Source organism: Pseudonocardia yuanmonensis (assembly GCF_039542425.1).
GTDB lineage: Bacteria > Actinomycetota > Actinomycetes > Mycobacteriales > Pseudonocardiaceae > Pseudonocardia > Pseudonocardia yuanmonensis.
Genome location: NZ_BAABIC010000029.1, coordinates 1 through 93,761, shown reverse-complemented (window position 1 = coordinate 93,761; position 93,761 = coordinate 1). Strand labels below are relative to the sequence as shown.

Genomic DNA, 93,761 nt, shown 5'->3' with positions numbered 1-93,761 from the left:
GCGCTCGGCGGCCTGGGCGCGGCGCTCGGCCCGCTGCCCACCCCGACGGGCGCGCACGCCCCGGTCCGGCCACCGGTCCGGTCCGCGACGGGCTCGGACGCGCCGGTCGGGGGCGCGACGGCCGCCCTGCCGACCCGCTGGGCCCTGCCCCTGGCCGTCGCCGGCGCGCTGCTCGTGCTGCTCGGCGCCGCCGGCGGGTACTCGGTCGTCCGCTCGCTCGCCGGGCAGTCCCCGGCCTCGACCGTCACGGTCACGACCGACCGCAGCCCCACGACCGTGCACACCGACCCGGCCGGCTGGAGCCTCGCGGTGCCGTCGAACTGGGCGCAGTACCGGTCCGATCCCGTCGTGCGCTTCGTCTCGGCCGACGGCTCCGAGGCGCTCGCGGTGTGGCGGGCCGGGTCCGAGGAGGAGATCACCGCAGGTCTCACGCCCGCGCACCTCGGGGTGGACGCCGTCGACGCGGGCCCGGCCGAGCCCGTCGCCGGGGCCGCCGCCGGCGTCGACGAGATCCGGTACACGACCACCCAGGGCCCCCAGGAGCGCGCGACCGTCCTGCGCACGCTGCCCGCGGCCGACGGCGGCCTGTGGGCCCTGTCGCTGACCGTGCCGGCGGACCGCGCGGGCGAGCGGTCCGACGCGCTGTTCACCGCGCTCGCCACGACCTTCGCGGCACCGGCCGCCGGATGATCGCCCGTAGTCTGCGCGCATGAGCATCGCGAGCGAGGCGGCGCAGGCGCTGGCGAACGCGACCGGGGTGGAGCGGCACGACGTCGCGGTGGTCCTCGGCTCCGGCTGGCGCCCGGCCGCGGACGTGATCGGCACCGGCCCGGACGTGCCGATGGCCGGGCTGCCGGGCTTCGTCCCGCCCGCCGTCGAGGGGCACGGCGGCACGGTCCGCACGCTGACCCTCGGCGACCGCAAGGTCCTGGTGCTGCTCGGCCGCACCCACGGGTACGAGGGGCACCCGGTCGAGGCCGTGGTGCACGGGGTCCGGACGGCGGCCGCCGCCGGGTGCCACACGGTGGTGCTGACCAACGCGGCCGGCGGGATCCGCGAGGGCATGTCGGTGGGGCAGCCGGTCCTGATCAGCGACCACCTCAACCTCACGGCCCGCTCGCCCCTGGTCGGGCCGCGGTTCACCGACCTCACCGATCTGTACTCGGTCCGGCTGCGCAAGCTCGCGCGCGAGATCGACCCGTCGCTCGAGGAGGGCGTGTACGCCGGGCTGCCCGGCCCGCACTTCGAGACGCCCGCGGAGATCCGGATGCTGCGCACGCTCGGCGCCGACCTCGTGGGCATGTCGACGGTGCTGGAGGCCATCGCGGCGCGGGCCGAGGGCGTCGAGGTGTTCGGTCTGTCGCTCGTCACGAACCTCGCCGCCGGGATGACCGGCCGGCCGCTCGACCACGAGGAGGTCCTCGAGGCGGGCCGCGCCTCGGCGACCCGGATGGGCGAGCTGCTGCGCGAGCTGGTCGCGCGCGCCTGACATGGGCCTCGACCCCGCGCTGCGGGACGCGGCGATGCGTTGGATCGCCGACGACCCCGACCCCGCCACCCGCGCCGAGCTGCAGGAACTCCTGGTCGACGCGATGGCCGGCGGCGACAGCGCCCCGTTGGCCGAGGCACTCTCGGGGCCCCTGCGTTTCGGCACCGCGGGGCTGCGCGGCCCGGTCCGGGCGGGCCCGGCGGGCATGAACGTCGCCGTGGTCCGCCGCGCCACCGCCGGCCTGGCCGCCTGGCTGGTCGCGCACGGCGCGCTGGGCCGCACGGTCGTCGTCGGGCGGGACGCACGGCACGGGTCCGCGGCGTTCGCCCGCGAGGCCGCCGGGGTGCTGGCCGCCGCCGGGTTCACCGTGCACGTCCTGCCGGGGCCAACCCCGACCCCACTGCTCGCGTTCGCCGTGCAGCGGCGGGGCGCGGCGGCCGGGGTGCAGATCACCGCGTCGCACAACCCGCCTCAGGACAACGGCTACAAGGTCTACCTCGGCGAGGGCGTCGGCGACGCCGCCGGGGCCCAGCTCGTCTCGCCGGCCGACGCCGAGATCGAGGCCGCGATCGGCGCCGCTCCCGCCGCCGTCGCGATCCCGGCGGACGGCCCGACGACCGTCGACGACGTCGGCGAGGAGTACCTCGACCGGGTCGCCGGGCCGGGCACGGCGACGACGGCCCTCCGGATCGCGCTCACCCCGATGCACGGCGTCGGCGGCGCCACGGCGGTGCACGCGCTGGCGCGCAGCGGGTTCGCTGACGTCCACGTGGTGCCCGAGCAGGCCGCGCCGGACCCGGACTTCCCGACCGTGGACTTCCCGAACCCGGAGGAGCCCGGCGCCACGGACCTGCTGCTGGCCCTGGCCGAGCGGGAGGGCGCCGACCTCGCGGTCGCCCTGGACCCCGACGCGGACCGGTGCGCCCTCGGCGTCCCCACCCCGGCCGGCTGGCGCATGCTCACCGGCGACGAGACGGGCGTGCTGCTCGGCGACCACCTGCTGCGCCGCCGGACCGGCCTCGTCGCGACGACCGTGGTGTCGAGCTCGATGCTGGCGAAGGTCGCCGCCGCGCACGGCGCCCCGGCCGCCGAGACGCTGACCGGTTTCAAGTGGATCGTCCGGGCCGGTCCCGGCCTCGTCTACGGCTACGAGGAGGCCCTCGGGTACTGCGTGGACCCGGAGGCCGTGCGGGACAAGGACGGCATCGCCGCGGCCGTGGTCGCCGCCGATCTCGCGGCTCGCCTGAAGGCGACCGGGCAGACCCTGCTCGACCGGCTCGACGAGCTCTCCCGCGCCCACGGCGTGCACCGCACGGTGGGGATCTCGCTGCGAATGGCGCCCCAGGAGCGCGACGCCGTGATGGCCCGGCTGGCCGGTTCGCCGCCGGCGGGCTGGGCCGCCGACCGGCCCGCCCCGGACGTCCTGCGGCTGCGGCGGCCGGAGGCGGGGCGTGCCGAGGCGGCCTTGGGCGCGGCGGCGCGGGTCGTCGTGCGCCCCTCGGGCACCGAGCCGAAGCTGAAGGCCTATCTGGAGGTCGTCGAGCCGCCCACGGCGGACCTGGACGCCGCCCGCGCCCGCGCCGACGAGCGGATGGCGGCACTCCGGGAGGAGATCACGGCGCTCATCGGGTAGGACGGTCGGCGTGGCAGTCCTGCTGATCGTCCACCACACGCCCTCGCCCGCCACCCAGGAGCTGCTCGACGCGGTGGTGCGCGGCGCGAGCGACCCCGAGATCACCGGGGTGGAGGTGCGCCGCCGGGCGGCGCTGGCCGCGACCGCCTCGGACCTGCTCGAGGCCGACGGCGTGGTGCTCGGCACGCCCGCGAACATCGGCTACATGTCCGGGGCGCTGAAGCACTTCTTCGACCAGGTCTACTACGTCTGCGCCGACGACACCCGCAAGCTCCCGTACGGCCTGTACGTGCACGGCAACCAGGGTGTGGAGGGTGCGGTGAAGGCCGTCGGCGCGATCGCCGCGGGCATGGGCTGGGAGCAGGTGGCCGCGCCGGTGGAGGTCATGGGGGCACCCGACAAGGCGGCGCTGGAGGCGTGCTGGGAGCTCGGCGCGACGGTCGCCGCCGGGCTCATGGAGTGAGCGGCCACGGCGGGTGAGGGGTGCCCGGGCTCAGCGAGCGAGCGCGGACACGGGCCGGATCGGGGCGGCCCGCCGCTGCGCCAGCCAGCCCTCGACCTCCGTGGTCCACATCGCGGCGATCTTGCGGTAGCCGCCGGCGTTGGCGTGCAGCCCGTCGACGAAGTCGCCGGGCGCCAGCAGCGCCGAGGTGTCCACGAACTCCACGGACCGGCCGAGCTCCCGGTGGCGCGCGACGACGCCGGGCGTCAGCCGGGCCAGCTCCGCCCGCTCCTTGGCACGGGCGGTCAGCGGTGCCCAGACCCCCGCGACGATCACGTGCGTCTGCGGCGCGGCGACGAAGACCTCGTCGAGCAGCCGGTCCAGCCGGGCGGCGGCGACGGTCCCCCTGGCGCCGGAGTTCACGTCGTTGGTGCCCATGTGCAGCAGCACGACGTCCGGGTCCGCCTCGGCGACCCACGCCCCGACCTGCGGGATCATCTGCTCCAGCGTCCAGCCCGAGTGGCCCTCGTTGTCCGGGTCGGCCATCCCGGCCGGGCCGGTGCGCCGCGATCCCACGTAGTCGACGCGGATGCCGTCCGCGGTCAGCTCGGCGAACAGCGGCGCGCGGTACCCGGCGGTGGCGGGGCTGCCGACGCCCTCGGTGCTCGACGCGCCCAGCGGCATCACCCGCAGCGTCGCGGTCGGCCCGGCGCCCTCGCCGGCGGTGCGCACACCGGCCGCCGGGGCGCCGTCGTCGGCCGGGATCCCGGCCACCACCAGGCCCGCGACGAGCAGTGCGCTGAGCTGCAGCGGAACCCGCCGCCACCGGAGCCCCCCGACCCTGGCGCGCATGCCGTCCTCCCGACCGGACACGCGCCGCCCTCCGGCGCGGGACCCACGTGGAGATCTCCCGAGCGGTGTCCGGCGTTACGTACCCGCCGTCATGGATTCGTCACGTGCCCGTGTCCGGGCCGTGACCCTCGCGCGAGCGGGCGTACCCCCCGGGATCGGAGGTAGCCTCCGCCGGTGCCCCGCCCGAAGGTCCACGACGACGTGTTGCGCGCCAAGCTGCGCGCCCGCGCGGGGGAGCTGCTGAGCGCACACGGGGTGAGCGGGCTGTCGCTGCGCACCCTGGCCGCCGACGTCGGCACGTCGACCACGGCGGTGTACGCGCTCTTCGGCGGCAAGCCCGGCCTGGTCAAGTCCCTGGTCGACGACGCGTTCCGGCGGCTGCGCCGGACCCTCGCGGCGGTCCCGCCCGTGGACGACCCCGCCGAGCAGCTCGTCGCGCTCGGCGAGGCCTACCGGTCCGACGCCCTGCACGACCCGCACCTCTACGACGCGATGTTCGACCGCGGCCGGCTCGACGCCGAGTCCCGCGAGCTGCAGGAGGCCGCCTTCACCCCGCTCGTGGAGGCCGTCGAGCGGGCCGTCGACGCGAAGGTGCTGCGGCACGACGCCCACCCGCCCACCGTCGCGCTCGGACTGTGGTCGGCACTGCACGGGCTGGTGACGATCCAGCTGCACGCGCACACGCCCGACGCGGTCGACGACCCGGCCAAGGGGTTCCCGGCGGTGCTGCGCGCGGTCGTCGACGGCTGGCGGGCGTAGGAGGCGGGCCCCGACCTTGCCCCGCCCCCTCCCGGACGGGACCCTCTCCGGACGGCCCGCGGGCGAGGTGAGCGGATGGACGGGTGCACGGCCGACGGCACGGCCGAGTTCGGCATCCTCGGGCCGGTCCGCGTCCTCGACGGGGCCGGTGTGCCGCGGCCGCTCGGCTCGCCACGCCGCCGGGCCGTCCTCGCGGCCCTCCTGCTCGCCGACGGTCTCCCGTTGACCGTCGCCGAGCTCGCCGACCGGATCTGGGACGACGTCCCGCCGCCGACCGCCGCGACGATGGTGCACTCCGCCGTCTCGGGCATTCGTACGAGCCTGGGGCGCGGGGCGATCCTGAGCCGTGGCGACGGGTACGTCCGCGGACCCGGCCGCATCGACGCGGACCGCTTCGAACGGCTGCTCGCCGAGGGCCACCGTGCCCCGCCCGCGCGCGCCGCGGCGGCCCTGACCACCGCGCTCGCGCTCTGGCGCGGCCCGGCGCTGCACGACGTGGGCCGCCCGTTCGCCCGCGACGCCGCCGCCCGCCTCGACCGGCTCCGCATCGACTGCGCCGACCTGCGGGACGAGGCCGAGCTCGCGCTGGGCCGACACCGCGAGATCCTCGCCGCGCTGGAACGCCGGGTCGCCGAGGACCCGCTCCGCGAGGGGACGACCGCGCTGCTGATGCTCGCGCTGTACCGCAGCGGCCGGCAGGCCGACGCGCTGGCCGCCGCCCGCCGACTGCGTGCCCTGCTCTGCGAGGAACTCGGCCTGGAGCCCGGGCGGCAGATCGCCCGGCTGGAGGCGGCGATCCTGGGGCAGGCCGCGGAGCTCGAGCTGCGCTCCCCGGTCCGGGGCACCCTGCCCGCGCCGATGAGCAGCTTCGTGGGCCGCGACCGGGAGCGGCGGGAGCTGGCCACCCTCCTGGCGGCGCACCGGGTGGTCACCGTGACCGGCCCTGGCGGGGTCGGCAAGACCCGCCTGGCCGCGGAGGTCGCGCGCGGGCTGGGCGTGCCGGTCCACCTCGTCGACCTCCTCCCCGTCACCGACCCGGCCGAGGTGCCCGAGCGTGTGGCGGACGCCCTCGGTGTGCGGGGCGGCCCGGGCTCGACCCCACTCACCGCACTTCGCGACGCACTCGACGGCCGGGACGACCTCGTGCTGCTCGACGACTGCGAGCACGTGCTCGACGGCTGCCTGGGCCTGGTCGAACGGACCGGTGCCCGCCTCCTGCTGACCAGCCGGGAGGCGCTGCGCGTGCCGGGCGAGCAGGTCTACGTCCTGCCGCCCATGGGGCTGGCCGCGCAGGACGCGGACCCACGGGCCGCGGCGGACTGCGAGGCGGTGCGGCTGTTCACCGCCCGGGCCCGGCCCGGCACCGCGACCGACAGCGGGCTCGTGCTCGACGTCTGTCGCCGGCTCGACGGCCTGCCGCTGGCGCTCGAGCTCGCCGCGGCGCGCACGCGCTCGTTCGCCCTGCCCGACCTCGCCGCCCGGCTGGCCGCGTCGTCGGCCCTGCTCACGGGCCGCAGCACGGACCCGCGCCATCGCAGCCTCGCCGCGACCCTCGCCTGGAGTCACGACCTGCTCGCCCCGCCCGCACGGCGGCTGCTCGCCCGGCTCACGGTCTTCCCCGCCGGCTTCGACCTGCCCGCGGCGGAGGCCGTCGCCGGATCCGGGGCCCCCGCGGCCGCGGAGGTGGCCGCGCTGCTCGACCGGCTCGTCACGGCCAGCACCGTCCAGCTGGAGGGCGGGCGGTACCGGCTGCTGGCCACGACCCGGGCATTCGCCGCCCAGCGCCTCGACGGCTGCGGGGAACCCGAGGCGCTGCGCCGCCGCCACGCCGGGTACTACCTGGGGCTCGTCGAGGAGGCGTCGGAGCATCTCTTCGGGCCGGACGCCGCCGCGTGGCTGGACCGCCTGCACCGCGAGCGGGAGAACTGGCGGGCGGCGCTCGACCTGGCGTTCGAGGCGGACCCGGACACGGGGGCGCGTCTCGTGGCAGGTCTGTGGCACTACTGGGACCTGCGCGGGACACGGGAGGAGGGCCTGCGCCGGGCGTACGCCGGTCTCGCCGCCGTGACGGCGCCGCGGCGTCGTCTCCCGCTCCTCTCGGCCGCCGTCCTCTTCCACGTCGGCCGCGCCGAGTTCGGCCGGGCCGTGCCCCTCGTCGCGGAGCAGCGGGACCTGGCCCGCGCCTGCGGAGAGCCGGGGTGGGAGGGCGATGCGCTCGCGATGGCCGCCACCGTGGCGTGGGCGCACGGGCGGCTCGGCGAGGCGCGCGGGCTGTACGAGGTGGCCGTCGCGGCGTCCCTGCGCGGCGGCGACGGGTGGCGGGCGGCGTTGGAGGAGGCGCAGCTGGCGCGGCTGCACCGCGACCGCGGCGCGGAGGACGACGCGCGCACGCTCGCCCTGCGCGCCCTGGCCCGCGCCGACGGTCTCGGCGAGCCCCTGGCCCGCGGCCTCGCGCTCGACGTCCTCGCCTCCGTGGAGCACCGCTGGGGATCGCCGGCGGAGGCGGCGCGGCTCGTCGACGCGGCGCTCGCGGAGTACCGCACGGTCGGCTACCGGGAGGGCGAGGCGTCGGCTGCACTCCTGGCCGGCCGCGTCGCGACGGATCCCGGACGGGCCCGGGACGCCTTCGGCACGGCGCTGGAGCTGTTCGGCCGCATCGGGCACCGGGCCGGCCGGGCCGCGGCGCTCGAGGGTCTGGCGGGCCTGGACCCGGAGCGGGGAGCGCGCCTGGTCGCGGAGGCCGCCGCACTACGGGCCGCGATCGCGGAGTGAGCCGGCGATTAGCCGGGGCCGCCACTCTCGGTCGACCAGGACGGGGAGGGGCGATGACGAGGACGGACGCTCTGACGGGCACGGTGCTGTGGCCCGGCGACGCGGGCTACGACCGGGCCCGCACGGTGTTCAACGGCATGATCGACCGGCGGCCGGCGGCGATCGTCCGATGCCGGGAACCGGGCGACGTCGCCCGCGGCGTCCTCCACGCGCGCGAGCACGGGCTCGCCCTGTCCGTGCGCGGCGGCGGACACAACGTCGCGGGCACCGCCGTGTGCGAGGGCGGGCTGATGCTCGACCTGTCCCCGATGCGCTCGGTGGAGGTCGACCCCGCGGCGCGCAGAGCCCGCGCCCGGGGCGGGGCGCTCCTCGGCGACCTCGACGGCGCCACGCGGGCCTTCGGCCTCGCGACGCCCCTCGGTGTGATGTCCGGGACCGGGATCGCGGGCCTCACGCTCGGCGGCGGCCTCGGCTGGCTGGCCGGCAAGTACGGCCTGAGCTGCGACAACCTGATCGACGCCGAGATGGTCACCGCGGACGGCACGGTGTTCGAGGGCGTCGACGACGACCTGCTGTGGGGACTGCGGGGCGGCGGCGGCAACTTCGGTGTGGTCACCACCTTCACCTACCGGCTGCACCCGGTGGACACCGTGACGGCCGGAGCGCTCGGCTTCCCGTGGGAGGCGGCGGGCGAGGTCCTGCGCGCGCACGACGACCTCGTCGCCGGCGCACCCGACGAGCTCGCGACGGCGGTGTCCCTGGCCCGGGGACCGTCCGGCCGCCCGGTGCTGACGATCGCGCTGTGCTGGTGCGGTGCGCCCGAGGCGGCCGGTCCCGTCCTGCGCCCGCTGCGCCGGCTGCGGCCCGACCTCGACACCGTCGCCGAGCAGCCCTTCGCCGACTGGCAGCGGGTGCCCGACGCCGGATACCCGCCTGGCCGGCGGCACTACTGGCGCTCGGCCTACCTCCGGCACCTCACCGACGCCGCGATCGGCACCCTGCTCCAGGTCGCCGAGGCGATGCCGCCCGGCGACAGCGGGATCGGCCTGCAGGGGCTGCGCGGTGCCGCGGCGCGGGTCGCCCCGCGGGCGACCGCCTTCCCGCACCGGGCGCCGCAGTACGACTTCCTTGTCCTCGCGCAGTGGCCCGACCCCGCCGACACACCCCGCAACATCGCCTGGGCGCGCGCCGCCTCCGAGGCGATGCGACCGCATCTCGAGGCGGGGGTGTACGTCAACAACCTCGGGTCCGAGGGCCCCGACCGGGTCCGCGCCGCCTACGGCGACAACCACGCCCGGCTCGTCGGGCTCAAGCGACGCCTCGACCCCGACAACGTGTTCCGCGCCAACCAGAACGTCGTGCCCTGAGCCGGGTCAGACCGCGCCGAACTGGCGGTCCCCGGCGTCGCCGAGGCCCGGGACGATGAACGCCGAGTCGTTGAGCCGCTCGTCGATCGCCGCCGTGATCAGCCGGACCGGCAGTCCGCTCTCCTCCAGCCTGCGCACGCCCTCCGGCGCGGCGAGCACGCAGACGGCGGTGACGTCGTCGGCGCCGCGGGCGGTGAGCAGCTCCACGGTGTGCACCATCGACCCGCCGGTGGCGAGCATCGGGTCGAGCACGAACACCGGCCGGCCGACGAGCGAGGCCGGCAGCGACTCCATGTACGGGGTGGGCCGGTGGGTCTGCTCGTCCCGCGCCACGCCGACGAACCCCATCTGTGCCTCGGGGATCAGACTCTGCGCGGCGTCGACCATGCCCAGCCCCGCGCGGAGCACCGGCACGAGCACGGGCGGGTTCGCCAGCCGGTACCCGGTCGTGCGGGCGACGGGGGTGTGCAGCGGGAAGTCCGCGACCTCGAACCCGCGGGTCGCCTCGACCACCAGCAGCAGGGTGAGGTCGCGCAGCGCGGCCCGGAAGGCGGCGTTGTCCGTGCGCGCGTCGCGCATCGTGGTGAGCCGAGCCCTGGCCAGGGGATGGTCGACGACCCGCACGTCCATGGGCCGGACAGTAGCGGCGGGGGCCGCGGCCCCGGCGACCGCGCGCCTCCCGGATCGGCGGCGGTCACCGTGCCAGGATGCGTCGAGGGGTCGGCGCGGCCGGCCCGGCCGAGAGACGCCCGGCGCACCGTTCCCGTCGACCACCCGCCGGACCGGGTGGGGACAACCCGGGTTTCGTCACGCTGCGTCCCCGCGCGGGTGCCCCCTGCGGCCGTCCGCGGTACCGCGGGTGCACCGCGCGGACGACCCCCGATCCGGTCCCCCGGGCACCGTGGGCACACGAGACACCATGATCGATTTCTCCGGCCCGATCTCCGTCACGGCGCGTGCCCGGCCCTCGGAGGTGACACCAGTGATCAACTGAGTCGTGCGCCCAGCGCACCGGTCTCCGCACCGGCCGTGACCACAGGTGCCATTTATCTGACCCGAACGGGTGGTATGGCACGAACACTGTCACGCCGGAGCCACCGCCGACGCTGTACTAGGTGACAAGGAGGTGATCCGGTGCCGGAGAACACGACTTCGGACGAGCAGACCCTGGTGGCTGCCGCCGAGAAGCTCACCCAGTGCGACGGGTACGTGGTGCTCGCCGTCGACCCGCAGACCGGGGAGGTGGACGCGCACGGGCCGTTCGACGGGCTGACCGCGACGGTGAAGGCCGACCAGCTGCGTCGGGACTTCGACCGCGGCGGTCTGGAGGACGTCACGGTGGGCGTCGTCCGTCTGCACAGCTCGACCTGACGTCCCCGGCCGGCACCGGCAGCCCGCCCGCCCCGCGGGCGGGCACACCCGGTCCCCGGCCCCGCCGGCCGTCGCCACGACGCCGGCCGTGCCGGACACGGCACCACGCTCCCCGACGCTCCCCGCGACGACGACCCGGCCCCGTACCGGGTGCGCTCCCCCAAGGACCCGACCGTCGGCGATCCCTCCCCGCGTGGCGCCCTCCGGCCGGTCCGCGGTCCGCCCGCGCGGCCGCCCCGGACGGTCGGCCCGCACGGTCCGCCCGCCCGGCCGACGCCGCTAGCATCGCTGCGTGGCAAGCGACATCGTCCCGATCCAGCTGTCCCTCACCGAGGGCGACCTCGTCACCTTGTGGGCGCCCCGGTGGCGCGAGGACGGCGAGGAGTGGGAGGCCTTCCTGGGCGACGACGACGCGGTCTTCGCGTTCCCGGAGGTCGCGCAGCTCGCCGCGTACGTCCGTACGGAGACCGGGCACGACCTCGCCGACCACCCGGCCTGGTCGGCCGTGCCGACGCTGACCGTCGCCGAGCTGACCCCCGAGGAGACCCGCCGCTACGACGTGATCGGCGTCCCCGAGCTGGTCGCCGAGGAGCCGGACACCTGGACGATCGGCGAGCTCGCCGAGATCACCGCGATGGTCCGGTCCTTCGCCGACGTCTGCGACCTCGAGGAGGTCACGGCCGTCCTCGACTCCGCCCCCGGCTTCGGGCTGCTCGACCAGGGCACCCTGCCGTTCGCCGGGCGCGAGGGCCGGCGGCTGTGGACCCAGCTCGCCCAGACCGTGCAGGACCACTGGGACGAGGTCGTCGACGCGCTCGACGCCCTGATCGCCACCCCGCAGGTCGACGCCCGGGCGCTCGCCGGCGCCGAGAAGGAGGCGGCCGCCCTCGCCGCGCGGATCGCCGAGGCGGAGGACGCGCTCGACCTGGACGCGGACGCCGACGACGACACGGACGAGGAGACCCTCGAGGCGGCCGCCCGCGAGCGCGCCGACGAGGAGGCGATCACCGAGCAGGTCGCCGAGGACGAGGCCGCGCTCTCCGAGGACGGCCCGGTCGGGTTCTGGGAGGAGATCGGGATCGACCCGATCCGGATCACCACGTCCGCGGGCCAGTGGGTCACCCTGCGCTGCTACCTCGACGACAAGCCGGTCTTCCTCGGCTCGGGCGGGCGCGTCGACGTGTTCGACTCCGAGCGGGCCCTCGCCCGCTGGCTGGCCGACGGCGGCAAGGACGACAACGACCTGGTCGCCGCCTCCACGTGGCAGGAGGTCCTGGACAAGGCCGCGGTCGGCGAGCTCGAGGTCGTGGTCGACGACCTCAACGACTACGTGCTGGTCGGGATCGACGAGGACATCGCCGAGGGCACCCTGCAGGTCGATCCGACCCAGCTGGAGCTGGCCACCGAGCTGATCCTCGACGTCGGCGAGTGGGCCGGCGACCCCGAGCCGGCCCGCGCGCTGGCCGACTCCGAGAGCCTGGGCTGGCTGGTGTCCTTCGTGATCCGGCCCAACCCGACCCGGCTCGCGCCCAGCCCGCCCTTCGACACCGAGGCCGCGCGCTGGCGGGAGCTGGTGCACGCCACCGAGGCCCGCCTCCACCACCGCTGACACCTGAACGAACGGCGCTCTCGCTCATTCCTAGTGAGCGAGAGCGCCGTTCGCTCATGCCATCGGCACGGCGCTCATGCCACGAGCGCGTCGTAGCCCGGCTTGATCACCTCGTCGATGATCGCCAGGCGCTTGTCGAAGTGCAGGAACGCGCTCTTCATGGCGTTGATCGTGAGCCAGCGCAGGTCCTCCCACCCCCAGCCGAAGGTGTCGACGAGCGCACCCATCTCGGACGTCATGGAGCAGCCGGACATCAGCCTGTTGTCCGTGTTCACCGTGACGCGGAAGCGGAGGTCGCGGAGCAGGCCGATGGGGTGGTCGGCGAGGCTCGTCGCGGCGCCGGTGTGGACGTTCGACGTCGGGCACATCTCCAGCGGGATCCGCATGTCCCGCACCCAGGCGGCGAGCCGGCCGAGCTCGGCGGTCCCGTCCGACCGGACGGTGATGTCGTCGACGATCCGGACGCCGTGGCCCAGCCGGTCCGCCCCGCAGAACTGCAGCGCCTCCCAGATCGACGGCAGCCCGAAGGCCTCGCCGGCGTGGATGGTGACGTGCGCGTTCTGCTGCCGGACGTAGTCGAACGCGTCGAGGTGCCGGGTGGGCGGGAAGCCCTTCTCCGCGCCGGCGATGTCGAAGCCGACCACGCCGGCGTCCCGGTACCGCACGGCGAGCTCGGCGATCTCCTGCGAGCGGGCGGCGTGCCGCATCGCGGTGAGCAGGCAGCGCACCGTGATCCCGCTGCCCGCCGAGCCCCGCTCGAAGCCCTCGAGCACGGCCTGCACGACGCCGTCGAGGTCGAGGCCCCGCTCCACGTGCAGCTCGGGGGCGAACCGGACCTCCGCGTACACCACCCCGTCCGCGGCCAGGTCCTCCGCGGCCTCCTGCGCGACCCGCACCAACGCCTCGCGGGTCTGCATCACGGCCACCGTGTGCCCGAAGGTCTCCAGGTAGCGCTCCAGCGAGCCGGAGTGGGCGGCGCCGAGGAACCACCCGGCGAGCTCCTCGGGATCGCGGGTGGGCAGACTGTCGTAGTCGACGGCGTCGGCCAGGTCCACGACGGTCCCGGCCCGCAGGCCGCCGTCGAGATGGTCGTGCAGCAGGACCTTCGGCGCGGTGCGGATGGTGTCCGGTGTCAGGGGGGCGACCACCCGCGCACCGTATACCTGCCGGCGACCAGGCCGGATCGGGCGAACAAGGCCGGTCGGGTGCCACCCGGTCGGCCTAGTGGTGACTCCCTGTCAGGCGCGTCCGCGGGCTCGCTACCCTCACGGCAGCGATCCCCGCTCCCCCATCCGGATCACAGGAAGCACCAGGCGCCAATGAGCGATAACTCGACGATGTCGTTCGACCGGATGCGCGGCATGCTCATGCGCGCGGCCGAGATCCGCGACTCCGAGCAGCAGCAGGTCTTCGACTCCCTCGACGAGATCCACGCGCGGCTCTCCGCCCTCGACGCGCTGGGCACCGTCCGCAAGCGGCTCACCGAGCTGCCGGACCGGACCGAGGTCGGCGTGCTTGCCGAGCGCCTCGACGAGACGGTGCAGAAGGTCGACGCGCAGGAGGCAGTGCTCGCCTCCGTGCTCCGGGCCATCGAGGCCCTGCCGGACAAGCTCGCCAAGCCCTTCGCCCAGCTCGACGGCCGGCTCGACGGCATGGCCGGGCGCCTCGAGGGTGTCTCCGGCCGGATGGACGGGCTCGACGACCGGCTCGGCGGGCTGCACAAGCGGCTCGACGACCTGGACAACCGCCTCGACCGGCACGAGATGCGCCTCGACGCGATGCCCAACGCGGTCGCGACGCCGATCAAGGAGCGCGTCGACGGCGTCGAGAAGATGGTCCGCGAGCAGCTCGACGGCGCCCTGCGCGCGATGGACGAGTCCAACGAGGGCGTGCGCAACCTGCTCGGCGACACCAGTGTCGGGCTGCACCGCCGGCTCGAGGACCTGGCCGGGCGGCCCGCCGTCGACCCGACGGAGGCGCTCGACTCGCTGGCCGAGCGGCTCGAGATCCTCGCGGGCCGGCTGGAGGCGGTGGCCGGCCGGGTCGACGCCGTCGAGACGGGCCTGGGCGAGCGGCTCGGCGAGCTCACCGGCGCGGTCGACGAGAAGATCGCCGCCCTGGGCAGCTCGGTCGACGGGAAGCTGGGCGACCTCGACTCCGTGCTGCGGGCCCGCCCCGACACGACCTCGGTCACCGCGCTCGTCACGAAGGCCAACGAGGAGTCCGAGCGGCGCAACGCCGGCCAGCTCGACGAGGCCATGGCCACCTTCGCCGAGCTGATCCTCGGCCGCGGCCACGGTGCTCCGGCACCGACCCCGCCGCCGCCCCCGCGCCCGGCCCAGCGCCGGTCGACCCGCAGCCGCGCCACGGTGAAGAGCGCCTCCAACGGCCACGCCACCGCCACGGACGTCTCGGACGACCCGGACGACTGAGTCGCGCCCACCCTCGACACCCGGGCAGCCCCCGCCGCGCACCGCGGCGGGGGCTCCTCGCGTTTCCGGCCCGGCGAGCGGCCCGTTCGTTCACACCTACTGAGCGAGAGCGCCGTTCGTGCACATCGCGTACGCGATCGAGGGCGACCGCTACCCCCTTTCGACAGCCCGGCGTGACCTCCCGGTGACCTCGTCGTTGGAAGCCCGGGGCCATACAGCCATTCGGGGCACACTCGACGCCCGAAGCTGATCCACCATATGGCCCAGGAGGAGCCAATGGTGTCGAATCCACTCGCCCAGGCCGCCGTCCCGAGCGGCCTCGGCAGTCCCACGGTCACGGTCACGGTGTTCGGTGCGTTCGTACTGCTGACCCTCGTCGTCGTCTTCCGGGCCGGCCGCGCGAACCGCACGGCGGCGGACTACTACACCGGCGGTCGCGCCTTCACGGGCGCGCAGAACGGCGTGGCCCTGGCCGGCGACTACCTGTCCGCGGCGGCCTTCCTCGGGATCGCCGGCACGGTCGCCGTCTTCGGCTACGACGGCATGCTCTACGCGATCGGCTCGTTCGTCGGCTGGCTGTTCGCTCTGCTGCTGATCGCGGAGTGGCTGCGCAACACCGGCCGCTTCACGATGGGCGACGTCCTGAGCTTCCGGCTGCGCCGGCGTCCGGTCCGGGCCGCGGCCGCCACCTCGACGCTGCTGGTCTCGGTGCTCTACCTGATCGCCCAGATCGCCGGCGCGGGCGGGCTCGTCGCCCTGTTGCTGGGGATCACCGGCCAGGGCGGGCAGGCGCTGGTGATCGCGGTCGTCGGCGGCCTGATGATCGTCTACGTGCTGGTCGGCGGCATGAAGGGCACGACCTGGGTGCAGATCCTCAAGGCGTGCGCCCTCATGGTCACCGGCCTCGTGCTGTCCTTCTGGGCGCTGGGCCGGCACGGCTTCGACGTCTCCGCGCTCCTCGGCCAGGCGGCCGGGACGAGCCCGCAGGGCGACAAGGTGCTCGGGCCGGGCCTGCAGTACGGCCGCACCGAGCTGTCGAAGATCGATTTCATCTCGCTGTCGCTGGCCGCGGTCCTCGGGCCGGCGAGCCTGCCGCACATCCTGATGCGCTTCTACACCGTCCCCGACGCGAGGCAGGCGCGGAAGTCGGTCGTGTGGGCGATCTGGCTGATCGGCATCTTCTTCCTGATGGTGCTGGTCATCGGCACCGCGGCCACCGCGCTGGTCGGTCCGGAGACGATCGTGAAGGCGCCCGGGGCGTCGAACGCCGCGGCGCCGCTGCTCGCGTTCCGGCTCGGCGGCGAGCTGCTCCTGGGCCTCGTGGCCGCCGTCGCCTTCGCGACCATCCTCGCGGTGGTGGCGGGCCTGACCATCACCGCGTCGGCCTCCTTCGCCCACGACGTGTACGCCAACATCCTCAAGCGCGGGAAGGCCGCGCCGGCGCAGGAGGTGCGCGTCGCGCGGCGGACCGCGCTGGTCGTCGGCGTGCTGGGCATCCTGGGCGGCATCGTGGCGATCGGGCAGAACGTGGCGGTGCTGGTCGCGCTGGCGTTCGCCGTCGGCGCCTCGGCCAACATGCCGTCGCTGGTCTACTCGCTGTTCTGGAGGCGGTTCACCACCACCGGCGCGCTGTGGAGCATGTACGGCGGCATGGCGGTGGCCGTCGTCCTGGTCGTGTTCTCGCCGGCCGTGTCCGGGACGCCGGCGTCCATGCTGCCCGACGCGGACTTCGCGTTCTTCCCGCTGGCCAACCCGGGCATCGTCTCCATCCCGCTGTCGTTCCTGCTGGGCGCGCTCGGCACCTGGTTCGGCCCGCGCGACCCCGACGACGCCCGGCTCTACGCCGAGATGGAGGTGCGGGCGCTGACCGGGGCGGGTGCCCCGCGCGCGGCGGCCGAGGACGAGACGCGGCCGCTGCCGAAGGTCGCCGCGCCGTCGCACTTCGAACCCGTCACCCGGCACCGCGCACGGCAGCCGATGGTCTGACCCGGGACGCACGAGAAGGCGAACGGCACTCTCGCTCACACCTAGGAGCGAAGGTGCCGCTCGCTCCTTCCGGCCCCGAACGCACGAACGGCGCTCTCGCTCAGGCCTGATGAGCGAGAGCGCCGTTCGTGCACTGCAGTCGGGCCGTCGGAGGGGTCAGCGGCGGAGCCGGGCGGGGAGGCGGCGCCAGAGCGGGTCGAGCTCGGTCAGCTTCAGCAGCTTCATCCCGACGAGCATGATCGGCGTCGCGACCACGAGCGCCACGGCCAGCACCAGCCAGGCCGAGCCGGCGGACCCGCTCCCGACGCCGGCCTGGACGGCCCGGCCGACCAGCCAGGCCACCACCCCGGCGGCCAGGGAGGCCGCGAGGGTCCGCCAGAGCGTCGAGAGCACCTCGCGGCTGCGGACGTGCCCGAGTCGGCGAGCGATCACGAACTGCCCGATCACCGCGCCGACCACGAACGAGAAGCTGTTGGCCGCGGCCAGGCCGAGCACCACATCCTCCGGTGCCAGGACCACCGGGCAGAGCAGCAGCAGCGGGATCTTCACGACGACGATCCCCAGCATGATCAACGTGGGCGTGCGGCTGTCCGTCATCGCGTAGAACACGCGCAGCTGCAGCAGCGTGATGGCGTACGGGAGCAGGCCGAACGCCGACCACGCCAGCGCCGTGCCGAGCCGGGCCGCGCCGCCGCCCGCGTTGCCGGCGCCGAGGGAGAACAGCGCCAGCCCGACCTCCGTGCCGAAGAAGGTCAGCAGCACCGAGATCGGGACCAGGAAGACCGTGGACAGCCGGCTGCCGAGGGAGAGGTCGGACACCACGTCGTCGAACCGGTTCTCCGCCGCGGCCCGGCTCATCCGCGGCATCAGCGCGGTGAGCAGCGAGACCCCGAGCACGCCGTACGGCACCTGCAGCAGCAGCCAGGCGTTGGAGTAGATCGCGTAGGCGCCGGGGTCCGAGGCGGTGGCGACGCGGGTGGTGACGATCAGGCCGGCCTGGCCGACCAGCACGTACCCGATCACCCACAGCGCCAGCCCGCCGGCCGACGAGAGCCGCCGGTCCCAACCCCACAGCGGCTTGAGCGGGATGCCCACGCGCCGCACCGCGGGCAGCATCACGAGCGCCTGCACCGCGATCCCCAGCGTCGTGCCGATGCCGAGCACCAGCAGCTTCGTGTCGCCCATGCGCACGGGGTCGAGGCTGATCTCCCCGGGCACCAGGGCGTAGACGACGAGCACCGCCAGCATGACGACGTTGTTCAGCACGGGTGCCCACGCGAACGCGCCGAACCGCCCGCGGCTGTTGAGGATCGCGCCGAACAGCGCGCCGATGCCGTAGAAGAAGATCTCCGGCAGCAGCAGGACGGCCAGCGCCGTCGCGAGCTCGGGATTCGCGTTCTCCGTGGTCTGGCTGCCCATGTACAGCGCGACCAGCGGTTTCGCGGCGAGCATCGCGATCACCGTGGCGACCAGCAACGCCGCGCCGGCCATGGTGAGCAGGCGACGCGTGTAGGCCTCGCCGCCGTCCGGGTCCTCCTTCTGGGCGCGGACCAGCAGCGGGATCATCACGCTGGTCAGCACGCCGCCGAGGAGCAGCTCGTAGACGATGTTCGGCAGCGTGTTCGCGATCGTGTAGGAGCTGTTGACCAGGCCGAACGACAGCACCGCGGCCAGGGCGATCTGGCGCAGGAAGCCGGTGACCCGGCTGGCCAGGTTCGCGACCGCCATCATCGAGCTCGACCGCGCGAGCGACTGGCCCTTCGGCGGGCCGGGCTCCGGTTTGGGCTTGCCGGCGCCGTCGACGGGTGCGATCACGTCCGTCGGCCGGTCGAGCGGGGCCATCAGCTCGGTGGGGTCGTCGAAGTTGCCGCCGGGCACCCGCTGCCACGGCGGCGGGACGGGTCGGCGCTGCGGGCCGCGGATCACCGCGCCGGGGCGGGCCGGATGAGCGGGTCCGCCGCCGGCCGGGCCGCCGTGAACCGGTGCGGTCGCGTCCAGGTCGGGTGGGTGGGGTCCCCCGGGGCCCGCGTTCGGCCAGGGTCCGGGTCCCGCCGGCCGCGGCGGCGGGCCGGCGCGGTGGGGGTCCGCATGAGGGTTCGGAGGGAGCGGCCCCGGGCCCGGTCGGCCGGGGGCGCGCCGGGCGGCCTCGCGCCGCGCCGCCCGCTCGCGGGCGTTCGGCCACGGCGCAGGCGGGGCACCGGGCGGCGGTCCTGCCGAGTGGTCGGGACGGGGACCCGCCGCCGGCGGGCCGGGCAGGGGTGGACCGGGCGGGGTCGGGGCGGGCTGGCCCGATCCGGGCTGAGCAGGGCCGGCCTGCGCGGGACCGGACCGTGCAGGGCCGGAGGGTCCAGAACCGGACCGAGGAGGGACGGGCTGGGCGGCGCCGGGCTGGGTAGGGCCGGGCTGGGCAGAACCCTGCTGGGCAGAACCCTGCTGAGCAGGCCCCGGAGCAGAACCCTGCTGGGCAGAACCCTGCTGGGCAGAATCCTGCTGGGTGGGGCCGGGTTGGGCCGCGCCGGGTCGAGCGGCGCCCGGACGCTGCAGGCCGGGCCGGCTCGCGCTGGGACGTCCCGAGCTCGACCGTCCGCCGGGTCGGCCGGGGGTGGCGTGGCCCGGGCCGGGTTGCGCCGCGCCGGCAGCTCCTGGATGCGCCGCGCCGGCCGCTCCGGGATGGGCCGCGTCGGCGGCTCCGGGATGGGCCGCGTCGGCGGCTCCGGGATGGGCCGCGTCGGCGGCTCCGGGATGGGCCGCGTCGGCGGCTCCGGGATGCCCCGCGCCGGCGGCTCCGGGATGCGGCGCGCCGGCAGCTCCCGGAAGGGCGTTCTCCGGGCGGCCGGGGCCCGGCTGCCGTGTACCGGTGCGGGGATCGCCGAGGCGGTGGTTGTCGAACCAGCCCACAGAGGGCCGGCCCGGGTCGTCGAGCGGCGTCGCACTGGACCGGTCATGTGTCACGACGCCCGTGCGCAGGCCGTTCGGCTCGGTCGGAGCGGGCGGCGGATTGTCGGGACCGCGGCCGTTCGGCTCGGCCGGAGCGGACGGGCCGTCCGGGAGGCGGCCGGTCGGTGCGGGTTCGGGGGCGGGCGGCCGCGTGCCGCGCGGCTCCTCGCCCTCCCGCTCCCCTGCGGCGTGCTCCGCGCGCGCGGGAGCCCCGGGCACGTCCTCGGGACGGGTGCCAGCCTGCGTGCTGGGGCTCCGGTACTCGCGCATCCCTCTCATGGTGCCCGACGGACGTCGATCCCTCCTGCCGGGCCCGCCCGGGCGCGCCGCGCCGCCGGGACCCGGTGAGCTGCGGAAACGGCCGGAAGCTGCCCGCGAAGGACCTCAGTCACCGACCTCGCCGAGCAGCAGCGGGCCCCGGTCGACCGGTTCGTCCCCGATCGCGACGCCGCCGGCGAGCGCGGCCCGGGCACCCGGCACCGCGTCGGGGGTGTCGGTGTGCAGCTCGAGCAGTGGTTCCCCGGCCCGCGCCTGGTCGCCGATCCCGACGAGCAGGCGTATCCCGGCCGCGGCGTGGACCGGGTGCTCCTTGCGGGCCCGGCCGGCCCCCAACCGCCAGGCCGCGGTGCCCACTGCGAGGGCGTCGAGCCTGGTCAGCACGCCGGAGGCCGGTGCCTCGACGATCTCGACATGCGTCGCGGCCGGCAGCGGAGCCGCCGGATCGCCGCCCTGCGCCGCGATCATCCGCTCCCACGTCTCGAGCGCCCGGCCCGAGGCCAGGACCTCCGCGGGGTCGGTGTCGATCCCGGCGAGCCCGAGCATGGCGCGGGCGAGGGCCAGGGTGAGCTCCACGACGTCCCGCGGCCCGCCCCCGCGCAGGACCTCGACCGCCTCGGCGACCTCCAGGGCGTTGCCGACGGTACGGCCGAGCGGCACGGACATGTCGGTGAGCAGCGCGCGCGTCGGCAGGCCGTGGGCCGCGCCGATCGCGACCATGCGCCGCGCGAGCTCCTCCGCCGAGTCGCGGGTCCGCATGAAGGCGCCGCTGCCGACCTTGACGTCGAGGACCAGTCCGCCGGTCCCCTCGGCGATCTTCTTGCTCATGATCGAGCTGGCGATGAGCGGGATCGAGGCGACGGTGCCGGTGACGTCGCGCAGGGCGTAGAGCTTGCGGTCGGCCGGGGCGAGGGAGGGCGTGGTCGCGCAGACGACGGCGCCGACCTCGGCGAGCTGGGCCGCGATCTCGTCCGGGGACAGCTCGGCCCGCCAGCCCGGGATCGCCTCCAGCTTGTCCAGCGTGCCGCCGGTGTGGCCGAGCCCCCGTCCGGACAGCTGCGGGACCGCGGCGCCGCACGCCGCGACCAGGGGCGCGAGCGGGAGGGTGAGCTTGTCCCCCACCCCGCCGGTGGAGTGCTTGTCGACGAGCGGACGGCCGACGTCCGGCAGCGCCAGCCGCTCGCCGGACTCGATCATGGCGAGGGTCCAGCGGGCCGTCTCGGCGTCGTCCATGCCGTTGAGCAGGATCGCCATGGCGAGGGCGGCCATCTGCTCGTCGGCGACCTCGCCGCGGGTGTACGCGGCGACGACCCAGTCGATCTGCTCGTCCGTGAGGCGGTGGCGGTCCCGCTTGGCGGCGATGACGTCGACGGCGGAGTGGGTCACGCGCTGTCCTCCCAGGTCGGACGGGGTCGTGAGCGACATCTGCCCTTCTCGCGGCAGTCGGCGCTCACAGTGTGAATGCGTCGGGCAGGACCTCGGCGAGGGTCCGGACGCCGCGCGGGGTGTCGAGCGCGCAGTCCGGCCCGCCCAGTTCGAACAGCAGCTGGCGGCAGCGACCACAGGGCATGAGCAGCTCGCCGGTGCCCGACCGGACCGCGACCGCCACGAAGCGGCCGCCGCCGGTGATCCGCAGCTGCCCGGCGAGGGTGCACTCGGCGCAGAGGGTCAGGCCGTAGGAGGCGTTCTCGACGTTGCAGCCGGTCACGAGCCGGCCGTCGTCGCACAGGGCGGCGGCGCCGACGTGCAGGCCGGAGTAGGGCGCGTACGCCGCGGCCGCGGCCTCGACCGCGGCGCTGCGCAGCCGGTCCCAGTCCTGATCCCGGTCGCGATTCCGATCACCCGTGGTCACCCGATCGATCCTGCCGGACCCCGTGCAGGATGTGATCGTGGACGAGACGAGCGTCGTGGTGGACGCGACCCCGGACGAGGTGTGGGCCCTGGTCAGCGACATCACGCGCATGGGCGAGTGGAGCCCGGAGTGCACCGGCGGGGCCTGGCGCGGCGGCGCGACGGGCCCCACGGTCGGGGCGCGCTTCGTGGGCTTCAACCGGCGTGGGCGGGTCCGCTGGCGCACGCACTGCCGCGTCACCGAGAGCGTGCCCGGCGTGGCGTTCGCCTTCTCGGTGCTGGAGAGCGCGATGACCTGGGGCTTCCGGATCGAGCCGGTCGAGGGCGGCACCCGGCTCACCGAGTGGCGCGAGCGCACCGGTGCCCTCGCGGTCCCGGCGAAGCTGTTCGCCGCCACGGGCCTGCTCGGTCGCGACCGCGAGACGATGATGGTCGACGGCATGGAGCGCACCCTCGAGCGGATGAAGGCGACGCTCGAGAGGTCCGCGGTCTGAACGCCGACGCACCCGTGCGCGGGGAGTGGCGTTCCGGCCCCACATCCCGCTCACGGGCGGCGGCGCCGCGCGAACGGCGGATGGGCGGGCGCGCGTACGCGCCATAAAGTCTCCTGGTGGGCCGGTGGGTGCGGGCGACGGTCGGTGCGCTGGTCGCCGCGATCGTGACCCTGCCCCTCACCACGAGCCCGGCCACCGCCGCTCTCGCCACGGTCTCCGCCACCACCCCTGCCGTCGCCGCGTCCGGGCCGTCGGTCGCGATCCCCACCGGCCCCGCGACTCCGCCCGCACTCGCCGCACCGGCGCCCGCCGGTGTCTGCCCGGGTCACGAGGCCCCGTCCGGCCCACCGGCCCACGAGGAGACGGTCGCGGTCGTGCCGGTGGCGGTCCCCCCGCTGCCGGTGGGCGGCCCGCGGCTCGGCGCCTGCGGGGACGTCCTGCCCGACGGCGCCGCACCGCCCCCCGCGGTCAGCGCCGTCGGCTGGGTGGTCGCCGACCTCGACTCCGGCACCGTCCTCGCCGCGCACGACCCGCACGGGCGGCAACGGCCCGCGTCGACGCTGAAGATCCTGACCACGCTGGTGGTGCGGGCGCAGCTCGACCCGGACGCCGACGTCGTCGTCGTGCCCGAGGACGTGCAGGTCGACGGCAGCAAGGCCGGCATCGGCCCGGGCGGCCACTACAGCGTGCGGCAGCTCCTGGCCGGGCTCCTGCTCAACTCGGGCAACGACACCGCGATGGCCCTGGCCCGCACGATGGGCGGCGTTCCGGCGACCCTGCAGGCGATGCAGGCCCGCGCCGAACAGCTCGGGGCGCTCGACACCCGCCCCGCCACGCCGTCGGGCCTCGACGGGCCGGGCATGTCCAGCTCGGCCTACGACCTGGCCGTCCTGTTCCGGGTGGCGTTGCGGGACCCGCTGGTCCGGGAGACGCTCGCGGCGCCGACCGTGCCGTTCCCGGGTTTCGCCGACCGCCCCGGCTTCGCCCTGTCCAACGACGACCCGCTGCTCCACACCTACCCGGGGGCCTTCGCGGGCAAGACGGGGTTCACCGACGCCGCCCGGCACACCTTCGTCGGTGCCGCCGAGCGGAACGGGCGCCGGCTCGTGGTCGCGATGGTCCGCGGGGAGCAGCGGCCGGTGCGGATGGTCGCCCAGGCCGGGGCGTTGCTCGACTACGGCTTCGGGATGCCCGCGACGGCGTCCGTCGGCACCCTCGTCGACTCCCGCCCCGTCGAGCCGCGGCCCGCGCCCGCTCCCGTCCCCTCGCCCGTGGCGATCGCCCCCGCGCCCCCGGCGCACCCGCTGCTGCCGTGGGTCGCCGCGGCAGGGGTGCTGGCGGTCCTGGGAGTCGCCGGCACGGGGCTCGTCGTCGTCCGCCGTCGCCGATCCTGACCCGGGCACGTTCCGGTGGCTCACCGAGCGCCTACTGGGAGTGGGCGCTCACGGGGTCAGCGGCGGGGACGCAGGGCGCGCAGGCCCAGGAGCCCGGTGACGGCGGTGACCGCGCCGGCGCCGAGCAGGCCCGCCGCGGCGGCGGGGCTGGGACCGGAGCGGACGACGACCTCGGGCCGGATGACCGCGGGCGCCGGCACCTCGACCGGCTCCTCCTGCTCGTTCTCCTTGGCCGTGGCCGCCCAGGCGGTCACGAACAGGATGAACCGCGAGGTGAAGAAGGCGAACACCAGCAGACCGATGATCGGACCGAACGCGACGCCGGCGGGCGACTGGGTGACCGACGACAGGTAGATCGTCATGACCTGCTTGAGCACCTCGAAGCCGACCGCCCCGATCACCGCCGCCCGCATCGCGCTCTTCACGGCGACCGGGGCGCGCGGCAGCCGCGCGATCACCCAGAGGAAGACCAGCCAGTTCGCGGCCAGGCCGAGGAGCACGGTGAACACCCCGAGCAGGAACCGCGCCCAGCCCTGGCCGCCGAGACCCACGAGGTCCAGCAGCAGACGGCCGAAGGCGCTGCCCACCGCCGAGATCGCGAAGGAGAGCACCAGCGCCAGCCCGAGGCCGACGAGGGCGACGAGGTCGAACAGCGTCTTCTTGACGACGTTGGGCGTCTCCGGCGGCTGCGCCCACTGCTCGGACAGCGCCTCGCGCAGGTTGCCCATCCAGCCGATGCCGGAGTAGAGCGCGCCGATGAGGCCGAGGATCCCGACCGCGCCCGCCGAGCTGATCGCCTGGTCGATGACCTGGTTGATCGTGTCACCGAGCTGGCCGGGGACCTGCTGGGTGATGCCGTCCTGGATCTGCTGCAGCAGCTCGGGCTGGCTCTGGAGCACGAACCCGGCGATCGCGAACGCGACCATCAGGATCGGCACCAGCGCCAGCACGCTGAAGTAGGTGATGGCCGCGGCGTAGTGGTCGCCGTGGCGGTCCGTGTAGCGCGTGCCCGCACGCATGACGTGGTCCAGCCAGGGCATACGCTGCCGGGCCTTCTCGATCGCGCTCGGACCGTCGTCGGCGCCCTTGGCGTCCTTCTCGGGGTCCTTCTCGTCCGTCGTCGGCCCGGCCACGCCCTCACCCCATCAGCTCGTCGGCGGCAGGAACCCGATCCTCTCGTGGACGGTCGCCAGCGTCGCGCCGGCGACCTCACCCGCCCGGGTGGCTCCGCGGGCGAGCACCCGATCGAGCTCGGCCGGGTCCCCCAGGTATCCCTGTACCCGTTCGCGCAGCGGAGCAACGAAATCCGCCACGACCTCCGCCAGGTCCTTCTTCAGGTCGCCGTACCCCCTGCCCGCGTACTCGGCCTCGATCTCGGCGATCTTGCGGTCGGTGAGCGCCGAGTAGATGGTCAGCAGGTTCGCGATCCCCGGCTTCGCCTCCGGGTCGTAGCGGATCTCGCGCTCGTTGTCCGTGACGGCCGAGCGGATCTTCTTGGCGATCCGCTTCGGGTCGTCGAGCAGCTCGACGATGCCGCCGGGCGTCGACGCCGACTTGCTCATCTTCACCGTCGGGTCCTGCAGGTCCTGGATCTTCGCCGCGCCCGCCGGGATGAACGGCTCCGGCACCGTGAACGTCGCGCCGAAGCGCTGGTTGAAGCGCTGCGCGAGGTTACGGGTCAGCTCCAGGTGCTGGCGCTGGTCCTCGCCCACCGGGACGCGGTCGGCCTGGTAGAGCAGGATGTCCGCGGCCATCAAGACCGGGTAGCTGAACAGCCCGACGGTGGCCCGGTCCGCACCCTGCTTCGCGGCCTTGTCCTTGAACTGCGTCATCCGGGAGGCCTCGCCGAACCCGGTGTAGCAGTCGAGGACCCACGTCAGCTGGGAGTGCTGGGGCAGGTGGGACTGCACGAAGATCGTGCAGCGGTCCGGGTCCAGACCCAGCGCGAGCAGCTGCGCGGCGGCGTTGCGGGTGCGCGCGGCCAGCGTCGCCGGGTCGTGGTCGACGGTGATCGCGTGCAGGTCCGGGATGAAGTAGAACGCGTCGTGGTCCTCCTGCAGGGCGACCCACTGCCGCACGGCGCCGAGGTAGTTCCCGAGGTGGAAGGAGTCGGCGGTCGGCTGGATCCCGGAGAGCACCCGGGGACGTCGCGCGGTCGTGTCGGTCCCGGTCATGGGACCAGTCTCTCAACCGCCGTCGACGCCGTTTCGCCCGCCACCGGGGACGACGTCCGTGGACAGCACGGTCCCGGTGGCCAATCGGCGTCGTCCTGGCGCCGTCGATCGAGATGCGGACTCCCGCCCGACGGGAGCCCGACGACCAGGGGTCGAGTGAGGCGGAGTGGCCGCCGCAGGGCCTTCCGGTCGCCCGCCGACGAGCCGGTGACAGGTGCAACCGACCCTGACGGACCAACTACCACCTGCGGAGACACACGCTGAGCGACAGTGCGGTCGCAGTTTTTCACCCGCGGGTGGAGCACGCCCGGGCCGAGAATCGAGGGCGCTCGACGCCACGCCCAGGGGAGATCACCGTGAAGCGCAACCGCTCTTGGTGAACGACCGTGTGGGGTGCGGGCCCCGGCGGCCCGCACCCCCGGGCGTCGGGGGGCCTAGCCTTCCTGCACCGCGCGCACCCGGTGGAGTGCGCCCTCGGCGCGCGCCCCCCGCGTGACCATGAGAGCGAAGGCGAGCACTGCACCCGCCGCCCCGCAGATCCCGACGGCCAGGGGCGCGCCCCACCGCTCGGCGAACAGCCCGCAGACCAGGATCGCCAGCCCCTGCGCCGCGATCAGGCCCGATGCCGCGAGGCCCGTCGCCCGGCCACGCATCTCGTCCGGCGTGCGGCGCACGAAGACGGCCTGGGCCGGCACCAGCGCTGCGGTGCACAGCGCCCCCGTGATCCCCCACAGCACCACGACCGCCGCCACGTGCGGCACGAACATCGACGCCACCAGAGGCACCCCGGCCAGGGCGGTGCACGGAAGGATCACCCGCTCCCGCAGGCGTTCGGGCACCCACCGGCTGACCACGAGCGCGCCCAGCACGCTGCCCGCCGGGTCGGCCGCCATCAGCAGCCCGACCGCCCAGGGCCCGGCACCGAGCTCGTCGGCCAGCGGGACGGCCAGCGCCTCGGGCGCGACGTAGCCGCCCACCAGCCACACGGCGAGGGCGAGCGTGCGCAGCCGCGGGTGCGCGAAGACCGTGCGTGCCCCCTCGCGGATGTCGGCGAGCCACGAGACCGCGGCGGGCCCGGCACCGTCGGCCACCGAGACGGGCGCGGGACGCCGCCGCACCCCGAACCGCACGAACAGCGCCGAGAGCAGGAAGGTCCCGGAGTTCAGCAGGATCGCGACGCTCGGGCTGATCAGCACCAGCAGTGCGCCGCCGACGGCGAACCCGGCGATCTGCGCGGTCTGGTTCGTGATCTGCCGGACGGCGAAGCCGCGTTCGAGCAGCTCCTCGGAGTCGAGCACGTCGGGCAGGAGGGCACCCTGGGCCGCGGTGTGCGGCGAGGCCAGCACCACCACCAGCACCAGGAGCGGACAGAGCAGCGCGAGCGGGATCCCGGGGATCGCCAGGGGCACGACGAGCAGCGCGCGGGCGAGGTCGGCCAGCACCATGACCTCGCGGCGGCGGAAGCGGTCGGCCACCCAGCCGAGCAGCACCCCGCCGAGCAGGGCCGGCAGGAAGGTCAGCGCGTAGACGGCCGCGGCCCAGGCCGCGGAGCCGGTCCGGCCGTAGACCAGGACGGAGAACGCGACGCGCGCCAGCTGGTCCCCGCAGATCGACACGAGCTCCGCCGCCCAGAGGGCACGGAACTCCCCACTGCGGAACACGCTCGGTCGCGTGACACTCCGACGCACGATCCCCCCGCCGTGACGGCCGTCCGTACCGCCCGGCGCACCGGGCCCGTAGATCGATACTGAACGTCACCGGTCGGAGCCGGAGAGTCCCAGCGGCTCACTCGGCGGGCGGTCGTCGTTCGGCGGTGACCGGTCGCCTCAGCGTGCTCCACGACGTCGGACCGCGCATCCCCATCCACGCGGACGGGTGGTGCGGAGCCGGCCCGGAGCGCCTCCCGGAAGTGGGAGCGGGCGGCGCGGGTCGGCAGGTTCGTGGGTCTCGACGGGCTCGCTGCGGAGCGGGCGCGGACGGTCGGTCGGGTGTGCGGTTTTCACCAGGCGCGGTTGCGCATCTGCGGCTCTCTCTCGGTCGGGCTCTGTCGGGGGCTGTCCGGGGCGTCACCAGGCGCGGTTGCGCACGTCGGGCTCCTCGTCGGTCGTCCGGTCTCGGCTGTCCAGGTCTCACCAGGCGCGGTTGCGCATCTGCGGCTCTCTCTCGGTCGGGCTCTGTCGGGGGCTGTCCGGGGCGTCACCAGGCGCGGTTGCGCATGTCAGGCCTCCTCGTCGGTCGTCCGGTCTCGGCTGTCCAGGTCTCACCAGGCGCGGTTGCGCATCTGCGGCTCTCTCTCGGTCGGGCTCTGTCGAGGGCTGTCCGGGGCGTCACCAGGCGCGGTTGCGCACTTGGGGCCTCCTCATCGGTCGTCGGGTCTGTCCGGTCTCACCAGGCGCGGTTGCGCATCTCGGGCTCCTCGTCGGTCGTCAGCTCTGCAGGGGCTGGGTGGTCTCACCAGGCGCGGTTGCGCATCTCGGGCTCCTCGTCGCTCGTCGGGTCTCGGTCAGGACTGGGCGTCTCACCAGGCGCGGTTGCGCATCTCGGGCTCCTCGTCGCTCGTCGGATCGCGGTCGGGCTGTCCGGCTCACCAGGCGCGGTTACGCACTTCGGGCCTCCTCGTCGCTCATCGGGTCTCGGTCAGGACTGGCCGCTCACCAGGCGCGGTTACGCACTTCGGGCCTCCTCGTCGCTGGTCGGGTCTCGGTCAGAGCTGGGCGTCTCACCAGGCGCGGTTGCGCATCTCGGGCTCCTCGTCGCTCGTCGGATCTCGGTCAGGGCTGGGCGTCTCACCAGGCGCGGTTGCGCATCTCGGGCTCCTCGTCGCTCGTCGGATCGCGGTCGGGCTGGGGGTCTCACCAGGCGCGGTTACGCACTTCGGGCCTCCTCGTCGCCAATCGGGTCTCGGTCAGGACTGGGCGTTTCACCAGGCGCGGTTGCGCATCTCGGGCTCCTCGTCGCTCGTCGGATCGCGGTCGGGCTGGGCGTCTCACCAGGCGCGGTTGCGCATCTCGGGCTCCTCGTCGCTCGTCGGATCTCGGTCGGCTGTCCGGTCTCACCAGGCGCGGTTACGCACTTCAGGCCTCCTCGTCGCTCGTCGGGTTCCGGTCGGCTCTCCAGGACTCACCAGGCGCGGTTGCGCATCGCGGGCTCCTCGGGTCGGGTCGGACGGGGGCGGTGGCTCACCAGGCGCGGTTGCGCATCGCGGGCTCCCTCGGCTCGTCGTCGGATCGGTCCGTGCACGTTTCGTGTGCTCTTGCTCACCAGGCGCGATTGCGCATCGGCACTCCTCGGGTTGCGGGGACGGGCGCTCGGACGCAGGCTCTCACCGGACCGACCACGCGTCGGCCCCCTCCTGCCGAGGTCACGGGTGAGCGGGGGCGACGGTTCACCGCGGCGGCGGCCCGCGGAGGCGGGGCTCGGCCGGGACGAGGGGGAATGCGGCAGCCGGGGTCGTCCGGGGTCGTCCTTCGCGCGGTCGCGCACGGCGCCCTCCTCCCCACGCACCGACCCGCGGTAACGACCGCGGCGGCTCCGGCGATCAACCGGTGACCGGCGGTCCGGACCGCGGCGGCCGGTGCGCTCCGACACTGCGGGCAACGAACGCCGGCGACGGCGGGTACGCCCGGTCGCGGCGCGCCACCGTCCGGCCCGGGCACGGGGAGCCCGCAGCGTGTGTCACCCAGAGTAGTCGAGACACGCGATTCGGTACCGTTTCGGGGCATCCGGATCGAGTGATCGTCTGACTACGCTCAGGTCCGACATCACCAGTTTGGCTGGACAGGAGACTCAGTCGTGGCGCAGTCACCTCGACGGAGGTGCGGGATCACCCGTTGGGCCGTGTGGGCTCAGCCCACCCGGGTGATCGCGATGCTCGCCGTGGTGGAGACTGCCGCACTGGTGCTGGTCGCGCTGTCCTGGTCCACCGTTCGGCCTAGCGTCGGTTCCGCCGTTCTCGCGTTCGTGCTGGCAGCGTCGGGGATCGTGCACACCGAGGTGGCGACCGGCGTCGAGCGCGCCCGGCGCCGTGTCGGCGAGAAGTCGTACACCGACCTGTCCACGATCTGGACCTTCGCCGCGGCGCTGCTCCTCCCCGCCGCGCTGGCCACGGCCACGATCACGGTCATCTACACGTACCTGTGGTTCCGGGTGTGGAAGCCGGCGCGGTTCCCGCTGTTCCGGCACACCTTCACCACGTCCACCGTGCTGCTGGCGGCGGTCGCCGCACGGGAGGTCGTCGAGCGAACCGGCGGGTCGGAGGGCTGGGCGGCGGGGGTCGCGGGGCTGGCGGCGCTGGCGTGCGCCACGCTCGTCTACGCCGCGGTGAACTCGCTGCTCATCGCGCTGGCCGTGGCCACGAGCAACCCGGACGCCAAGCCGGCGGACCTGTTCGGCCACCCCGACGACGTCGCGGTCGAGGTCGCCACCCTCTGCCTCGGCGCGATGCTCGCCCTCACGCTCACCGTGTCCTGGTGGTTCGTGCTGTTCGCCTTCGTGCCGATCCTCGTGCTGCAGCGGGCGGTCATGTTCCGCGAGCTGGCGGACGCGGCGACCACGGACGGCAAGACCGGCCTGCTCACGGCCACGGCCTGGAACGCACGCGCCGGCGAGGCGATGATCCGCGCCCGGCGGGAGCGCACCAGCCTGGCGATGCTCGTGCTGGACCTCGACCACTTCAAGAAGGTCAACGACACGCACGGCCACCTCGCCGGCGACCGCGTGCTCGCCGCGGTGGCGGACGCGGTCCGCGCCGAGGTCCGGGGGGACGACCTGGTGGGCCGCTTCGGCGGCGAGGAGTTCGTGGTCCTGCTGCCCGGGCTGCCGGCGGGGCGGGCGGCGGCCGAGCTGCACGCCGTCGCGGAGCGGATCCGGCAGCGGGTGACCACGCTGGTCGTGCCGGTCGACACGCCGGACGGGCCGCTCTCGATCCGCAACCTCAGCATCTCGGTGGGCGGCACGATGGTGCCCGCCGCGCCCAGTACGACCGTCGAGCAGGCCATGGCCCTCGCCGACCGCGCGCTCTACCGGGCCAAGGATTCGGGGCGCAACGCCGTGCGGATCGCCGACCACTCGGCCCCGCTGCTCGACGAGGCACCGGAGGTCGGCCCCCCGCCGGAGGCCGCCGAGCCCCCGCGACCGCGCGCGGAGCCCGAGGCCTCGTAGGGGCTAGTCGCCGTCGCCGTCCGCGGCGGTGTCCGTCGGCACTCCCTCGACGGCCGTCCCCGCGTCCTCCGCACCGCCGGCCCGCACGACGTGGACCACACCGTTCTCGAGGTCGATCGGGCCCAGCCGGAAGGTCTCGCCGGTGCCGGACTCGCCCGCTTCGTCGGAGATCTTCGGACCGGGGAACAGCTCGCCGAGGACGCCCATGCCGCCAGGCTACGCGCCAGGAAGCCATCGGCATCGCCGCGCTGCGCCATGATCGCCCGTCGTGGAGCGGGCGAGCCGGTTTCCGACCGTTCAGCTCCTCGACCGGTGATCTTCGGGCTCCCGCCGCGCTGGTGGTGCAGGAGCCGCTCCTACGGGGCTGGAGCACCCCGACCGGCGACGGCGCGTCATGATCCCGGATCGTGGAGCAGGAAGGTCGAGTCCCGACCTCTCTGCTCCACGATCGGTGGGCGCGGCGCCCGACCCGGGGGGTTGGCGCCACGCCCGGCGTGGCCTGGTCTTTCGGCCGTCAGGCGGGGGTGAGCGGCAGGAGGGTCGGGCCGGCGGAGGCGGCCGGGGTCAGCCGGGCGACGGGCTCGCGGTAGGTGGTGCTCCGCTGCCGTACCGGACGCCCGGCGGCCGCAGCGATCGCCGTCAGCTCCTCCACCGACCGCTCCGAGCCGTTCTCCGAGCCGGCCATCCGGGAGATCGTCTCCTCCATGAGCGTGCCGCCCATGTCGTCCGCGCCGCCGCGGAGGATGTCGGCGGCGAGATCGTCGCCGAGCTTGACCCACGAGCACTGCACGTGATCGATGCGGCCGTGCAGGGCCAGCCGCGCGAACGCGTGGACCGCCCGGTTGTCCCGCTCGGTGGGCCCGGGCCGGGCGATCCCGGCCAGGTAGATCGGCGCGTTGTGGTGCACGAAGGGCAGCGGGACGAACTCGGTGAACCCGCCCGTGCGGTCCTGGATCGAGGCCAGCGTGCGCAGGTGCCCCAGCCAGTGCCGCGGCTCGTCCACGTGCCCGTACATCATCGTCGACGACGACGGGATCCCCAGCTCGTGCGCCGTGGACACGACCTCGACCCACTGCGCCGCGGGCAGCTTGCCCTTCGTCAGGACCCAGCGGACCTCGTCGTCGAGGATCTCGGCCGCGGTGCCGGGGATCGAGCCCAGCCCGGCGGCCTTCAGCTCGGTGAGCCACTCCCGGATCGACACGCCGGCCTTCGACGCCGCCGACACGATCTCCATCGGCGAGAAGGCGTGCACGTGCATCCCGGGCACGGCCTCGCGCACCGCGCGCACCAGGTCGGCGTAGAAGGTCACGGGCAGCTGGGGGTCGATCCCACCCTGCACGCACACCTCGGTCGCCCCGTCCCGCGCCGCCTCCACCGCGCGGGAGGCGATCTCGGGCAGGGAGAGCCGGTAGGCGTCGGCGTCGCGCTCCCGCTGGGCGAAGGCGCAGAACCGGCAGCCGACATAGCAGACGTTGGAGAAGTTGATGTTGCGGTTGACGACGTAGGTGACCTCGTCGCCGTTGACCTGCCGTCGGACGTCGTCGGCCAACCGGGCCAGCTCGCCGAGCGCCGGGCCCTCGGCGGTCAGCACGGCCATCGCGGCCGCCTCGTTCGCCGGGTCCAGCAGCGCCGCCGGGTTCGACGCGGCCAGGTCCAGCCCGGCCCGGACGTCGCCGGTCAGCCGCTCGGGAGCCCGGGAGCGCTGGGCCGCGAGCTCGTCGCGCAGCTCGTCCCAGTCGCCGTAGACCGAGGCGAAGTCGCCGCGCCGGTCCCCCGTGCGGCCGGTGGTGTCGATGGTGCTGTGCAGGTCGGTGCGGCCGGTGGACTCGAAGCCGCCGTCCGGCTCCTGCCACGGCCGCCCCTCGACGACCGCCCGCTCGTCCGCCAGCCCGGTCTCCGGGTCGGCGAGCGCCGCGACGTGCGCGTGCAGCCTGGTGTCGATCCACGGTGAGCCCGCCAGCACGTACTTCGGGTACGCGGTGAGCCGCTCCCGCAGCGTGAAGCCGGACTCGGCCGAGCGGGCCGCGAGCTCCTCGATGACGGGCCAGGGCCGCTCGGGGTTCACGTGGTCGGGCGTGACGGGCGAGACGCCGCCCCAGTCGTCGATCCCGGCCCGCAGCATCAGCGCGAACTCCTCGCCGACCAGGTTCGGCGGGGCCTGCACGCGCATCTTCGGGCCCAGCACCAGCCGGGTGACCGCGATGGTCGCCGCGAGGTCCTCAAGGTCGGCGTCGGGGTCGTTGGCCATCGCCGTGTCGGGCTTGGCCCGGAAGTTCTGGACGATCACCTCCTGGACGTGCCCGTGCGCCCGCGCCGCCGAGCGGATCGCGAAGATCGACTCGGCGCGCTCGGTCCGGGTCTCCCCGATCCCGATCAGGATGCCGGTCGTGAACGGCACGCCCACGCGTCCGGCGTCCGTCAGTGCGCGGAGCCGGACCGCGGGCTCCTTGTCCGGGCTGCCGTAGTGCGGGCCGCCCTTCTCCGACCACAGCCGGGTCGCGGTCGTCTCGAGCATCATGCCCATGGAGGGGGCCACCGGCTTGAGCCGCGTGAGCTCCTCCCACGACAGCACGCCGGGATTGAGGTGCGGCAGCAGGCCGGTCTCCTCGAGCACCGCGATCGCGCAAGCCCGGACGTAGTCCAGGGTCGAGCCGTAGCCGCGCTCGTCGAGCCACTCGCGGGCCGCCGGCCAGCGGTCCTCGGGCCGGTCCCCGAGCGTGAACAGGGCCTCCTTGCAGCCCTGCGCCGCGCCGGCCCGCGCGATCTCCAGCACCTCGTCGCGCTCCAGGAACGCCGCGGGCACCCGGTGCGGCACGGTCGCGAAGGTGCAGTAGTGGCAGCGGTCCCGACACAGCCGCGTCAGCGGGATGAAGACCTTCCGGGAGTACGTGACGACGCCGGGGCGGCCGGCGTCGACCAGGCCCGCGTCGCGGACGGTCGAGGCGGCGTCGAGGAGGGCGTCGAGCTGCTCGCCGCGCGCGGCCAGGAGGACCGCGGCCTCGGTCACGTCGAGCACGGCGCCGTCCCGGGCCCGGCGCAGGGCGCGGCGGACGGCGGACTCCGACGGGGCGGGTTGGGCAGGGGCTGCGGGAATCTCCGGCACGTCGGCGGGCACGGGCTCGGGGAGCATCTCGGCCATCCGCCCACACTATGTCCGGGCCCACCGCCCGGTCGACCGGCGAGATCGTCATAGGAGGGCCCGGGAATAGAGCGAGTACCCCGGCCCCGGCCCGCACACCCTCCGCGATACCTCCGCGAGCCGCGCCCTGAGCTCCCGCGAGTCGCGCCCTGAGCTCCCGCGAGTCGCGCTCCGAGCTCCCGCAAGGCGCGCCCCTCAGCTCCCGCAAGTCGCGCGCTCCGAGCTCCCGCAAGGCGCGCCCTGAGCTTTCGCGGGTCGTGCTCTCGGTTTCCGCGAGTGCGACGTCCTGCAGGGCTGCGTCGGGAACTCCGAATCCGCATGCCCGGTCCGAACGGCACGTGCTGGAATGCCGCCATGCCCGCCCAGGACCATCCCAAGGTGCAAAAGGTGATCGCGGCGCTGCGCGAGGGGGGCGCCGCGGAGGAGCACGTCGAACGCATGCAGGTGCTGCCCGACGCGGTCACCACCGCCGCCGCGGCTGCGGAGGCGCTCGGCGTCGAGGTCGGCGCGATCGCGAACTCCCTGGTGTTCGACGCCGACGGCCGGCCGCTCCTGGTCCTCACGTCCGGCGCGCACCGGGTCGACACGGCGAAGGTCGCGGCGCTGATCGGTGCCGCCGCGGTACGCCGGGCGAAGCCGGACTTCGTGTCGGCGGCGACGGGCCAGGCGATCGGCGGGATCGCACCCGTCGGGCATCCGGCTCCGGTTCGTACGCTCGTGGACCGTGCGCTCGAAGGCTACGAGGAGGTCTGGGCCGCCGGCGGCATCGCGCACGCGGTCTTCCCGACGACCTTCGCCGAGCTCGTCGCGGTCACGGGTGGCACGCCCGCGGACGTCGCCTGAGAAGACGACTCCGCGAAGCCCAGAGCGCGAGTCGCGCTGCACGACCTCCCGCCTCGCGGGGTTCGGCGGGCGGTCAGGGGCGGAGGCGCTCCCAGATCCTCCGCCACGGCCTCCCGCTCGTCCCCCCGCGGGAGGAGCCGTTGCGGCCGAGCATCGCCAACGCCTCGTCCGCGGTGGGGCGGGCCGCCGGGTCCTCCGTGCGCAGCGCCGCGACCAGCGACGACAGCGGCTCCTCCGTGGCCCCGGCGTAGGCCAGCGTGGCGCCCAGCCCCCACATGTCCGCGGCGGCGGTCGCGGGGCCGCCCGCCGCCCGCTCCGGTGCGACGACGTCGTGCGGGCCGAGCTGCTCGTGCACCGGCACCCCGGCCTCCTCCGCGGCCCGGGCGAGGCCGACGTCGGCGAGGGCGATGCGGCCGTCGTCGCCGAGGACGACCGCCCCGGGCCGGACGGCGCCGTGCACGAGCTGGCGCTGGTGCGCGGCCCGAAGCGTGCGGAGCAGCGCGCGGGCCAGGTCAGCGGCGTCGTGCGCGGCGAGCGGGCCGCCGGAGGCGACGTGCTCGGACAGTCGGGTCCCGACGACGAGCTCGGTCACCACATGGTCGATGCCGCAGTCCGACAGGACGTCGTGCACCGCCAGCAGCCCCGGGTCGGCGAGCGCGCCGATGCGCCGGGCCTCCCGCAGGAGCCGCTCCCGGAACTGCGCGTGCTCCGCCGGGGTCATGCCGGGGACGTGCAGCTCCTGCACCGCGAGCAGGCGCCCGGTCAGCCGGTCCTCGGCACGCCAGACCTGGCCGAGCAGCCCCCGGCCCAGCCCGTCGAGGACGACGTAGCGCCCCCCGATCAGTCGGCTCGGGATCACGGCGGACCGAACCGGACGGTCACGGGGGCGTGGTCGGACCAGCGCGTGTCGTAGCTCGGGGCACGCTCGACGACGGCGTGCTCGGCGCGGGCGGCGAGCCCGGACGTGGCGAGGACGTGGTCGATGCGCCAGCCTGCGTCGTTGTCGAAGGCGCGACCGCGGTAGGACCACCAGGTGTAGGGGCCGTCGACACCCGGGTGCACGGCGCGGACGACGTCCGTCCAGCCACTCGCGCACAGGGTCGCGATCCACGCGCGCTCGTGCGGGAGGAACCCGGAGTGCGCGAGGTTGCCCTTCCAGTTGCGGATGTCCGCCTCGGCGGGGGCGATGTTGAAGTCCCCGGCCACGACCATCTCCCGGCCGTCCGCCAGCGCCTTCTCCCGCCGCTCCGCGAGGTGGGTGGCGAGCGCGGCGAGGAAGAGGTCCTTCTCCTCCTGCTTCGGCGTGCCGGCGCTGCCCTTCGGCAGGTAGAGCGAGGCGACGGTCAGCTCGGGGAGGTCGACCTCGACGTAGCGGCCCGTCCCGGCGAACTCCGCCGCGCCGATACCGGTCCGCACGGCGACGGGGGCCTCCCGGCTGAGCACGGCCACGCCGTTGCGCCCCTTGGCGGCGGCCGGCTCGAGGGTCAGGTGCCATCCCGCGGTGGCCGCGAGGAACCCGGAGGGCAGGTCGACGGGCAGGGCGCGCGTCTCCTGCAGGCACACGACGTCCGCCTCGGTGGCGGCGAGCCACTCCAGGAGCCCCTTCGTCGACGCGGCCCGCACACCGTTGACGTTCACGGAGCTGACGGTCGGCACGACTACAGCTTCCCGCTGCGGCCCGCCTCATGCGTGACCGGTGTCAGCACGTGCTCCCCGCGGTCGCCGCGAGCCGCTCGTTGACCGCCCAGCGGTTGTCGCCGACGAGCTTGCGGAAGCCGTTCTCGATCACGCCGCGCTCCGCGTCGACCAGCTGGCCGGCACGGAGGGTGTCGACGGGTTCGAACTGGGTGCTTGCGCTGCGGTAGACGTCGAGCGGGGCGCTGCCCTGCACCTCCATCACGCAGCCGGTCTCGCCGGTGGTGCCGGTGCCGCGGAGGACGAGCGCGATGACCGCGAGGAGGGTGCCGGCGACCAGCACGAACGCCCAGCCCTTGAAGGACGACGCCTCCAGCTTGGGCACCTTGAGCTTCGGCCCCAACGCCATGACCCCTCCCCGCGACGACCCTGGGGCTCACCGTAGCGGAGCAGGCCGACATTCCGCGGGTGTGACGTGCGACGTCGGGTACCCCGGCACGGACCTCGGCACGCACCAGGACAGGCGTACGGGATAGCGTGTCGGGCGGGGAGCGGCGTGCTCCTGTCGTACGGAGCCCACCAGGCGACACGTTTGCGAGGCGCGAAGCAGCGATGAAGGTCATCTACACCTATACGGACGAGGCGCCGGCCCTGGCGACGCACTCCTTCCTGCCGGTCATCGAGGCCTACGCCGGCAAGGCCGGGATCGGCGTCGAGACCCGCGACATCTCCCTGGCGGGCCGCATCCTCGCGCAGTTCCCGGACCGGCTGACGGACGAGCAGCGGGTGCCGGACGCGCTGGGCGAGCTGGGCGAGCTGGCCAGGACGCCCGAGGCCAACATCATCAAGCTGCCGAACATCTCGGCGTCGATCCCGCAGCTCAAGGCCGCGATCAAGGAGCTGCAGGCCGCCGGCTACGCGGTGCCGGACTACCCGGAGAACCCGCAGACGGACGAGGAGGAGGCGGCCCGCGCCGCCTACGACGCCGTCAAGGGCTCCGCGGTCAACCCGGTGCTGCGCGAGGGCAACTCCGACCGGCGCGCCCCGGCCTCGGTCAAGAACTTCGCCAAGAAGCACCCGCACTCGATGGGCGCCTGGTCGCAGGACTCGAAGTCGCACGTCGCGACCATGTCGGACGGGGACTTCCGGCACTCCGAGAAGTCCGTGACGATCCCCGCCGGGACCACCCTGACGATCGAGCACACCGCCGCGGACGGCACGCGGACCGTGCTCAAGGAGGGCCTGAAGGTCCTCGAGGGCGAGGTCGTCGACGCCGCGGTGATGAGTGCCTCCGCGCTCAACGCCTTCCTCGCCGAGCAGGTCGCCGACGCCGCCGACCAGGGCGTGCTGTTCTCGGTGCACCTCAAGGCCACGATGATGAAGGTGTCGGACCCGATCCTGTTCGGGCACGCCGTGCGGGCCTACTTCAAGGACGTCTTCGCGCAGTACGGCGAGGACCTGGCCTCGGTCGGGGCGAACCCCAACGACGGGCTCGCCTCCATCCTGACCGCGCTGGAGAAGCTCCCCGCGGACAAGAGGAAGGCGATCGAGGACGCCATCACCGCCGGCTACTCCTCCGGGCCGCGGCTGGCGATGGTCGACTCCTCGCGCGGCATCACCAACCTGCACGTCCCGTCGGACGTGATCATCGACGCGTCCATGCCGGCCGCGATCCGGTCGTCGGGCCAGATGTGGAACGCCGACGACGCCCAGCAGGACACCAAGTTCGTCATCCCGGACTCCTCCTACGCGCCGCTCTACGCCGAGACCGTCGAGTTCTGCCGGGAGCACGGCGCCTTCGACCCGACGACCATGGGCACCACCCCGAACGTGGGCCTGATGGCGCAGAAGGCCGAGGAGTACGGCTCGCACGACAAGACCTTCGAGGTCCAGACGGCGGGCACCGTCCGCGTCGTCGACGCCGACGGCACCGTGCTGCTCGAGCACGAGGTCGAGGCGGGCGACATCTGGCGCGCCTGCCAGACCAAGGACGCCCCGATCCGCAACTGGGTCGAGCTGGCCGTCGGGCGGGCCCGCGCCACCGGCTGGCCCGCGGTGTTCTGGCTGGACGAGACCCGCGCCCACGACGCCGAGCTGATCAAGAAGGTTCGCGCCCAGCTGGAGACGCTGGACACGGACGGCCTGACGATCGAGATCCTCCCGGTCGCCGAGGCCACCCGCTACACCCTCCAGCGGGCCAAGGCGGGCGAGGACACGATCTCGGTCACCGGCAACGTGCTGCGGGACTACCTCACCGACCTCTTCCCGATCCTCGAGCTCGGGACCAGCGCGAAGATGCTCTCGATCGTCCCGCTGATGAACGGCGGCGGGCTCTTCGAGACCGGTGCCGGCGGCTCCGCCCCGAAGCACGTGCAGCAGCTCGTGAAGGAGAACCACCTGCGGTGGGACTCCCTCGGCGAGTTCCTCGCCCTCGCCGTCTCGCTGGAGTTCCTGGCCGACGCCACGGACAACCCGCGGGCCCGGCTGCTCGGCAAGGCGCTCGACGCGGCCACGGGCACCCTGCTCGAGACCGGCAAGTCGCCCTCGCGCAAGGTCGGCGAGCTGGACAACCGCGGCAGCCACTTCTACATCGCGCTCTACTGGGCGCAGGAGCTGGCGCGGCAGACCGAGGACGCCGAGCTGGCCGCGGTGTTCGCGCCGCTGGCCGAGAAGCTGGCCGCGGCCGAGGAGACCATCGTCGGCGAGCTCAACGGCGTGCAGGGCCGGCCGGTCGACCTCGGCGGCTACTACTACGTCGACAAGGGCAGGACCGACTCGGTCATGCGTCCGTCGTCGACGCTGAACGAGGCGCTTTCCTCGTTCTGACCCCCGCGCGAACGGCACTCTCGCTCATATCTAGTGAGCGGGAGCGCCGTTCGTTCATTCCGGGCCGAGCGTTCAGGTGCTGGTAACGCCCGGGATGCGTCCGTCGCGGAAGGCGTCGACGAACAGTGCGTGGTCCTCGCGGACACGTGCGGCGTAGGAGTGGGCGAAGTCGGTGACCCAGCCGACGAACTCCTCCTCCCGGCCGTCGACCACGTGCGTGATCGCCTCCTCGGTCTGGAAGTCGACGATCGAGTCGTCGGCGTCGGAGTCCGCCACGCAGTGCACCTTGGCCGTGGCGCGGCCGAGATACTCCACGACAGGGCCAATCTCGTCGGGTTCGGTCAGCTCCGACCAGTCCAGGTCGGCCTCGTAGGGCGAGACCTCGCTGACGACGAAGCCCACGTCGTCGAGGTCGGTCCAGCCGAGGTGCCGGTCGCTGTGGGCCTGCAGGGCCCGCTGCGACAGCACGGTGCGGTGGCCGTGGTGGTGGAACACCGCGGCGACCTCCGCATCCGGCACCACCCGGGACGGCGCGGCGACGTTGCCCTGCTTCATCGACAGCACGACGTCGTTGTCCAACGCCTGGTTGTAGCCCTCGACCAGCACCGTGTAGGCGGGTAGGCCCGCGGACCCGATCCCGAAACCGGACCTGCCCGCGACGTCCTTGATCGTGTAGGTGACGCCCGCGTTGCGCTTGGACTCGGGGATGGTGTCCAGGTAGCGCTCGAAGGCGTCGCACACCCGCTCGCGTTCGCCGTCGTCGAGCCGACGCAGTCCCGGGCCGTTCCGGAGGATCCGGTCGTAGCCCTCGGTCTCGGTGACGGAGTCCAGCAGCGCGACGCGGGTGCTGAGCTTCGCCCGCAGCAGCGCCTCCTGCACGGGGCCGTCGCAGGTGTCGAGACGCAGCGAGAAGCTCCGGTCGTCGTCGACGTCGGTGAAGGTGCGGACCTGGTCGAGGTAGGCGTGGGCGTAGCGGCCGACCAGTGCGGTGATGTCGTCGTCGGGGATCGCCTTGCGCCAGCAGAGCAGGGCGAGGCTCGCCGCGAACCGGGTGACGTCCCAGGTGAAGTGGCCGAGGTAGGCCTCGTCGAAGTCGTTGACGTCGAAGATCAGCCGCCCGTCGCCGTCCATGTAGGTGCCGAAGTTCTCGGCGTGCAGGTCGCCCTGGATCCACACGCGGTCGGTGCGCTCGTCGGCCCAGGGGTCCTCGCGCTCGGCGACGTCGGCGTAGAACAGGCAGGCGCTGCCGCGGTAGAACGCGAACGGGTCCGCCGCCATCTTGCGGAACTTGATGCGGAACGCCGCCGGGTCGGCGGCCATGAGGTCGGAGAACGCGTCGACGAGGGTGTCGACGATCCGTTCGCTGCGGTCCGGGTCCCGGGACATGGCGGCGAACCTAGCCGACGGTCAGCGATCCCCGGGTGATCGTGAGTGCGAGCAGGAGCACGGCGATTCCGAAGCCGGTGTAGCAGATGACGTCGACCACCCGGCCGCGGATCGCCAGCAGCCCGGCGCGTTGTGGCGGCAGTACGCCGCGCAGCACCGCCGCGACCAGCAGCGACCCGCCGAGCAGCGCCGAGCCCTGGCGCCAGTGCTCGGTGAGCACCTGCACCATGCCGGTCAGCGCGATCAGCAGCACCAACAGCAGCGCACCGTGGACCTCGAACCAGCCACGGACGCCACCGCGCTCGTGGGCGGCCGGGGGTGCTGCCGCCGGGACCGGGCCCGTGGCCGCCGGCGGTGCCGCGGGGAGCGGGCCCGCGGGTGACGGTGCTCCGGGAACCGGGCCCGCGGGTGACGGTGCAGCGGGGACCGGGCCCGCGGGTGACGGCGCCTCGGGAACCTGGCCCGTGCCCGGGGCCGGCGGTGCAGCGGGGCTCGGAGCCGGCAGCGGGGTCGCCGGGCCGGGACCGGTGCCCGGGGCCGGCTGCGGTGCCGGCCGGACCGGGCCGGTGCCCGGCGAGCTCCTCGGAGCGGCGCCGCGGGGCGGGACGGACGGCGACAGCGGGTCGACCCGGGCGGGGCCGGACCGGGACGGCGGGGGCCCGGGCATGGGACGGCGGAGCGGGGCGGTCGGCTCGTCGCCGGGCGGGGGGGCGCCCGGGAGGTCGCCCCGGGGATGGTCGCCGCCGCTCACGGCCGCCATCCTCGCAGAGGCGGCCCGCGCGACGACGCCCCCGGGCTCGGGGGCCGGCATCCGCGCCGGTGACCTGCGGGCCCGAGCGGGGCCACAACCGCACCCCGTCGCTGCGGCGCAACCCACCTCACCCCGTCGTGGCCCGCACCGAGGGTCAGCTGACCTGCCGGTTCCGCGTCGCGTCGCGAAGGTCGAGGTCGTGTTCCGTCCGTTCGTAGGGTCCGCCGCCGCTGTGACGCCGCGCACAATCCCCTCGCCGGCGTCCACGGACTCCCCTGCCGGCCCACTCGACGAGGAGCGACTTCATGAGCGTGGAAAGCGACGTGCAGGCGGGGGCGCATGCCGCTGCCGAACCGCCGGCGGCCGCCGCCCCGGCGCCCAACCCGGCCCTGCTGGGCCTGATCACCTTCCTGCCCTCCGGCGTCACCCTCGGCCTCTGGTTCCTGGGATACCTGGACACCGCCACCCTCCCCGGCGGCATGATCCCGATCGTCTCGCTCTCCGCCGGGCTCTTCCTGCTGATCGCCTCGGTGTGGGCGGCCCGGGTGGCGGCCAACGCCGTGGCGGCGATCTTCGGGGTGTTCTCCGCGTTCTGGCTCAGCTTCGGCCTGCTGCTCACCGGGCTCACGAGCGGATGGTGGGGCGTGACCGACGCCGCGGCCGTGGCCGGCGTGCAGCGGACCTACCTGCTCTCCTTCACCCTGGTGTTCATCCTGCTCACGCTGGCGACGCTGCGCCTGCCGCTGGCCTTCACCGCGGGCTTCGTGTTCGTGGACATCACCTTCGTGTTGGCGTTCCTGGGCGTGAGCACCGGCAACACCGGCCTCTTCCCGATCGCGGGCATCACCACGCTGGTCTTCTGCGCGATCTTCGCCTACATCCTGTTCGACGGCTTCACCCAGGACCTGGGCGGCCGGGCGCTGCCGATGGGCACCGCACTGGTCAAGTAGCCACCGCAGGACACGCGCGCCGCACCGGCGCGCCCGCGCCGCGCGACCGGGCTCGGACGCCTCCCACCGAGGAGTCCGGGCCCCGTCGTCGCGACCGTCGTGTCCGGACCGTGTCCCCGCCGTGTCCCGGCCGTGTCCCGCACAGCGGGTTTCGCCGTTTCGCCGCAGGTCAACGGCCTGTTGTGTCAGATTGAGAAACCACGTCCGACCGATGTGGACGTCAATGACGTGTGACGGAGCACACTCCGCGCCCGCGCCGCTGGACGCTCCGCGCCCGGATGCCCCACCAGTCTGGAGCGTGACATGAGCACCGACCACGGACTCTCCGAACCCGCCCTCGACCCCGCGGGCGCCGCCGGCCCCGCGGCGCCCGCGGCCCCACCCGCGCCGACCGGCAACCCGGCCCTGCTCGGGTTGCCCGCCTTCCTCGTCGGCGGGATCGGCCTGACGCTGTACCTGTTCGGCTACCTGCCCGCGGCCGCCGTGGGCACCCTCGTGCCGATGACGCTCCTGGTCTCCGGACTCGGCCTGCTCGTGGCCGGCGTCTGGGCCATCAGGATCGGGCAGGGTGCGGTCGGCGCGATCTTCACCGTGTTCGCGACCTTCTGGCTGAGCTACGGCTACCTCGTGCTCTCGCTGGTCAACGACTGGCTGAAGATCCCGGCGGAGAACGCCTCCGCCGCCCAGGGGACCTTCCTCATCGCCTGGCTCGCGGTGTTCGCGGTGCTCACCCTGGCCACGCTGCGCCTGCCGCTGGCCTTCACCACGCTGTTCGCCCTGGTCACGATCACCGTGGCGCTGGTGCTCGTGGCGACGCTCAACGGCTCGACCGGCCTGCTCACCGTCGCGGGGATCACCGCGGCGCTGTTCTGCCTCACCGCGGTCTACATCTTCGTGGACGGCATGACGCAGGAGCTGGGCGGCCGGGCCCGGCCGATGGGATCGCCGCTGGTGCGCTGAGCCCGCCCCCACCCGCGGGACTTCCGGTGGGCCTGCCCCGCTCACCGGAAGTCCCGCGACTTCACCGCGACCTTCAGCGGCAGCCGCTGCAACCGGTCCGCGACCAGGTTGAGCACGCCCTCCGGGCTGCGCTCCAGCCGGCCGCGGACCAGCAGCGCCGCGCTGCCCAGCGCCACCGTGCGGTACCGCGCCCACAACCCCTCCGAGCAGGTGACGTTGAGCATCCCGCTCTCGTCCTCCAGGTTCACGAACGTGACCCCGCGGGCGGTCGCGGGCCGCTGCCGGTGCGTGACCAGCCCGCCGACCAGCACCCGGGGCGGCGGGTGGGCCGGGTCGAACGGGTCCGCCAGGTTCGCCCGCTCCCCCGCCCCCGCCCTCCGGCCCAGCTCGTCCAGCCGGTCGATCCGGATCGCGCCCAGGCCGTCGAGCTCCTCGCGCAGGTGCTGCAGCGGGTGGCTGTCCGGGGAGACACCGGTGGCCCAGACGTCCGCGACGGTCTCCTCCACCTCCGTCATCCCGGGTAGCGCCGGCGCCGCGAGCCCGACCGCGCTGCCCGGCAGGTGCTCCGGACGCACCGCGGCGACCACCCCGGCCGCCCACAGTGCGGCCCGCCGCTCGATCCCGAAGCAGCCGAACGCCCCCGCCGTGGCGAGCGCCTCCGCCTGCGGCCCGGTCAGCCGCACGCGGCGGGCCAGGTCGGCGAGATCCCGGTACGGGCCGCCGCGCTCCCGCTCCGCCTCGATCTCCTCGGCGAGCTCCGTGCCGACCGTGCGGATCTCGCGCAGCCCGGTGCGGACCGCCCAGCCGCCGGCGCTCTCCTCCTCGGGCTCCAGGATCGCGGCCGCGCCGCCGAGGTTCACGTCCGGCCCGCGGACCCGCACCCCGTGCCGGCGGGCGTCGGCGACGAGGGACTGCGGGGAGTAGAAGCCCATCGGCTGGGAGTTCAGCAGCGCCGCGCAGAACGCCGCCGGGTGGTAGAGCTTGAACCAGGAGCTGTAGTAGACCAGCGACGCGAAGCTGATCGAGTGGCTCTCCGGGAAGCCGAAGTTCGAGAAGGCCAGCATCTTCTGGAAGATCGTCTCCGCGACGTCCGCCGGGATCTCCCGGGCCGCCATCCCCGCGAAGAACCGCTCCCGCAGCCGCTCCATCTTCTCCGTGGAGCGCTTGGATCCCATGGCGCGGCGCAGCTCGTCCGCGTCGGCGGCGGAGAAGCCCGCCACGTCGACCGCGATCTGCATGAGCTGCTCCTGGAACAGCGGCACCCCGAGGGTCTTCTCCAGCGCGCCCGCCAGCAGTGGATGGTCGTACTCCCACGTCTCGAGCCCGTTGCGCCGGCGGATGTACGGGTGCACCGACCCGCCCTGGATCGGACCGGGCCGGATCAGCGCGACCTCGACGACCAGGTCGTAGAACTCGCGCGGCTTGAGCCGGGGCAGTGTGGCCATCTGCGCGCGGGACTCGACCTGGAACACGCCCACCGAGTCGGCCCGCTGGAGCATCTCGTAGACCGCCGGGTCGCTCTCGCCGAGCTCGTGCAGCTCGACCTTCCGGCCCTCGTGCTTCTCGACCAGGTCCATCATCAGGTGCAGCGCGGTGAGCATCCCCAGCCCGAGCAGGTCGAACTTGACCAGCCCGGCGGCCGCGCAGTCGTCCTTGTCCCACTGGACGACGGTCCGGTCCTCCATCCGCGCCCACTCCACCGGCACGACCTCGGACACCGGCCGGTCGCAGATGACCATGCCACCGGAGTGGATCCCAAGGTGCCGCGGGAAGCCGAGCAGCTGGTCGGCCAGCGCCAGTACCGGCACGGGCAGGTCCTCCGGGACGGTCTCGGTGTCCAGCCCGGTCCAGCGCTCGATCCGCTTGCTCCACGCGTCCTGCTGGCCGGGCGAGAAGCCCAGCGCCTTGGCCATGTCCCGCACCGCCGACCGCGGCCGATAGGTGATCACGTTGGACACCTGGGCCGCGTGCGTGCGCGCGTACCGCTGGTAGACGTACTGGATCACCTCCTCGCGCCGGCCGGACTCGATGTCGAGGTCGATGTCCGGGTAGCCGTCCCGGTCCGGGGAGAGGAACCGCTCGAAGAGCAGGCCGTGGCGCACCGCGTCGACGTTGGTGATGCCCAGGGCGTAGCAGACCGCGGAGTTCGCCGCCGAGCCCCGGCCCTGGCAGAGGATCCCGGCCCGGCGGCAGAAGGCCACGATGTCGGCCACGATCAGGAAGTAGCCGGGGAAGTTCTTAGCCTCGATGATCGCCAGCTCGTGCGCCACCATGTCCGCGGCGAACCGGTTCTCCGCACGGCTGCCGTACCGCTTCGCGACGCCCTGCCAGGTCAGCGCCCGCAGCCAGGTCGCCTCCGTCTCCCCCGGCGGCACGTCGAAGGGCGGCAGGTCGGGTGCCACCAGCTGCAGCTCGAAGGCCAGCTCCCGGCCCAGCTCCGCCGCCCGCGCCACCGCGCCCGGGTACCGCCCCTCGAAACGGTCCGCCATGGCCGCGCCGCCGCGCAGGTACGCCCCGCCGGCCGCGGGCAGCCAGGGGTCCGCCTCGTCGAGGCTGCGCCGGGCGCGCACCGCCGCCAGCGCCGACGCCAGCGGGAACCGGTCGGCGGTGGCGTAGTGCGCCGCCGTGGTGGCCACGGCCGCGACGCCGGCCTCGGCCGCCAGAGCGGCCAGCACGTCGTTGCGCTCGGTGTCGGTGGGCAGGGCCTGGTGGGTGAGCTCGACGGCCACGTTCTCCCGGCCGAACCGCTCGACCACTCCGCGCAGCGCCTCGGCGGCCGCGGCGGGCCCGCCCGCCGCGAGCGCCTGCTGCACCGTGCCCTTGCGGCACCCGGTGAGCGCGACGACGCGGCCGCGCGTGTCCTCGACGACCTCCGCCGGGTCGTACACGGGGCGGCCCTTCTCCGCCCCGCGCAACTGCGCGGCGCTGATCGTGCGGCACAGCGCCCCGTACCCCTCCGGCCCGCGGGCGAGCAGCAGCAGATGACTGCCCTCCGGGTCCGGCACGCCGTTCTGCGGGGCGGCCAGCCCGAGACTCAGCTCCGCACCGAAGACCGTGCGCACGCCCAGCTCGCGCGCGGCCTCAGCGAAGCGGACCACGCCGTACATGCCGTCGTGGTCGGTGAGGGCGATCGCCTCGAGCCCCAGCTGGTGGGCCCGTTCGACCAGTTCCTCTGGGTGGCTCGCCCCGTCGAGGAAGCTGAAGTTGGAGTGGCAGTGCAGCTCCGCGTACGGGACGGTCGGCTCGGCGCGCTCGAGCGGGGGCGGCGCGTACGGCTCACGCTTGCGGGACCAGGCGGGCGAGTCCCCGCCGTCGGCCTCCGGGCCGCCGCGCAGGCTCGAGCCGACACGGCCCGAGAGCGTGGCCTCCAACTCCCGCCAGGTGACGTCCGGGTTGCTCCATCCCATGCCCCGGAGCGTACTCGAACATCTGTTCTAACGGACGGCCGCGACGGAGTTGTCCACAGGCAGGAACGGCTCGACCGCGGCGCGCACCGCCGCCTTGGGCCGGGCGCCGACGACCTGGGTGACCACCCGCCCGTCGACGTAGAGGCTCAGCGTCGGCATGCCCAGCACCCCCGCGGCGGCCGCGACCTTCGGCGAGTCGTCGACGTCGAGCGCGACGATCTCCAGTCGCCCCGCCAGCTCGGTCGCGAGCTCCGCCAGCACGGGTCCGATCATCCGGCAGGGCGGGCACCACGTGGCGGTGAAGTCGACCAGCACCGGCCCCGGCGCGCGCAGCACCCGGGCCTCGAAGGTCTCGTCGGTGACGGTCTCGATCACGCTTCCTCCACGGTCAGTTCGCACCGGGGCTCCGGCGCACGTTCGCGCAGCGCGGCGTGCAGCTGCGCCTCGAGCTCGGCACGCACCGCGCCGAGCCGGGCGAGGGAGGCGTCGACCTCGGCGAGCTTCCGGCGGTACACCGCGATCGAGTCGGCGCAGCTCCCACCGCTCGGACGGCCCGCACGGAGGCACTCGACGAAGGGCCGCGTCTCCTCGAGGGACAGGCCCAACCCCACCAGCGTGCGGATCTCGGTGACCGCCCGCAGGTCCTCCTCGCCGTAGGTGCGGTAGCCGTTCGCGCGGCGCTGCGCGGGCAGCAGCCCCAGCGCCTCGTAGTGCCGCAGGGCCCGGGTGCTCACCCCGGCCCGCTCGGCCAGCTCGCCGATCCGCATCTCCCGTCCCCCTCCCGCCCGCGACGCTAGACCTTGACGCGGACGTCAACGCCACGATCCGAGTGGCGCAACCGCTCGCCCTCCCCCTTTCGGACCGGCTCGTCGCGACCGCTGCCGCCACTCCGCCTGCGACAGCCACCGTCGACCGCACCGTGCTGGACCGCTTCGGCGGCGCCACGGCGGGCACCCTCGCGAGACTCCCCACGTCCCGACCCGACGCGGGCCCACCGGATGACGCCGGCCGGGCCGCTCCCCAGCCCCCGACCGGCGTCATCCGGGCCTGCCGGCGGCGCGGTACCGGTGGCTCCCCAGCGTCCGGTCGCGCGCGTCCGGCGGTCGTCGGGGCTCCGTCACCAGCTCCGACGACGTCCGTGATGCTGAGATCAGTCCACTCCCACCACCTGAGAAACACCTGTGCTGCGCCCCTGCGGCAGCCGTGGACCGGGCCGATCCCGCGGGCCCACCCGATCGGGGCTGTCGGCACGTACCCGCCGATGCCCGACACTGAGCGACGGCGGCATGACGGAGGGGGAACCATGCGGGGTCGACGACTGGCGGCGGTGGCGGGGTTGGCGGCGGTCCTGCTCGCGGCGTGCTCCTCGGCCCCCACCACGCCCGCACCTCCGCAGACCACGACACAGGTGGCGCCCGATCCGGGCCTGCCCGCCCGGCTGATGTCGACCGTGAGCGGCGACGGCGCCTTCACCCGTCTCGAGCGGCTGCAGCAGATCGCCGACGCCCACGGCGGCAACCGCGCGCTCGGCACCCCGGGCTACGACGCCAGCGTGGACTACGTGGCCCAGACCCTCCGGGACGCGGGGTTCACGGTGGACACCCCGAGCTTCGACGTCCGCGCCTTCAGCGTGCAGGACCAGCGGCTGACCGTCGAGGGCCGCACCGTCGACTCCGCCGCCATGAGCTTCTCGCCCGCCACACCGGCGGCCGGGCTGACCGCGCCGCTGCACGTCGTGACCCAGGACGCCACCTCCGGGTGCGAGGTCGAGGACTTCGCGGGGATGCCCGCCGGAGCGATCGCGCTGGTCAAGCGGGGCACGTGCCCCTTCGGCGCCAAGTCGCAGAACGCGGGGAAGGCCGGCGCCGCGGCACTGGTCGTGGTGAACACCGAGGACACGCGGCTCGACGGCACGCTCGGCGACTCCACGGCCACCGTGCCGACCACCGGGGTGACCGCCTCCGCCGGGGCCGACCTCGCGACGCGGGGCGGCGCCCCGGTCACGCTGCTGCTGCTGGCCACGACACAGGACACCGTGAGCCGCAACGTGATCGCGCAGACCACGACCGGTGACTCGGACCGGGTCGTGATGGCCGGCGCACACCTCGACTCGGTGCCGGCCGGGCCCGGGATCAACGACAACGGCACGGGCTCGGCCGCACTGCTGGAGCTCGCCACCGCTCTCGGCCCGACGCCGCCGGTCGCCAACGCCGTCCGGTTCGCCTGGTGGGGCGCCGAGGAGGTCGGGCTCGTCGGCTCCACCCGGTACGTCCAGGGGCTCGCCCCCGCGGACGCGCAGCGGATCGCGCTGTACCTGAACCTGGACATGGTCGGCTCGCCGAACGCCGGCTACCTCGTCTACGACGGCGACGACTCGGACAAGCAGGGCGCCGGTCCCGGACCCGAGGGCTCGGCGGTCGTGGAGCGGGTGCTGCTCGACCAGCTCTCGGCCGTGGGCGTGCAGGGAGCGGGCACGGACTTCGACGGCCGCTCCGACTACGGTCCCTTCATCGCGGCCGGCATCCCGGCGGGCGGCCTGTTCACCGGGGCCGAGGTGCGGAAGTCGGCGCAGCAGGCCGCGCAGTGGGGCGGCCAGGCCGACCGCCCGTACGACGGCTGCTACCACCAGGGCTGCGACACCCTCGCCAACGTCGACCGCACGGCGCTGGACCGCAACGTCGACGCCCTGGCGGGCACGGTCGGCCGGTTCGCGCTCGACCTCGACGGCGTGCCCCGGCGCCAGTCGTAGCGCCGGGCGGAGCGCCGGGCCCGGGGTCAGTCGTAGATGCCGGTGACCCACCACCGCTCCTCCCGGTGCAGCAGGAGCAGGGCGACCCCGTCGGCCAGGTCGACCTGCAGCCTCGACCCCGTGACGCCGTCGGTCGACCACCAGCGCCGGCGGACCGGCCAGGGCCCCGCCCAGTCCCGGACCTCCCGGGGCGGGTGCCCGGCGAGCAGCAGCCGATGCGGGTCCGCGTCGAGCAGGTCGGGCTCGCGCAGACCGACGGGCCTGCCCTCGGCGGTGTGCAGCTCGACCGGGATCGGCTCCTCCGGGACGGTCGCCGGCGACGGTGCCGGGAGGCGGCCCGGCCAGGCGGGGACGGGGTCGCGTGCGGCCTTGCCGGTGCGGATCGGCCGCGAGCGCCCGGGCCTGCGGGCGGCCGGGCCCTGCGTCGCGGTCGGGGCGGTCCCCCGGAGCGCGGCCTCGGGGGCGTCGGGCGCGAAGCCGCGCGGGGCCTCCCGCGGGAGCGGGGCGGGCTCGGGCAGCGGGTCGAGGACGAGCACGGGCTCCTCGCCGACCACGCGCAGCCCGGCCGACGGTCCGTCCGGGTACGGGCCGAACCCCTCGACCGGCGGAGCGGCGGGCGGGCCCTCGAGGGGCCCGGCGGCGCGGGAGCCGGGCTCCCGGTCGTCCCCCCAGGGGACGTACCGGACCCGCTCGTCCGGGTCGCGGCCGCCGGTGAGGACCGCGGTGACCACGGACTCCGGTCCGAGCAGCGCCTGGACCCGGACCAGCGCACGCCCGGCCCGCTCGTCCGCCTCGCCGACGTCGCCCCAGAGGCCGAGCTGCAGCGCCCCCGCGGTGACCGTCTCCTCCGGGGTGAGCCGCAGCTCGACGACGGCGCCGGAGCCACCCCGGGTCAGCCACGAGTCGAGCTGCCAGCGCACCCGGTCGACCGTCCCGGACGGGGTGAGCGGCTCGGCGCAGCGCCAGACCCGCAGCAGTTCCTCCCCGCCCTCGGTGCGCGCCCACACCCCCAGCCGGGTGCAGGAGAGGCCGTGCCCGGCCAGCGTGCGGTGCAGCCGCTCGGCCAGCGTGCGGGCGGCGAACGCGGCCGCGTCGACCCGGGTGACCGGTGGATCCAGCTCGATCGCGACGGCGAGCTCCTCCGGCGGGCGGCGGCGCACCGGCGGGCGGGGGTCCAGGCCGCGGGCGAGCCGGTGGGCGAGGACGGCGTCGGCCCCGAACCGGGAGGCGACGTCGGCCTGGGCCAGCGCGCCGAACGCGCCGAGGCTGCGCAACCCCAGCCGGCGCAGCAGGTCCACCAGCTCGGAGCGGTCGACGTCCGGCTCGCGGTCGAGCTCCTCCACCCCGAGCGGGGCGAGGAACTCCGCGCTGCGACCGGGCTCGACGCCCACCCCGCGGCGGGCGGCGAGCACGGCGGCGAACAGCCCGTCGGCGAACCCGGTCTGGCACTCCACCCCGGTACGCGCCGCGACCTGGTCGATCAGCCGCTCGGCCGCCTCGCGCTCGCCGCCGAAGAACCCGACCGGGCCCTTGGCCGGGAGCGCCAGCAGGCCCGGCCGGACCACCTCCACCCCCGGGGCCAGCTCCTCGACGGCGACGACCACCGGCTCGAACAGCCGTGCGTCCCGGTCCGGGTCGGGGGCGAGGACGGCGAGCTCGGGGCACCGGGCCTGGGCGTCCCGTCGGCGCAGCCCGCGCCGCACCCCGGCGGCCCGCGCACCCGCCGAGCACGCCACCACGCGGTTGGCCAGGAACACCGCCGCGGGCCGGTGGGCCGGGACGTGCGCGGCCTGCATCGCCGCGGTCACCGGCCAGTCCGGGGACCACAGCGTGAGCACCCGCTCCCCCGCCTCAGCCACGACCCCACCTCCCGGTTCCCACCGGGGTGATCAGCGACCGGGACGGTTCACGGCCACCGGCGGCCGACAGCGGTCCGAGACAGTGATCTCCTCGGGCCTGCCGAGGTGAGATCACCGGCCGGGACCGCACACGGCCACCAGCGCCCCGCACCGGTCCGGGACGACGATCTCCTCGCACCTGCCGAGCCGTGATCACCAGCCGGGACCGTTCACGGTCGCCAGCGGTCGACAGCGGTCCGGGACGGCGATCTCCGGGAGCCCAGCCGGTCGTGGACCTGCGGAAACGGTCCAGGGTGCTCACGAGACCGCCGCCCGGGCCACGGGAGCCTCCGCCGGCCCGTCGACCGTCGGCGCGCGGCGGATCTCCTCGCGCTCCGCGACCGCGCCGCCGGGGCCCGGGAGCAGCAGTTCGGCCTCGCGTCCGGAGGCTCCGGTGCCGCGGCCGGTCGACCGCACCACCGCGCACCGCGAGCGCAACCGCCCCGCGCCGCGCCCGAGGCCCCGCCACTCCACCCGCGAGCAGCCGAGGACGAGATCGGCGCCGGGCCAGGCGCCGAGGGCGAGCAGCACCGCGCCGCGCTGCCGGGCCCGCGCCGCCAGCCGCTCCCGGTCGGCGGCGCGCACGCCCGCCCGCTCGGCGCCCGCGACCACGACGAGGTCCAGCCCGTCGAGCAGCGCGGCGGTGACCGCGACGAGGTCCGCGCCGGGCCGGGGCACGAGCGCGAGCCGCTCGAGCCGGATCCCGGCCTCCGCGGCGGCGACCGCGCCGAGCCCGGGCGCTCCGATCACACCCGCCCACGCGCCCTCGGCCGAGGCCTCGGCGAGCAGCCCGAACAGCAGGGACGTCGAGCCGGGGCCGGTCGAGACCGAGACCGTGGACCCGCGGCGCAACCCGCCCCCGGGCAGCAGGGGCGCCAGTGGGGCCGCGATCGGGAGGACCCGGCCGTCGTCGCCCGGGGTCGGTGCGGGCCGGGCCACCCCCGACGCCCGGTCCTCCATCCGGCGCAGCAGGTTCCGGGCCGTCGCGAGCCGCTCGGCGGCGCTCTCCCCGCCCCCCACCGGTGCCCGGCCGGACCGGACCGGGCGCCCGGCGCCGTGGACCCGGCGGCTCCGGGCGGGGCGGGGGTCGGCGGGCGGGCGGCCGCTTCCCACGATCATGCCGCCCTCCGGGTCCTCGCCCTGCTCACCCTCCCCGTGCTCCGGCCGGTCGACCGGCCAGGGATCGGGGTCGAGCGCCCAGGCCTCACTCACCGCGCGTCCGGGGTCGGGCGACCGGTCGAGGCGCCAGGGGCATCCGCTCCGCACACCCGATGAGGCAGTCGCACACCCCGTCGAGGACCTGTCCGGCGCCACCCCGGGTGTGTGGGTGGAGCAGAGGGGGTGTGGGGAGACGAAAGGGGTGTGCGGCCTGCTGCCGGAATGCTCCGGGCCCGAGCGGTTGTGCGGCGTGCCGCGCGAGTGGTGCGGAGCGGAACAGGTGTGCCGCCTGCCGCCCGGGCTCAGCGGGCTGCCGCCCGGGCACAGCGGGCCGGAACGAGTCTACGGCACGCCGGGACCTCGCGGGCCGTTGTGCGGCGTGCGGCCCGGGCCGCGCCGGCCGGAACGGGTGTGCGAGGTGCAGGGCGGGCCGGATCGGCTGCCGGCATCGCCGCGACCGGCGCACCGGCACCGGCGCCGCCCGCGACACCGGCCCCTTCCGACGGGCCGCCGCCCGGAGCGCCGATACACGAGCCGCCCGCGCCCGGGCCGCCGGAACACGGACCGGAACCCGAGCCCCGGCATGGGCCACCGGGACACGACTTGCTGAGACACGGACGGCGCGGGCAGCCTGACGGCAGCTCACGACACACCTCCCCCGCACGACGGGCCACACCGCGGGGAAGACGGTGTTCGAACCTTTGTTCGAACTCTAGCCCAGTCGCCGGAACCCCTCAACCCGCGATCGGGTGGACCCGGGAGGCCGGCGGGCACGAGGATCGTTCCGGGCCGACCCCTCACCGTGGAGCCGGCAGCGCCTCGGTACCGCTCGGGCCGGTCGCCGGCCCCATGATCGATCCGGGCGCCACCGCACGGCGGCCGTCCCGACAACCGCGTCGCGCCCGGAACGATCACGCGGCGGGCGGCACCACGGCCGCCCGCCGCCGGGATCAGTGCGCGAAGTGCCGGGTGCCGGTGAGGTACAGCGTCACGCCCGCCTCCGCGGCCGCGGCCGTCACCTGGTCGTCCCGGATCGAGCCGCCCGGGTGCACGACGGCCTTGACGCCGCCCTCGATCAGCACCTCCAGGCCGTCCGGGAAGGGGAAGAAGGCGTCGGACGCGGCGACCGCGCCGCGCGCCCGCTCCCCGGCCCGGGTGACCGCGAGCCGGCAGGAGTCGACCCGGTTGACCTGTCCCATCCCGACGCCGACCGCGGCCCCGTCGCTGGCCAGCAGGATCGCGTTGGACTTGACCGCACGGCAGGCGCGCCAGGCGAAGGCCAGGTCGGCGAGGGTCTGCTCGTCGGCGGCCTCGCCGGCGACCAGCTTCCAGGAGGAGGGGTCGTCCCCCGGGGCGTCGACCGCGTCCCGCTGCTGCATCAGCAGCCCGCCGCTGATCGGTCGGAACTCCGGGCCGCTCCGGGCGACCTCGCCGTCGATCCGCAGCAGCCGGATGTTCTTCTTGGACCGCAGGATGTCCAGGGCCTCCGGTGCGAACGCGGGCGCCACCACGACCTCGGTGAAGATGTCCTTGACCTGCTGCGCCATCGCCACGTCGACCTCGCGGTTGGTGGCGATCACGCCGCCGTACGCGCTGACCGGGTCGGTGGCGTGAGCCTTGCGGTGCGCCTCGGCGACGTCGGCGCCCACGGCGATCCCGCACGGGTTGGCGTGCTTGATCACCGCGACGGCCGGCCGGTCGCCGTGGTCGTGTGCGGCCCGCCAGGCGGCGTCGGCGTCGACGTAGTTGTTGTAGGACATCTCCTTGCCGTGCAGCTGCTCGGCGCGGGCCAGCCCCGACCCGCCGGCCTCCGAGGTGTAGATCGCGGCCGCCTGGTGCGGGTTCTCGCCGTAGCGCAGGGTGGCCTTGCGGGTCCACGTCGCGCCCGCCCACTCCGGGAACGCCGACTCCCCGCCGGCCAGCACCGACCCCATCCAGGAGGCGACGGCGACGTCGTAGGCCGCGGTGTGCCGGAAGGCCTCGGCCGCGAGCCGGCGCCGGTCCTCCAGCACGAACCCGCCGGCCGCGATCTGCTCCAGCGCCCAGTCGTACTTCGCGGGGTCGGTGACCACGGCGATGCTGTCGTGGTTCTTGGCCGACGCCCGGACCATCGCGGGCCCGCCGATGTCGATCTGCTCGACGCACTCGTCGGGCGTCGCGCCGGAGGCCACGGTCTCGGTGAACGGGTAGAGGTTCGACACGAGCAGGTCGAACGGCGCGATGCCGAGCTCCTCGAGCTGGGCGAGGTGCTCAGGCCGGCGGGTGTCGGCGAGCAGCCCGGCGTGCACGCGCGGGTGCAGGGTCTTGACGCGGCCGTCGAGGCACTCGGGGAACCCGGTCAGCTGCTCGACGGGCGTGACGGGCACCCCGGCGTCGGCGATCCGCTGTGCGGTGGACCCGGTCGAGACGATCTCCACACCCGCCGCGTGCAGGCCCGTCGCCAGGTCGAGCAGCCCGGCCTTGTCGTAGACGCTGATCAGGGCCCGCTTGACCGGCCTGCGTTCACTCACTGGACACTCGCCTCTCGGTTGCACAGCGTCTCCTGGTGGCACGCCGTCTCTCCGGTACACAGCGTCGCGACGGTGTCCACCAGCAACCGGCGCTCCGCGATCTTGATGCGCTCGTGCAGCACGGCCTCGGTGTCGCCGGGCAGCACGCGGACGGCCTCCTGGGCCAGGATCGGCCCGGTGTCCACCCCGGCGTCGACCAGGTGGACGGTGGTCCCGGTGATCCGGACGCCGTGCGCGAGGGCGTCCCGGACCGCGTGCGCGCCGGGGAAGGCGGGCAGCAGCGCCGGGTGGGTGTTGAGAATCGGGCGGTTGACGCCGTCGAGGAAGGGCGCACCGAGGATCCGCATGAACCCGGCGCAGACCACGAGGTCCGGCCGGTACCCGAGGACGGCCGCCAGCAGGGCCCGGTCCCACGCCTGCCGGTCGGGGTACTCCGCGGGCCGGACCGTGAAGGTCGGGGTGTGCGAGCGGTCGGCGCGGGCCAGTGCCTCGACGCCGGGCCGGTCCGACCCGACGGCCGCGACCTCGGCCGGGTAGGCCGGGTCGAGCGTGGCGTCGAGCAGGGCCTGCAGGAGCGTGCCGGAGCCCGAGGCGAGCACCACGAGGCGGGCGCGCCCGGGTAGGCCGTCCCGCGACAGGGGCTGTGCGCTCGTCGGGGCGGGCACGGGTCTCCTCGGGCGGGCGGCTCTGACGGACGCCTCCAGCCTAGGCCGCGACGGTCGTCACAGCGCGGGGACCTGCCCCGATCCGGTCCGCGGGCGGTCGTCCGAGCCGGTGATCCGTGTTCGGCAGCGGAACGACCGACGATCGAACGTTCCGCCGGCCGGACGTGGATCATGGTCGGTCGGCGTCGCGCCCCTCGGCCTCACGGGCGGCGCGCTCCTCCGCCTGACGGGCGCGCAGCGCCACCAGCTCGCCCACGGTGCGGGGACGCGGCTCGGGCTCGGTGGGTCGCTCGGCGTCGACCGGGTCCGCAGCGGTCTGACCGGGCTCGGGACGGTCGGCGGGCTCGGGGCGCTCGGTGGATCCGGAGTGGTCGACGGGCTCACCACGCCCGGTCGGGTTTCCGGACGACCCGTCCCGGTCCGCGACGGGCTCCTCCCGATGCGGGTCGGGCTCGCGGTCGACCTCGGGCGCGAGGTCCTCGACGGCCCGGAGAGCCGGAGACTCCCCCGCTCCGCGGCGGAAACGGGCGGGACGGCTGCGGGTGCCGTTGCTGCGCTCCTGACGGAGGGCGCGGGCCCGCTCGACCGCCCGGCCGCGGCCCGCACGCGCCCGGCCGTCCCGGCTGCGTGCGCCGCCCGAGCTCCGGCCGCGACCCCCGTCCGCCCCTGCGTCGACCACGTCGTCCGCAGGGTCTGCCCGATCCGGGGCGACGGCCGGGTCCTCGCCCCCGTCGATCGAGGCGTCGACGCGATGCTCCAGCCCGTCGGCGCCGTCCACCGAGCCGCCGTCGGGGCGGTCCATCGGGCCGGCGTGCTCCGTCGGGTCCTCGTCGGACCGATCGGGGTCCTCCTCGGACCGCTTCGGGGTGTCGCCGTCGGCAGCGTCCGCCGGAGCGTCGACGGTGAGGTCCTCGGCCCGGGACGCATCCCCGTCGAGCTCCTCGTTCCCCTCGGCGTACCCGTCCACCAGGACGTCGTGCCCGGCGTCGTCGGCCGCGTACCCGTCCCGGTACCAGCCGAGCTCCTCGTCGTCGCGGACCTCCTGCGGCCCCGGACCACCTCGCTGCACCAGCCCGAGGACCGCCGCGGGCCCGCCGATCCACACCACCACGGCGAGCAGGACGAGCCAGGGAGGCATCGCGACCGGGTCGTAGCGCCCCGCCGCCAACCGGCCGCCCGCCAGCGCCGCGACCAGCGCCGCCACCAGGGCCAGCGTCCCGGTCGCGACCCCGACGGCCCGCATCCGCTCCGGCACAGTGGACCCGGCGCCCAACACGGCGCGGCAGATCCCGCCGACCACGAGCCCGATGCCCACCGGCACGATCACCACGACGACCGCCCAGGCCGGTGCGGGCACGGTCGGCAGGGCCCCGAGCAGCGGGAACGGGGGCAGCGGGCCGGGCGCCCCGCCGAACGGCGTCCAGGCGCCGAGCCCGACGTCGACACCCGGGCCGAGCAGCCAGGACGCGCCGGCGATCGCGGCGTTGGGCAGGTAGGCCACGGCGAGCAGGGTCATCCCGAGCGCGGCGCCGCCGGTCGGAGCCAGCACCTCGTACAGGCCGTGCACCCGCGGCGCCCCGACGACCAGCCCCACCAGCACCGCGAGCGACCCGGCGAGCAGGAGCGCGACCCCGCCGACCGCCGCGGCCGCCAGCCCGGTGGCGGGCCAGCCCTGCAGCCGCTCCCGCCAGTCCACGGGCAGCCCGCAGGCGCGCCAGACGCCGATCATCGCGCCGACCCCGGCGATCAGCCCGGCCCCGAGCATCGCCGCCCAGGGCGCCGCACCGACCGCGGCGGAGGTGGGCAGCAGGGCGCTGCCGAGGACCGCGACGGCCGCGTGCGCCCCGGCCGCGGACGCGACGACCGCGCCGGCGTCCTGCCGGATCCGGCACCCCAGCCGTCGGGCGGCCCAGCGCGCCCCCCACGCGACGACGACCACCACGGCCAGGGTCGGGAGCAGTGGCAGCACGCTCAGCGGCTGCCCCTCGAGCGCCAGCGGGATGAGGTGAGCCGCCAGCCAGAGCGGGATCGCGGCGGCGAAGGCGCCGTCGACGGAGCCGCCCGCGCCCCCGCCCGCGAGGACCACGAGCAGTGCCGCGGGCACGAGCATGGCGTAGCTGACCAGCACCGTGCCCATCGCCGCGGCGAGGACTATCCGGAGCCGGTCGAGGCCCTCCGGGACCTCCGGGCCGGCCGCGTCCGGGGCGTCGGGACCGGCCTCCGGCTCCTCCTCCGCACGGTCCGTGGCACGCAGCGAACGGGTCACCGGGCCAGCGTCGCAGCGTGGGCGCCGGGAGTCAGGCCGCCACGCCGGGTCGCCGCGAGTCGGAGGAAGGCCACGCGGGGCGACTCCCGACTCGCGCTTCCAGAACTCCCGACTCGCGCTGCACGATCTCCCGACTCGCGCTGCAGAAACTCCCGACTCGGGGGAGCTCACAGCCCGACTCGCGGAAGCTCACAGCCCGACTCGCGGGGCGACCGCTGTCGGGGCGGTCAGGCGTCGCTGCGGCGCTCGCCCTCCGTCGGGATCCGGGTCGTCTGGTCGGACTCGGGCCGGCCGTGCCGGCCGCTGCCCTGCTCGTCGCTCCCACGCGGGGACTCGATGCGCGTCTGCTCCATCTCGGTGGGCTGCCCGCCGGCCGGGGTCGACGACGGCGCGCCCGACTCGGTCGCGCCGGCCCATCCGCCGTGCTGGGGCTGCCCCTGCCCCGCCTGCCCGGGCGCCGGGGCCTGCACCCCGACGCCCTGCTGACCGGGCGCCTGCTGACCAGGAAGCTGCTGGCCGGGGACCGGCGGGCCCTGCGGGCCGGGCTGTCCCGGCTGCGGCTGACCCCACGGCCCGCCGTCGTAGCCCTGCGGGGGGCCGTAGGGCCCCTGCGCCCCGGGGCCCTGCGGCGACCAGCCGTAGCCGTACTGACCGCCCGGCGCCGGCTGCTGGACGTAGCCCCCGCCCTGCCCGGGCGGCGGGTACCCGCCGTACTGGTGGCCGTACGAGCCGTACTGCTGGCCGTACGCCTGCGGCGCCTGCTGCGACCTCCGCGCGGGCATGCTCAGCAGCCCCGCCTCCATCAGGACCGCCCCGGCCAGGGCCACGGCGGCGAGGAACGCGATCACCAGCGCCACGATCTCGATGCCGCCCACCGCGACCTGCGACGCCGCCACGGCGACCTGGACCAGCGACAGGAACCCGACGACGGCGAGCACCGCGCCCGGGACGAGCACCTTCCCCGCCGCGCGGGGCAGCAGCGCGGCGGCGGCGAGCAGACCGCCCGCCAGCAGCAGCGCCGGCCCGTAGAGCAGGCTGCTCAGCGGTGAGAAGAAGCCGAGCAGGTAGACGACGAGCGCCAGCCCGGCCCCCGCCGTGACGAGGGTGCGCGCGGAACCCTGCAGCGGCGCCGGTCCGTCCCCGGTCACCTGCTCCGGACTCGCTCCGGTCTGGCTCATGACCACTCCCTTGCCCGTCCTCGTGGAACCGCGGCGACGCTAGCCCACGGCCGTCGCCCGTCCTCGACCCCCGTCACGACAACGCGCGGGCCCCGGGAGGGTTCCCGGGACCCGCGCGTCGGAAGAACCGAGGTCAGGACGTCACAGGGACTCCATGATCCCCTTCATGAGGGCGGCGGTCTCGGACGGCGTCTTGCCGACCTTGACACCGGCGGCCTCGAGGGCCTCCTTCTTGGCGGCCGCGGTGCCGGCCGAGCCGGACACGATCGCGCCCGCGTGGCCCATCGTCTTGCCCTCGGGGGCGGTGAAGCCCGCGACGTAGCCGACGACCGGCTTGCTCACGTTCTCCTTGATGTAGGCGGCGGCCCGCTCCTCGGCGTCGCCGCCGATCTCGCCGATCATCACGATCGCGGCGGTGTCGGGGTCGGCCTCGAAGGCCTCGAGGGCGTCGATGTGCGTGGTCCCGATGATCGGGTCGCCGCCGATGCCGATCGCCGTCGAGAAGCCGAACTCCTTGAGCTCGAACATCATCTGGTAGGTCAGCGTGCCGGACTTCGACACCAGGCCGATCTTGCCGGGGCCGGCGATGTCGGCCGGGATGATGCCGGCGTTGGACTTGCCGGGGCTGATGATGCCGGGGCAGTTCGGGCCGATGATGCGCGTCTTGTTGCCCTTGGCCACGGCGTGCGCCCAGAAGTAGGCCGAGTCGTGCACCGGGATGCCCTCGGTGATGACGACGGCCAGCGGGATCGCGGCGTCGACGGCCTCGATCACGGCGTCCTTGGCGAACTTCGGCGGCACGAAGATGACCGACACGTCCGCGCCGGTCTCCTTGATGGCCTCCTCGACGGTGCCGAACACCGTCAGCTCCTTGCCGCCGATGGAGACGGTGGTGCCGGCCTTGCGCGCGTTGACGCCGCCGACGATGTTCGTGCCCGCCGCCAGCATCTTCGTGGCGTGCTTGGTCCCCTCGGAGCCGGTGAGGCCCTGGACGATGACCTTGGAGTTCTCGTTCAGGAAGATCGACATTGTGCTCAGGCTCCCGCGGCCAGCTCGGCGGCCTTGTCGGCCGCGTCGTCCATGGTGGCCACCTGCGTGACCAGGGGGTGGTTGGCGTCCTCGAGGATCTTCCGGCCCTCGACGACGTTGTTGCCGTCCAGCCGGACGACCAGCGGCTTGGAGGCCTCGTCGCCGAGGATCTTCAGCGCCTCGACGATGCCGTTCGCGACGGCGTCGCAGGCGGTGATGCCGCCGAAGACGTTGACGAAGACGCTCTTGACGTCCGGGTCGTGCAGGATGACGTCCAGCCCGTTGGCCATGACCTGCGCCGAGGCGCCGCCGCCGATGTCGAGGAAGTTGGCGGGCTTCTGGCCGCCGTGCTTCTCGCCGGCGTACGCGACGACGTCGAGCGTGCTCATCACGAGGCCCGCGCCGTTGCCGATGATGCCGACCGAGCCGCCCTCGAGCTTGACGTAGTTCAGGCCCTTGGCCTTGGCCTTCGCCTCGAGCGCGTTCTCGGTGCGCTCGTCGACCAGCTCCGCGTGCTGCGGGTGGCGGAAGTCGGCGTTGCCGTCCAGGGTCACCTTGCCGTCGAGCGCGATGACCTTGTCCTCGGGGTCGCGGACCAGCGGGTTGACCTCGACCAGGGTCGCGTCCTCGGCGACGAAGGTCTCCCAGAGCTTGACGATCACGTCCGACGCCTGGTCGGCCACCTCGGCCGGGATCTTGCCCGCGGCGACGATCTCGTCCGCCTTCGCCTTGTCGACACCCGCGATTGCGTCGATCGGAATGCGCGCCAGCGCCTCCGGACGCTCGACGGCGAGCTGCTCGATCTCCATGCCGCCCTCGGCCGAGCACATGGCCAGGAAGGTGCGGTTGGACCGGTCGAGCAGGAAGGAGAAGTAGTACTCCTCCGCGATGTCCGACGCCGTGGTGATCAGCACCTGGTGGACCGTGTGGCCCTTGATGTCCATCCCGAGGATGGCGCCGGCCTTCTCCTTGGCCTCGGCCGGGCTCTTGGCGAGCTTCACGCCGCCGGCCTTGCCGCGCCCACCCGTCTTGACCTGGGCCTTGACCACGACCGCGGTGCCCAGCTCGGCGGCTGCGGCCTCGGCGGCCTCGGCCGTGTCCACCGTCTTGCCCGGAAGCACCGGGACTCCGTGGGCGGCGAAGAGGTCCTTCGCCTGGTACTCGTACAGGTCCACTCGGCTCTCCCGATTCACGTCGCTGTGCCGGCAAGCGTCGCCAGGGACCAGGGACGCGGCGATGCCGTGCCCGCCCTGCGAGGTGCCCGCACGTAGAGACCTACTCCGACGTTGGACCCTAGCGACGCCCCTGCTCCTCCATGACGTCCGCCCAGGTGAGCTGCCTCACCGGGGCCCTCGTAAACCTCCCGGGAACGCGCCGTGCCTGGCGGATCGGACCCGGGCCCGCCGCCGTGTGTGACCAACGTGTCGTCCGGCGGCCTGCACCTTCCCTCGACCGGAGGGCGCGGCAGCCGGGTGGTTCCGTTCCCCTCGGCGCGATGACGGTGCGTGAGCGCCACGTGGCGTTCGGGACCCGGGTCACCCGGGGCGACCAGCAGGCGTCCGTCCCCGACGACGCTCCGGCCAGGTTCGTCCCGCGGACTGGACCGGTCGCCGCGCCGCACTGCTCCGTCCGACCGCCTCGCCGGTGGGGTAGGTCGTCACGCGGCCGTTCGGATATTTCCGTCGCGTAACCCGGCGGATCTCCGGAATCCCACTTATCGTCTGCTCATGGTGACGGTCCGGGAGGGACTGCACCGCCTGGCCAGGACGGCCGACGGTGCACGCTCCGTCATGGGCCGCACGCTGGTCGACGCCGGGGAGGCCGCCGGGTACGCCGCGCGGACCTTCACCTCCCCGGCCGGGCTGCGGGGGCTGGTACTGGAGAGCGCCTGGCTCGCCGCGCACGTCCTGCTCTATCCCGTCGGACTCGCGGGCGAGACGATCCGGCCGCGGAACCTCTACCGCACGGACGACCTGGATCCGGTCCAGCGCAGCTTCGTGTGCGGCGACGTCGAGGCGGCCGGCACGCCGGTCCTGCTGATCCACGGGATCATGGACAACCGGTCGGTGTTCACCGTGTTCCGGCGCGCCCTGCACAGGCGCGGCTTCGGCGCGGTGCACGCGATCAACTACAGCATCCTCACGGACGACCTGCGCAGCGCCGCCCGCGCGGTCGGCGAGCACGTCGAGCGGCTCCGCGAGGCCCACGGGGCCGACCGGGTGCACATCGTGGGGCACTCGCTGGGCGGGGTGATCGCGCGGTACTACGTGCAGCGCCTGGGCGGCTCGGAGTTCGTCGACACGCTCGTCACGCTGGGCAGCCCGCACGCCGGCAGCAACACCGCCTACCTGCTGCCCACCCCGCTCGCCCGGCAGCTGCGGCCCGGCTCCGAGGTCATGGCCGAGCTCGCCGCGCCCGCCCCGGGCTGCACGACCCGGTTCCTCGCGGTCTGGAGCCGGATGGACCAGATGGTCGTCCCGCAGCGCAACGCCCGGCTGCGCCACCCCGACCTCGACGTCTCGGAACTGGAGCTCGACGACGTCGGGCACCTCGCCCTGCCCGTCGACCCGCGCACCGTGCACGCCGTCGTCACCGGACTCGCCCGTCGCGGAGAGCAACCGATCCACCCTTTCCGTCAGCGCCGGCGGCGCCGCGAGGCCGTCCGCCGCGACGCAGGGTGAGCGTTCTGCGCCTACCTCCCGACCTGGGATCGTCCGATCGGCGGCACCCTGGTGCGCACCCGGGGGTCGGGTTGGACGTGGCGGGAGCGGCCCGCTAGGTTCGATCCGTCCGTGTCACGGAGCGATCACGACGGCGCGGCGCCGACCCCGAACGGCGCCGAAGGGTTTCCCCGAACCCACGCCGACGCGCTCGGGCGGCACGGCGCGAAGAGAAGGGCAGGTCTTGCGCCACCGCTCCCCACGCGGCGCCCGACCGGTCCCCGAGCACGTCGCGACCCCCCGCGCGACGGTGCGCGCGGGACACCGGCTTCCGGCGCCGCCCGCCGTGCCGCTGCGCGTGCGCGCGACCGTCGCCGCCTGTGCGGGCGGTGCGCTGGTCGCCGCCGGGCAGACGGTGCTCACGGCCCTCGCCGGCCCCGCCGTGGCCGCGGACCCCTACGAGAAGCTCGCGGCCAACGCGATGCTGCCGGTCGCGGACGAGAGCGCCGCGCCGGCCGCGGCCCCGGCCGGATCGAGCACGCCGACCACCCGGGCGATCGGTGCCGACCAGCTGACCGGCTCGTCGCCGCAGGCGCTGCCGGTGCTCGACGAGAAGTCCGAGCTGGACGTCGCGAGCCTCACCAAGGCCGTCGACATCGGCAACCGGATCGCCGCGACCGCGCGCCAGATGAAGGCCGCGCTCTCCGGCGGCGCGCCGCAGGCGGTGCTGGAGCACGGCGAGGCCTACGTCCTGCCCACCAGTGGCCGGTTCACCTCCGGGTTCGGTGCCCGTTGGGGCGTCACGCACTACGGCATCGACCTCGCCGCCCCGATCGGCACGCCGATCTTCGCCTTCACCGACGGCGTCGTGGAGGAGTCCGGCCCGGCCAGCGGCTTCGGGATGTGGGTGGTGCTGCGGCACGCCGACGGCACCCGCACCGTGTACGGCCACATCAACCGTTCGCTGGTGAGCGTGGGGCAGGCGGTGTCGGCGGGCGAGGAGATCGCCGAGGTCGGCAACCGCGGCCAGTCCACCGGTCCGCACCTGCACTTCGAGATCTGGGACGCGGCGAGGAACAAGATGAACCCGCTCCCGATCCTGCAGGCCATGGGCCTGCGGCTCACGGGCGACGGGGCGAACTCCCCCGACTGACGCGGGGGAGCCCGTCAGAGGTCCCGGCCGGTCACAGCTTCTGCATCGGGACGCCGCCGATCAGCATGAGCCGGACAGTGCCGGCGCTGCCGAAGTCGATGGTCACCGTGGCGCGCGGCCCCACTCCGTCCGAGGCGACGACCGTGCCCAGCCCGTACTTGTCGTGGTTGACCCGGTCGCCGACGTCGAGGCTCAGCTCGGAGTTCAGGGTGCGCTGCGGGACCTTCCAGTCCCCGCGGTCGGTGGCGGTGGACCGGCGGCCGAACCCGAACCGCCCCACCGGCGCCGACGGCCGCTCCGGCTCGGAGCGCGCCCAGTCGACGAGCTCGGCCGGCACCTCGTCGAGGAACCGCGACGCCGGGTTGGTGCTGGGCTGTCCGAACGCGGACCGGACGATCGCCCGGGACAGGTAGAGCCGGTGCTGGGCGCGGGTGATCCCGACGTAGGCGAGCCGGCGCTCCTCCGCCATCTCGTCCGGGTCCCCGAGGGTGCGCATGTGCGGGAAGATCCCGTCCTCCCAGCCGGTGAGGAACACCACCGGGAACTCCAGGCCCTTCGCCGTGTGCAGGGTCATCAGGGTGACCATGCCCTGGTCGTCGTCCGGGATGGAGTCCGCGTCGGCGACCAGGGCGACCCGCTCCAGGAACGCGGCCAGCGACCCGGGCTCCGGCGCGCCGACCTCGACGTCCGAGTCGTCCAGGTCCGCGACCGCCGCGTCCCCGGCGAACTCGCGCGCGACCGTGACGAGCTCGGCGAGGTTCTCCAGCCGGGTCCCGTCCTGCGGGTCCTCGCTGGCCTCCAGGGCCTCGGTGTAGCCGGTGCGACCGTAGACGTTCTCGAGGATCTCGGCGGTCTCGTCCCCGCGCTCGACGCCCTCGCGCAGCTCGTCCAGCATCCGCTGGAAGCCCGCGATGTTGCGCTGGCTCCTCGTGGCGAGCTCGGGGAGCTTCTCCGGCTCCTCCGCGGCGACCCGCAGGGCCTGGCTGAACGAGATCCGGTGCCGCTCGGCGTAGTCCGCGACCAGGCCCTCGGCCCGGTCCCCGATGCCGCGCTTGGGCACGTTGAGGATCCGGCGCAGGCTGACCGTGTCCTCGGGGTTGGACAGCACGCGCAGGTAGGCCAGCGCATCCCGGATCTCGCGGCGCTCGTAGAACCGCACGCCGCCGACGACCTTGTACGGCAGCCCGATCCGCAGGAACACGTCCTCGAACACGCGGGACTGCGCGTTGGTCCGGTAGAAGACCGCGATGTCCGAGTTGCGGAACTCGCCGGAGTCGACGAGCCGGTCGATCTCCTGCCCGACGAAGCTCGCCTCGTCGTGCTCGTTGTCGGCGACGTAGCCGACGATCTTCTCGCCGTCGCCCTGCTCCGACCACAGCCGCTTGTCGCGGCGCTTGGGGTTCCGCGCGATGACCGAGTTGGCCGCGGACAGGATGGTCTGCGTGGAGCGGTAGTTCTGCTCGAGCAGGACCGTGGTCGCGTTCGGGAAGTCCTGCTCGAACTCCACGATGTTGCGGATGTTGGCGCCGCGGAACGCGTAGATCGACTGGTCCGAGTCGCCGACCACGCAGAGCTCGGCCGGCACCGCGCCCGGGGTCGCAGGGGCGACAAGCTCGCGGACCAGCACGTACTGGGCGTGGTTGGTGTCCTGGTACTCGTCGACCAGCACGTGCCGGAACCGGCGCCGGTAGTACTCGGCGACAGCCGGCATGCGCTGCAGCAGCGCGACCGTCTCCATGATCAGGTCGTCGAAGTCGAACGCGTTCGCCTGGCGCAGCCGCTCCTGGTAGGTCGCGTAGACCTGGGCGACCCGGCGCTCGTGCTCGTTGCCCGCGCGCTGGGCGAAGTCCTCGGCGGTGATCAGCTCGTTCTTGAGGTTCGAGATCTGCGCGGCCAGCGACCGGGCGGCGAACTTCTTCGGGTCCAGCTCCTGGTCCCGCGCGACGATCCCGATCAGGCGGCGCGTGTCGTCCGCGTCGTACACCGAGAAGGCGCTGCGCACGCCGAGGTGCTTCGCCTCGCGGCGCAGGATCCGCACGCACATGGAGTGGAAGGTCGACACCCACATCGCCTGGGAGCGGCGGCCGACCAGCCCGTCGACCCGCTCCTTCATCTCGGCGGCGGCCTTGTTGGTGAAGGTGATCGCCATGATCTCGCCGGGGTGCACGCTCCGCTCGGCGAGCAGCCAGCCGATCCGGTGCGTGAGCACCCTCGTCTTCCCCGAACCGGCGCCCGCGACGATGAGCAGCGGGCTCCCCGCGTGCGTGACGGCCTCGCGCTGCTTGGGGTTGAGGCCCTCCAGCAGTGCGGCGCCGCGCTTCGTCTTCGGCTCCGTGGGAGCCTGGGCGGGAAGTTCGAACAGAGCGCTCATCGTGTCGAACACGGTACCGCCGTCCCCCGACGGAACCGGAATCGGCGCAGGGACCGCGCGCCGTGTGGCAGACTGTCCGCGTGCACCGCACCGCGTCGACGGGACGATTTTTCTACGGGTACCGGATTCCGGCACCCGTCGCCCGCTGACGCAGCAGACCCGACGCCCCGGAGTCCACGGACCCGGGGCTTCGTTCTGTCCGGGGTCGGTGGACGCCCCCCGTGAGGAGTAGACCGATGTCCGTGACCGACGACCACACCGCCGAGGTCTCCACCGACGTCCCGACCGACGCCGAGATCACCGAGCTGCGCAAGGAGATCGACCATCTCGACGCCGAGATCCTGCGCCTGGTCAAGCGGCGCACCGAGGTCTCGCGGCGGATCGGCTCCGCACGGATGGCGGCCGGCGGGCCGCGCATCGTCTACAGCCGCGAGATGACGGTGCTGCACCGCTTCCGCGAGCTCGGCGCGGAGGGTCGCGAGCTCGCGATGCTGCTGCTGCGTCTCGGGCGCGGGCGGCTCGGCGCGCGCTGAGGACAGGGTCCCCGGCGACCCGGCGAGCAGGGTGCCGCACCCCTGCGGCGCCTGCCCCGCGGCACCCCTGCCGGCGCCTGCCAGACGACGAGGACCGGGCCGCGCTGAGGCGATGCTGAGGAGCGCGTCGCCGCCGGGCGAATCCCCCGCACGGACATGGGCGGCCGTGGCACTGTGGTGTCCATGGGGATCGTCTTCTCGCTGATCGCGCTCGTCGGGCTGCTGGCCGCTCTCGGCCACGTCGGCTACGTCGCGATGCTGAACAACGCCGCCAAGAAGAAGGGCGCGGCGGGCGCCGAGATCGCCGCCTACACCCGCACCCGGCTCCCGGTCGCGGCCGGCGCCACCGGCGTCGCGCTGCTCGGCCTGCTCATCACGAGCGGCCCGAGCCTCACGGCGGACGTCATCGGCATGCTGCTCGCGGCCGGCGGTGGCGTCGTGGGCTACCGCGGCCTGCAGCAGGAGCGCGCGAAGTACCCGACCTCCCGCTGAGGGGACCGGGCACCGACTGTGTCCGAGTCGTGACATGACGCTACGTCACGACCATCGGCCACCTCGTCACGCCCGGTGAGCAGGTGCTGACAACCGCCTTCATGCCGTTCGAGCTGCGGAGATTCGGCAAGGTCCGACCACGCGTACCGGTCGGCGCACGGTCAGCGGTAGCCCTCCTTCGGCGAGCGGAGTTCACCCGAACGCAGGACCCGCGACGAGCGGGCGAATGACACTTGGTGAACAGTGCGTGACTCCGGTAGACCTGTCCGGGTCGCTCCCCGCGCCCCTTGAGGAGGTCGGCCGGTCGTGGCCACGTTCGAGCACCGCGTCGGCAACCCGCTGCCGCCGGAGAACCCCGTCACGGTGGCGGAGCTGCTGCGCCGCGGCGTCCCCGCCCAGCGCACCGGCGACGCGACCACCGCGCCCGCCGCGGCGACCGGGGCGGCCGCGCCGACCGGGCAGGGTCCCGCCGAGCACGACGCCGACCGTCGGCCGCTGCCCCGGATCCCCACCCCGCGGCCCGCGCACGAGGACCTCCTCGACGAGACGGACGCCCCGCTCCTGCGGGCCGAGCTCGAGGACGTCCACGACGCCGTCCCCCACGTCGAGGACTTCGACGGCCTCGACGACCTCGACGAGGCCCCGGGCGACGACGCCCCCACGGGCGGGCACGCGCTGCCCGATCCCGGTGACCCGCGGCCCAGCCAGATCATTTCCGTCGGCGCGCTCCTGCGCCGTGAGGGCCGCGCTCCACACGCGCTGGACCGGCCCATCCAGCCGCGTCCCGCTCAGCTCGGCCGGCGCAGCCACCCCGGCGCCCGCCGCGCCGCCGTCGCCGCGGGCGCGCTCGTCGCCACGGGCTCGGTGCTGGCCGCGGCGATCCTCACCGAGACCTCGAACCACAGCTCCGAGGCGCAGGCCGCCGCGGACGGCAGCTTCCCCGGCACGTCGTTGCGGGACGGGATCCAGGGCGCCCTGGTCGACGGCGTCGGCGGGCTCGACGCGGGTCAGGCCGCACCGACCTCGTGGACGACGGTCGCGTTCCCGTCGGCGCTGGTCGACCCCGCCACCGCAGCCGCCCTCGGCGGCGCACCCGCCGCCGACGCCCGCGCGACCGGTACCGGCGCGGCGGCGTTCGTCGGGCCGGTACCGGTCGGCACGGTCGGTGCCGGCGCGGTAGGCGCCGGCACCGTCGGCGGCACCGGCGCGGGTGTCGCGCCCGCCACCGGCGGGACGGGCGGCGTGTCCACGCCGGCCCCGAACATCCTCGACCCGATCTTCGGCGGTGGCGGCACGACCGGTGGCGGGACGTCCGGCGGCGGGTCCACCGGCGGCAGCGGGTCAGGCGGCAACGGCTCGGGCGGCTCGGGCGGTTCGGGCGGTTCGGGCGGTTCGGGCGGCGGCAGCATCGTGGGCGACGCCGTCGGCGGCGTGGGCGGCGCGGTCGGCGGGGCCGCCGGCGGGGTCACCCGGCCCGTCGGCCAGGTGCTCACCCCGGTGACCGACGCCGTCGGCGGCGGCGTCGCGAAGCCGGTGACCTCGGCGGTCGGCGGCGGTGTGGTCCGCCCGGTGACCGAGTCCGTCGGCGGGGTCGTGCGGGGTGTCGACTCGGCGGCCGCCCCGCTGGCCCCCGTGACCCGCGGCGTCACCGGCGCCGTCGAGAACGTGGGTCGGGCCGCGGCGCCTGTGCTCGAGCCGGTCCACCAGACCGCCCAGCAGGTGGTCGGAGCCGCGACCCCGGTGGTGCAGCCCGTCGCGCGGGTCGCGACCGGGACGGTCGGTGCGGTCGGCGGCGCCGTCTCCGCGGCGGCGGCGCCGGCCGTCGCACCGCTCGCCGCGGCGGTCGGACCGCTCAGCACGCCGGTCGTCGAGGACGTCGTCGCGCCGGTGACGAAGAATGTCGTCGCCCCCGTGACGGGCGCCCTGAAGCCCGCCGTGACGCCTCTCGCGGACGTCCTCGAGCCGGTCACCACCCCCGTGCTGTCCGCGGCGGCCCCGCTCACCGCGCCGCTGCTGAAGGCGACGGCCCCGGTCACCGATCCCCTGCTCAAGGCGGCTGCGCCGGTCACCGGCCTGCTCGACACGTCGGCGGCCACGCAGGGCGCTTCGGCTGCTCCGACGCCCGGGGCGCAGGGTGTGCGAGCCGGCTCGGCGGTCGAGGAGACGGCGAAGCTCACCCCGGTCACGCGGGCGGCCGAGACCGCGACGAGCGCCGCCCCGGCTCCGGTGCGGGACGTGGTGGACACCGTCGGCGGCGTCGCCGCCCCGGTGCAGGAGGCGGTCGGCGGCCTGCTCGGCGGCGGGTCCGGATCCGGTTCGTCGGCATCCGACTCGGGCGGCTCCCGCGACTCGGGCGGCTCCGGTGCGAGCGGCTCGCGCTCCGGTGGGTCGCAGGCGGCAGCCGACTCCGGCTCGGACGACTCCAGCGGGTCCGACTCGCGGTCCTCCGGCACGCGCAGCTCGGACTCCGGCTCCACCGGCACGCGCAGCTCGGACTCCGGCTCCGCCGGCTCGGGCTCGTCCTCCGGCTCCCGCAGCTCGGACTCCGGTTCCGGGGACTCCGGCAGCTCGGGCGGCTCCGGTTCGCTGCTCCGCGAGACCTCCGAGGGCGCCGGCGACGCGGCGAGGACGGTCACGGGCGGGCTCGAGGGGACGACCAAGGCCGTCGGCGGACTGCTCGGCGGTTAGTAGGTCTTCCGCGATCGAGGGCCCGCTCCGCGACACGGAGCGGGCCTTCCTCATTTGATCCCGATCCCGCCGCCCGGGTGCCCCTCCCGGCGACCTTTGCACTGCTCGCGGATCGGCCTGCACCAGGTCCCGGCCCGATCCCTTCCGGCGACCTTTGCACTGCTCGCGGATCCGCCTGCAACGGGTCCCGGCTCGGCCCCTTCTGACGGCACGTGCAATGCCCGCGGGTCCGCCTGCACCGGGTCCCCGCCCGATCCCTTCCGGCGACCTTTGCAACGCTCGCGGATCCGCCCGCAACGGGTCCCGGCCCGGCCCCTCCTGATGGCACTTGCAGCGCCGCGGGCCCGCCCGCAGCGGTTCCGGCAAGGCCCCTCCTGACGGCACGTACAGTGCCCGCGGATCCGCCCGCAACAAGTCCCCGCTCGGTCTCCCCTTCGGCGACCTTTGCACTGCTCGCGGATCCGCCTGCAACGGGTTCCCGCCCGCTCGCTCCTGACGGCACGTGCAATGCCCGCGGATCCGCCTGCATCAGCGCCGAGCCGGCTCCCCTCGCACGCACGCGGATCCGCGAGCATTGCAAAGGTGCGCCAGGCACACCCACGGCCGGCGCGATGAACCTCAGGGGCGTGACGGTCACGGCGCGAAGATCGTCGACGCATCCCTCCCCGCGACCCCGCTGCCCTGCTCGCGAGCCGAACAGCCACCTCCGCGCATGCTCAGGCGTGCCGCTCCCGCCGCACGCGGATCCGCGAGCACTGCAAATACGCATGGAAGACCGTGCCCGGGTCCGCGCCACCGCCCCGCCCCACCCGCACCGTCGCCCCACCCCGACCCACTGCGACGCCCCACCGTGACGGCCCCACCGTGACGGCCCCACCCCGACCGACGGCCGATACCTCGACCCCTCGACCGACGGCCCTCACCCCGACCCGCGAACCACACGACGCGACGACACCACCGCCGACGCTCACCCCGACCCGCGAACCACACGACGCGACGACACCACCGCCGACGCTCACCCCGACCGGCGATCCGAGCGACGCCGCGGTGCGGTCCCAGCCTTCACACCAGCCGGCGGTCCGAGGCCCAGCGGGACAGCTCGTAGCGGTTCGACAGCTGGGTCTTGCGCAGCACGCTCGACACGTGCGTCTCGACCGTCTTCACCGAGATGAACAGCTCGCCGGCGATCTCCTTGTACGCGTAGCCGCGGGCGAGGAGCCGCAGCACGTCCCGCTCGCGCCGGGTGAGCAGGTCGAGCTCGGGGTCGACGGCCGGGGCGGCGCCGGGGCGGTCCGAGAAGGCGTCGAGCACGAAGCCGGCGAGGCGGGGCGAGAACACGGCGTCGCCGGCCCGCACCCGGCGCACCGCGTCGCCCAGCTCACGTGCGGAGATCGTCTTGGTGACGTATCCGCGGGCCCCGGCCCGGATCACGGCGATGACGTCCTCCGCGGCGTCGGAGACGCTGAGCGCGAGGAACACGACCTCCGGCTGCGCAGGCCGCACCCGGGCGAGCACGGCCGCGCCGCCGCCGTCGGGCATGTGCACGTCGAGCAGGACCACGTCCGGCTTGAGGTGCCCGATGCCGGCGACGGCCTCGTCGACCGACCCCGCCTCGCCCGCCACCACGATGGGCGGATCGCCCGCCGCCCCGCGCTCCAGCTCGGCGCGGACCCCGGCCCGGAAGAGGCCGTGGTCGTCGACCAGGAAGACCTTGATCGGCTCGGTCACCGCTGGCTCGCTCACGCGTCCTCCCGCTGGGCCCGGATCGTCATCTGCAGGTGCACCTCGGTGCCCTCGCCCGCCGCACTGCGCAGCCGGACCGTGCCGCCGTGCCTGCCCATCCTGGCGTGCACCGAGTCGGCGAGCCCGTGCCGGTCCTCGGGCACGGCGTCGGGGTCGAAGCCCTTGCCGCGGTCCCGAACGAAGACGTGCACCTCCGTGCCCTCCTCCGCGCCGTCCTCCGGGTCCGTCTCCACCTCGGCGTACACGCTCACCTCGTCCACCCCGGCGTGCTTGGCCGCGTTGACCATCGCCTCGCGGGCGGCCAGGACCAGGGCGCGCAGGTCGCCGTCCGCGCCGTCGAGCGGGTGGTCGCCGACGATGACGGGGTTGACCGTGATCGCGTAGGTGTCCTCCACCTCGGCGGCCACGGCCTGCAGCGCCGACCCGAGGGTCTCCCCCGGCGGCCCGGGCCGCTCGCCACCGCGCCCGTAGCCCGACGGTCCGTACAGCCAGTGCCGCAGCTCGCGCTCCTGCCCGCGGGCCAGGCGCTGCACCTCGCGCGGGTCGTGCGACTGCTTCTGGATCAGGGCGAGGGTCTGGAGCACCGAGTCGTGCAGGTGCGCGGCGATCTCCGCCCGCTCCGCCGTGACGATCCGCTGCCGGCGCTCCTCACCGAAGTCGCGGGCGAGCCGCACCCACCAGGGCACCGTGAGCACCGCGACGCCGACCAGTGTGGCGAGCACGGCGAGCACACCGAACTGCAGCTGGCCGAGATCGAGGTTGCCGAGCAGGAACACCGTGATGCCGGCGGCCACGAAGACCCCGCCGGCGATCACCCGCAGCACGGCGGTGCGCCCTCCGCCGAGGAACCCGCTGCGGGCGCCGCTCGTCCACCGCCGCCGCTGCGCCTCGTCCGCCTCGCGCCAGACGACGGCCGCGCCGAGCGCCGCCACGCCGAGCGGCCCGACGATCCAGCCGACGACCTGGTTCTGCAGCGCCGCCCCGGCCAGGCCGATGCCCAGCCCGAGCGCCGCGAGCCCCATCGCCTGCTGCCGCTCCTTGACGGAGACCTGGCGGGTGACGTCCGCGGCCTCCTGCCGCACGAAGACCCACAGCAGGCCGTAGGCGATCACCCCGGCGCCGTTGGTCGCGGCGAGCACGACGAAGGCGACCCGCACCCAGAGCACGTTGACGCCGAGGTGGTCGGCGACGCCGCCGGCGACACCCGCGAGCAGCCGGCCGGACCGGCGGCGCGCGAGCGGGGCGGCGCGGGTGGCTGGGGTGGTCACGGCTCCATGGTCACACGCGGGGGAACCCCGGACACCCGGGTCGCCCCCGGGGCTTCTCGGGGTCGTCCCCGATACCGTGGGTGCGCGCGGGCGGGGAGGGTCGGCGGTATGAACAGCACCGACGTCGGGACGACGCTGCGGGACATGTGGGAGACCCGCCCGTCGCGGCCGCGGCAGGACCGCAAGGTCGCCGGCGTGGCCGCCGCGCTCGCCCGCCGCTACGACATCGATCCGGTCCTCGTGCGCGTCGGCTTCGTCGTCGCCGCCTTCTACGGGATCGGGATCGCCCTCTACCTCGCGGGCTGGGTCCTGCTGCCGGCGGCGGAGCGGGACGACCCGCTCGACGGCGCCGCCACCGGCACCACCGCCCGCTCGTCCGGCCGCACCGCGCCGCCGCTGGTGCTGGCCGGGCTGATCCTGGCCCTGCTGCTGACCAGCGGGATCTTCTGGGGCAACGACGGCAGCGTCATCCTCCCCGTCCTGGCGGTCCTGGTCCTGCTCTTCCTGCTGCACCGCAGCCGGGGCCACCTCGGGCAGCGCGGCGGCTCCGGCGGGGCGGACGCCCCGACCGCGCACATCCCGGCCGACGGTGTCGTCGACGACGAGACCGCCGCCCCCTCCGGCGCCGCGGACAAGGCCGACGGCGCCGCGAAGGCCGGGGAGGAGGCGCCCGTGCCCGACCCCCTCGACCGCGGTACCCCGCCGGCCTGGGACCCGCTCGGCGCCGCACCCTTCGCCTGGGACCTGCCCGAGCCCGCGCAGCCCGAGCCCGCACCCGCCCCGCGGCGCTCGCGGGTCACTCCGATCACGCTGGCCCTCGCGCTGCTCGGCGGCGGGATCGCGGGCGCGGTCGTGCTGCTGACCTCCGGCCTGGCCGGCCTGCCGGTGGTGTTCGCGACGGCGCTGACCGTCCTCGGCGTCGGGCTCGTGATCGGCGCGTTCACCCGCGGCGGCCGCGGTCTCATCCCGTTCGCGCTGCTGCTGGCCGTGCTGACCTGGGCCTCGCTGGCCGTCAGGGTGCCGCTGGCGAACTTCGGCGCCGGGGTGGGCGACATCCGCGTCGCCCCCACCGTGCCCGCCGCGCTGGCGCCGAGCTACGAGCGCGGCGCGGGGACGATCGAGCTGGACCTGCGCCGGCTCGACCTGAGCGTCCCGCCCGGCGCGGAGGCCACCCCGGTCCGCACTGCGGCGAGCGTGGGCGCCGGCGACATCCGGGTCTTCGTGCCGCGGGACGCCGACGTGACGCTCACCGGCCACGTCGACCTCGGCGAGATCACCTTCGACGGGACGAGCCACGCCAGCCCGGACGCCGAGCTGACGGTGACGGACGACCTCGGCGCGGACGGGGTCCGCTCCGGGCGGCCCCTCGTGCTCGACCTGACCGGGGGCGCGGCCTCCGTGGAGGTGCAGCGTGTCTGAGCGCTACGACACCCACGAGCAGGACGAGCAGCGCGCCGTGCGCCGCATGCCGGACCCGCTGGCCCTGATCGTCGGGCTGGTCAGCCTGGGGATCGCCGGGTCGGGGTTCCTCGGCCGGACCCCGGACCTGTCCGGCTTCGACCCGCGCTGGCTGCTCGCCGCCGGCGCCGTGGTCCTGGGCCTGGTGCTGCTGGTCGCGAGCGTCCGCAAGCGCTGACGCGAACGTCCACCCTGGCACGAACGGCGCTCTGGCTCACATGTAGTGAGCGAGAGCGCCGTTCGCTCACTCCCACTCGATGGTGCCGGGCGGCTTGCTGGTGACGTCCAGGACGACCCGGTTGACCTCGGCGACCTCGTTGGTGATCCGCGTGGAGATCCGCTCGAGGACCTCGTAGGGCAGCCGGGTCCAGTCCGCGGTCATGGCGTCCTCGGAGCTGACGGGCCGCAGGACGATCGGGTGGCCGTAGGTGCGGCCGTCGCCCTGCACCCCGACGGACCGGACGTCGGCCAGCAGGACGACCGGGCACTGCCAGATCGTGCGGTCCAGGCCGGCGACGGTGAGCTCCTCGCGGGCGATCGCGTCCGCCTGGCGCAGCGTCTCCAGCCGCTGGGCGTCGACCGCGCCGATGATCCGGATGCCCAGCCCGGGCCCGGGGAAGGGCTGGCGCTGCACGATCACCTCGGGCAGCCCCAGCTGGGCGCCGACCGCGCGGACCTCGTCCTTGAACAGCGCCCGCAGCGGCTCGACCAGCTCGAACTCGATGTCGTCCGGCAGGCCGCCGACGTTGTGGTGGCTCTTGATGGTGGCCGTGCCGGAGCCGCCGCCGGACTCGACGACGTCCGGGTAGAGCGTCCCCTGGACCAGGAACCCCACGGACGGAGCGTCGACGGAGCCCGCATCGGCACCGCGCGACTCGGCGGCGACCACGTCGGCGGTCGCGGCCTCGAACACCCGGATGAACTCCCGGCCGATGATCTTGCGCTTCTCCTCGGGGTCGATGACCCCGGCGAGGGCCGCGAGGAACCGCTCCCGAGCGTCGACGGTGTGCAGGTTCGCCCCCGTCGCGGCGACGAAGTCCTTCTCCACCTGCTCGCGCTCGCCGGCCCGCAGCAGCCCGTGGTCGACGAACACGCAGGTGAGGCGGTCGCCGATGGCGCGCTGCACGAGCGCGGCGGCCACGGCGGAGTCGACGCCCCCGGACAGCCCGCAGATCGCCCGGCCGTCGCCGATCTGGGTGCGGATCGCCTCGACGGTCTCGTCGATGATCGACGCGGTGTTCCAGGTCGGGCTGATGCCGGCGATCTCGTGGAGGAAGCGGCGCAGCACCTCCTGGCCGTGCGGAGAGTGCCCGACCTCGGGGTGGTACTGCACCCCCGCCAGGCGCCGCTCGCGGTCCTCGAAGCCCGCGACCGCGACCCGGTCCGTGGACGCGGTGACCGTGAAGCCCTCCGGCGCGCGGGTGACCGAGTCGCCGTGGCTCATCCAGACGGGGTGGCTGATCGGCAGCCCGTCGTGGAGCACCCCGGGGTCCGACGAGACGTGCACCTCGGTGCGGCCGTACTCGCGCGTCCCGTCCGGCGCGACCTCGCCGCCGAGGGCCTGCGCCATCGCCTGGAAGCCGTAGCACATGCCGAACACCGGGATGCCGGCCTCGAACAGCCGCTCGTCGAGCCTCGGCGCGCCCTCCGCGTACACGCTGGACGGCCCGCCGGACAGTACGACGGCGGCGGGGCGGCGGGCGACGATCTCCTCGACCGACGTCTCCGCCGGGACGATCTCGGAGTACACCTGCGCCTCGCGGACGCGGCGGGCGATCAGCTGGGCGTACTGGGCGCCGTAGTCGACGACGAGGACGGTGGGGTTCTCCACGTCGTCCAGGGTAATCCGCGGCGTGCGTCACCCGGTCCGGCGCCCGACCGCCCCGGGCCGGCCGGACACTGTGGAAGGCTGGGGCCCGTGAACGGCGACCGCGGCGGACGACCCGCGCCCGCCCGGCACCGACGACCCCACCGATGACCCCCGCCCCGTACGACGAGATGCGCGACGCCACCGGCGCCGTGCGCGCGCCGTGGACCGGGCTCGCCGGGGTCCTCGACGGCGCCGGCCGCGCCGGGCTGCGCGCCCGCCGCGCCCACACCCTGCGCCTGCTCGCCGACGACGGCGTGGCCTACCACCCGCCCGGCGCCGAGACCGAGCAGCTGTGGGAGCTCGACCCGCTCCCCCTGGTGCTCGACGGGGCGGAGTGGGCGGGCCTCGAACGCGGCGTCGCGCAGCGGGCCGAGCTGCTCGACCGGCTGCTCGCCGACCTCTACGGCCCCCGCGCGACGGTCACCCGCGGGCTGCTGCCGGTCGAGGTCGTCGACGGCCATCCCGGCTACCTGCACGGCTGGCGCCGCGCGGTCGGCGCACCGCCGCGCCGCGAGCTGTTCCTGTCCGGCGTGGACCTCGGCCGGTCGTCGGACGGCTGGACGGTGCTGGGCGACCGGGTCCAGGCGCCGTCCGGCGCGGGGTATGCGATGGCGAACCGCCGGGTCGTCGCGCGGGTGCTGTCCGCGCTGCACCGCCGGTCCCGCATCCGTCGGTTGGGCCCCTTCTTCGAGGCCGTCCGCGCGGGCCTGCAGGCCGGCCGGGAGGACCCGCGGATCGTGCTGCTGCACCCCGGCCCGGACTCCGAGACCGGCTACGAGCAGGCGTTGCTGTCCTCGCTGCTCGGGTTGCCGCTCGTGCTCGGCTCCGAGCTCACCGTGCGGGAGGGCCGGCTCTGGCAGCACTCGCTCGGCCGGCTCGACCCGGTCGACGTCGTGCTCCGCCGGTTGGACGCGGACTGGTGCGATCCCCTCGACCTGCGCCCGGACTCGCGGCTGGGCGTGCCCGGCCTGTTGGAGGTCGCCCGGCTCGGCACCGTCACGGTGCTCAACGGCCTGGGCGCCGGTGTCGCGGAGAACCCCGGGCTGCTCCCCTTCCTGCCCGCGCTGTGCCGGGCGCTGCTCGGCGAGGACCTGCTGCTGCCCGGCGTGCCGACCTGGTGGTGCGGCGACCCGGTCTCCCTCGCGCACGTCCGGGCCCACCTCGACGACCTGGTCCTCACCCCGGTCGCGCGGGGACACGACCCGGTCCGCGGTGCCGACCTCGACTCCGCCGCCCGGGCCGCGCTCCTCGCCCGGATCGAGGCCGAGCCGCACGCGTGGGCCGCGCAGCGGGAGGTGGTGCTGTCCGTGGCGCCGGTCGTCACGGACGCCGGCGCCGAGCCGCGGCCCGTCACGCTGCGGACCTTCGCCGTCTCCTCCGGGGAGGGGTGGGAGGTGCTCGACGGCGGGCTGGGGGCGGTGCCCACCGCCGGCGCCCTCGTGGACGGCGTCACCCTGGCCAAGGACGTCTGGGTGGTCGGGGAACGGCCCGACCGCACGGCCCCCGGCGTGCCGGACGAGACCGTGGTGCCCGGAGCGGCGACGACACCCGCCGGCGTCTCGCCCCGGGTCGCGGAGGACCTGTTCTGGCTGGGCCGCTACGCCGAGCGGGCCGAGGACACCGCCCGGCTGCTCCGCGCGGTCACGGACCGCTGGGCGGACTTCCGCACCTCACCCGAGCCGGCGGGCGCGGGTGCGCTGCGCGCCCTGCTCCTCGCCACTTCGGAGATCACCCGGACGACACCGGGCTTCGCCGCCGTGGCACCCGACGACGACCCCGGGCCGGAGCTGCACTCCCTGCTCGGGGACCGGACCCGCCCCGGCACCCTCGGCTTCGCCGTCCACCGGCTCACCCGCGCCGCCCAGGCCGTGCGCGAGCAGCTCTCCACCGACACCTGGCTCGTGCTCGGCCGGCTCGACAGCGTGCTGCAGCAGCTCGCCGCACACGCCGAGCTCGACACCGGCGAGGTGTCGGACGGGCTGAACCGCGTGCTCGAAGGCCTGCTCGCCCTGGCCGGCATCATCGCCGAGAGCCTGGTCCGCGACGCCGGGTGGCGGCTGCTCGACGCAGGCCGGCGGGTGGAGCGGGCCCAGCACGTCGTCGCGCTGCTGGCCGCCACGCTCTGCGACGCCCCGCGCGGGCCCGCCGACCGGCTCGTCGTGGAGTCGGTGACGATCGTGGCGGAGAGCGTGATCACCCACCGCCGGCGCAACGCGGGCCGCCCCGGCATCGCCGCGCTGCTGCACCTGCTGCTCGCCGACCGGGACAACCCGCGCGCCCTCGCCCACCAGCTCGACCGGCTGGCCGACGACCTCGCGCACCTGCCCGGCGGCGTCCCGGCCGCGTTCGACGCCGCCGTCGCGAGGCTCTCCGGTGCCGACCCCGTCGCGCTGGCGGCGCGGGACACCGCGGACGGGACGCGCCCGGCGCTGCGCGCGCTGCTCGCCGGGCTCGGCGCCGACCTCGACCGGCTCGCCGAACAAGTCGCGGCCGCGCACTTCGCACGCCGGCCCCGCCCGCACGCGTACGACCCGCTCCTGGGTGCCTCGTGACCAGCACCTACCGCGTCACGCACCGCACGGCGTACGAGTACTCCGGCGAGGTCACCACGAGCTTCGGTCGCGCCCACCTGCTTCCCCGCACCCAGCCCGACCAGCGGTGCGCCGAGGCCCGGGTGGTGGTCGACCCGGAGCCGGACGAGCTGCGCGAGCACGTCGACGCCTTCGGCAACCGTTCCACCTACTTCTGCGTCCGCACCCCGCACCGCGCGCTCACCGTGCTGGCGGAGAGCACGGTGACGGTCGACCGGGCCGTGGTGCCGCCCGCCCTGCGCGGGTGGGAGGAGGTCCGGGACCGCAAGGACCTCGACGCCCGGCCCTTCGCCCTGCCGTCGCCCCGGCTCCCGGCCCAGCCCGAGGTCGCCGACTACGCCGCGCCCTCCTTCCCGCCCGGGCGTCCGCTCGGCGAGGCGGCGGCCGACCTGTGCCGGCGGATCCACGACGACTTCGCCTACGTCACCGGCTCCACGACCGTCCGCTCCACCGTGACCGACCTGCTCACCGGCGGCGAGGGCGTGTGCCAGGACTTCGCGCACCTCGCGGTGGCCGCGCTGCGCACCCGTGGGCTTCCCGCCCGGTACGTCAGCGGCTACCTGGAGACCCGGCCACCACCCGGGAAGCCGAAGCTGCGCGGCGTCGACGCCTCGCACGCCTGGTTCTCGGTGTGGACCGGCGACGGCTGGCTCGACCTCGACCCGACCAACGACCGGGTCGTCGACGACTCCTACGTCGTGCTGGCCCACGGCCGCGACTACGGTGACGTGCCCCCGCTCAAGGGCGTGCTCTTCGCGGACTCGGCGCACAGCACCATGGCCGTGGCGGTCGACCTGGAACGTGTGGAGCCGGGCGTGATCGGGTAACGAGCCGCGTGCGCGCCTTCGCCTGCCCCCACTGCTCCGCGCTGGTCTTCTTCGAGAACTCGGTGTGCCTCACCTGCGGCACCGAGATCGGGTTCGCGCGCGACGAGCGCACGATCGTGCGCGCGGAGGGCCGGCACCGGTGCGCGAACCGCCGGACCGCCACCTGCAACTGGTTCGCCGCCGGGCCCGGCGCGCTGTGCGACTGCTGCGCGCTCACCCGGACCCGTCCCGCCGACGACGACTCCGAGGGCCTGGCCGCCTTCGCCCTCACCGAGCAGGCCAAGCGCCGCCTGCTCTACCAGCTCGACGACCTGGCGCTGCCGGTCGTCGGACGGGACGAGGGGGCGGGCGGGGACCCGCGCGGCGGGCTGGCCTTCGACCTGCTGTCCAGCGCGCACCGGCCGGTGACGACGGGGCACGCGAGCGGCGTGGTCACCCTCGACCTGGCCGAGGGCGACGCCGGGTACCGGGAGCGGATGCGCGTCCAGCTCGCCGAGCCCTACCGCACCCTGCTCGGGCACCTGCGGCACGAGACGGGGCACTGGTACTGGGAGGTGCTGGTGGACCGGGCCGGGCGCAACGACGAGTTCCGCGCCCTCTTCGGCGACGAGCGCGAGTCCTACGCCGACGCCCTGGAGCGGCACTACTCCTCCGCGCCGCCGGACGGCTGGGAGGACCGGCACGTCAGCGCCTACGCCACCGCCCACCCGTGGGAGGACTGGGCCGAGACCTTCGCGCACTACCTGCACATCCGGGACACCTCGCAGACCGCGGCGGCCTTCGGGATCAGCGTGCACGGCCCGCGGGAGACCCGCGAGGAGCTGACCTCCGAGCCGCACGAGACCGAGAAGGACTTCGACGCGATCATCGCCGCCTGGCTCCCGCTGACCTACGCGCTCAACGCGGTGAACCGCTCGATGGGCCACGCCGACCTCTATCCCTTCGTGCTGGCCCCGACGGTGCTGGACAAGCTGCGGTTCGTGCACGACCTCGTCATCGCGCGGCCCGGCTACGTCCCGGCCTGACCCGCCAGCCGCTCCACGCCGTCGAGCAGCAGGCCGAGGCCGAACTCCCAGGTGTCGTCCGAGTACTCCTCGTCGAACCCGCCCTTCTCCCAGATCCGCGTCATGGTCGGGAAGCGCTCGGGCGTGTAGTAGGTGCCCCAGAAGCCGGACCGGGACTCGTAGTAGTCGTCCTGGGTGACGCCGGTGCGGGCGGACACGCTGGTGTCCGTGACGGCGGCGCGGGCCGCGCCGAACACGTGCGACTCCACGAGGTTCGCCACCCGGCTGACGGTGGCCTCCGGCAGCCCGGTGAGCGCGACGGCCCGGTAGAGGTCCTCCTGGGCGTCGAGCACGTGGGGCCCCAGCGGCATCCGCCAGAGGTTGGAGCGGATGAGCCACGGGTGCTCCTGGTACATCCGCCAGGCCTCGTGCGCGTGGAACTCCACCTGCGCCCGCCAGCGCAGGTCCCGGTCCGGCAGCCGGCGGCCCGCCCATGCGCGGTCGATCATCAGCTCGAACAGCTCGTCCTTGCCGGGCACGTAGGTGTAGAGGCTCATGGCGCCGACGCCGAGGTGCTGGGCGACCTTGCGCATGGACAGCTCGTCGACCCCGTGCGCCTCCGCGACCTCGATCGCCCCGGCCACGACCTGCTCGAGCGTGAGCCGCTGCCGGGGCCCGCGGGTCGGCGGGGGCGGTGGGTCCCAGAGCAACCGGATCATGGCCCGCCCCTCGGGCGTGCCGTACTCGATGTCCGTTTCGTCCACGATCGCGAAACTCCCTTGCACGTCACTCCGTACGGTGTATGGTATCCGATCGGAACGCAGTACGCCGTACGGAATGCTGGATCGGACGAGGGGAACCGATGATCCACACCGAGTCGCTCACCCGCACCTTCCGGGTGGGCAAGGAGACGGTCGAGGCGGTGCGCGGGGTCGACCTCGACGTGGCCGAGGGCGAGCTCGTCGCGTTCCTCGGCCCCAACGGCGCCGGCAAGTCGACCACCCTCCGGATGCTCACCAGCCTGCTCCCGCCCACCTCCGGGACCGCCCGGGTCGCCGGCATCGACGTCACCGAGCACCCCGCCGAGGTCCGCCGCCGGATCGGCTACATCGGCCAGAAGGACGGCGCCGGCCACAACTACCGGGTGTGGGACGAACTGCTCATGCAGGGCCGCTTCTACGGGATGGACAAGGCCGAGGCGAAGGCCGCCGCCGGGTCGCTGCTCGAGACCCTCGACCTCACCGCCCTGCGGATGCGCAAGGTCAGCTCGCTCTCGGGCGGGCAGAAGCGCCGGCTCGACATCGCGCTCGGGCTGATCCACGGCCCGCGCCTGCTCTTCCTCGACGAGCCGTCGACCGGGATGGACCCGCAGAACCGGGCCAACCTGTGGGAGCACATCCTGCGGATCCGCGAGGAGCGCGGCGCCACCATCGTGCTCACCACCCACTACCTCGACGAGGCCGACGCGATGGCCGAGCGCGTCGTGATCATCGACCACGGCCGCGTGATCGCGGACGACACGGCCGACGCGCTCAAGCGCAAACAGGCCGGCGACCGGCTCACCGTCGTGGTGCGGCCCGCGCAGGCGGAACGGGCGCGGAACCTCCTGGCCACCGAGGGATCGGAACCCGCCGAGAGGCCCGACGCGGACGGGCTCGCCCTGTCCGTCCGGGTGGAAGCCGCCCCGCACGCCATGCCCGGGGTGCTGGAACGGCTGCGGGCGGCCGGGATCGACGTGATCGCCGCGTCCGCCCGCCAGCCCACGCTCGACGACGTCTTCCTCAACCTCACCGGCCGCTCGCTGCGCGAAGGAGAGTCCTGATGACGGCACAGCTCGCCATCTCCCTGCCCGCTCCCCCGCGCACCGGCGTGCTCACGGACGTCGGCCACGTGTGGTGGCGGGAGACCCTCACGATCGTGCGGGACCCGTTCTCGCTGATCTTCTCCCTGCTCCAGCCGCTGGTGTTCCTCGGCCTCTTCGGGCCCCTGCTCTCCGGGCTGGCCGGCGACGGCGCACTGTTCGGCGGCTCGTCGCTGCAGTGGTTCCTGCCCGGCGTCGTCGTGATGATCACGATGTTCGGCACCTCGATGACCGGCGCCAACCTGCAGTTCGAGATCATGACCGGGGCCTTCGAGCGGATCCTGGCCACGCCGCTGTCCCGGTCCTCGCTGATGATCGGCCGCGCGCTCAAGGAGCTCACCCCGCTGGTCGTGCAGGCCGCGATCATCACGCTGGTCGCGATCCCCTTCGGCTTCGTGCTGTACCCGCTGCACGTGCTGGTGGGCCTGGTCCTGCTCGGCGTGTTCGGGGTGGGGATCGGCGCGCTGTCCTACGCGCTGGCGATCGCGGCCCGCAAGACCGAGTGGATCTTCTGGGCGGTGCAGCAGTCGCTGCTGTTCCCGCTGCTCATCCTGTCCGGGATGATGCTGCCGCTCGAGACCGGCCCGGGCTGGATGCAGGTGGTGTCGAAGTTCAACCCGCTCACCTACGTCGTCGACGCAGAGCGCGTGCTGTTCGCGGGCACCGTGGCGGACCCCGCCGTGCTGTGGGGGTTCGTCGCCGCGATCCTCACCGCGCTGGTCGGGCTGGCCGTCGGCATCCGTTCCATCCGCTCCGCGACCATCTGACCGTGACGTGCGCGGGAAGTGTGCTCCGGCACCGCTTCCCGCGCACGGGCACGTCAGTGCTTCCGGACCACCGTCTCCACGCCGCCCTCCCGCCACATCGTGATGTCGAGGTGACCGTCGCCCACCTCGACCGCCGACGCCCCGACGAGCCGGGCGCCGAGGAACCGGTCGAAGGTCTGGCCGCGCAGGTCGAGGCCGGTGTCGGCGAACAGGTCGTCGGCGAACCGGGCGTGCAGGCCCGGGTCCTGCACGTTCTCGACCGTCCCCCACACCTTCGCGTCGCCGTCCGACACGGTGGTGTCGACGGTCGCGGTGTGCAGCGTGAAGCGGGGGTCGCGGTCGAGGTCCCGGAACTTCGCGGTGTCCGGCATGCCGACGAGCCACAACCGGTCCTCGAAGAACCGCGGCTCCATGGGGCAGATCCGCGGGAACCCGTCCGGGCGCAGCGTGCCCAGGAAGCACAGGTTGCCGGTCGCGGCGTGCCGCCGGCGGAAGATCTCCGCGATCCGCGGCGCGTCCTTCTCGAACTCTCGCCAGGAGGTGGTCATGCCGGAACGGTAGGCCCGAACCCTGACAGGACCTGTCCGGTTCACCAGCGCGGGCCGGCGGGATCGACCCCGAGCAGGGCCTTGCCGACCATCTCGTGGGTGAACGCGTCCGTGCCGGGGTGGAAGCGGGCCGCCCGGACGTCCCGCGAGAGCCGCTCCAGCTCGGTGCCCGCACGGTAGGACGCCCCGCCGACGACCTCGCACGCGCTGTCGACCACGCGCATCGCCGCGTGCGCCGCCCGCCACTTCGCGCTCAGCACCTGCACGCCCCACAGCGACCCGTGGTCCACCCCGGTGCCCCAGTCCCGGGCGAGGGCGTCGAGCTGGGCGCGCGCCGCCGAGAGCTCGAGGTGCATCGCCGCGACCTGGTGCTGCACCAGCGGATGGTGGGCGAACGTGGCGCGCGGCAGCGCGATCGACGTGCGCGTCCGGGCATGGGCGACGGCCAGCTCGAGGGCGCGCTCGGCGATCCCGACGTAGACGTTCGCGATCAGGGTCAGCGCCCACACCTGCATCGTGCCGACGACCGGGTCGTCGGTCGGGCCGGCCGGGACGACGCGGAGGACCTCGGCGTCGGCGAGGAACACGCCGTCGAGCACGGTGTCGTGGCTCTCGGTGGCCCGCATGCCCTGGGCGTCCCAGTTGCGGACGGTCCGCAGGCCGGCGGCGTCGCGCCGCACGAATCCGTGCACGACGACCGGTGCCGCCGGGTCGGAGTCGTCCATCGCGTGCAGGCCGAGCCGGTCCCAGTGCTCGCCGAGCGAGCCGAACATCTTGCGGCCGTCGATCCGCCAGCCGCCCGCGACCCGCGTGGCCCGCGTCGTGGAGAGGGCGACCGGCACGTCGTTGCCCGCCTCCGCGTGCCCGGAGGCGAGCACCTCGCCGCCGGCGGCCCAGCGCAGGATCGGTTCGGCGGCGTCGAGCCCGCGGGCCGCGAGGTCGGCGGCCGTGCCCACCCAGTAGTGGTGCATGCAGGTGGAGAGGGCCGTGGCCGGCGAGAAGCGCGCCATCCGGCGCTGCTCCGTGCCGAGCGCGGCCAGGTCGAGGCCGAACCCGCCGCGGTCGACGGGCAGCGCGGCCCGCAGCCGGCCCGCGGCCCGCAGTGCGGCGAGGTCGTCCGTTGCGTAGGTGCCGATGGCGTCGTGCCGGGCGGCGCGGTCGCGGAAGTCGGTGAGGAGCTCGTCGGTGAGCGCCGTGCGCTCGAGCGTCGTGGTCATGGCCCGGAACGCTAGGAACGCGGCGGGGGTGTCACCTCGGGCGAACGCTCCATCCGGCGCTCCATCCCGGATGGAGCGTTCCTCCGATGTGTTCGGCCGGCCTGCGCTCCTAGCGTCGCGGTCCTCTGCAGGACACGAGCGAGGAGGTCCCCGTGTACATCCGGATCGTCACCTTCGGCATCACCGTCCCCGAGGCGGCCTACGCGGCGCACGCCGAGGCCGTCGCGCCCGCCTTCACCGCGTGGCCCGGTCTGCTCGGCAAGTGGTGGCTCGCCGACGCCGACGGCGGCACCTACGGCGGCGTCTACTTCTTCACCGACCGCGCGGCCGCCGACCTCTCCCGGGACACCGACACCTTCCGGGCGATGACGGACAGCCCGGCCCTGACCGGGATCACCGTCCGGGAGTTCGACGTCCTGGCCGCGCCGACGGCCGTCACCGCGCCCGATCTCGCGGCGGCCGCCTGCTGATCGTGCCCGTTCGGCCCGGCCGCCGGCACCCGGACCGGCCCTACCATGCCGGACGTGCCGGGTGACGACGCCGCTCCGCTGGTCGCGGACCGCCTCGCGGCGGCCCGCGCGACCGAGCTCGTCGGCCGGGCCGCGGAGCAGCGGGTCCTCCGGTCCTGGCTCGACCCGGCGGGACCGGCGGTCGGGTTCGTGCACGGCCCCGGCGGCATCGGGAAGACGACGCTGGTCCGGGGCACCCTGACCCGGCTCGGCCGGCCCTGGGTGGAGCTGGACGCGCGCACCGTCGAGCCGACCCCGCCCGGGGCGCTGGCGGCGCTGGCCCGGGCGCTCGACCGGCACGTCGGGAGCCCGGCGGAGGCGTCCCGGGCGCTGGCCGCGCACGGCACCGAGGTGCTGGTCGTCGACTCGTACGAGCGCTGGAACCTGCTCGACGGCTGGCTGCGCGCGGAGCTGGTCGCCGCCCTCCCCGCGCACGTGACCACGCTGCTGGTGGGCCGGCGTGCACCGAACCTCGCGTGGCGGACGTCGCCGGGCTGGCGGCCGCTCGTCGCCGAGCTGGCGGTGGGCCCGCTGCCGCCGGAGGAGCTGGACGAGCTGCTCCGCCGCCGGGGGCTCGAGGCCGGGCAGCGGGCGTGGGTGAGCGCCCTCGCCCACGGCCACCCGCTGGCCGCCATCATCGCCGCGGAGGCCCTCGGCCGGTCGGGCGGCACGCCCACGGCTGCGGCCGGCACCCCCGGCGAGGTGGCGGAGGAGCTCGTCGAGGTCCTGCTCGACGACCTCGACCCGGCCGAGCTGGAGGTGGTCGAGGCGGCGACCGTGCTGCGCCGCGTGACCCTGCCGCTGCTGCGCTCGGTGCTCCCGGAGCACGACGCCGACCGGGCGTGGTCGGTGCTGCGGAGGCTCCCGCTGACGCGGGTCTCCGGCTCGGGTCTGGAGCTCTCCGGCGTCACCCGGGCCGTGGCGCTCGACGCGCTGGAACGCCGGGACCCCGACCGCGTCCGCGCCCTGCGGACCCGCGCGGCCCACGCGATCCTCGACGGCCCGGCCGCCGACCGGCGGGGTGCGGACTGGGACAGCACCGCGGACCTGATGCACCTGGTCCGGAACCCGGTGATCCGCAACGCCTACGCGCCGCCCGGCGGCCTGCAGCACCCGGCGGAGCGGGCGTGGCCCGAGGACCGGGCGGCGGTCCTGGACATCGCGGGCCGGTTCACCGGTCCCGGGGGCGCGGCGCTGACCGAGACCTGGTGGCGGGAGCGGCCCCAGGACTTCCACGTCGCCCGCGGGACCGCGGGCGTCACCGCGTTCAGCACCGTCGCGCTGCACGACGCGGTCGTGGAGCCGGCGCTGCGGGCCGACCCGGTCCTCGCCGCGACGACCGACCACCTCCGCAGGCACTCCCCGCCGTCGGGCAGCCGGTCGCTGCTGGTGCGGTCGATGCTGGGGCACCGGCGCGGCGAGCTCTCCTCCCCGGAGGTGGCCACGCTCGTCGTCGACCTCAAGCGCACGTACCTCGAGCACCGGGCCACCCTGCGGCGCGTCTACTCCGCCGTCCACGAGTGGGAGGCGGCCGCACCGCTGCTGCGCACCATGGGCTTCGTCCCCGCCGGCGCGGTCACGGTGGGCGGGCTCCCGCACCGCCTGGCCGTGCTGGACTTCGGCGCCGCCGGTCTCGACGGCTGGATCGCCCGGCACGTCCTCGACGAGCAGCGCCCCGGTCCGCCCGAGGCCCCGCGGCCCGCCGTCCTCGAGCTCACCCCGCGCGAGCAGGAGGTCCTCTCCCTCCTCGCCGAGGGGATGACCAACATGGAGCTCGCCCGCGCGCTGTTCATCAGCGAGCGCACGGCCAACCGGCACGTCAGCAACATCTACACGAAGCTGGGCGTGCGGAACCGGGCCGAGGCGACCCGCGTGGCCGTCGAGGCGGGCATCGCCTCGTGAGCGGGAGCACCCTCCGCGTCTCCCGGGTGTACGACCACGAGCCGCATCCGGGGAGCCGGTCCTACCTGGTCGACCGGGTGTGGCCGCGCGGGGTCCGCCGCGACGACCTCGAGCCGGCCGGATGGGCGAAGGACGTCGCCCCCAGCCCGGAGCTCAGGAAGTGGTTCGGCCACGACCCGGAACGCTGGGAGGAGTTCCGCCGCCGCTACTTCGCCGAGCTCGACGCCCGGCCGCAGGCCTGGCGGCCGCTGCTCGAGGCCGCGCGGTCCGGCCCTGTGACCCTGCTCTACGGCTCCCGGGACCGCGACCACAACAACGCCGTGGCGCTGCGCGACTACCTCGCCGCGCGGCTGGTCGAGGACTGACGCATCGGTTCAGGCCCGGACGGTCAGCCCGACCCGCTGGAACTCCTTGAGGTCCGAGTAGCCCGTCTTCGCCATCGCCCGGCGCAGCGCGCCGAAGATGTCGACGGTGCCGTACGGCGTGGAGGACGGTCCGAACAGGACCTGCTCCAGCGTGCGGTCCGAGGGGGCGAAACCCGTGACGTCCGAGCGCGGCAGCGACGGGTGCGCCGCGGCGGAGGTCCAGTAGAGACCGTCCGCAGGGGCGTCGGCCGAGTCGGCGAGCTGCTCGCCGAGCATCACCGCGTCCGCGCCGCAGGCGATGGCCTTGGCGACGTCCCCGGAGCCGTTGATGCCGCCGTCGGCGATCACGTGGACGTACCGGCCGCCGGTCTCGTCGAGGTAGTCCCGCCGGGCCGCGGCCGCGTCGACCAGCGCGGTCGCCATCGGGACGCCGATGCCCAGCACCTCGTCCGTGGTGGTCGCGCTCGACTCGCCGTAGCCGACGATCACCCCGGCCGCGCCGGTGCGCATGAGGTGCATCGCCGTGCGGTAGTCGCCGACGCCGCCGGCCACGACCGGCACGTCGAGCGAGTTGATGAAGTCCTTGAGGTTGAGCGGCTCGCCCTTGCTGACGTGCTCGGCGGAGATGATCGTGCCCTGCACGACCAGGATCTCGACACCCCCGGCGAGCAGCGCCGGGGTGAGCTCGCGGGCCCGCTGCGGGCTGACCCGGGCCGCGACCGTGACGCCCGCGTCCCGGACCGTGCGCAGCGCCTCGGCGAGCAGGTCCTCCTGGATCGGCGCGGCGTGCAGCTCCTGCAGGGCGCGCACCGCGGCGGTCGGGTCGTCCGAGTCGGCCGCCTCGACCACGCGGGCGATCGCGCCCTGCGCGTCGGCGTGCCGGGACCAGAGGCCCTCGGCGTTGAGCACCGACAGCCCGCCGAGCTTCCCGATCGCGACCGCGGTGGCCGGGGAGACCACCGCGTCCGTCGGGTGCGTGACGAGCGGGATCTCGAACCGGTACGCGTCGAGCTGCCAGGCGGTCGAGACCTCCTGCGAGCTCCGCGTCCGCCGCGAGGGCACGATCTCGACCTGGTTCAGGTCGTAGGCACGACGGGCCTCCCGGCCCATCCCGATTTCCACGAGGTCACGCACGGGTGACCAGCGTAGACGCCCTACCGAGCGGCGTAGTTCGGGGCCTCGACCGTCATCGTGACGTCGTGCGGGTGGCTCTCCTTGAGCCCGGCCGCGGTGATCCGGACGAGCTGGGCCTGCTGGAGCTCGGGGATCGTCGACGCCCCGGCGTAGCCCATGCCGGACCGCAGGCCGCCGACGAGCTGGTGCACCACCTGGGCGAGCGGGCCGCGGAACGGGATCCGCCCCTCGATGCCCTCCGGGACCAGCTTGTCCTCGCTGAGCACGTCGTCCTGGGCGTAGCGGTCCTTCGAGTAGGACTTGCTGCCGGAGCGCGACTGCATGGCGCCGAGCGAGCCCATCCCGCGGTAGGTCTTGAACTGCTTGCCGCCCACGAAGATCAGCTCGCCGGGGGACTCCGCCGTGCCCGCGAGCAGGCTGCCGAGCATGACGGTGGAGGCGCCGGCCGCGATGGCCTTCGAGATGTCGCCGGAGTACTGGATGCCGCCGTCGGCGATCACCGGGACGCCGGCCGGCGCGCAGGCGCGCGAGGCCTCGTACACCGCCGTGATCTGCGGGGCACCGACGCCGGCGACCACGCGGGTCGTGCAGATGGAGCCTGGGCCCACGCCGACCTTCACCGCGTCCGCCCCCGCCTCGACCAGGGCCTGGGCCCCGGCATAGGTGGCCACGTTGCCGCCGACGACGTCGACCGACTCGCCGACCTCGGCGCGCAGCTTGGCGACGGTCTCCAGCACCCGCCGCGAGTGCCCGTGCGCGGTGTCGACCATCAGGACGTCCACCCCGGCGTCGACCAGGCCCATGGCGCGGGCGTACGCGTCCTCGCCCACGCCGACCGCGGCGCCGACGACCAGGCGCCCGTCCGGGTCCTTGGTGGCCAGCGGGTACTTCTCGGTCTTGTTGAAGTCCTTGATCGTGATCAGGCCGCGGAGCACGCCGTCGCCGTCGATGATCGGGAGCTTCTCGAGCTTGTGCCGGCGCAGCAGGCCGAGCGCGGCCTCCGCGGTGACCCCGACCCGCGCGGTGATCAGCGGGGCCTTGGTCATCACCTCGTGCACCGGGCGCTGGTGGTCCACCTCGAACCGCATGTCCCGGTTCGTGATGATCCCGACGAGCTTGCCCTCGGCGTCCGTGACCGGCAGGCCGGAGATGCGGTACTTGCCGCACAGCGCGTCGACCTCGGCGAGGGTGGCGTCGGGCGAGCAGGTCACCGGGTCGGTCACCATGCCGGCCTCCGAGCGCTTCACCACCTCGACCTGGGTGGCCTGCTCCTCGGCGGAGAGGTTGCGGTGCAGCACACCGAGACCGCCGGCGCGGGCCATGGCGATCGCCATCCGCGCCTCGGTCACGGTGTCCATCGGGGACGACACCAGCGGCACCCGGATCCGCACGCGGCGGGAGAGCTGGGTGCTCGTGTCGACCGTGCTCGGGACGACGTCGGACTCCGCGGGGAGCAGCAGCACGTCGTCGAAGGTCAGGCCGAGCATCGCGAACTTCGGCGGCAGTCCGTTGAACTCGCTCGTCATGGCTGGTCGTGCACCCTTCACCGACGTCCCAGGCGGCCCGCTCGCGGCTCGGGTGGACCACCGTCGCAGGACTCCATGGTATCCGGGCGCCGGAGCGCCCCCGGCCCGCCGTGGGGAGTCGCCCGACACACCCGGGTCCGCGCACCCCGGCCCGGGCCCGTCCCCAGGTGCGACGAGTTGTCCACAGGCCTGTGGGTGGACCGGTGGACAGCGTCCCGCCCGCGCGGGCGGACGCGGTACCGTGTGGACGTGGCGTTCGACGGCCTGCCCCCCGACCCCTTCGCGGGCGATCCCTACGACCCTGCCCTGTCGCTCGACGAGGGCGCGGCGGAGGAGCACGAGGAGCTGACCGAGGAGGAGCGCGAGGAGGTCGTGGCCGACCTCGCGGACCTCGCCGTCTACCAGGCCCTGCTCGAGCACCGCGGCATCCGCGGCATCCTCGTCGACTGCGCGGACTGCGGCGAGCAGCACTTCCACGAGTGGAACCTGCTGCGCTCGAGCCTGCAGCAGCTGCTCGACGAGGGGCAGATGCGCCCGCACGAGCCGGCGTTCGACCCGGACCCCGCGCACTACGTCACGTGGGAGTACTGCCGCGGCTACGCGGACGCGGCGCTCAACGAGGACTGACCGGGACGCGGCAGCCCCCTGCACCGCCGAAGGCCCCCGACCGGTCCGGTCGGGGGCCTTCGCGCGAACGGCCTCGGCTCGCGGTGCGCGAGCTCAGCTCGTCGTGGGGGTCGTCGGCTCCGTGGTGGGCGTGGCCGTGGTGGTCGAGCCCATCGACGTGGTGGTCGTCCCGCTCGGCGCCGGGGTCGACGTCGGGGGCGGGGCCGGCTGGCCCTCCACCGTGGCCGACGTCGGCGGCGAGCTCGGTGGGACCGAGCTGCTCGGCGACGGCGGCGGCACGTTGGCGATCCGTGGGTCGATCGTCCCCGGGTCCTGCGTGCGCGGGTCGTCCTGGGAGCCCGACGGCGAGGTCGGCCGGTTCGGGCTCGACGACGGCGAGGTGCTCGTCGGGTCCGACGGCGGAACGCCCTGGTCCGGGTCCTCGCTCCCCTCGGCCGCCGGGGCCTGCGGCCGCGGCGTGCCGTTGCGGAGCGGGGCGCGCGGGTCCGTCGGCTGGCCCTGCGGCGTCTCCTGCACCTTCTGCGCCAGGAAGGTCTGCTCGGCGGCGAGGTAGGTCTTGCCCTCCTCCGGCCGGACCTGCTCCAGCAGCGGCGCCATCGCGGCGAGGTCCTGCTGCGCCCCGGCGGTGTCGCCACGCTCGAGCTTGGCGTTGACCTCCTGGATGCGCTGCTTGACCTCGACGGCTGCGAGCTTGGAGCTCGCCGCGTCCTTGTAGAGGACCTGCGTCACGCCGAACAGCGGGCTGCCGGGGTCGGCGTCCTGCGCGCCGATGGACACGCCGGCGATGCTGAAGACCAGCAGCGCGGCCGCCCCGGCGAGGGGGATCAGGTGCCGGCGCCGCGACGACGGGCGCCGGGCCGAGCCGGAACCGACCGCCGCCACCGCGGTGTCGAGGTCGACCAGCTCCGGGATCGGGTCGGCGTCGACCTCGGCCTTCCAGGCGGCGAGCATCGCGACGACCTTGTCGTCCGCGTCGTACCCGCCGTGGCCGGGGGCCGAGACGGTCATGCCGGCGGCGAGGGCGTTGATGAGCTCGTCGTCCGCCTGGACGGCGACCAGGTCCAGCGGCTCGTCGGCGAACTCGGCCTCCTCGGCGCGCGCTCCGCCGCGGCCGGCCGGGAACGGGATGGGCCGGTTCGGCACGCCGTGCGGGCCGCCGCCGGGGTACCCGTTGCCGTTGGTGCCGTTCGTCCCGTTGCGGGGGCGGCCGAAGGGGAAGCCGCCCGGGTCGTCACGGTCGGACATTCAGACCACCTCCTCCTCGGGCATGTTCTTCCGCAGCCGGGCGAGCGCCCGGTGCTGGGCCACGCGGACGGCGCCGGGTGTGGACCCGACGGCCTCCGCCGTCTCCTCCGCGCTCAGTCCCACGACCACGCGCAGGACGATGATCTCGCGTTGTTTCTCCGGGAGCTGGTCGAGCAGGCGCGACATCTGCTCGGACAGCTCGACGCGCAGCGCGCGCTGCTCCGGGCCGTCCCCGGACTCCACGGAGTCCGGCACGTCCGCGACCGGCTCCGACCGGTTGCGGCCCGCCGCACGGTGCGCGTCGATGACCTTGTGCGACGCGATCCCGTAGACGAAGGCCAGGAACGGGCGCCCCTGGACGCGGTAGCCGGGTAAGGCCGTCAGCACGGCCAGACACACCTCCTGCGCGACGTCGTCCGCCGAGACGGACGACCGGTCCGTCCCGCCGAGGCGCGCGCGGCAGTACCGCACGACCAACGGCCGGATGGTGGCCAGTACACGTTCGACCGCTCCGCGGTCACCTGCCATCGCAGATGCCACCAGCTCGTCGAGAACGTCTGTCGGTTCACTCATCGCGCAGGGTCGTCCAGGCGTTACGCAGCATGTTCGTCATCATCCGTTCGGTGAGGCCGACTACGGAGAGTGCCGAATCGGGGTCTCTTCGACGACCACCGTAGCGAAGCCCCCGGGACGTCCGGGAACCGCTCTCACGGATGAGGACGGGCGACAGGCCCCCTGGTTGCAGTCCGTGTCGCCGACGACGCCGACGTGTCGGGCGCCGTCGCCGAGCGGTCGTCCGGAGGTGTGAGCCGGACGCGCGGCGTCACGGAGGGAGACCCTGTCGAGTCGATCACCGTTCGGCGACGGTGCCCGGCGAGGGGGAGCGCTTCGCGGGGTGTTTCGCGGCGTGTGCGGAGGCGACCGTCCGGGAAGGCGCCCGGTCCCCGCGGTGACGTGGCGCGGGCGTGCGCCGGCCCTGGCGCGCTGCGACGGCGCCGGGACCCGTGGGCCACGCGTCGGGGGCGGGCCGCGCGGTGGGGGCACGACGGGCCGG

Annotated in this window: 72 protein-coding genes and 1 pseudogene; 35 read left to right on the top strand and 38 right to left on the bottom strand. The window is 74.8% G+C overall.

Features of this window, described 5'->3' with window-relative positions; translation table 11 throughout:
• From ABD990_RS30235 to ABD990_RS30220, 4 genes and pseudogenes are all read left to right on the top strand, one after another.
• Nucleotides 1–690 (top strand): annotated as a pseudogene (locus ABD990_RS30235) (hypothetical protein); the annotation flags it as partial.
• A 19-nt stretch (nt 691–709) separates the two neighbouring features.
• Entirely contained in the window at nt 710–1,489 is a 780-nt protein-coding gene (locus ABD990_RS30230) for a purine-nucleoside phosphorylase (protein ID WP_345384191.1), read from the top strand.
• A 1-nt stretch (nt 1,490) separates the two neighbouring features.
• A complete protein-coding gene (locus ABD990_RS30225) occupies nt 1,491–3,122 on the top strand; it encodes a phospho-sugar mutase (RefSeq protein ID WP_345384190.1) in 1,632 nt (543 codons plus the stop codon).
• 10 nt (nt 3,123–3,132) lie between these two features.
• The gene (locus tag ABD990_RS30220) at nt 3,133–3,585 is read left to right on the top strand and encodes a flavodoxin family protein (RefSeq protein ID WP_345384189.1); all 453 of its coding nucleotides are present in this window, start codon (nt 3,133–3,135) and stop codon (nt 3,583–3,585) included.
• Nucleotides 3,586–3,615: 30 nt separating this feature from the next.
• On the opposite strand, the gene ABD990_RS30215 is transcribed toward ABD990_RS30220, so the two are convergent.
• Nucleotides 3,616–4,416, bottom strand: a complete 801-nt coding sequence (locus ABD990_RS30215) for an SGNH/GDSL hydrolase family protein (protein WP_345384188.1) — start codon at nt 4,414–4,416, stop codon at nt 3,616–3,618.
• A 174-nt stretch (nt 4,417–4,590) separates the two neighbouring features.
• Here ABD990_RS30215 and ABD990_RS30210 point away from each other — a divergent pair, with 174 nt between their 5' ends.
• The 3 genes from ABD990_RS30210 to ABD990_RS30200 all read left to right on the top strand — a co-directional run bounded on the left by ABD990_RS30210 (nt 4,591) and on the right by ABD990_RS30200 (nt 9,314).
• The gene (locus ABD990_RS30210; RefSeq protein ID WP_345384187.1) at nt 4,591–5,175 is read left to right on the top strand and encodes a TetR/AcrR family transcriptional regulator; all 585 of its coding nucleotides are present in this window, start codon (nt 4,591–4,593) and stop codon (nt 5,173–5,175) included.
• 75 nt (nt 5,176–5,250) lie between these two features.
• A complete protein-coding gene (locus ABD990_RS30205) occupies nt 5,251–7,947 on the top strand; it encodes an ATP-binding protein (protein WP_345384186.1) in 2,697 nt (898 codons plus the stop codon).
• A 53-nt stretch (nt 7,948–8,000) separates the two neighbouring features.
• Nucleotides 8,001–9,314 (top strand): FAD-binding oxidoreductase, encoded by a 1,314-nt coding sequence (locus ABD990_RS30200; protein ID WP_345384185.1) that lies wholly within the window; start codon nt 8,001–8,003, stop codon nt 9,312–9,314.
• A 6-nt stretch (nt 9,315–9,320) separates the two neighbouring features.
• On the opposite strand, the gene upp is transcribed toward ABD990_RS30200, so the two are convergent.
• Nucleotides 9,321–9,944, bottom strand: a complete 624-nt coding sequence (gene upp, locus ABD990_RS30195) for a uracil phosphoribosyltransferase (RefSeq protein ID WP_345384184.1) — start codon at nt 9,942–9,944, stop codon at nt 9,321–9,323.
• Between the two features lie 504 nt (nt 9,945–10,448).
• On the opposite strand from upp, the gene ABD990_RS30190 reads away from it, so the two are divergent.
• Together ABD990_RS30190 and ABD990_RS30185 are read left to right on the top strand one after the other, a co-directional pair.
• On the top strand, nt 10,449–10,685 hold the full coding sequence (locus tag ABD990_RS30190) for a hypothetical protein (RefSeq protein ID WP_037046372.1): 237 nt from the start codon (nt 10,449–10,451) through the stop codon (nt 10,683–10,685).
• Nucleotides 10,686–10,977: 292 nt separating this feature from the next.
• Entirely contained in the window at nt 10,978–12,294 is a 1,317-nt protein-coding gene (locus tag ABD990_RS30185; protein WP_345384183.1) for a primosomal protein, read from the top strand.
• Between the two features lie 74 nt (nt 12,295–12,368).
• Here the strand turns inward: ABD990_RS30185 and ABD990_RS30180 are convergent, their stop codons facing one another.
• The gene (locus tag ABD990_RS30180) at nt 12,369–13,442 is read right to left on the bottom strand and encodes an adenosine deaminase (protein ID WP_345384182.1); all 1,074 of its coding nucleotides are present in this window, start codon (nt 13,440–13,442) and stop codon (nt 12,369–12,371) included.
• A 171-nt stretch (nt 13,443–13,613) separates the two neighbouring features.
• On the opposite strand from ABD990_RS30180, the gene ABD990_RS30175 reads away from it, so the two are divergent.
• Both ABD990_RS30175 and ABD990_RS30170 read left to right on the top strand, forming a co-directional pair.
• Nucleotides 13,614–14,726: a PA containing protein gene (locus tag ABD990_RS30175; protein ID WP_345384181.1), complete on the top strand. Its 1,113-nt coding sequence runs from the start codon at nt 13,614–13,616 to the stop codon at nt 14,724–14,726.
• A gap of 276 nt (nt 14,727–15,002) precedes the next feature.
• Nucleotides 15,003–16,712 carry a solute symporter family protein gene (locus ABD990_RS30170; protein ID WP_345384180.1) on the top strand — a complete coding sequence of 570 codons (1,710 nt, stop codon included), beginning with the start codon at nt 15,003–15,005 and terminating at the stop codon, nt 16,710–16,712.
• A gap of 156 nt (nt 16,713–16,868) precedes the next feature.
• On the opposite strand, the gene murJ is transcribed toward ABD990_RS30170, so the two are convergent.
• The 3 genes from murJ to ABD990_RS30155 form a co-directional block, all read right to left on the bottom strand.
• Nucleotides 16,869–18,638 carry a murein biosynthesis integral membrane protein MurJ gene (murJ, locus tag ABD990_RS30165; RefSeq protein ID WP_345384179.1) on the bottom strand — a complete coding sequence of 590 codons (1,770 nt, stop codon included), beginning with the start codon at nt 18,636–18,638 and terminating at the stop codon, nt 16,869–16,871.
• 1,395 nt (nt 18,639–20,033) lie between these two features.
• Nucleotides 20,034–21,311 carry a thymidine phosphorylase gene (locus ABD990_RS30160; RefSeq protein ID WP_345384178.1) on the bottom strand — a complete coding sequence of 426 codons (1,278 nt, stop codon included), beginning with the start codon at nt 21,309–21,311 and terminating at the stop codon, nt 20,034–20,036.
• 64 nt (nt 21,312–21,375) lie between these two features.
• Complete coding sequence (locus ABD990_RS30155; protein WP_345384177.1) at nt 21,376–21,777, bottom strand: cytidine deaminase; 402 nt, start codon at nt 21,775–21,777, stop codon at nt 21,376–21,378.
• 37 nt (nt 21,778–21,814) lie between these two features.
• Here ABD990_RS30155 and ABD990_RS30150 point away from each other — a divergent pair, with 37 nt between their 5' ends.
• Together ABD990_RS30150 and ABD990_RS30145 are read left to right on the top strand one after the other, a co-directional pair.
• Nucleotides 21,815–22,270 carry an SRPBCC family protein gene (locus ABD990_RS30150; protein ID WP_345384176.1) on the top strand — a complete coding sequence of 152 codons (456 nt, stop codon included), beginning with the start codon at nt 21,815–21,817 and terminating at the stop codon, nt 22,268–22,270.
• Nucleotides 22,271–22,386: 116 nt separating this feature from the next.
• A complete protein-coding gene (locus ABD990_RS30145) occupies nt 22,387–23,664 on the top strand; it encodes a D-alanyl-D-alanine carboxypeptidase family protein (protein ID WP_345384175.1) in 1,278 nt (425 codons plus the stop codon).
• A gap of 56 nt (nt 23,665–23,720) precedes the next feature.
• On the opposite strand, the gene yhjD is transcribed toward ABD990_RS30145, so the two are convergent.
• From yhjD to ABD990_RS30130, 3 genes are all read right to left on the bottom strand, one after another.
• Nucleotides 23,721–24,797, bottom strand: a complete 1,077-nt coding sequence (yhjD, locus tag ABD990_RS30140; RefSeq protein ID WP_345384174.1) for an inner membrane protein YhjD — start codon at nt 24,795–24,797, stop codon at nt 23,721–23,723.
• Between the two features lie 12 nt (nt 24,798–24,809).
• Complete coding sequence (trpS, locus tag ABD990_RS30135; protein ID WP_345384173.1) at nt 24,810–25,838, bottom strand: tryptophan--tRNA ligase; 1,029 nt, start codon at nt 25,836–25,838, stop codon at nt 24,810–24,812.
• Between the two features lie 434 nt (nt 25,839–26,272).
• Nucleotides 26,273–27,499 carry an MFS transporter gene (locus ABD990_RS30130; protein ID WP_345384172.1) on the bottom strand — a complete coding sequence of 409 codons (1,227 nt, stop codon included), beginning with the start codon at nt 27,497–27,499 and terminating at the stop codon, nt 26,273–26,275.
• 2,176 nt (nt 27,500–29,675) lie between these two features.
• Between ABD990_RS30130 and ABD990_RS30125 the strand changes: the two genes are divergently transcribed.
• Nucleotides 29,676–30,998 carry a sensor domain-containing diguanylate cyclase gene (locus ABD990_RS30125; RefSeq protein ID WP_345384171.1) on the top strand — a complete coding sequence of 441 codons (1,323 nt, stop codon included), beginning with the start codon at nt 29,676–29,678 and terminating at the stop codon, nt 30,996–30,998.
• A 3-nt stretch (nt 30,999–31,001) separates the two neighbouring features.
• On the opposite strand, the gene ABD990_RS30120 is transcribed toward ABD990_RS30125, so the two are convergent.
• Nucleotides 31,002–31,205, bottom strand: coding sequence for a hypothetical protein (locus ABD990_RS30120; protein WP_345384170.1), 204 nt, complete (start codon nt 31,203–31,205; stop codon nt 31,002–31,004).
• 307 nt (nt 31,206–31,512) lie between these two features.
• On the bottom strand, nt 31,513–34,137 hold the full coding sequence (locus ABD990_RS30115) for a bifunctional FO biosynthesis protein CofGH (RefSeq protein WP_425569692.1): 2,625 nt from the start codon (nt 34,135–34,137) through the stop codon (nt 31,513–31,515).
• 354 nt (nt 34,138–34,491) lie between these two features.
• Here ABD990_RS30115 and ABD990_RS30110 point away from each other — a divergent pair, with 354 nt between their 5' ends.
• Entirely contained in the window at nt 34,492–34,980 is a 489-nt protein-coding gene (locus ABD990_RS30110) for a YbaK/EbsC family protein (protein WP_345384169.1), read from the top strand.
• A 73-nt stretch (nt 34,981–35,053) separates the two neighbouring features.
• On the opposite strand, the gene ABD990_RS30105 is transcribed toward ABD990_RS30110, so the two are convergent.
• The 3 genes from ABD990_RS30105 to ABD990_RS30095 are packed head-to-tail and all read right to left on the bottom strand — an operon-like array spanning nt 35,054 to nt 37,024.
• Nucleotides 35,054–35,839 carry a protein kinase domain-containing protein gene (locus ABD990_RS30105; RefSeq protein ID WP_345384168.1) on the bottom strand — a complete coding sequence of 262 codons (786 nt, stop codon included), beginning with the start codon at nt 35,837–35,839 and terminating at the stop codon, nt 35,054–35,056.
• The gene (locus ABD990_RS30100) at nt 35,836–36,636 is read right to left on the bottom strand and encodes an exodeoxyribonuclease III (protein ID WP_345384167.1); all 801 of its coding nucleotides are present in this window, start codon (nt 36,634–36,636) and stop codon (nt 35,836–35,838) included. Before ABD990_RS30100 ends, ABD990_RS30105 begins: the two co-directional genes overlap by 4 nt.
• A gap of 43 nt (nt 36,637–36,679) precedes the next feature.
• Nucleotides 36,680–37,024, bottom strand: coding sequence for a hypothetical protein (locus ABD990_RS30095; protein ID WP_345384166.1), 345 nt, complete (start codon nt 37,022–37,024; stop codon nt 36,680–36,682).
• A gap of 203 nt (nt 37,025–37,227) precedes the next feature.
• On the opposite strand from ABD990_RS30095, the gene ABD990_RS30090 reads away from it, so the two are divergent.
• Nucleotides 37,228–39,441, top strand: coding sequence for an NADP-dependent isocitrate dehydrogenase (locus ABD990_RS30090; protein WP_345384165.1), 2,214 nt, complete (start codon nt 37,228–37,230; stop codon nt 39,439–39,441).
• Between the two features lie 72 nt (nt 39,442–39,513).
• On the opposite strand, the gene ABD990_RS30085 is transcribed toward ABD990_RS30090, so the two are convergent.
• The gene (locus ABD990_RS30085) at nt 39,514–40,827 is read right to left on the bottom strand and encodes a DUF2252 domain-containing protein (protein ID WP_345384164.1); all 1,314 of its coding nucleotides are present in this window, start codon (nt 40,825–40,827) and stop codon (nt 39,514–39,516) included.
• A gap of 10 nt (nt 40,828–40,837) precedes the next feature.
• Nucleotides 40,838–41,080 (bottom strand): DUF3017 domain-containing protein, encoded by a 243-nt coding sequence (locus tag ABD990_RS30080; protein WP_345384193.1) that lies wholly within the window; start codon nt 41,078–41,080, stop codon nt 40,838–40,840.
• A gap of 803 nt (nt 41,081–41,883) precedes the next feature.
• Between ABD990_RS30080 and ABD990_RS30075 the strand changes: the two genes are divergently transcribed.
• Nucleotides 41,884–42,528 (top strand): GPR1/FUN34/YaaH family transporter, encoded by a 645-nt coding sequence (locus tag ABD990_RS30075; RefSeq protein ID WP_345384163.1) that lies wholly within the window; start codon nt 41,884–41,886, stop codon nt 42,526–42,528.
• Between the two features lie 303 nt (nt 42,529–42,831).
• A complete protein-coding gene (locus ABD990_RS30070) occupies nt 42,832–43,488 on the top strand; it encodes a GPR1/FUN34/YaaH family transporter (protein ID WP_345384162.1) in 657 nt (218 codons plus the stop codon).
• Between the two features lie 41 nt (nt 43,489–43,529).
• Here the strand turns inward: ABD990_RS30070 and ABD990_RS30065 are convergent, their stop codons facing one another.
• From ABD990_RS30065 to ABD990_RS30055, 3 genes are read right to left on the bottom strand one after another with little or no spacing between them, the layout of a single operon-like run.
• On the bottom strand, nt 43,530–46,895 hold the full coding sequence (locus ABD990_RS30065) for an error-prone DNA polymerase (RefSeq protein WP_345384161.1): 3,366 nt from the start codon (nt 46,893–46,895) through the stop codon (nt 43,530–43,532).
• 27 nt (nt 46,896–46,922) lie between these two features.
• Nucleotides 46,923–47,270, bottom strand: coding sequence for a thioredoxin family protein (locus tag ABD990_RS30060; protein WP_345384160.1), 348 nt, complete (start codon nt 47,268–47,270; stop codon nt 46,923–46,925).
• The gene (locus tag ABD990_RS30055; protein WP_345384159.1) at nt 47,267–47,662 is read right to left on the bottom strand and encodes a MerR family transcriptional regulator; all 396 of its coding nucleotides are present in this window, start codon (nt 47,660–47,662) and stop codon (nt 47,267–47,269) included. The genes ABD990_RS30060 and ABD990_RS30055 overlap by 4 nt, the downstream gene beginning before the upstream one ends.
• A 536-nt stretch (nt 47,663–48,198) precedes the next feature.
• Between ABD990_RS30055 and ABD990_RS30050 the strand changes: the two genes are divergently transcribed.
• Complete coding sequence (locus ABD990_RS30050) at nt 48,199–49,644, top strand: M28 family peptidase (RefSeq protein WP_345384158.1); 1,446 nt, start codon at nt 48,199–48,201, stop codon at nt 49,642–49,644.
• Nucleotides 49,645–49,670: 26 nt separating this feature from the next.
• Here ABD990_RS30050 and ABD990_RS30045 read toward each other — a convergent pair whose 3' ends face one another.
• From ABD990_RS30045 to sucC, 8 genes are all read right to left on the bottom strand, one after another.
• Nucleotides 49,671–51,440 carry a Y-family DNA polymerase gene (locus ABD990_RS30045; RefSeq protein WP_345384192.1) on the bottom strand — a complete coding sequence of 590 codons (1,770 nt, stop codon included), beginning with the start codon at nt 51,438–51,440 and terminating at the stop codon, nt 49,671–49,673.
• A gap of 360 nt (nt 51,441–51,800) precedes the next feature.
• The gene (locus ABD990_RS30040; protein ID WP_345384157.1) at nt 51,801–52,754 is read right to left on the bottom strand and encodes a hypothetical protein; all 954 of its coding nucleotides are present in this window, start codon (nt 52,752–52,754) and stop codon (nt 51,801–51,803) included.
• Between the two features lie 896 nt (nt 52,755–53,650).
• Complete coding sequence (purH, locus tag ABD990_RS30035) at nt 53,651–55,210, bottom strand: bifunctional phosphoribosylaminoimidazolecarboxamide formyltransferase/IMP cyclohydrolase (protein WP_345384156.1); 1,560 nt, start codon at nt 55,208–55,210, stop codon at nt 53,651–53,653.
• Entirely contained in the window at nt 55,207–55,875 is a 669-nt protein-coding gene (purN, locus tag ABD990_RS30030; protein ID WP_345384155.1) for a phosphoribosylglycinamide formyltransferase, read from the bottom strand. Before purN ends, purH begins: the two co-directional genes overlap by 4 nt.
• Before the next feature lie 169 nt (nt 55,876–56,044).
• On the bottom strand, nt 56,045–58,141 hold the full coding sequence (locus ABD990_RS30025) for a cell division protein PerM (protein ID WP_345384154.1): 2,097 nt from the start codon (nt 58,139–58,141) through the stop codon (nt 56,045–56,047).
• A gap of 227 nt (nt 58,142–58,368) precedes the next feature.
• Nucleotides 58,369–59,319, bottom strand: coding sequence for a DUF5336 domain-containing protein (locus tag ABD990_RS30020; RefSeq protein ID WP_345384153.1), 951 nt, complete (start codon nt 59,317–59,319; stop codon nt 58,369–58,371).
• 141 nt (nt 59,320–59,460) lie between these two features.
• Nucleotides 59,461–60,348 (bottom strand): succinate--CoA ligase subunit alpha, encoded by an 888-nt coding sequence (sucD, locus tag ABD990_RS30015; protein WP_345384152.1) that lies wholly within the window; start codon nt 60,346–60,348, stop codon nt 59,461–59,463.
• A 5-nt stretch (nt 60,349–60,353) separates the two neighbouring features.
• Entirely contained in the window at nt 60,354–61,541 is a 1,188-nt protein-coding gene (sucC, locus tag ABD990_RS30010; RefSeq protein WP_345384151.1) for an ADP-forming succinate--CoA ligase subunit beta, read from the bottom strand.
• 534 nt (nt 61,542–62,075) lie between these two features.
• On the opposite strand from sucC, the gene ABD990_RS30005 reads away from it, so the two are divergent.
• Complete coding sequence (locus ABD990_RS30005; protein ID WP_345384150.1) at nt 62,076–63,029, top strand: esterase/lipase family protein; 954 nt, start codon at nt 62,076–62,078, stop codon at nt 63,027–63,029.
• A gap of 337 nt (nt 63,030–63,366) precedes the next feature.
• A complete protein-coding gene (locus ABD990_RS30000) occupies nt 63,367–64,161 on the top strand; it encodes a M23 family metallopeptidase (protein WP_345384149.1) in 795 nt (264 codons plus the stop codon).
• A 31-nt stretch (nt 64,162–64,192) separates the two neighbouring features.
• Here the strand turns inward: ABD990_RS30000 and pcrA are convergent, their stop codons facing one another.
• On the bottom strand, nt 64,193–66,532 hold the full coding sequence (pcrA, locus tag ABD990_RS29995; RefSeq protein ID WP_345384148.1) for a DNA helicase PcrA: 2,340 nt from the start codon (nt 66,530–66,532) through the stop codon (nt 64,193–64,195).
• Between the two features lie 236 nt (nt 66,533–66,768).
• Here pcrA and ABD990_RS29990 point away from each other — a divergent pair, with 236 nt between their 5' ends.
• The 3 genes from ABD990_RS29990 (at nt 66,769) to ABD990_RS29980 (ending at nt 70,245) form a co-directional block, all read left to right on the top strand.
• The gene (locus tag ABD990_RS29990) at nt 66,769–67,065 is read left to right on the top strand and encodes a chorismate mutase (RefSeq protein WP_345384147.1); all 297 of its coding nucleotides are present in this window, start codon (nt 66,769–66,771) and stop codon (nt 67,063–67,065) included.
• 183 nt (nt 67,066–67,248) lie between these two features.
• Nucleotides 67,249–67,557 carry a hypothetical protein gene (locus ABD990_RS29985; protein WP_345384146.1) on the top strand — a complete coding sequence of 103 codons (309 nt, stop codon included), beginning with the start codon at nt 67,249–67,251 and terminating at the stop codon, nt 67,555–67,557.
• A 306-nt stretch (nt 67,558–67,863) separates the two neighbouring features.
• Nucleotides 67,864–70,245, top strand: coding sequence for a hypothetical protein (locus ABD990_RS29980; protein ID WP_345384145.1), 2,382 nt, complete (start codon nt 67,864–67,866; stop codon nt 70,243–70,245).
• A gap of 1,062 nt (nt 70,246–71,307) precedes the next feature.
• Here the strand turns inward: ABD990_RS29980 and ABD990_RS29975 are convergent.
• Both ABD990_RS29975 and ABD990_RS29970 read right to left on the bottom strand, forming a co-directional pair.
• Entirely contained in the window at nt 71,308–71,988 is a 681-nt protein-coding gene (locus ABD990_RS29975; RefSeq protein ID WP_345384144.1) for a response regulator, read from the bottom strand.
• Nucleotides 71,985–73,256, bottom strand: coding sequence for a PspC domain-containing protein (locus ABD990_RS29970; RefSeq protein WP_345384143.1), 1,272 nt, complete (start codon nt 73,254–73,256; stop codon nt 71,985–71,987). Before ABD990_RS29970 ends, ABD990_RS29975 begins: the two co-directional genes overlap by 4 nt.
• Before the next feature lie 108 nt (nt 73,257–73,364).
• On the opposite strand from ABD990_RS29970, the gene ABD990_RS29965 reads away from it, so the two are divergent.
• Both ABD990_RS29965 and ABD990_RS29960 read left to right on the top strand, forming a co-directional pair.
• A complete protein-coding gene (locus ABD990_RS29965) occupies nt 73,365–74,675 on the top strand; it encodes a PspC domain-containing protein (RefSeq protein ID WP_345384142.1) in 1,311 nt (436 codons plus the stop codon).
• On the top strand, nt 74,668–74,892 hold the full coding sequence (locus tag ABD990_RS29960; RefSeq protein ID WP_345384141.1) for a hypothetical protein: 225 nt from the start codon (nt 74,668–74,670) through the stop codon (nt 74,890–74,892). Before ABD990_RS29965 ends, ABD990_RS29960 begins: the two co-directional genes overlap by 8 nt.
• A gap of 66 nt (nt 74,893–74,958) precedes the next feature.
• On the opposite strand, the gene guaA is transcribed toward ABD990_RS29960, so the two are convergent.
• Nucleotides 74,959–76,545 (bottom strand): glutamine-hydrolyzing GMP synthase, encoded by a 1,587-nt coding sequence (gene guaA / locus ABD990_RS29955; protein ID WP_345384140.1) that lies wholly within the window; start codon nt 76,543–76,545, stop codon nt 74,959–74,961.
• A gap of 143 nt (nt 76,546–76,688) precedes the next feature.
• Between guaA and ABD990_RS29950 the strand changes: the two genes are divergently transcribed.
• Genes ABD990_RS29950 through ABD990_RS29940 form a run of 3 tightly spaced genes read left to right on the top strand, consistent with a single transcriptional unit; the run spans nt 76,689 to nt 81,027 of the window.
• The gene (locus ABD990_RS29950) at nt 76,689–79,136 is read left to right on the top strand and encodes a circularly permuted type 2 ATP-grasp protein (protein WP_345384139.1); all 2,448 of its coding nucleotides are present in this window, start codon (nt 76,689–76,691) and stop codon (nt 79,134–79,136) included.
• A complete protein-coding gene (locus tag ABD990_RS29945; RefSeq protein WP_345384138.1) occupies nt 79,133–80,002 on the top strand; it encodes a transglutaminase family protein in 870 nt (289 codons plus the stop codon). The genes ABD990_RS29950 and ABD990_RS29945 overlap by 4 nt, the downstream gene beginning before the upstream one ends.
• Before the next feature lie 8 nt (nt 80,003–80,010).
• Nucleotides 80,011–81,027 (top strand): zinc-binding metallopeptidase family protein, encoded by a 1,017-nt coding sequence (locus ABD990_RS29940; protein ID WP_345384137.1) that lies wholly within the window; start codon nt 80,011–80,013, stop codon nt 81,025–81,027.
• On the opposite strand, the gene ABD990_RS29935 is transcribed toward ABD990_RS29940, so the two are convergent.
• Complete coding sequence (locus ABD990_RS29935; RefSeq protein WP_345384136.1) at nt 81,012–81,770, bottom strand: TetR/AcrR family transcriptional regulator; 759 nt, start codon at nt 81,768–81,770, stop codon at nt 81,012–81,014. The two genes, ABD990_RS29940 and ABD990_RS29935, sit on opposite strands and share 16 nt — an antisense overlap.
• 98 nt (nt 81,771–81,868) lie before the next feature.
• On the opposite strand from ABD990_RS29935, the gene ABD990_RS29930 reads away from it, so the two are divergent.
• The gene (locus ABD990_RS29930) at nt 81,869–82,828 is read left to right on the top strand and encodes an ATP-binding cassette domain-containing protein (RefSeq protein ID WP_345384135.1); all 960 of its coding nucleotides are present in this window, start codon (nt 81,869–81,871) and stop codon (nt 82,826–82,828) included.
• Nucleotides 82,828–83,634 (top strand): ABC transporter permease, encoded by an 807-nt coding sequence (locus tag ABD990_RS29925; RefSeq protein WP_345384134.1) that lies wholly within the window; start codon nt 82,828–82,830, stop codon nt 83,632–83,634. Before ABD990_RS29930 ends, ABD990_RS29925 begins: the two co-directional genes overlap by 1 nt.
• A 53-nt stretch (nt 83,635–83,687) precedes the next feature.
• Here the strand turns inward: ABD990_RS29925 and ABD990_RS29920 are convergent, their stop codons facing one another.
• Both ABD990_RS29920 and ABD990_RS29915 read right to left on the bottom strand, forming a co-directional pair.
• The gene (locus tag ABD990_RS29920; protein ID WP_345384133.1) at nt 83,688–84,182 is read right to left on the bottom strand and encodes a pyridoxamine 5'-phosphate oxidase family protein; all 495 of its coding nucleotides are present in this window, start codon (nt 84,180–84,182) and stop codon (nt 83,688–83,690) included.
• 41 nt (nt 84,183–84,223) lie between these two features.
• The gene (locus ABD990_RS29915) at nt 84,224–85,399 is read right to left on the bottom strand and encodes an acyl-CoA dehydrogenase family protein (RefSeq protein WP_345384132.1); all 1,176 of its coding nucleotides are present in this window, start codon (nt 85,397–85,399) and stop codon (nt 84,224–84,226) included.
• A 152-nt stretch (nt 85,400–85,551) separates the two neighbouring features.
• Between ABD990_RS29915 and ABD990_RS29910 the strand changes: the two genes are divergently transcribed.
• Genes ABD990_RS29910 through ABD990_RS29900 form a run of 3 tightly spaced genes read left to right on the top strand, consistent with a single transcriptional unit; the run spans nt 85,552 to nt 88,175 of the window.
• Nucleotides 85,552–85,869, top strand: coding sequence for a YdhR family protein (locus tag ABD990_RS29910; protein WP_345384131.1), 318 nt, complete (start codon nt 85,552–85,554; stop codon nt 85,867–85,869).
• Between the two features lie 54 nt (nt 85,870–85,923).
• On the top strand, nt 85,924–87,810 hold the full coding sequence (locus ABD990_RS29905; RefSeq protein WP_345384130.1) for a LuxR C-terminal-related transcriptional regulator: 1,887 nt from the start codon (nt 85,924–85,926) through the stop codon (nt 87,808–87,810).
• Nucleotides 87,807–88,175 carry a DUF488 domain-containing protein gene (locus tag ABD990_RS29900; RefSeq protein ID WP_345384129.1) on the top strand — a complete coding sequence of 123 codons (369 nt, stop codon included), beginning with the start codon at nt 87,807–87,809 and terminating at the stop codon, nt 88,173–88,175. Before ABD990_RS29905 ends, ABD990_RS29900 begins: the two co-directional genes overlap by 4 nt.
• A gap of 9 nt (nt 88,176–88,184) precedes the next feature.
• On the opposite strand, the gene ABD990_RS29895 is transcribed toward ABD990_RS29900, so the two are convergent.
• Both ABD990_RS29895 and guaB read right to left on the bottom strand, forming a co-directional pair.
• A complete protein-coding gene (locus tag ABD990_RS29895; protein ID WP_345384128.1) occupies nt 88,185–89,309 on the bottom strand; it encodes a GuaB3 family IMP dehydrogenase-related protein in 1,125 nt (374 codons plus the stop codon).
• 20 nt (nt 89,310–89,329) lie between these two features.
• Entirely contained in the window at nt 89,330–90,835 is a 1,506-nt protein-coding gene (gene guaB, locus ABD990_RS29890; RefSeq protein ID WP_345384127.1) for an IMP dehydrogenase, read from the bottom strand.
• A 243-nt stretch (nt 90,836–91,078) separates the two neighbouring features.
• Between guaB and ABD990_RS29885 the strand changes: the two genes are divergently transcribed.
• Nucleotides 91,079–91,462 carry a DUF5319 family protein gene (locus ABD990_RS29885; protein ID WP_425569689.1) on the top strand — a complete coding sequence of 128 codons (384 nt, stop codon included), beginning with the start codon at nt 91,079–91,081 and terminating at the stop codon, nt 91,460–91,462.
• A gap of 93 nt (nt 91,463–91,555) precedes the next feature.
• Here ABD990_RS29885 and ABD990_RS29880 read toward each other — a convergent pair whose 3' ends face one another.
• Together ABD990_RS29880 and ABD990_RS29875 are read right to left on the bottom strand one after the other, a co-directional pair.
• Entirely contained in the window at nt 91,556–92,707 is a 1,152-nt protein-coding gene (locus tag ABD990_RS29880) for an anti-sigma-D factor RsdA (RefSeq protein WP_345384125.1), read from the bottom strand.
• Nucleotides 92,708–93,280 (bottom strand): sigma-70 family RNA polymerase sigma factor, encoded by a 573-nt coding sequence (locus ABD990_RS29875; protein WP_233306467.1) that lies wholly within the window; start codon nt 93,278–93,280, stop codon nt 92,708–92,710.
• Nucleotides 93,281–93,761 lie beyond the last annotated feature (481 nt).

Excerpts from the sequence above, each read along its gene's own strand:
- ABD990_RS30230 (WP_345384191.1), top strand. The coding sequence starts at position 710 with ATGAGCATCGCGAGCGAGGCGGCGCAGGCGCTGGCGAACGCGACCGGG.
- ABD990_RS30225 (WP_345384190.1), top strand. The coding sequence starts at position 1,491 with ATGGGCCTCGACCCCGCGCTGCGGGACGCGGCGATGCGTTGGATCGCC.
- ABD990_RS30215 (WP_345384188.1), bottom strand. The coding sequence starts at position 4,416 with ATGCGCGCCAGGGTCGGGGGGCTCCGGTGGCGGCGGGTTCCGCTGCAG.
- ABD990_RS30205 (WP_345384186.1), top strand. The coding sequence starts at position 5,251 with ATGGACGGGTGCACGGCCGACGGCACGGCCGAGTTCGGCATCCTCGGG.
- ABD990_RS30200 (WP_345384185.1), top strand. The coding sequence starts at position 8,001 with ATGACGAGGACGGACGCTCTGACGGGCACGGTGCTGTGGCCCGGCGAC.
- upp (WP_345384184.1), bottom strand. The coding sequence starts at position 9,944 with ATGGACGTGCGGGTCGTCGACCATCCCCTGGCCAGGGCTCGGCTCACC.
- ABD990_RS30175 (WP_345384181.1), top strand. The coding sequence starts at position 13,614 with ATGAGCGATAACTCGACGATGTCGTTCGACCGGATGCGCGGCATGCTC.
- ABD990_RS30170 (WP_345384180.1), top strand. The coding sequence starts at position 15,003 with ATGGTGTCGAATCCACTCGCCCAGGCCGCCGTCCCGAGCGGCCTCGGC.
- trpS (WP_345384173.1), bottom strand. The coding sequence starts at position 25,838 with ATGACCGGGACCGACACGACCGCGCGACGTCCCCGGGTGCTCTCCGGG.
- ABD990_RS30120 (WP_345384170.1), bottom strand. The coding sequence starts at position 31,205 with ATGGGCGTCCTCGGCGAGCTGTTCCCCGGTCCGAAGATCTCCGACGAA.
- ABD990_RS30115 (WP_425569692.1), bottom strand. The coding sequence starts at position 34,137 with ATGGCCGAGATGCTCCCCGAGCCCGTGCCCGCCGACGTGCCGGAGATT.
- ABD990_RS30110 (WP_345384169.1), top strand. The coding sequence starts at position 34,492 with ATGCCCGCCCAGGACCATCCCAAGGTGCAAAAGGTGATCGCGGCGCTG.
- ABD990_RS30095 (WP_345384166.1), bottom strand. The coding sequence starts at position 37,024 with ATGGCGTTGGGGCCGAAGCTCAAGGTGCCCAAGCTGGAGGCGTCGTCC.
- ABD990_RS30090 (WP_345384165.1), top strand. The coding sequence starts at position 37,228 with ATGAAGGTCATCTACACCTATACGGACGAGGCGCCGGCCCTGGCGACG.
- ABD990_RS30085 (WP_345384164.1), bottom strand. The coding sequence starts at position 40,827 with ATGTCCCGGGACCCGGACCGCAGCGAACGGATCGTCGACACCCTCGTC.
- ABD990_RS30075 (WP_345384163.1), top strand. The coding sequence starts at position 41,884 with ATGAGCGTGGAAAGCGACGTGCAGGCGGGGGCGCATGCCGCTGCCGAA.
- ABD990_RS30070 (WP_345384162.1), top strand. The coding sequence starts at position 42,832 with ATGAGCACCGACCACGGACTCTCCGAACCCGCCCTCGACCCCGCGGGC.
- ABD990_RS30065 (WP_345384161.1), bottom strand. The coding sequence starts at position 46,895 with ATGGGATGGAGCAACCCGGACGTCACCTGGCGGGAGTTGGAGGCCACG.
- ABD990_RS30055 (WP_345384159.1), bottom strand. The coding sequence starts at position 47,662 with ATGCGGATCGGCGAGCTGGCCGAGCGGGCCGGGGTGAGCACCCGGGCC.
- ABD990_RS30050 (WP_345384158.1), top strand. The coding sequence starts at position 48,199 with ATGCGGGGTCGACGACTGGCGGCGGTGGCGGGGTTGGCGGCGGTCCTG.
- ABD990_RS30045 (WP_345384192.1), bottom strand. The coding sequence starts at position 51,440 with ATGCAGGCCGCGCACGTCCCGGCCCACCGGCCCGCGGCGGTGTTCCTG.
- ABD990_RS30020 (WP_345384153.1), bottom strand. The coding sequence starts at position 59,319 with ATGAGCCAGACCGGAGCGAGTCCGGAGCAGGTGACCGGGGACGGACCG.
- sucD (WP_345384152.1), bottom strand. The coding sequence starts at position 60,348 with ATGTCGATCTTCCTGAACGAGAACTCCAAGGTCATCGTCCAGGGCCTC.
- ABD990_RS30005 (WP_345384150.1), top strand. The coding sequence starts at position 62,076 with ATGGTGACGGTCCGGGAGGGACTGCACCGCCTGGCCAGGACGGCCGAC.
- pcrA (WP_345384148.1), bottom strand. The coding sequence starts at position 66,532 with ATGAGCGCTCTGTTCGAACTTCCCGCCCAGGCTCCCACGGAGCCGAAG.
- ABD990_RS29990 (WP_345384147.1), top strand. The coding sequence starts at position 66,769 with ATGTCCGTGACCGACGACCACACCGCCGAGGTCTCCACCGACGTCCCG.
- ABD990_RS29985 (WP_345384146.1), top strand. The coding sequence starts at position 67,249 with ATGGGGATCGTCTTCTCGCTGATCGCGCTCGTCGGGCTGCTGGCCGCT.
- ABD990_RS29965 (WP_345384142.1), top strand. The coding sequence starts at position 73,365 with ATGAACAGCACCGACGTCGGGACGACGCTGCGGGACATGTGGGAGACC.
- ABD990_RS29950 (WP_345384139.1), top strand. The coding sequence starts at position 76,689 with ATGACCCCCGCCCCGTACGACGAGATGCGCGACGCCACCGGCGCCGTG.
- ABD990_RS29930 (WP_345384135.1), top strand. The coding sequence starts at position 81,869 with ATGATCCACACCGAGTCGCTCACCCGCACCTTCCGGGTGGGCAAGGAG.
- ABD990_RS29925 (WP_345384134.1), top strand. The coding sequence starts at position 82,828 with ATGACGGCACAGCTCGCCATCTCCCTGCCCGCTCCCCCGCGCACCGGC.
- ABD990_RS29920 (WP_345384133.1), bottom strand. The coding sequence starts at position 84,182 with ATGACCACCTCCTGGCGAGAGTTCGAGAAGGACGCGCCGCGGATCGCG.
- ABD990_RS29915 (WP_345384132.1), bottom strand. The coding sequence starts at position 85,399 with ATGACCACGACGCTCGAGCGCACGGCGCTCACCGACGAGCTCCTCACC.
- guaB (WP_345384127.1), bottom strand. The coding sequence starts at position 90,835 with ATGACGAGCGAGTTCAACGGACTGCCGCCGAAGTTCGCGATGCTCGGC.
- ABD990_RS29880 (WP_345384125.1), bottom strand. The coding sequence starts at position 92,707 with ATGTCCGACCGTGACGACCCGGGCGGCTTCCCCTTCGGCCGCCCCCGC.
- ABD990_RS29875 (WP_233306467.1), bottom strand. The coding sequence starts at position 93,280 with ATGAGTGAACCGACAGACGTTCTCGACGAGCTGGTGGCATCTGCGATG.